The following is a 115,343-nucleotide window of genomic DNA, read 5'->3' on the forward strand; positions in this document are numbered from 1 at the left end:
GGTGTTCAAGCGCTTGCGCATGCAATCGACCCCCTGGATGGTGTGACGTGCTTAGTGACCGGGCCCGCTCCCCAAGACCGGCTGACACCGCAGATGCGGCATGCATCGACCATACCCAGCACAGTTCCACCGCAAGCGCCGCGCGGAGGGTAGGGGCGGCGTGGGTGGGTAGGTTGCTGCCGAATTCAACGATCTGAATAGGTACTATCCCCACCCACCTGCGTGGATCCGGACATACCAGGTCTTGCACGCTTGCCATGCCGCGGCGAATCGACAACGCTGCCCCGCCACATCTCGAGTCCGCCCATGCCGCCTGCAGCACCGTCCCTGTTACTGCTCGATTTCGACGGCGTGCTGGCCAGCTATTCGCGGCCGCGCCGTGTGGCGGCGCTTGCCAATGCAGCGGCGTGCACGCCGCAACGTGTGCAACAGGTGTTGTTCGAGCAGGGCCTGGAGCGCGCCTACGACGCCGGGGTGATCGACACGCCGGCCTATCTGGCTCAGCTCAGCGAGGGTCTTGGCTGCGCGATCGATCGCGCCACCTGGATCGACGCACGCGTGGCGGCATGCCGCGCCGACCCGGCGGTGCTGACGCAGGTGCTGGCGGTGGCGGCAACCACCGCGGTGGCGGTGCTCACCAACAACGGGCCGTTGATGGTGGAAGCGATTGAGCGGATCGTGCCGCCGCTGTTTCCGCTATTGCAGGGCCGCGTGCTGTGCAGCGGCGCACTCGGCGGCCGCAAGCCCGATGTGCAGGTGTATCAGCGCGCGCTTGCACAACTGGATACTAGTGCTGCGCGCACGTTGTTTGTCGACGATCTGTTCGTCAACGTGCGCGGCGCGCGTGCCGCCGGCCTGCATGCGGACACGGTGCGCGATGCGCGGGCGTTGCGGCGGGTGCTGAAGCGGTATGGGCTGGGGTGAGGAGCCGGGATTGGGGATTGGGGATTGGGGATTGGGAATCGGGAATCGGGAATCGGGAATCGGGAATCGGGAATCGTTGAGCATCGCGAAACACTGATCACCCTCAAGGGTGACGCAAGACGACGCTCGCAGCATTGAACGCGTCGAAGAAGCGCAACAACGACCCGCGCTTCTTACCCCACCACGCTCACCGGCACGGCACCCGCCACGACGGTGCAGAACGCGCAGGACTCCATTACTCCTGCGCCACGTACTCGGCAATGGCCAGGTGCAGGCGTTCCAACCCATCGGCCAGCTCGGCATCGGTCAGATTCAGTGCCGGCACGAAGCGCAGCACATCCGGCCCCGCCTGCAACAACAGCAGGCCATGCTTGGCGGCAAAATCCAGGATCGCACCGGCCTGCCCGGCATGCGCCGGCGCCAGCACCGCGCCCAGCATCAGGCCACGCCCGCGGATCTGGGCGAACAGGCCGAACTCGGTGTTGAGCGCCTCCAGGCCGGCGCGCAGCGCCGCCGACTGACGTTCTACGTTCTCGGCGATCTGCGGCGAGGCAAGCTTGCGCAGCGCCACGCGCGCCACTGCCGCGGCCAGCGGGTTGCCGCCGAAGGTGGTGCCGTGCGCGCCGAACTGCATGGTTTCGGCCACCTTGGGGCCGGCCAGCATCGCGCCGATCGGGAAGCCGCCACCCAGCGCCTTGGCCAGCGTCACGATGTCCGGCGTCACCTGCTCCTGCCAATGCGCGAACAGCGTGCCGGTACGGCCCATCCCGCACTGGATCTCGTCCAGCACCAGCAGCGCATCGTGCTGGTCGCATAGCGCACGCACGCGGCTCAGGAAACCCGGCGCCGCCGGCATCACCCCGCCCTCGCCCTGGATCGGCTCGACCATCACCGCAGCCACATCGCCCGAGGCCATGGCCGCTTCCAGCGCGGCGACATCGTTGAAGTCCACATAGCGAAACCCGCCGGGCAGCGGCTCGTAGCCTTCCTGATACTTGGGCTGCGCGGTGGCGGTGACCGCTGCCAGGGTGCGCCCATGGAAGCTGCCGCGGAAGGTCACGATCACGCGCTTGTCGGCCGGGCGGCCCTGACTGCTGGCCCACTTGCGCACCAGCTTGATCGCCGCTTCGTTGGCCTCGGCACCCGAATTGCACAGGAACACCTTGTGCGCGAAGCGCGAGGCGGTGACCAGCTCTTCGGCCAGCTTCAACGGCGGCGCACTGAAGAACACATTGCTGGTGTGCCACAGCTTGCCGGCCTGCTCGGTCAGCGCGGCCATCAGGTCCGGATCGTTGTGGCCCAGCCCGCTGACCGCGATGCCGGCGGACAGGTCCACGTACTCGCGGCCCTGGTCGTCCCACACGCGACTGCCCTGGCCACGCTCCAGCACCACCTGGCGCGGGCGATACACCGGCAGGTAGTAATGCGCGAGGGACAGGGGCGAATCGGCAGCGGTGCTCATGATGGTGGGTCACAGAAGCGGAGGGAGAACGCGCATTCTCGCGCATTCGCCGGCCTGCGGCACAATGCGCGGATGCGCCCCTTCTCCGATCCTCAGCTCACTCCCGCCACCGACCACGGCTGGCGCCGGCAATGGTTCGACATCATCTACCGGCACGACACCCGCCCATCGCGCAATTTCGACCTGATGCTGGTGGTGGCGATCCTCACCAGCGTGGTGGTGATCATGATCGACAGCGTGCCGCGCATCCATTCGCATTCGGCGCACTGGCTGGTGCCGCTGGAATGGGCGTTCACGGTCTTGTTCACCATCGAATACGCGTTGCGCCTGGCGGTGGTGCGGCGCCCGCTGCATTACGCACTGAGCGTATGGGGCGTGATCGACCTGCTCTCGATCCTGCCCAGCTATCTGTCGTTCTTCGTGCCAGGTGCGCAGACGTTGCTGGTGGTGCGCGTGCTGCGCATCCTGCGCCTGTTCCGCATCCTCAAGCTCACCCGCTACATCGAGGAAAGCGGGCAACTGGTGGACGCGCTGTGGCGCAGCAGGCGCAAGGTGCTGGTGTTCCTGTTCAGCGTGCTCACCATCACCGTGATCGCCGGCGCCACGATGTATGTGATCGAAGGTCCGCAACACGGGTTCACCAGCATCCCGACCAGCATGTACTGGGCCATCGTGACCATGGCCACGGTGGGGTTTGGCGACCTGGTGCCGCAGACCACGCTGGGCCGCTTCATTACCTCGGCGCTGATCCTGATCGGCTACAGCATCATCGCCGTGCCCACCGGCATCTATACCGCCGAACTGGCCAGCACGCTGCGCGAAGGTGGCCACACCGGCAAGCGCGATACGCGCAATTGCCCACGTTGCGGGCTGGAAGGCCACGCGCCCGATGCACGCTATTGCCGCCAGTGTGCCGAGCCGCTGCCGGAGATCTCCAACGGCTGACGCGGTGCTGCCGACGCGACGCGACTCCTGCGCCCGCCGAGAAGCGGAGGCAGCCGGCTTTGCGGTTCCCATCGGCACACCACTAGGCTGGCGGGCGTGGTGTTCTTATCGATTTCGAGACCGTCAGCGGAAAGGACGCCGCTATAGAGCATTCAGCAACGGATTCACGGCGTGTCCCGCGAGCGGTGAGGGTAACGCGCCTTCGACTCACCGAGCTTTTAATCTAAGCATCTGATCGCGCCCAAACACGGCCACGCTTCCAGGCCTAGATTTCTTTATGCGTTGTGTTTCGATGGACTTGGATAGTGCTGATGGATCAGTCGTAGAGCGGATGATCTGTTACTTGGCTGCAGGGCCCTTGCCCGCCCACCATCGCAGGACACGCCGCAAGTACGTCCTTGTAGGCTCTTACGCGGCATCCATGCCGCGTAAGGTCCCGCGACGATGGGCGGGCAAGGACCTGTCGAGATAGTCGGTGTGCACGGTAAGAGCAGTGCGCGATGCGCTTACACAATGCGACAGGAGTACCTGCACAGCATCAATGCGACATGCGGTTGCTCATGTCGATCAGATCGTTGTAGCTGGCTAGCACGGCCTGGCGGGTGCCGCCCGGCGGCATGGAGCCGCTTTCCAGCAGCATCTGCTCGCTCTTGTTCAATGGTGTCTTGGTGCGGATACGCTCGACCAGTCGCCCGGACTCGCGCGCCAGCTTGTCGGCGGAGCGTTCCATGTGGCCCCACATTGCATCGCCCTGGCCGACCTTGGCTTTCTGCGCCTCTTCCAGAATGCCTTGGTAACGCGCCAGCTGGGACTGCGCTGCGGCAAGATCCGGTGTGTCGCTGTCGAGCACCTGCACCAACTGCTTGCCTTCGCCGATGATCTTCAGGTGATACCAGGAGGCGCTGCGACCTTCTTCCTTTTCGATCGCATCGATCTGCGCCTGGCGACGCATGTCTTCGTTACGTTCGAGGGCGGTATTCATGGCTTCGCCGGCTTCGAAGAACGCATGATAGGCCTGCATCAGCGGTGCGTGTAGCGCCTTCATGCCCTTGCCGTCGTCGCGCAGATAATCCTCGCGGTCGTAGTAGCGCACCGCTTCGCCGATACGCTCGTTGAGCGTGGTGAACCGTTCCTGATAGGTCTTGGCCACCGGATCGAGCTCGGGGTTGGCGGGTGTTTGCGCCAAGGCCGCAGTCATCGGCGCGCCACATTCGTCCACGTGATGCGACAGCACCGTGCCCGGTGCATGGATGCCGCTTTCCTTGCCGGTCGGGCCAGCCTCGGGGTCCTGCATCCACTCGATGTATTGCTGGTAGCTCTCATGGATCGGCTGCTCAACGCCATTGAAGCACGTGATGTAGGCATTGATCTTGTCGGCGCCTTCCACTGCGGCGGCAGGTGCGTCTTTCTGGCAGCCGGCAAGCAGCGCGGCGAAAGCCATCGCCGCGGTGAGCGGCGCATAACGAAGTCGAAGGGTCATCTTGGGTTCCAGTGATGGGTTGAACGAGGTGGCTGCCGCAGCGTGCGGCCGAATGACATCTGACGCGGCGCACCCGCGGCACGCGCGCGGCGGCTGCAGCGCGGCAATTACTGACGATTGCTTTCGAACACCAGCGCGTTGTACGTGTTGAGCAACTTGCGTGGCGAACCCTCCGGCGCCAGCGAGGGGTTATCCAGCCAGCCCTGTTCCATCTTGCTATAGGGCGTTCGTTCGACCACGCGTTTCACCCGCGCCTTGGCTTGTCTGCGGAAGGTCTCCGCAGCGGTCTCGAAGCTATTCCAGTCCAGCTTGCCCGGTTCCTGATCGGCCACCTTGGCATGCGCCTCGTCGGAGAGGCGGTTGAAGCCGTCCAGCAGCGTATTGACCCGTGGCACGTCGAACTGCTCCTGTTCCAGCGCATCGGCGATCTCCTTGGCGTCGAGCATCATTGCCAGCCGGTAGTATTCGCGCGTGCGGCCCTCGCCCTGCTCCAGCATCTTGAGTTTTTCGCGTTGCGCCGCGTCGTTTTGCGTGTCCAGTTCGGCGCTGAAGGCGGTACTGGCATCGGCATAGGTGGCCAGCACCTCCATCAGCTCCGGGTGCAGCTGCTTGCCCTTGGCGAACTGGTCGTCTTCGTAGTCCTGACGCGTGTAGTAGTCGGCTACCGCGTGACTGATCGGCTGCAGCGCCTTCAACGCCGCGCGGTAATCGCGCGCTGCCTTGTCCAATGCAGGCAGCGACGGGTTCGCCGCAGCGGCCGCGCTGACCGGCGCATCGCACTGCTTCATGTCGTAGGCGTCGATATCGTACGGACCGGTCATGCCGGATTCGCGACCGGTGGGGCCGGCGAACGGGTCCTGCATCCAGCCGGTGTATTGCCTGGCGCCGGCGTGCACCTTCGCATCGATGCGGTTGAAGCAGTCGATGTAGGCGCCGAGCTTTGCGGTCACGCCTTGCAGGGAGTCCGGCTGTTTTTCACTCGTCTTGGCACCGGTTGCAGGCGGCGGCGACTTGCCGCCGCAAGCGGCCACCAGGACGGACACGGACGCCGCCAAAACGACTACACGGAACATCGGAGACACGCGCTGTACATCCCTGTTGGAAACGGTTTCAGCCGCGCACGATAGCAAACACGACTGTGAACTCCCTGTGCTCACGCCCGGGCGCCTACGGCCTGGCACGCGGGGGCGCGGCCGCTGGTCCGCTGCATCGATTTTTTCGAATCGCGCTGGCCGCATGCGCCGCTGACGGCGTATCCGTATCAGGCCGGCTGCGCGCGCGGGCCGTTGGCCGCGCTCAGTCGAGAAACAGGTCCGGCAACAACGCGCGCGACGGGTCGACCGCGTAGCCGCTCAGGTCGGTGACGCCGGCCTCGGCCAGCACCTGGTCGTCGATCAGGAACTGGCCATGAAATCCGGCCGCCTCGCGCGTCAGCACCGCATGTGCCGCGTCGGCCATGATCTCCGGCCGGCGACACGCGGCCGCATCCACGCCATCGATCATGTTGATCGCATCGGTGGCGATCACCGTGCGCGGCCATAGCGCATTGATCGCCACGCCCTGCGGGCCGAACTCGGCTGCCAGCCCCAGCGTCACCAGGCTCATGCCCATCTTGGCCAGCGTGTAGCCGGTATGCGCGCCCCACCACGCCGGGTTCAAGGACGGTGGCGGCGCCAGCGTGAGGATATGCGGATTGGGCGCCTGCAACAGATGCGGCAGGCACGCTTGCGCGCACAGAAAACTGCCGCGCGCGTTGACCTGCTGCATCAGGTCGAAGCGCTTCATCGGCGTCTCCAACGAACCACGCAACCAGATCGCACTGGCGTTGTTGACCAGGATATCGATGCCGCCAAACGTATCGACCGTGGCGGCTACCGCGGCACGCACCTGCGCTTCGTCGCGGATATCGCACTTGAGCGCCAGCGCCTGCCCACCGGCCGCAGTCACCGCCGCGGCCGCGCTGTGGATGGTGCCGGGCAACTTGGGATTGGCCACTGCCGATTTGGCCGCAATCGCCACATTGGCCCCATCCCGCGCCGCCCGCAACGCAATCGCCAGGCCGATCCCGCGCGAGGCACCGGTGATGAAGAGGGTTTTGCCGTTTAAGGTCATGGGATTGGGGATTGGGGATTGGGGATTGGGGATTCGCAAAAGCTTACAACCCGAGCAAGAACGGTGCGGGATTCGGGATTCGGGATTCGGGATTCGCAAAAGCGTATCGCCTCCCCCACTCGCATCGACCAACCCGCAGCCCCAAGCCATACGCTCTTACGAATCCCCAATCCCCAACAACCAATCCCCGCCCCTCAAGGCCTCGGCCCCCGCCCCTCGTTGTCTTCCCAATGCAGCACGCGGCGGGTCACGAAGCGGTAGACCGGTTTGCCGGTGGCGAACCACAGCTTGCGGACCCAGGAGGTGCGCTTGAGCACGCGGCGTTCCACCGGGGTGATCGCGGCCGGGCAGTACATGCGCTTGTGCTTGAGCAGGTGACGCAGATCCTCGCGTGCAAGCAGACGCATCCAGGGCGCGCGCGGATTGCCGCGTACCGCCAGCTGGAAGTCGATCACCGCCGGGCTGCCGTCGTCCTGCACCAGCCAGTTGGCTTCCTTGGCCAGATCGTTGTGCGCCACCCCGCGGCGGTGCAACTGCTGCAACAACCTGCGCGCACGGCGGAAGTAGGCCAGATCGCCGCGCGGCGGGCGCTGGTACATCGCGTCGCCGGCCAGATAGCTGCGGTCCAGATGGCGTCCGTCCCAGTGCAACAGACGCGGTGTCCGCGCCAGGCCATCGAGCTGGCGCAGGGCCAGGGCTTCGCGCCGCGCCAGCCACCAGGCCACCCCGCGCAGCAGCCATGGCGCCGCGCTCAGGTCACGCCGCACGAACAGGCGATCGGCATCGCGGATCAACAGGATGCGCCCGAAGGTATCGGACTTCAGCGGTAGGTTGCCGGCGGAATCGTCACTCATCCCCCATTGTAGGCGGGGCGCCTGCATCGCCACAGCGTGCGTTGCCTGCATGTCACCGTGGCGTGCGGCGTTGCCAGCCCGCAACCCGAGGTGAAGCGGACCGGGCGATGTGACGAGGGCGCAAGTCACCTCGTCGCCATGCCCACCTATAATCGTGGGATGAATTCATGGATCGACGCCACGCTGGAGTGGATCGGACACCACCCCACCCTGGCTGGCGTGGTGATCTTTGCCATCGCATTTTCCGATGCGGTGATCGTGCTCGGTGCCATCGTGCCGGCGCTGCCATTGCTGTTCGCCATCGGTGTGCTGATCGGGCTGGGGCAGATCAACGGGCCGTATGCGGTGGCCTGCGCCACCCTGGGCGCCTTCGTCGGCGATGCGCTGAGCTTCTGGGTCGGCCACCGTTGGGGCCACCAGCTGCACGCCTACTGGCCGTTTCGCCGCTACCCGCAACTGCTGGAGCGTGGCGAGCTGCTGTTCCGGCGCAATGCCTTCAAGAGCATCCTGATCGCGCGTTACGTGGGCGCGGTGCGGCCATTCGTGCCGGCCATCGCCGGCATGTCGCACATGCCGTTCAAACGCTATCTGATCGCCAGCGCCCTGGCCTGCATCTCGTGGGCGCTGCTGTTCCTGGTGCCCGGCTGGGTACTGGGTACCGCCTACGACGCGGTGGCCGCGGTGGCCGGCCGGCTGTTCGTGGTGGTCGCCTTGCTGGCCGCCGTGATCGGCCTGGCCTGGGCGATGGTGCTGTACTCGTACCGCTGGTCGGCCGGCCATCTGGACGCCTTGCTGGCGCGCCTGCTGGAGTGGTCGCATCGGCATCCGGTGCTGGGCAACTGGTCGGTGAGCGTGTTCGACCCGCGCCGTCGCGAGTCGGTACCGCTGGCGATGATGGCGTTGATGCTGTTGCTGCTGGGCTGGGGCTGGTTCGTGTTGCTGATGGTGGTGCTGGCGCACGGTGAGCCACTGCGCGTGGACCTGGCCGTGCACGATCTGATGCTGGCGCTGCGCAACCCGCTGGCCGACTACCCGATGGTGGCGCTGGCATCGCTGGGCGATTGGCAGGTGCTGCTGCCGGCGATTGCGGCGGCGATGGGCTATCTGGCCTGGCGGCGCCGCTGGATGGCGGTGGCGCATTGGGTGATCGCGCTGGCCTTCGGCCTGGCATTGACACAATTGCTGGGCGCCACCGTGCAGGTGGTGCGCCCGCCGGCGGCCAGCAGCGGTTTCGGGTTTCCGTCGGTAGCGGTCACCATGGCCACGATCGGCTTTGGCTTCTTTGCGCTGCTGATCGCGCGCGAGCTGCCGGGCCGGCGCCGGGTGTGGCCGTACCTGGTCAGTGGCGCGATCGTGTCGCTGATCGGCTTCGCGCGCCTGTATCTGGGCGCGCACTGGCTCAGCGACGTGGTCGGCGGCATGCTGTTCGGCATCTTCTGGCTGCTGGTGCTGGGCATCGCCTATCGCCGTCGCGCCACCCGCGCCTTTTGGGTCAAGCCGGTCTCGTGGATCTTCTACGGCGTGTTCCTGACCTGCGCGGTCGTGTTCGCGCCGCGCAACCTGGGCACCAAGCTGGCCAGGTTCGAACCGCCGCCACCGTTGCTGATGGAGTTGCCCGCCAGCGACTGGTGGAATGGCCAGTGGCGCCTGCTGCCGGCACGGCGTAACGAATTCGACGACGACCAGCGCTGGCCGCTGGACGTGCAACTGGCCGGCCCGCTGGCACCGCTGCAGCGTCAGCTGGAAGCACGCGGCTGGCGGGTGCAACCGCAAGCCGGTTGGGAACAGGCGCTGCATCTGCTGGATGTCAGTGGTCGCCCGGACGAGGTGCCGATCCTGCCGGCCACGCTGGACACGCAGGTCGAAGCCCTGCTGATGGTGCGTCACGCTGCGCCCGGCCATGTGCATGTGTTGCGCCTGTGGCCGGCGGCCGCACGCCTGCAGCCCGGCGCGCAACCGTTGTGGGTGGGCAGCACGCAGACGCTGCGCTACAGCCGCCACTTCAGCCTGATCGGCCTGTGGTATCCGCTGCGTGGGGTCGACCCGGCACTGAGCGCCTTGCGCCAGGCACTGGACCCGTTGCCGTATCGCCTGGAACAGCGCCGCCGCTCGCAGGTGCCGGTGATCCTGATCGACAGCACGTCGGGAAATGCGCTGCGGCAAGAGGACAAAGACAACGCTGCGCCGCAGACGGACACCACGGCATCCAATCCGGCCGCATCGGGTCCGTCACAGCAGCGCCATTGATCGATCGGGCAACAGCGATCGGTCAACGAACGCGTTGTCCTGTAGATAAGAACTGCTAATAAAACTTCTTGAACGCTGCATCGATGGCGGCAAAGTGTCCGCATCGCTTGGATGCAGCCGAATGTCTAGGCCACCAGCCTGGTTGGTCGAGCGCGCGGCGCCCTCATCGCTCGCGGGACACGCCGTGCATCCGTCCGTGGAGGCTCGGTGGCAGCATCCGCGACGATAGGCGGGCAAGGGCCCCTGTAGCTAGGCCGCAGATCAGCCGCTCTACAACCGACGCATCCGCACCGTTCGATCAGCTCTCAAGGTGACCGAGAGCTTGCGCCTCAGCGCCGTTTGGATATGCACAAACCGCATTGGTGCAGGCGCGATGCACTCACCACAGCACGCCATCCACCGGCTGCATAGGCTCGGGCGCCTGTTCGCCGATGGCCTGCAGCGCGTCGATTTCCACCGTGCGGCACATGCTGTCCAGCGGCAGGTCATGGATGGTATTGGCGAACGGGTCGACCAACTCGTCGCCGATCTTGAGCACCGCCAGGAACATCAGGCCCGCCACGGTCGACCCCACCGGCGTTGCGTACTGCAGCGTCTCTACCAGGCCGATCGGCAGCAAGACGCAGAACAGCCGCGTGAACAGGTTCGGATAGAAGCGGTATTGATACGGCAACGGCGTATTTTTCAGCCGTTCCATGCCGCCCTGCGCGTTGGCAATATCCACCAGGATGCGCTCGACACTGGCTTGTTGAATGCTGTCGATCCAGCCATCACGACGCGCCTGTTCGACGCTGCGCCCGGTGGTGTCGAGCAAGCCATTGGCGACATTGGTGCGCGTGATCACCGCGGCCACTTCGTCAGCATGCAGACGCGGCTCCAGCGCCATCGCCACCGGAAGCCGGCGCAGCTGGCAGCGCAACACATTGACGTAGGCGATCTGGCGCAGCGCGATGGTGCGGCCCAGCGCTGCCGCCTCCGGTGCGGACAGGATGCTGATGCTCAGGCGTACCAGATTGCGCGATGCATTGATCATCTGGCCCCACAGCACACGCCCTTCCCACCAGCGCTGATAGGTCGAGTTGGCGCGAAAGCCCAGGAACAACGCCAGCGCCGAACCGAAGATGGTCAACGGCAACGCAGGCGCGCGGAACGGCAGCACGTAGTAGATGATCGTGATCAACACGTCCCATACGAACAACACCGCCAGGGTCCGCCAGACCTGACTGAACACATCCGCCACACGCGGTTTGACATCGATGATCAAGGCACACTCCGTGGATCGAAAACGAGTGACGCCCATGCGCGCATCCACTGCATGGATGCCATCGTGAGCGCACTCAAGCGTGGCGAGTGTGCCGTTGCAAGGGTGCAAGCGCGGTGATGGGTCACGCGCGCGCCTGCCTCACCGCGTCACGGCATCCAGGCCAGCAACTGGTCCAGGCGCCGATGCGGATCGTCCAGTTGCAACAGCGACAGACGCTGCTGCTCGGTCAACGGCAGCAGTTCGGCCAGCCGCCAGCCGACCCATGCCGCCTGGTCCAGCAGCTCCGGCCCGGCAGAGGCGAATTCGCCGCCGACTTGTTCGAGCATGCGCTCGAGCACGGTTGCCAGCAGGCCATGCTCGGGCCGCAGTTCGTCGTCGCTGTCGGGCTCGCACCAACTCACCTCGCCGACCACCAACCCGTTGTCGCGGATGCGCGAGCGCTGCACACGGAAGCGACGCGTGCCACGCAGGCGCAGCACCAGCACGCCATCGGCACCGACATCGAAATCCTCGATACGCACTTCGGTGCCGAACGCAGCCGGTGTTGCCGGCACGCCGACTTCGCTGCCATCCAGGATCAGGCACACACCGAAGCTGCTGCCGGTGCGGCCGCTCTCGCGCACCAGATCCAGATAGCGGCGTTCGAACACGCGCAAGCCCATTGCCGCACCCGGCAACAGCACGTTGTGCAGCGGAAACAGCGGCAAGGCGCTGGTGTCGGCGGTGATCGTGAGGCCGGTCATCGGGACAATTGCGCCAGGAAGCGACGCGGCGCGCCATCGAAACCGCCATTGGACATGAACACCACATGGTCGCCCGGCTGCGCAATCTCGCCCAGTGTCTGCAGCAACGCCTCCACGTCATGCGCCACGTGCGCGTCACCGCGCACCTGCGCGATGATCGGTGCGGCGTCCCAGGCCAGTTCGGGGCGATGCAGAAACACCACCGCATCGGCATCGCGCAACGACGGCGCCAACGCCTGCGCATGTGCGCCCAGCCGCATCGAATTGCTGCGCGGCTCCATTGCCACCAGCACACGCGCCGCACCAACCTTCGCACGCAAGCCCTGCAAGGTAGTCGCAATCGCAGTGGGGTGATGGGCGAAGTCGTCGTACACGGTGATGTCGCGCGCCTGCCCCAACAGCTCCAGCCGCCGTTTGACGCTTTGAAAGCGCGCCAGCGCCGGCATCACCGTTGCCGGATCCACGCCCACCGCATGCACGGCCGCCAGCGCCGCCAATCCATTGAGCACGTTATGCCGCCCGACCAGCGGCCACTGCACCTGGCCGATCTCCACCCCACGCTGCAATACCGCGAACGCACTGCCGTCGGCGGCGACCAAGCGGGCACTCCACTCGAGAGAGGCATCGAAACCGAAGCGCTCCACCGGGGTCCAGCAGCCCATCGCCAGCACCTCGGCCAGGCGCGCATCCTCGCCGTTGACGATCAGCCGCCCGCGCGCCGGCACCGTACGTACCAGATGATGGAACTGGCGCTGGATCGCGGCCACGTCCGGAAAGATGTCGGCGTGGTCGTACTCGAGGTTGTTGAGGATCGCCACCAGCGGCCGGTAGTGCACGAACTTGCTGCGCTTGTCGAAGAACGCGGTGTCGTATTCGTCCGCTTCCACCACGAATTCACGCCCCTGGCCCAGCCGCGCCGACACGCCGAAATCTTCGGCCACGCCGCCGATCAGAAAGCCCGGCGCGCGCCCGGCGGCCTCCAGCAGATAGCTCAGGATCGTGGTGGTGGTGGTCTTGCCGTGGGTGCCGGCCACGGCCAGGGTGTCGCGGCCCGGCAGCACCTGCTCGGCCAGCCACTGCGCACCAGAGCTGTAGCGACGGCCGGCATCGAGCACCGCTTCCACCGCCGGGTTGCCGCGCGACAAGGCATTGCCGATGACGACATCGCTGGCATCGGCCGAAATATTGGACGGCGCGTAGCCTTGTGCCAGCGCGATGCCGAGGGTTTCCAACTGGGTGGACATCGGCGGATAGATGGCCTGGTCGCTGCCCTCTACCTGCCAGCCCAGCTCGCGCGCAAGGACGGCGACACCGCCCATGAAAGTCCCGGCGATGCCGAGGATGTGGAGTTTGGTCATGGAGCGCATTGTCGCCGATCGCCGGAGTTGCCGGCCATTCCGCCTCGCTGCCGAGCGCAATGTCAGGAAACACCTACCGTACTGTCGGGAATTTCCCGATATGCGAACTGCGTCACATCCATCACTATGCTGAACGCCAGTCGCAGCACCCCTTTGGTCCTACTCCCCAAGAGGCCAAATCCCCAGGGAGCTCATGCTGTGGGGCTCTGAGCAAGCTCATTACTGGCGTTATTCTGCCCCGGGCGTCTTGTACGCCCGGGGTTTTTCTTTTGTGCAATCAATGCATTGCGTGAGCCATGCGAGCTGCCAGCGCGCGGCGGGTGGACCGGGCGCACTGCCCGGTCCGAACCGTCTCAGCGACCGAGCGCGGTGCCGATACGCTGCAGCACTTCATCCAGCGAGCCCACGCCATCCACGCGTGCCAGCTTGCCGCGCTGTTCGTAGAAACCGATCACCGGCGCCGTGGAGTCGGTATAGACCTGCAGGCGCTTGCGCACCGACTCGGGATTGTCGTCCTCGCGGCCCTCGGCCTTGGCGCGGCCGGCGATGCGCTCGACCAGCAATTCGCTGGCCACATCCAGCTGCACCACCGCGTCCAGCGGTTGACCGATCTTGCCGAGCAGGTCGTCCAGCGCATTGGCCTGCGCCACGTTGCGCGGATAGCCGTCGAGGATGAAACCGTTGGCAACATCGGCCTGACCGAGCCGCGCCTCCAGCATGCCGAGCAAGATCTCGTCGGAGACCAGATCGCCGCGTGCCATCACTTCCTTGGCCTTCAGGCCCAGCGGCGAGCCGGCGGCCACTTCGGCACGCAGCAGATCGCCGGTGGAAATATGCGGGATCTCAAACTTGTCTTTGAGACGTGTCGCCTGGGTGCCCTTGCCCGAACCGGGCGGTCCCAACAGAACCAATCGCATCAGTGGACTCCACTTTCGAATAAAAACGCGTTGCGGTTGGCGGCGTTAGACTCAGGTCTTCGCCAGCGCTGACCGTATGGTCGTGCAGCTTACCGCATCCGGGGAATGTCCCGGCACTGTCCCCTGCGCCATGTCCCATCGAGGAGCCCGCCCCCTATGTCTACTGGCAACTTGCTGTATGCCCAATCCGGCGGCGTCACTGCCGTCATCAACGCCACCGCCGCCGGCGTGATCACCGAGGCGCGCGCACGCAAGATCAAGGTACTGGCCGCACGCAACGGCATCCTGGGCGCATTGCGCGAGGAGCTGATCGACACGTCGAAGGAGTCCGCCGCCGCAATCGCCGCACTGGCGCAGACCCCGGGCGGCGCGTTCGGTTCGTGCCGCTACAAGCTCAAATCGCTGGAAGAAGACAGCGCCAAGTACGAGCGCCTGCTCGATGTGCTGCGTGCGCACGACGTGCGCTGGTTCCTCTACAACGGCGGCAACGACTCGGCCGATACCGCCTGGAAGGTCTCGCAGCTGGCCAAGGCCTATGGTTATCCGCTGCACTGCATCGGCGTGCCCAAGACCATCGACAACGATCTGGCGGTGACCGATACCTGCCCCGGCTTCGGCTCGGCGGCCAAATACACCGCGGTGTCGGTGCGGGAGGCGGCACTGGATGTCGCCGCCATGGCCGACACCTCGACCAAGGTCTTCATCTACGAGGCGATGGGACGCCACGCCGGCTGGCTCGCCGCCGCCGCAGGCCTGGCCGGCCAGGGCCCGGACGAGGCGCCGCAGATCATCCTGCTGCCCGAGCGGGCCTACGACCAGGCCGCGTTTCTGGCCAAGGTGAAACAGGTCGTCGAGAAGGTCGGCTGGTGCGTGGTCGTGGCCAGCGAGGGCATCCAGGACGCGCACGGCAGCTTCGTCGCCGATGCCGGCGGTGCGGCCGATTCGTTCGGCCATGCGCAACTGGGCGGCGTGGCCTCGTTCCTGGCTGCGCAGGTCAAGCAGGAACTCGGCTACAAGGTGCACTGGACCCTGCCCGATTACCTGCAGCGTTCCGCACGCCATCTGGCCTCCAAGTCCGACTGGGAGCAGGCCCAGGCGGTCGGCAAGGCCGCGGTGCAATACGCGCTCAAGGGCATGAACGCGGTGATCCCGGTGATCGAACGCGTCAGCGACGCGCCGTACCGCTGGAAGATCGTGCCGGCCCCGCTGCACAAGGTGGCCAACCACGAAAAGAAGATGCCACCCAGCTTCCTGCGCAAGGACGGCTTCGGCATTACCGAACGCGCTCGCCGTTATTTCGCCCCGTTGATCAAGGGCGAAGCGCCGCTGGCCTACGGCAGCGACGGGTTGCCGAAGTATGTGACGCTGAAGAACGTGGCAGTGGCGAAAAAATTGCCGAAGTGGGCGGGATAAACGTCGGCATGGGTGATCGGAAGGGGTAATGGGCACTGCACGCCCATACACCCGCTTGCACATCTGCCTCAGTGCTCATGCAGCGCAACACGGGATGCGGGACATCGATACGGCGCTTAACGTCATCGTCCAGGCTTTTTGCGGCACTGATTGATGGATCCGCCGCTGCGACGATACATCGCGGTCTTGCGAAGCGTCATATAAACAACCCCGGCCTGGCCGGGGTTTGTCGTTGATCGCGTGACTGAAGCAAACGCCTGAGTTACTGACAGGCCTTGCCTTCCATCGTCTGCTGCGCAGCAAACATCGGCACCTGCGGGATCTTTCCGGCGGCAGCCTGTTGCTTGGCATCTTCCAGATAGATGCGCGACTGGCCTTGCCCGTCGAGCTGCGGCTTGGCATCCACCGGCTTGCGCCAGACGCGCACCACCGCCTGCTGCGCGGGGCAGGCCGCGCTGGGGACACGGATCACGTCGTTGAAGATCCAGCCCGATGCGACGCTGGGCGTGGCCTTGGCGAAATCCACGAAGCGGGCGCGCGGCTGGCAGGTGGGGCTGCTGCGCACCACCGACAAGGTATACGGCTGTGCAGCATTGCCGGTGAACACGCCTTCCAGGCGCGCACAGGCTTCGGGAATCTGGCGCAGGGTGTGCACGGCGCCAACCGCTTGCGCGGTGCCGGCCGGGCGCTGTTTCAATTCCGGCGTCGGTTCGGCAGCCAGAGCATGGGCGCTGAGCAGTACTGCAGCGATCGTCACGGCATATTTTGACGCGTGGTTCGACATATTCACTCCTGGATCGGCTCGATCACGTTGGCCGCAGGCTGTCATGCCCCGACTGAACGACGCGCCAAAGCCGCGGTGGTGGCAGCGGCGCAGGCCGCGGCGCATACTCGCCCGCAATCCGGCCACCCGAACATCGCGACGCGCATTACGGCCTCCATGGCCGTCGAGTCCGTATTCGCCACCCCACTCGCTGCGTGCATCGCCCTTGGTTCGTCCCGACCGGACGACATCCATTCTCTGGGAGGGGTCATGCTGGAACACTACGGGTTACCACTTGCGCTGGGATGTGCGGTCCTGGCAATCGTCTATGGGGGTGTATCGGCACGCTGGGTGATCGCGCAGCCGAGCGGCAACGCACGCATGCAGGAGATCGCCGCCGCGATCCAGGAAGGTGCACGCGCGTATCTCAACCGGCAATACCTCACCATTTCGATTGCCGGCGGCGTGCTGTTCGTCCTGGTCGGGCTGTTTCTGAGTTGGTACACCGCCATCGGGTTTGCGATCGGTGCGGCGCTGTCGGGGCTGGCCGGCTATATCGGCATGAACGTGTCGGTACGCGCCAACGTGCGCACGGCCGAGGCCGCACGCCATGGCATCGGCCGTGCGATGGATGTGGCGTTCCGCGGCGGCGCCATCACCGGCATGCTGGTGGTGGGACTGGGATTGCTCGGGGTGGCCGGTTATTACGCACTGCTGCAAGCGATGGGGCTGCCGCTGGAGCGCAACCTGCACGCGCTGGTGGGGCTGGCATTCGGTTCGTCGCTGATTTCGATCTTCGCGCGCCTGGGTGGCGGCATTTTCACCAAGGGTGCGGATGTGGGCGCCGATCTGGTCGGCAAGGTGGAAGCCGGCATCCCCGAGGACGACCCGCGCAACCCGGCGGTGATCGCAGATAACGTGGGCGACAACGTCGGCGACTGCGCAGGCATGGCGGCGGATCTGTTCGAAACCTATGCGGTCACCGTGATCGCCACGATGCTGCTCGGCAGCCTGACGCTGAGCGAAACCGGGCCGCACGCGGTGCTGTACCCGCTGGTGCTGGGTGGTGTCTCCATCATCGCTTCGATCCTGGGCGCCTCGTTCGTCAAGGTCAAAGCGGGCGGCTCGATCATGGGCGCGCTCTACAAAGGCGTGATCGTTTCCGGCGTCTTGGCCGCACTCGCCTACTGGCCGATCACCCAGTCGCTGATGCGCGACAACACGCATGGCGCCACGGCCTTGTATGCCTGCGCATTGATCGGCCTGGTGCTTACCGGCCTGATCGTCTGGATCACCGAGTACTACACCGGCACCCAGTACAAGCCGGTGCAGCAGGTGGCCGCCGCAAGCACCACCGGCCACGGCACCAACATCATTGCCGGCCTGGGCGTCTCGATGAAATCCACCGCGCTGCCGGTGATCGCGGTGTGCGCGGCAATCTGGGGCGCGTTTCATTTTGGCGGTTTGTACGGCATTGCAACCGCAGCGACCGCAATGCTGTCGATGGCCGGCATGATCGTGGCGCTGGATGCGTACGGGCCCATCACCGACAACGCCGGCGGCATTGCCGAGATGGCCGAGCTGCCGCCGGAGGTGCGCAACATCACCGACCCGCTGGATGCGGTGGGCAACACCACCAAGGCGGTCACCAAGGGCTATGCGATCGGCTCGGCCGCATTGGCCGCGCTGGTGCTGTTTGCCGACTACACGCACAACCTGCAGGCGGCCAATCCCGGCGAGGTCTTCGCCTTCGACCTGTCCGACCACAGCGTGATCATCGGCTTGTTGATCGGCGGCTTGATCCCGTATCTGTTCGGCGCAATGGCGATGGAAGCGGTGGGGCGCGCGGCAGGCGCGGTGGTTGAAGAAGTGCGTCGCCAGTTCCGCGAGATTCCCGGGATCATGGCCGGCACCGCCAAACCGCAATACGACCGCGCAGTCGACATGCTGACCCGCTCGGCGATCCGCGAAATGATCCTGCCCTCGCTGCTGCCTGTGGTGGTGCCGGTGGTGGTCGGGCTGCTGCTCGGCCCGCGTGCCCTGGGCGGCTTGTTGATCGGCACGATCGTGACCGGCCTGTTCCTGGCGATCTCGATGACCACCGGCGGCGGGGCCTGGGACAACGCCAAGAAGTACATCGAAGACGGCCACTTTGGCGGCAAGGGCAGCGAGGCGCACAAGGCCGCCATCACCGGTGACACGGTAGGCGACCCGTACAAGGACACCGCCGGGCCGGCGATCAATCCGCTGATCAAGATCATCAACATCGTGGCCCTGCTGCTGGTGCCGCTGCTTTGAGGCCGACTTTTCGCAAGCCGCGGGCCGATCAAAGCTGATGGAAACCGGGACCCGGAACGTGCCGACTCACGTTCCGGGTGCCAGGCACCGCACCCAGGCCTTGCGCCGGTTTGCGCCGCTCGTCTGCCCGCTACGGGCAGGCGATAGGTCTGTGGCTTTGAGGTCCGCGTGCCGCATCGGCTCGCACCGGCCGACGCCGGCCAGGCCCCGCGACCGCACGCAATCGCTGCACCGGGCAGCACACCGCGCCACAGCTTGCGCCGTGACACGCCCCTCAGAGGCAACCAATCAAGCCATCATAGATCGGTGGCGCCCCACCGGGCAGCGGCTCGAACAGCGGGTTGTTCACCGCCAGGGTGCGGTACATCTCGTCCAGACGCGTCCCTGCCTTCAGGGGTGCCGTGCAGCGCCAGACCCGACTGTCCGAACGCAGGTACCCGCTGCCGGGATCGACGCTGACCTCGCTGGCACCGAAGGTCCAGATGCAGCTGCGTACCACCCCGCTGACCCGATGCACCGAGCAACGCAAGCGCAGCGGCTGGTAGTCGCTGAACTCGCCGCCGCAAAAGGTGTCGCCGCAGATGTTGTCGAAATCCTGTTCCAGCCGCTGCTCCAGATCGACAAAGGCTTCCCAGCCTTCGCCATTGGCGGGCCAGTCCACCGCATCGACGAAGGTCGGCGCCGGCGTCGCCGCAGAGGCGAAATTGGCGGCACCGGAGAGCAGCAGCACAACGAGCAAACGCATAGGCTTGAACATGGCAGTTCCCGAGCAGTGGATGAGTCTGCAGCGTGCGCCGCGCCGCGGGCCGCGACGATCGGGGAGCTTCCCGGGATGAATGCGGGCTATGCCGCATGCGGCGGTCAGAACATTGCCCATTCAGTGTCGCTGCACCGCAACAGCCGAACGCGTAGAATCGCGCTCCACACACTAGATGACGTCTCGGGAGTTACGCGCATGGGTCTTGAACTGGTCACCTCCGGCAAGAATCTGCCGGAAGAAATCAACGTCGTCATCGAAATTCCGAAGGATTCGGAGCCGGTCAAGTACGAAGTGGACAAGGCCAGCGGCGCGATCTTCGTCGACCGCATCCTGTCCACCCCGATGCGTTACCCCTGCAACTACGGCTATGTGCCCAACACCCTGTGCGGCGACGGCGACCCGGCCGACGTGCTGGTGGTGCTGCCGCTGCCGTTGGTGCCTGGCTCGGTGGTGCGTTGCCGTCCGGTGGGCGTGCTGCGCATGAGCGATGAGGCAGGCAGCGATGAAAAGATCCTGGCAGTGCCGATCGAGAAGATCTTCTCCGGTTACGCGCATATCGAGGATATCGACCAGGTGTCCAGCCACTGGATGGAGCGCATCGGCCATTTCTTCGAGCATTACAAGGACTTGGAGAAGGGCAAGTGGGTCAAGCTGGATGGCTGGGGCGGCGCGGCCGAGGCCAAGCGCATCCTGGTGGAGTCGGTGGAACGCTATAATTCCGACGCACCCTGATCCAACGACCGTGATGCAGCCCCGCAACCGCGGGGCGATCGGGATCACGCTTCCGGCGTGATCCCGGTGACCGCCGGCGGCAGATTGGGTACATTGCCGACAGCGTTTGGCCGGTGTCTGCCACCGGTGACTCTTGGGGAAGTGTCTTGCGTATTCTGTTTGTTGGGGACGAAGCCAGTCTTCCGTCCGAACTGAGCGACTATGTCGCCGATCTGGGTGATCAGTGGCAGGTACAGCAGGTGGCCGACGGCAATTCGGCGATCGAAGCGGCCGCGTTGTCGCCGTTCGATGCGGTCATCGTCGCCCCCGTCCTGCCTGACCTCACTTCCGCCACGTTGCTGGGGCAGATCCGTACGCTGCGCCCGGATACCATCCGCATCGCCCTGATCGATGCCCAGGATGGTCAGCGCACGCCGCCGGCGCGCATCATTGGCGTGGCGCACCGCTTCCTGCCGATGCCGCTGGCCCCGGAAGTCCTGCTCGAAGCCATCACCAGCCTGGAAGAACTGCGCGATCTGCTCGGCAACCCGCGCCTGCGCGCGGCGATCGGCCGGATCGAAAAACTGCCGTCGCCGCCGCATCTGTATCTGAGCCTGATGCATGCGCTGGAAGAAGACGAAGGCGCCGACGCGGCCGATATCGCCAAGCTGATCGCCGGCGATCCGGCGATTGCGGCCAAGGTGCTGCAGCTGTGCAATTCCGCATTCTTCTCCGGCGGCCGCAGCATCACCGATCTGCGCACGGCAGTGACCCGCCTGGGCGTGGCCACGCTGCGCGACCTGGTCCTGGCCAGTGAAGTGTTCTCGGTGCAGACGCTGACCCCGGCCGAGCGCAATGCGATGCAGCGCCGCGCCCTGCTCTCCTCGCGGCTGGCCGCCAAGGTGTTGCCGCCGACCAGCGCAGAACTCGGCTCCACCGCCGCGCTGCTGGCCGATATCGGCCTGTTGCTGCCCGGCGTGCGCGACGAGCGCGAACCGCCACTGGAAGGCGGCGACGATCGTCTGGGCCATACCGAAGCCGGCGCGTACCTGCTCGGCCTGTGGGGCCTGCCGATGCCGATCATCGAAGCGGTGGCCTTCCATCGCCACCCGCAACGCTCCAGCCTGCGCAGTTTCTGGGTGACCGGCGCGGTGCATGTGGCGACTGCGTTGGCCAGCGGCGAGACCGTGGACGAAGAGTACCTGTCCAAGGTCGGTGTACTCACACGCCTGCCGACATGGCGCGAACAGGCCGATACCTTGTTGGGGCTTGCTGAGGCTTGAGAGCGGCACCAGATCGATGTAACAGAATGGGCGCGACTTGGTCGCGCCTTTTTCTTTGGCTGCTTGCAACTGCGCGAATGCAGACAGGGCGCGATGCGACTTGTCTGCGCACGCATCACTGCGCTCGCGATTTGTATAGATATCGCGACATGGCTCGTGCGTGACGCGCAACGAACGATCGAGCGCGCCCGTCATCTCTGCACGGCGCAACGCGTGGTCAGACAAGCAAAGACGCAACCTACATGGCAGCGATAACGTCCACCAGAACTTGTCTGACTTAATCCAGATCCGAAAACAAAAAAAACGGGCCTTTCGGCCCGTTTTCTTTTCAATCTTTACGTCACTTCGATGATCAGAAGCGCTGGTTGTACTGCACGAACAGGAAGCGGTCGTAGTCGAGCATCGGATCGATCGCAGCGGTGCTGCTGTTGGTGATCGAGTAGGTGATCGGCGGCTGCTTGTTCCAGATGTTGCGGGCACCAATGGTCACGCTGCCATCCCACGGAGCCTGCCAGGTAACAGAGACATCCTGGTAGGAGATCGAGCCCTTCTTGTTGGAGCCGGTACCGCCGCCCCAGCCCGGGTTCGGCGTCTGGTAGTTCGGGTTGTTGCACTCGATGCCTGCGGCTGCATCCCAGCAGTAATCACGGAAACCGCCGTAGTAGCGCAGGTTCCAGTTGGCCGACAGCGAACCCAGCGACCAGTCCAGACCCAAGGTGGCACGCACGCGCGGGAAGTTCCAGTAGCCAGCAGCATTTGCCCACTCGGCACCGGCTTCTGCCTGCGACTTGTAGGTCGCCAGATAGTTGGTGTCCAAGTTGACAGCGAACTTGCCGTACGCAGTTTCCGGCATGCGATAACGCACGCCGAAGTTGTAGCCTTCGGTTTCCAGACGACCCAGGTTGACGTTGCCGCGGCTCAGCGTGGTGACCTGACCGGTGACCGCATCGCGGCCATAGTCGGCACAGTAGCTGGCCAGGCTGTTGAGGTAGCAGTTGTTCAACACATCATTGGCCGTCAGCGACGTAATGATGTTGGAGATCGAAATGCGGTACCAATCCAGCGAGAAGTCCAGGCCCTGCACCCAATGCGGGCTGTACACCATGCCCACGGTCCGGGTGATGCTGTATTCCGGCTCCAGCTCGGCATTACCCACGCCCGAATTGAACGGGGCGTTGCCCTGCACGTCACGACGCGTCACCGGGTTGCCCGCGGTATCGGTCTGACGGAAACCCGCCGGCAGGCCTTCGCCTGCGCAGCGCGCTGCAACGCCTGCATTGCCGAGCGAGCCGAAGGTCGCATCGCAAGGATCAGTGAAGGTATCGAACGTCTGCGAACCGCCACCGAAGGTGTCGGACAGCGTCGGCGCACGGAAACCGGTGCCGTAGGTACCACGCACCAGCAGGTCGTCGATCGGCTTCCAGGTGAAGCTGAACTTGCTGTTGGTGGTGTCGCCGAAGCGGCTGTAGTTGCTGTAACGCGCAGCCACGTCGAACGACAGTTCCTTGGCACCCGGCAGATCCTTCAACACCGGGATCAACAGCTCCAGGTAGGCTTCGTTGGTCTGGTAGCGACCTTCGGTTGCCTGTGCGGCCAGATCGGTGGTGTAACCGGCGCTGGACAGCTGATCCGGATAGTCATAACCGCTGATTTCGCGGTGTTCGACGCCTGCGGCAAAGCCCAGCTCACCGGCCGGCAGGTCAAACAGGCCACCGGTAACGTTGGCGGTCCACTGCTTGCTCAGGCTTTGCTGCGTGGCCTGGCCCAATGCATTGATGTACTGCAGCGCGTTCGGCGTGGAGGCCGACGGGCCACCCAGGATGTTGAACGGGGTGCACTGGCCCAGCGCGTTGCTGGTGCCCAGCGGCAGCGGGCTGGCAGCGGTACCGCACTGCACCTGGCCCTGGGCGTTGAGGAACGACGGACCCAGCGCCTTCTGCAACGCCAACAGGTTGATGTTGCCGCGCGAAACCTGCGTCACATCGTACTTGTTGTAGTTGAAGCCCACGTCCCAGTTCCAGCCATGGCTGCCGACGTCGAACACGCCTTCCAGCGCCGCATCGAAGTGGGTGGACTTGACATTGCTTTCGGTGGTGCGCGGCAACTCGACGGTGCGGCGGAACCAGCTATTGATGTCCTGGCCCATCGGGTTGTAATAGCTGCTGCCACTGATCGCCACCGGGAACTGCGGCTGCGACGAGGCCTGCAGCGGATAACCGGCAATCTGGCGGTTGGAGGTACGCTCGGAGTACATCGCCGTCGATTTGAAGGTGATGCTGTCGGTGATGTTGTAGCTACCACTCGTAAAGACCGACTTATTCTTGCTGGACTGCTGCAACATCATCTGGTCGACGGAGTTGTAGTAGTCGTCCACGCCCGCTCCAACGTGATAGTTGGAGAGGTCGCGCGAATCGGCACCAACGCCCTTGCCGTCGAAGGAGCCAGTGTGATTGAGCACCCACTGATTCGGTGTCCACGTACCTTCGCCAGCACCGACAACGTTGCCCCTCGCATCGAGGTAATCGCCCGCGCCAGGCGTTCCCACCGCACGCGGATCGTTGAAACGACCCCAAGGGCCGGTCGCGCTCAGGCTGTCTTCGATATGGTTAGGGCCGGCCGAGTAACGGGTCAGTGCACGGTCCTTGGCCCACACCGGATCTTCGCTGGTGTAGTTGACACCGAACACCAGCGAGGAGCGATCGGTAGTGGTGCCGGCGGTGAAGGAGTACTGCTCCTTGGAACCGTCGCCACGGCCGTTCTGGCCGAAGTAAGCGGAGGCTTCGGCACCATCGTAGTTCTGGCGCAGGATGATGTTGACCACACCGGCAACGGCATCGGAGCCGTAAATCGCCGAGGCGCCGTCCTTAAGGACTTCGATGCGCTCGATCAGCGAGCTGGGGATGGTGGACATGTCGCTCAGACCAGACAGGCTGCTGGTCCAACGCTTGCCGTTCACCAACACCAGGGTACGGTTCTCGCCCAGGTTGTAGAGGTTGACGTACTGGCCGCCCTGCTCCGGATCCGAGGTCAGCACGGCAGCCTTGCTGTAGGTCTGCGTACCGGCAATCGACAGGTTCTGGAGGATGTCGCCAACGCTCACAAGGCCGGACTTCTGGATGTCCTGCTGGGTAACGGTGAACACCGGCTGTGCGGTTTCGACGTCGACCGAGCGGATGCGCGAGCCGGTAATTTCGATGCGGTCCAGCGTCGTGGTCGACGGGGCGGCGGACTGCTCTTGTGCATTGGCGGCAAATGCCGGCGTCAACGCGATCGCAATACCGGCGGGCAACAGGCCCAGCCGCACTGCGGAGGTGCGAAGGTTCATCAATCTCTCCAGGGTTCGTTAGTGGCGCGTTAAGCGCCCCTGTGCAAATTACGATTGCGTGAACATCGTCGCTTTGCGCGTCACGTTCCGTGGCTTTGCCGAATCTGGCGGATTTGTCGTTTGGTCGCGGTAATGCGATGCGGAGACACCGAAACGCGCACGAAATGCACGCGCAAAGCTGCAGCAATTGTCGAACCCGCTTGCGGCCGCAACCTCGCCGATCATCATCGAGGTATCGCGCAGCAGATCGGAGGCGCGCTCCAGCCGCAACCTTGCCGACAGGGCCTGCGGGCTTTCCTCGTACAGGCTCTGGAACGTCTTGGAGACATACCAGCTAGAGAAGTTGGTCAGCTGCGCCAGCTCGGCGATGCGCACCACGCGGTCGCTATTGCCTTCCAGATACAGGCGCGCGCGTTGCATGCGACCGAAGACCTGACGACGACGGCTGCGTGAGCGCCCCGGGCAGCGCTGCTCCTGCGCAATGAAGTCGCGCTGCATCGCAGCCAGATGCAGCAACAACGGGCGTGCCGATGCACTGCCGCTCTGTGCGGCCGCGTTGCGCCACAGACGCAGTGCAATGCGCAGATCGCCACGCGACAGCTGGCTGCGTCCCGGATACAGCGTAGCGTCGGTCAATTCGGCCAACGATTGCAGGCTGTCGCCATCGAGGCTGACGCCGACACAGAGCGCGCTACGGTCGGCCTGCACGGTGGGGTGCGATTCCTTGTCGAAGGCGATCCAGTCGCCAGCGCGTAGACGGAAGCGCCCTTCCTTGGACTCCACCCAGGCGCGGCCGCGCAGCTGCACCCACAGCGTGAAGGTGGTGGCCGCGGTCCGGATGCTGCCCAGGCGCGAGACCGCCAGACAGGTCGTCGACGTCGGCTCGCTGGCACCGTCCAATGAGAGTGCGAGTCCGCGATCTGCGGTGATGACCTGTTGCATGGTGGCAGCCCCCTGTACAAAAGAGGGCGTAGTGTTTTGCCGAATCTGGCGTGAGTCAGGAAGTTCCGACGAAGGTCTGCCGAAATTGCCACGAAGTCTTTCCGAAGAACTTACGAGGCGACTTTCCTCAGCACGATCAACAGGTTGGATATCACACCAAGCGGTGTGGCCAGGCGTTCCGGCAACGGCATGAAGGCGATCGAGCTGCCATCTTCCTCCGCCAGTGCCACATACAGCGCACCACTGCGCTGATCCACGCTGAAACCGTTGATGGTGGTGTACTTGGCCACGTCCAGGCAGCGCCCGTCACCCCCGCGCAGCTCACTGTCATGGGTGGCGCAGGTGTCGGTGGACGACAGGTAATGCACCTGACCACGCGCACCGGGCGCCCAGCTGCGATAGCGCCAGCGCGAGGGTTGCTGCGGATCGACCGGCTGCAAGGTGTCGGCCGCCAGCGACGGGGCGACCTGCCATAGCCCGCCACCGGTCAGACGCGTCAGCAATACCTGGCCGCTGACGCGGTCCAGCCGCAGCTGCGAGACGTCCTGCAGCGACGCCAGCGCGCGCCATGGAGCGCTGCGTCTGTCGTAGAGCGTGGCGAAGGTGTGCCCATCATCGGCGGCAGCCACCACCAACAACCGATCGGGATCGGGAACATGGATCGCCTGCAACGGTCGCGGCAGCGGCACCGGTAGCCGCAACGCCTTGCCCGTGCCCGGGGTCACTTCGAACAGTGCCGCATGCCCTTGCGCGTCGCTGCCGCTGACCAGCACGCGTTGCGAGTCGGCCGACCAGTCGGCGGCCTGGCGCGCATCCGGCCGCAAGCCTTCGATCAGCCGCACCGAGCCAGGCTTGCCGACATCGCCCCACCACAGGCCGTACGCACCGGAGCGATTGGAGGCAAAGATCAACTGGCGCCCGTCCGGCGCGATCATCGGCTGGTCGTCCCGCCCGCTGGAAGGAAATAGCCGGCGACGGATGTAGCCGCCATTCATGGGGTCGTGAATGACCTGATACACGCCAAATTGCGGTTTGCGCTGCACGAAGACCAGATGGCCGTGCGCCACATCCGGCGCCTGCGCATCGTCCACACCGAGGTCATGCAGGCTGCGGTCGACCAGATCGAGCCGGTAGAGCCGCGCTTCGCTGTCCACACGACGCCCGAAGATCAGGCCGCTGCCATCGGGCAACCAGCTCCAGCCGCGGATATCAGCGTTGTCGTGGGTCAGCCGTTCGGCGGTTCCACCGTTTGCCGGGATGCGCCACAGATCGCCAAGCTGCGGATTGCGCAGAAACACGATCCAGTGCCCGTCCGGCGAATAGCGCGGCGTGTAATCGAAGTCGCTGGGTTGCGCGCTGTAGCTCAGCGGCTGCCATTGGCCGGTTTCCAGATCCAGCCGCCGCATGCGCGGCGCCCCGTGCGTGCCCGTCATGCTGCCGAACAGCAGGGCACGGCCGTCAGGCGACCAACTGAAACTCAGCATGTCCGCGCCATCGCAGCGCGCCACCTCGCGTGCGGCAGCCGGGCCGGTGGCAGCAGCGATCATGATGCGGCAGTTGCCATCGGGCGCCTGCCGCGAGAAGGCGATCTCACGCCCATCCGGCGACCAGGCCGGCAGCCGATCGGAGATGCCGGCTGCCGGCGTATCGAGCACGCGCGGATAGGCGTTGTTGGTGGTCTTGACCAGGATCGAGGTGCCTGCGCGATCGCTGGTCAGCGAGGCATAGGCCACCATTGCTCCGTCCGGCGACAGGCTGGGCGTGAGATCGAAACCACCGCCTGCGGTGATGATCTGATACGGGCGCTTGGGGCTGCCGAGCACTGCCGAGGCAGCTGCCGCATCGCGATCTGGCGCGCGCATCCACAGCGTCCGCGCCGCCAGCGCCAGCACCACCAGCAGGGCCACGCTGGCCACCGCCAGGGCCATCCATCGGCGCTGCCGCACTGCAGCCGACGCAGGCGGAACCGATGGTGGAGTCTGTCGGGTAGCCGGGCTGCGCTCCAACTCGGTAGTGACCGTGACGCCGGCGGTGCGGTTGCGCTCGTCGGGCTCGTTGTCCGAAGCGGTCACCGCCGTTGCAGGCGCGGCAACATCGGCCGGACCGTCCGACGGCTGCTCCCACGCAACCGGGGCCAGCAGCCGATAGCCGGTTTTGGCAATGGTCTCGATATGCTCGAAGCGCTGGCTGCCGTTGCTGGCCAATGCCTTGCGCAGTTGCGTGACCGCCTGGGTCACCACGTCGTTGGTCGGCAAGGTGTCGGGCCAGACCTCGGCCAACAGCTGCTCGCGCGTCACCACCTGGCCCGGCTGCCGCGCCAGCGTCAGCAATACCGCCAGGGATTTTGGTGCCAGACGCGCGGCGCGCTTGGCGCCGGGCGCATGCACTTCGCGCGAGGCGACGTCGACCACGCACTGGCCGACACGTAACCGGCCCGATGGCATCGCATTAGCGGGAGGAACACTCATCGGCAAGAAACACGCATCGGCATGCAAGGACTACAAAGAACGCAACACGCACTTCGCGCGAAACGCCAAATTCAGCAAAGGACCACAACCAACTGTGTCATGCATCCATTTGGTGCAAATTTTACTCTATGCCTCGTTGCTTCCCTACGACAGGTGGCGACGTCAGGCTCTCTCTCTCGCCGACGAATTCAAATAATTACGATGTCCCCTTCGCGCCTCTGGCGCGATTTTTTTATCTGCGATTCAGGAAAATGCGGCGAAATGCTTGCGGGCTGTAACCGCTTGCAATGCAGTCGCAGCGCGGCACTTGCGCACCGCGCTGCGATCTGACTAGGCCGAAGCTGAATTTTTCTTAAGCAGCCAGTCGCTTTGTTGCAACGCAACGATGGCGCTGCATGTCACGTGGCGCGATACACCTGCGCGCCTTGCGCCAGAAACTGCGCCGACTTTTCTTCCATTCCCGCCGACAAGGCATGCGCCTCGCCCATACCGTGCTCGGCCGCGTAATCGCGCACGTCCTGGGTGATCTTCATCGAGCAGAAATGCGGCCCGCACATCGAGCAGAAGTGCGCCAGCTTGTGTGCGTCCTTGGGTAGGGTCTCGTCATGGAATTCCTTGGCCTTTTCCGGATCCAGCCCGAGATGGAACTGGTCGTCCCAACGGAATTCGAAACGCGCCTTGCTCAAGGCGTTGTCGCGCACCTGTGCGCCAGGATGCCCCTTGGCCAGGTCCGCGGCATGCGCGGCGATCTTGTAGGCCATGATGCCGTCGCGTACGTCCTGCCGGTTGGGCAGGCCCAGATGTTCCTTGGGCGTGACATAGCAAAGCATCGCGGTGCCGAACCAGCCGATCATCGCCGCACCGATGGCGCTGGTGATGTGATCGTAGCCGGGCGCGATATCGGTGGTCAGCGGCCCCAAGGTATAGAACGGTGCCTCGCCGCATTCGCGCAGCTGCTTGTCCATGTTTTCCTTGATCAGCTGCATCGGCACGTGCCCCGGACCTTCGATCATGGTCTGCACATCGTGCTTCCAGGCGATCCTGGTCAGCTCGCCCAGCGTTTCCAGCTCGCCGAACTGGGCTGCGTCGTTGGCATCGGCAATGCAGCCCGGGCGCAGGCCATCGCCCAGCGAGAACGCCACGTCATAGGCCTTCATGATCTGGCAGATGTCTTCGAAGTGCGTGTAGAGAAAGTTTTCCTTGTGATGGGCCAGGCACCACTTGGCCAGGATCGACCCGCCGCGCGAGACGATGCCGGTCACCCGCTTTGCCGTCAGCGGCACATAGCGCAGCAGCACACCGGCGTGGATGGTGAAGTAATCCACGCCCTGCTCGGCCTGCTCGATCAAGGTGTCGCGGAAGATCTCCCAGGTGAGCTCTTCCGCACGCCCGTCGACCTTTTCCAGCGCTTGATAAATCGGCACCGTGCCGATCGGCACCGGCGAGTTGCGGATGATCCATTCGCGCGTTTCGTGGATGTGCTTGCCGGTGGACAGGTCCATCACCGTGTCGCCGCCCCAGCGGATCGACCACACCAGCTTTTCGACTTCTTCCGCAATGCCGGACGACACCGCGCTGTTGCCGATGTTGGCGTTGATCTTGGTCAGGAAATTGCGACCGATGATCATCGGTTCGCTTTCCGGGTGATTGATGTTGTTGGGCAGGATCGCGCGGCCGCGTGCGATTTCGTCACGCACGAATTCCGGCGTGATGCGTTGCTGGATCGCGGCACCGAAAGCTTCGCCCGGATGCTGCTTGCGCAGCATCGCGTCGGCCACCGCCTCCAGGCGCTGGTTTTCGCGGATCGCCACGAACTCCATTTCCGGGGTGATGATGCCGCGCCGCGCGTAATGCATCTGGGTGACATTGGCACCCTCGCGCGCCACGCGTGGCAGGCGCCGCGCAGGAAAACGCACCGCATCCAGGCGCGCATCGTGCTCGCGGCCGCGGCCGAAGCTGGAACTCAGGCCTTCCAGCGCCACGGTATCGCCACGCTCGGCGATCCAGCGCGCGCGCAGCGGCGCCAGACCGGCGACAAGATCGATCGCGGCATGCGGGTCGGTATACGGCCCGGAGCTGTCGTAGACGCTGAGCGGCGCATTGTCTTCGCCACCGAACAGGGTCGGTGTGCGGGTCAATGCAATCTCGCGCATCGGCACCTGCAGGTCGGCGCGCGAGCCCTGCACGAAGATCTTGCGGGAGCCTGGAATCGGCTGGGTCACAGCCTCGGACAGCGACTGGGCTTGTTGCTGCAAAACGGTCGGCGCGGCATTCATGGCGTTCGTCCTGTGTGCTGGAAAACCAGCACCCACGGCGCTGGCTCTGCGAAGGATTCGCAGGCGGACGAAGCGGCGGCGCTCAATGGCGATGCACCCGTGCAGGCACGGACCATCGCATCTAACGAAGCTTCCCTACGCCGGTATCAGCCGGATCAGGTTCGAAGGGACTATCTCAACCGCAGCATACTGCGGTACCCCCACTTCGGCGGCGATTAAACCACATCGCACCGTGCGCGGCTAAAAAATGTCGCGGCTGCCAGCAACACGCTTCGCACCGAGGTGCACGGTGACGCCTGTCGCTTCGGGCGCGTCCACATCTGCCCGCGGTGAGCACAGCAGTGTTGTCGCGCTCGACAGCGACATGTGTCCGCGCCTGGCATCACAGGTCGGCACCGCACACGCGCAGCGGCGCCACGGCATTGCATGACGCGTCCACGCACTGCGCGCGCCGCGCCGCAACAACGCGCCGATTGGCGAAAAACGGTGGCGACACCCGCTCGTTAAATTCCCGCTAAGCCTGCGTGTCGTGTCGATGAACACACGCGTGCAGGTGCCATCTAACGGGGATCGCACCGTCGCTCCTCCTCTACCGGGAATCGCCGTACACATGACTATGTCCACGCTCCACCCGACCCTGCGTCGGGGCTCGCTCGCGATCGCCATCGGCCTGTGCATCACCACCAGTGCCGTTGCCCAGGAACAGACCGACAAGAGTCCGACCAATCTGGACAAGATCGAAGTCACCGGCTCGCGCATCCGCTCGGTCGATGTGGAAAATTCGCAACCGGTGCTGGTGCTCACGCGCCAGGACATCGAAAAGCAGGGCCTGACCTCGGTGGCCGACGTGCTCAAGCGCATCCCCTCCAACGGCGCAACGATGAACTCCACCGTCAACAACGGCGGCGACGGCTCGGCCACCGTGAGCCTGCGCAACCTGGGTGCCTCGCGCACCTTGGTACTGGTCAATGGACGGCGCTGGGTGTCGGGCCTGTCCGGCTCGGTGGATCTCAACACCATTCCGTCCGCCATCGTGGAGCGCGTGGAAGTGCTCAAGGACGGTGCCTCGTCAATCTATGGTTCCGATGCCATCGCCGGTGTGGTCAACATCATCACCCGCAGCGACTTCGATGGTGCCGAAGTCAATGCCTACGTCGGCCAGTACGGCCAGGGTGACGGTCAGCGCACCTCGTTCGATGCCACCGTGGGCGCCACCAGCGAGCGCGGCAACCTGGTGATCGGGCTGTCCAGCGTCAAGGAAGATGCGGTGATGGCAGGCGACCGCGCGATCTCGGCCGAGCCGGTGTATGGCGCAGGGTCGTCGGCCTACAGCAGCTACTCGGCAAGTGGCCGTCTGCGTGCAGGTGGCAACAGCGGTGCCTGGACCGTGTTGCCCGGCAGCGCAACGGCCAGCGGCGACAGCAATTATCCGCGCTACGGCTTGGACCAGTACACCGCCTTCAACACCTCCGACTACGGCTACAACTACGCCAAAGACAATTACCTGGTCACGCCGCAGAAGCGCGACGCGCTGTACGTGCAAGGCAACTACGCACTCACCGACAACGTGCGCTTCAAGTTCGATGGGCTCTACAACCGCCGCCAATCGTCGCAGCAGCTGGCCGGCTTTCCGCTGGCCTCGGTCAACACCGGCATCCTGATGAGCGGCGACAGCTACTACAACCCGTACAACAGCACCTATGGCGGCGACGGGCGCGATGTGGGCTGGTCGCATCGGTTGACCGAATTCGCGCGCACCTACCAGCAGGACGTCAAGACCTCGCACGTGTATACCGGGCTGGAAGGCGACTTCCAGTTTGCGGACAGGCAGTTCAGTTGGGATGTGGGCTTTGCGCACAATCAGACCGACCAGACCGAAACCCAGTACGGCGATGTCAACCTGCTCAACCTGGGCAACGCGCTCGGTGCATCCGCCATCGTCAATGGCACCCTGTCGTGCCTGGACAGCGGCGGCGCCGTCATTGCCGGCTGCGTGCCATTCAACCCACTGTCGCCGGCCGGTGGCGTGACTCAGGAGATGCTGGACTACATCCTGTTTACCGCGCACAACACCTATCAGTACAAGAACAGCAGTTTCACTGCCAACCTCACCGGCGATCTGTTCGAGCTTCCCGCCGGCTGGATGAGCTTTGCCGCCGGTGTCGAGCATCGCGAGGAAAGCGGCTTCTCCTCGCCGGATGCGTTGATTTCGGCCGGTTACACCTCGGGCAATTCGTTTACGCCCACCTCCGGCTCGTACACGCTCAACGACTACTACACCGAAGTGGCGATTCCGCTGCTGAAGGATGTGCCCGGCGCGCAGTTGCTGGAATTGAGCGCAGCCGTGCGTTACTCGGACTACAACACCTTCGGCAGCACCACCAACAGCAAATTCGGCTTCAAGTGGAAGCCGGTCGCCGACCTGTTGATCCGTGGCAACTACGCTACCGGCTTCCGCGCGCCATCGATCGAAAACCTGTACCTGGGCGCATCGGACAGCTTCGATAGCTATTCCGATCCCTGCTCGACCAACAGCACCTCCTACACCGGCGCGATTGCTGCCGCGTGCGCGGCCGGCGGCGTGCCGGCCAATTACGTGGCCGAATACAACAGCGCCAGTGGCAACTCGGGCCAGACCATCTATCCGTTCACCTATACCAGCAACGCCAACCTGCAGCCGGAAAAATCCAAGAACGCCACGCTCGGTTTCGTCTACAGCCCCGCCTCGGTGCAAGGCCTGGATGTGTCGCTGGACTGGTGGAAGATCAAGATCACCGACGCCATCACCGAATTCAGCGCCAACCAGATCCTGTCGCAGTGTTACCAGTTCAATGTCTCGGCGTTCTGCGACCTGGTCACCCGCGATGCCACCGGCGCCATCACCGGCCTGGTGATCCAGCCGGTGAACGTCGGCGAGCAACGCATGGAAGGCTACGATTTCACCGCGCGCTACAAGCTGCCGCAGACCGCGATCGGCCAGTTCATGCTGACGCTGGATTCGACCTACGTGGCCGTCAACGAGCAGAAGCAGGACGACAATTCGGCATGGGAAAGCTACAACGGCATCTACCACACCGATAACCCGAACTGGCGCACGCGCGGCACGCTCACCCTGGACTGGAGCTACGGCAACCTGGCCGCCAACTGGGCCGTACGTTACTACTCGGGCATGAAGGACTACGACTCGGAGCTGGACGACGCCGGCAACTATCGCCACGTCGCGGCGACTGCGTTCAACGACATGCAGGTGTCTTACCAGCTGCCGTGGAATGCAACCGTGCGCGTGGGTTTGAACAACGTCTTCGACCGCGACCCACCGGTGGCGCTCAGCGCCTCTGCCAACTCGTTCGATTCGGCCTATGCCATCCCGGGACGCTACAGCTACCTGCAGTACACCCAGCGCTTCTGATCGCGCCGCCTGCGTCGCCGGTCCGCTGTCTGGACACACCGGTTGTCACAACGACCTCCTTCGGGGGGTCGTTGTGCATGTGCCAGGGCTGACACGCAGGCGGCCGCCTGGCACGCAGCACGCCAGCGGCGCCATGCAGGGACATTTCCACGGCACATGACCCCGCTAGCCTGCAGTCACTACAACAAGAAACCTGCTCTCTCTCTCCCTGCCGCCGATCTTCGGCGGCTTTTTTTTGGAGCGTGCACGCATGCGGTCGCGTCATTCCAGCGTGTAGCCCACCCGCAAACCGCCCCAGTGCTTGCGGCCCACAAAGATCGGGGCCGACAGGTCGAACATGATCTGGCCGGTGTCGCGGCGGTAGACCTGCAGGCGATACGGGTCGGTGTGCGCGCCCACGCTGCGGCCGACGCGGTCGGTGAACTTGCGCTTGGTGCGGTTGCCGAGCAGATCGCGCTTGGGATCGCCGGTCAGCGGCTGGGTGAAGCGCAGGTTGTGCGTGGGCACGTAGCCGTCGGGATTGGCGCAGATGGCGAACACGATCCACGGATGTGCATCCAGCAGTGGCTCCTGCAGGGCGGGTAACACCTCGTCGCAAAGTACATCGAAGTCGGTGCTGAACTTGGCCGGCTCCACGCCGGCAATCGGTGTGTAGGTGCGGGCGAACAGCGCCGCTTCGTCGATCTGGCCGCGTGCGATGGCCTGCGCCAGGGCAGTGCCGATGCGAGCGGCGGTCGCCACGGCGAGTTCCTTGACGCGCGCGTGCCGGGGCACTGTCAGCGGGTCGGCCGGCAGACGGAACAGGCCCACGCAGTCGCGCAGCGTTTCGGTGCCGCGCTCCAGCGCCTCGCTGCGTTCGGCCACATGCGCGGCGTGCTGCAGGTTGCTGCGCCCCAGCGCCACCACGCCATCGACGGCGCTTTCGATGCCGCGAATCTCGCCGTCCTGCGCCTGGATCCGCCCGGCCACCGTGGTCATCGCGCTGCTGGCCTGGCCGAGCACACGGGTGATGCCGTCGAGTACCGCTTCGGTGCCGCGCGCGGAGGCTGCGCCCTCGCCCACCGCGGCGCTGGTTTCGGCCAGGATCGCGCGCACGTCGCGCGCTGCCGCTGCCGCGCGTTCGGCCAGACGGCGGATCTCGGTGGCGACCACCGCGAACCCGCGCCCGGCATCGCCGGCATGCGCAGCTTCGATGCTGGCGTTGATCGACAGGATATTGGTCTGGAACGCCACCGAGTCGATGACTTCGATGACCTCGCCGGCACGCGCGGCGCGCCGTTCCACTTCGTGCATGGCCTGGCCCAGCGCATGGGCGGCGGCGACGCCCTGACGTGCGCTGTCATCGGCACTGGCGGCCAGCGCGATCACCTGTGCCAGATCGGCATTGACGTCGTGCAGGCTCGAAGCAAGCCGCTCCACCGCCGTGCGGGCGCCATCCAGTGCTTCGGTCTGCGCCTGCGACTGGCGCACCATCTCGTCGTTCTCGGCCACCAGCGGCGGTACTTCGGCGGCGATCTGCACCGACAGCGCCACTGCCTGGCGGATCGCCTCGGCCAGGTTGCCGAAGCCGGCCTGCAGCCGGCGCCCCATGTCGGTCTCCGCCAGACCGGGCGGCAGCAGCAGTTCCAGCTCGCAGCCGGCCAGCGCCTGGGCGGTGCGCTCCAGCACGGTGCGGTCTTCGTGCTCGGCCTGCAGGCGCGCCACCAACGGCTGCAGCAGCGGCGAGATCGGCACCGGCCGGCTGTCTTCGGCCAGGCGGGTGGCTTCGCGCAGCAGGATCGCGGTTTCCACATGCGGCAGCGACAGCATCCAGCCGCCGTGCTCGCGGTCGCGCACATAGCGCACGCGCCGGGCCGGGTCGTCGCCGGGGGCCGCCCAGACGCCGTCTTCGCCGACCAGATCGGCTGCGCTCAATCCCCACAACACCGACGCCGGCGCGCCCTGCAGCTCACCGGCGGTCTTGCCCAGGACGTCCAGGCCGGCGCGATTGCAGGCAACCACACACGCCTCGGCCGATAGCCGCAACAACGCGACCGGTGCATCGGGGAGCAGGGCCGCATGCGTTTGCGACGGCGGATCGGGCTGTTGCATCGAGCTCATGGGCATTCCTAATCCATCATGATCATTAGCGGCGCGCTGCGGCTGCAATTGAGCGGCGCCACGCACCGCAGGCGCTTGCTCAGTAGCCGGCGGCCTGCCCGTCCTTGCGGCTTTCCGAAGCGCCGTAGTACACGCCGCTGGCCGGGTCGCGCGCGATCGCCTGGTACCCGCCATACGGGCCATCGGCAAAGATCACCCGGTGGCCTTTGCGCATCAGTGCGCGGATGGTGTCGTAGGAGAAGCCGGTTTCCAGGTTGACCTCGCCGCCATCGCTCATCGCGGTGGCCTGGCCGGTCGGCTCGGTGGAGCCTTCATGCTGGATGCGCGGCGCGTCGCCGGCTTCCTGCAGATTCATATGGAAGTCCACCAGGTTCATCACGATCTGCACGTGCCCCTGCGGCTGCATCGCCCCGCCCATCACCCCGAAGCTCAGCCACGGCTTGCCGCCCTTGGTGACGAAGGCGGGAATGATGGTCTGGAACGGCCGCTTGCCCGGCGCGTAGCCGTTGGGGTGATCCTTTTTCAGCACGAACATCTCGCCGCGGTCCTGCAGGATGAAGCCCAGCCCGGGCGGGGCCATGCCGCTGCCCATGCCGCGGTAATTGGACTGGATCAACGACACCATCATGCCGTCGGCATCGGCGACGGTCATGTAGATGGTGTCGCCTTCTTCCAGCTGCTTTGGCGTGCCCGGCTGTACTTCCTTGAGCGCCTTGTCCATGGAGATCAGCGCGCGACGCTGCGCGGCGTAGTCCTTGGAAATCAGCCTGGCCAGCGGCGCCGGCTGGAAGGCGGGGTCGGCATAGAAGCGCGCGCGGTCGGCGAAGGCCAGCTTCTTGGCTTCGGTGAACAGGTGCACATGCTCGGCCGAGCCGTACGGAATCTTGGCGAAATCGTAGCCCTCCAGGATATTGAGCATCTGCAGCGCGGCGATGCCCTGGCTGTTGGGCGGCAACTCCCAGACGTCATAACCACGGTAGTTGGTGGACACCGGCTCCACCCACTCGCCGGTGTGGCTGGCCAGATCCTCGTAACTCAGGTAGCCGCCATTGGCCTTGAAATAGGCGCCGATGGTGCGGGCGATGTCGCCCTTGTAGAACGCATCGCGGCCGCCGTCGGCAATCTGCTGCAAGGTGTTGGCCAGGTTCGGGTTCTTCCACAGCTCGCCCTTGCGCGGGGCATGGCCGTCGATGGTGAACTGCTCCTTGAAGCCGGGGTACTGCGACAGCCGCGGCACCGAGCGGTCCCAGTAATAGGCGATGGTCTCTGCCACCGGATGGCCCTCACGGGCGTAGCGGATCGCCGGGGCCAGGTTCTGCGCCATCGGCTTGCGCCCGAAGCGCTCGTGCAGCGCGAACCAGCCATCCACCGCGCCCGGCACCGAGACCGGCAACGGGCCGGTCGGCGGTATGTCCTTCAGCCCACGGCGCTGGAACTCGGCCAGGGTCAGCGATCTGGGCGAGCGGCCCGAGCCGTTGTAGCCGTAGAGCTTGCTGGTCTTGGGGTCCCAGACGATCGCAAACAGATCCCCGCCGACGCCGTTGCCGGTGGGCTCCATCAGGCCCAGCGCGGCATTGGCAGCAATCGCCGCGTCCACCGCCGAGCCGCCCTCCTTCATCACATCCAGCGCGATCTGGGTGGCCAACGGCTGCGAGGTCGCCGCCATCGCATGCGGGGCGATGACTTCCGAGCGAGTGGCGAACGGCTGCCCGGTGATCCGGTCGGCAGCACTGAGGGGTGGCGCGAGCAGCGCCAGGGCAGACATCAACAACACAGGTACGCGACGCATGACAGAAGATCCCCGGACACCACATGTGAGTGGCCAACCATACCAGCGGGTCGGGCCGCCTCGCTCGGTGAGCACTGTCTGCCAGCACAAATGCCGCGCATTTAGTGACTCGCATCGCCCGTTACCGGCCTGCAGCGATGCGGTTTCAATAGCAACCATGCTGCTGCCACGCGGTTTCGCGCGACACAGCGCCGATTGATGCGGCCGTTTCATGCGCAAGGGTTGACACCCCACCTGCAGCGATGGTTATCTCAGTCACATGTCGCACCGCCGTACCACCTCGAACGCCCCAGTGTCCGCGCCCATCGGCGCGTCGGCAGCGTCGCTTCTCGTGCTCGTACTTATTACCTCGCCAACCGGTGCGGGACGGGACTTCGTGTAGGCAACAGACACACAAGGCTTCGATCAGACCCCGCACCGGCAACGGCGCGGGGTTTCGCGTTTCAGGGACCACCAAAAGTTTCGAATGACATGAACGACATCACCGACATGGCCACCAGCTGCCCTACCCGCGCCGGCCACCGCGCTGGTGCAGTGCCTGCATGGCCGGTGCCGTCGTCCATCCCCGCTTTGCTCGGCCGGCCAGCCCCTGACGCTGCCTGCTGATCCTTTTCCCACTGCCAACCCCGCAAGGACTACTCCATGAGCAACGACACCCAACCGAAAATCGCGATCATCGGCTACGGCAGCCAGGGCCGCGCGCATGCGCTGAATCTGCGTGATTCCGGCTTCGACGTCACCGTCGGCCTGCGTGCCGGTGGCCCGACCGAATCGAAGGCCCAGGCCGATGGCTTCACCGTGGTAGCGCCGGCCGAGGCGGTCAAGAGTGCCGACCTGGTCGCGATCCTGACCCCGGACATGGTGCAGAAGAAGCTCTACGAAGAAGTCATCGCCCCGAACATGAAGCAAGGCGCCTGCCTGCTGTTCGCGCATGGCCTGAACGTGCATTTCGACATGATCACCCCGCGCGCCGATCTGGACGTGGTGCTGGTCGCACCGAAGGGTCCGGGCGCGCTGGTGCGTCGCGAATATGAGATCGGCCGCGGCGTGCCGTGCATCTATGCGGTCTACCAGGACACCAGCGGCAAGGCCGAGCAGTTCGCGCTGACCTATGCCGGCGGCCTGGGCGGCGCGCGCGCCAACATCATCAAGACCACCTTCAAGGAAGAAACCGAAACCGATCTGTTCGGCGAGCAGGCCGTGCTGTGCGGCGGCGCCTCGTCGCTGGTGCAGGCCGGGTTCGAAGTGCTGGTGGAAGCCGGCTACCAGCCGGAGATCGCGTACTACGAAGTGCTGCACGAACTGAAGTTGATCGTGGACCTGTTTTACGAAGGCGGCATCACCCGCATGCTGGAATTCGTGTCCGAAACCGCGCAATACGGCGATTATGTCAGCGGCCCGCGCGTGATCGACGCCAGCACCAAGGCGCGCATGAAGGACGTGCTGACCGATATCCAGAACGGCACCTTCACCAAGAACTGGGTGGCCGAGTACGAAGCCGGCCTGCCGAACTACAACAAGTTCAAGCAGGCCGATCTGGAGCACCCGATCGAGGAAGTGGGCAAGAAGCTGCGCGCCAAGATGGTGTGGCTCAACGGACAGCAGCAAGCCGCCGCCGCACCTGCGAATCAACAAGCGGCGTAATGCCGCCGCACCCCCACCGCTAACACCGAAGGTCCGCAACGCATGAACACCTCCGCACACAGCACGCCCCGCAACGGCGCGCGCTGGCTGACGCAGGCCCTGGAAGCCGAAGGCGTGGAAACGCTGTTCGGTTATCCGGGCGGCACCATCATGCCGTTCTACGACGCCCTGGTGGATTCCAGGCTCAAGCACATTCTGGTCCGTCACGAACAGGGCGCCGCCCTCGCCGCCAACGGCTACGCCCGTGCCAGCGGCCGGGTCGGCGTGTGCGTGGCCACCTCCGGCCCGGGCGCGTCCAATCTGGTCACCGGCATCGCCGATGCGATGCTCGATTCGGTCCCGATGGTGTGCCTGACCGGCCAGGTCGCCACGCCCCTGCTGGGCACCGATGCGTTCCAGGAACTGGACGTGTTCGGCATGACCATGCCGATCGTCAAGCACAGCTTTCTGGTGCGGCGTGTGGAGGATCTTCCGGAGATGGTGCGTGAAGCGTTCCGCATCGCACGCGAGGGACGCCCCGGACCGGTGCTGATCGACCTGCCCAAGGATGTGCAGATCGCCGACGCCTCGCATCTGCCCGATCATGTGCCGGCGGCGGTGTTGCCGCCTCCGGCCCCGGAAGATGCGAAATTGGCCGAAGCGCTGGCGGCCATCGCCAGCGCCGAACGCCCGGTGGTGTACGGCGGTGGCGGCATTGCCCTGGCCGGTGCGGTGGAGGCGTTTCGGCGCTTTGTCGAAGCCACCGGCATTCCCACCGCGCTGACCTTGCGCGGGCTGGGCGCGCTGCCGCATGCGCATCCGGATTATCTGGGCATGCTGGGCATGCACGGCACCCGTGCGGCCAATATGGCGATCCAGGAATGCGATCTGTTGGTGGTGGTCGGTGCGCGCTTTGACGACCGTGCCACCGGCAAGTTGAGCGAATTCGCACCATTCGCGCGCGTCATCCATCTGGATGCCGATGCGTATGAAATCTCCAAGCTGCGTACGGCCGACATCGCCGTGCCCGGCGATGTGGCGGTCAGTCTGAAGGCATTGAGCGCAGCACGTGGCAATTGCCAGGCATGGCGTACACGCTGCTTTGCCAACCGCGAAAAATTCGGCGCGCGTTACGACGCGCCCGGCACCGATATCTACGCGCCGGCGCTGCTCAAGCGCCTGAGCGAAGTGGCCCCGGCCGACACCATCATCGCTTGCGACGTGGGTCAGCATCAGATGTGGGTGGCCCAGCATTGCCGCTTCAACGATCCGCGCAATCACCTCACCAGCGGGGCGCTCGGCACGATGGGCTTCGGCCTGCCGGCGGCGATGGGCGCGCAGTTCGCCTGCCCCGACCGCACCGTGGTGCTGGTCTCCGGCGACGGCAGTTTCATGATGAACGTGCAGGAGCTGGTGACGATCGCGCGCTGCAAGCTGCCGGTCAAAATCGTGCTACTGGACAACAGCTCGCTGGGCATGGTGCGGCAGTGGCAGGAACTGTTCTTTGCCGAGCGTTACAGCGAAATCGATCTGTCCGACAACCCGGATTTTGCCGCCCTGGCGCAGGTCTTCGGCATCCCGGCCAAGCGCATCATCGCGCGCGGCGATGTCGATGCCGCGCTGGCCGAACTGCTGGCGCAACCCGGCCCCGGCCTGCTGCATGTGGCTATCGACGCGCGTGCCAACGTGTGGCCGCTGGTGCCGCCCAACAACGCCAACAGCACCATGCTGGACAGCAATCCCGCACACGCGGCCAAGGAGACATCGCATGCGTTACCGGCTTGATCTGGTGCTGAAGCCGGCCGAAGGCGCATTGGTGCGCGTGCTCGGCATGACCGAGCGACGCGGCTTCCGCCCCTGCGCCATCCAGGGCGCCAGCGCCCCGGACGATGCCGGCCGCTGGCATCTGCAACTGGACGTGGATAGCGCCCGCCCGCCGGAGACGCTGCGCCTGCAGTTGGAGAAGGTGTACGACTGCGAGTCGGTGGTGATCACCGCGCTGGACTCGGTCGAGGTCGCGGCGTGAACGCCCGGACCTCGCGCGAGCATGAAACCGCTGTCCGGAGGTGTCTTCTCCCGGATCGGCCGTGCGCGTGCCGCAATGCCTGATTCCGGCCGCCCCTCCCCGCAGGAGCCAGACGTAGGCGACGTGGCGGTCAGCGTGGCCGACGTCCTGGCCGCGCAGGCCCGCCTGCGCAAGTATCTGTCGCCCACGCCACTGCATTACGCCGAGCGCTTCGGTGTGTGGTTGAAGCTGGAAAATCTGCAGCGCACCGGCTCGTACAAGGTGCGCGGTGCATTGAACGCCTTGCTGGCGGGGCTGGAACGCGGCGACGAGCGCCCGGTGATCTGCGCCTCGGCCGGCAATCATGCGCAAGGTGTGGCGTGGTCGGCGTACCGGCTGGGCGTGCAGGCCATCACGGTGATGCCCTACGGCGCGCCGCAGACCAAGATCGCCGGCGTCGCGCACTGGGGCGCCACCGTCCGCCAGCATGGCAACAGCTACGACGAGGCGTTTGCGTTCGCGCGCGAGCTGGCCGACCAGAACGGCTACCGTTTTCTGTCCGCCTTTGACGACCCGGATGTGATCGCCGGGCAAGGCACGGTCGGCATCGAACTGGCCGCGCATGCGCCAGACGTGGTGATCGTGCCGATCGGCGGCGGCGGGCTGGCCTCCGGGGTGGCGCTGGCGCTGAAATCGCAAGGCGTGCGCATCGTCGGCGCGCAGGTGGAAGGCGTCGATTCAATGGCGCGCGCCGTGCGCGGCGATCTGCGCGAAATCACTCCCGTCGCTACGCTGGCAGACGGCGTGAAGGTCAAGATTCCCGGCTTTCTGACCCGCCGCCTGTGCTCGAGCCTGCTCGACGATGTGGTGATCGTGCGCGAGGCCGAATTACGCGAAACGCTGGTGCGCCTGGCCCTGGAAGAACACGTCATCGCCGAGGGCGCTGGCGCGCTGGCCTTGGCCGCCGGCCGCCGCGTTTCGGGGAAACGCAAGTGTGCGGTGGTCTCTGGCGGTAATATCGACGCAACTGTTCTGGCCACACTCTTGTCCGAGGTACGGCCGCGGCCGCCACGCAAGCCGCGTCGTCGCAACACCGAGCGACTTCGCAACGAACGCAGCGCCAAGTCACTTCCCGAAACACCCGTTATTTCCCGCCCATCCGCAGTCGCTCCAACGCCTGTCACCGCCATCGCCGTAGAGGAGTCTTCCTGGTGAACACGATCGTATCCAACCAGACCCCGCGTATCCGAATTTTCGACACCACCCTGCGCGACGGCGAGCAATCCCCCGGCTGCAGCATGACGCCCCAGCAAAAGCTGGTGATGGCGCGCGCGCTGGACGAACTCGGCGTGGACATCATCGAAACCGGTTTCCCGGCCAGTTCGCATTCGGACCGCGAGGCCGTCGCGATGATCGGCCGCGAGCTGCGTCGCCCCACGCTGGCGGTGCTGTCGCGCTGCCTGCAGGCTGATATCGAAACCTCTGCACGTGCACTGGAGGCGGCCGCCAATCCGCGCCTGCATGTCTTCCTGTCCACCAGCCCGCTGCACCGCGAGCACAAGCTGCGCATGAGCCGCGAGCAGGTGCTGGAGTCGGTGCACAAGCATGTGACGCTGGCGCGCGGCTATATCGACGACATCGAGTTCTCCGCCGAAGACGCCACCCGCACCGAAGAGGATTTCCTGGCCGAGGTGGCGCGCGTGGCGATCGCTGCCGGTGCCACCACGATCAATCTGCCGGACACGGTAGGCTTTACCACGCCGGAGGAGATCCGCGGCATGTTCTCGCGCCTGATCGCCAGCGTGGAAGGTGCCGATACCGTGATCTTCAGCGCGCACTGCCACAACGATCTGGGCCTGGCGGTGGCCAACTCGCTGGCGGCGATCGAAGGCGGCGCACGGCAGGTCGAGTGCACCATCAACGGCATCGGCGAGCGTGCCGGCAACTGCGCGTTGGAGGAAATCACCATGGCACTGAAGGTGCGCGGTGCGTTCTACAACATCGATACCGACATCAACACCCCACGCATCGTCTCCACCTCGCAGTTGCTGCAGCGCCTGGTCGGCATGCCGGTGCAGCGCAACAAGGCGGTAGTCGGCGGCAATGCGTTCGCACATGAGTCGGGCATCCACCAGCACGGCATGCTGCGCCATCGCGGCACCTACGAAATCATGCGTCCGGAAGACGTGGGCTGGGAGTCCTCGCAGATGGTGCTGGGCCGCCACAGCGGCCGCGCGGCGGTGGAACAGCGCTTGCGTGCCTTGGGGTACCTGCTGGAGGAAGAGGAGGTCAAGCTGGTCTTCGAGCAGTTCAAGGCGTTGTGCGAAAAGCAGCGTGTGGTCACCGACGCTGACCTGCAGGCCTTGATGCAGGACGCCACCGTGCAGGAAGGCTATCGCCTGGCGTCGATGACCATCAGCGATGTCGGCAGCCGTGCCAATGCACTGGTGGAATTGTCCGACCCGGAAGGCAATCGCGTGGCCGAAACCGCACAGGGCAATGGCCCGGTAGACGCGCTCTTCGGCGCGCTGGCCTCGGCCACCGGTGTGAAGCTGGAGCTGGACAGCTACCAGGTACATAGCGTGGGCATCGGCGCAGATGCGCGCGGCGAAGCCAGCCTGAGCGTGCGCCACGACGGTGTGGAATACGAGGGCACCGGTACCAGCAAGGACATCATCGAAGCCAGCGCGCTGGCATGGCTGGATGTGGCCAACCGCCTGCTGCGTCAGCGCGAGCGCGGCGTGGTCGCCGGCAAGACGGCTGCGGTGGCGTAACACCGCTCATTCGCTGGACGATGCAAACCTGACGGCCGGCAGTGTTATCTGCTGGCCGTTTTGGTTTTGGTGTCCCAACCTTCTTGCAAGGCGGTCGATTTTCTGCGGGCGCCTGTGCGCCTACCGGCACTGGATGCGGCGCGGCGCCACCGATCTTGCGGGCGGCATCTGCGGGTTCTGTACGAATGCGGCGGGTTGCTGCAGGCGCTTGCACGCGTACCGACACAGAACAGCCTCGCACACGAGGTCTGCCGGCTTTGTGCGAATGCCCCGGTTTGCTGCGGGCGCTTGCACGCGTACCGGTGTGGGACACGCCGCAAGTACGTCCGTGTAGGCTCTGGCACGGCATCCATGCCGCTCAAGGTCCCACGCCGGCACCCGCGCAAGCACCACCAATTGCCATCGGTTGCGGAAAGAAATACAGAGGGCGTGCTGGGCTGGAGGTCCTTTGGAGCGTCCATCCTGGCGACGTGAGCAGATAGATGGCTTGCCGATTACATCGGCTAGGAAGTCTGCAGGCATCAACACGTGCTGAAGCATTGCTTGCCGATCAGCAATAGCAATGGTGGAAGCGTGGTGTCGCTTCCGGGGGCGGGACCGTGTGGCGGCATGGATGCCGCCACCGAGCCTCCAGGGACGGATTCACGGCGTGTCCCGACACCGGATGCGGCGCCGCGCCGCCGACCAGCTCCGCACACCGATCAATCTTGCGCACGACATCTGGCGTTCCACGCGAATGCTTCGGTCTGCTGCGGGCGCTTGCACGCGTGCCGGCGTGGGACACGCCGCAAGTACGTCCATGTAGGCTCTGGCGCGGCATCCATGCCGCTCAAGGTCCCACACCGGCACCCGCGCAAGCACCACCGATTGCTATCGGTTGCGGAAAGAAATGCAGAGGGCATGCTGGGCTGGAGGTCTTTCGTAGCGTCCATCCTGGCGACGTGAGCAAATAGATGGCTTGCCGATTACATCGGCTAGGAAGTCCGCAGGCATCAATACGTGCTTGAAGCATTACTTGCCGATCAGCGATAGCAATGTTGGAAGCGTGTGTCGCGTCCGGGGGCGGGACCGTGTGGCGGCATGGATGCCGCCACCGAGCCTCCAGGGACGGATGTACGGCCTGTCCCGACACCGGATGCGGCGCCGCGTCACCGACCGACCTGCATGCCGACCAGTCCTGCGCACGCCATCCGCAGGTTCATTCAGATGCTTCGGTTGAATGATGTGGTCACTGATGAGGCAGCCGCCAAACGAAAGTGGCTATCGTCAGAAGAACGATAGCCACCAGTACAGCCACGACGCCTCGGGGAAGCGAGCACTGTTACAGCGCGGCCACCACTGCATCACCCATTGCCACCGTGCCAACCTTGGTCGTGCCTTCCGACCAGATGTCGGCGGTGCGCAAGCCCTGGTCGAGCACCTTGCCGACCGCTTGCTCGATTGCATCTGCTGCAGCAGATTGCGCAAACGTATAGCGCAACATCATTGCCACCGACAGGATGGTGGCCAGCGGATTGGCGATGCCCTTGCCTGCGATGTCCGGCGCCGAGCCATGACACGGCTCGTACATGCCCTTGCTGTTGGCATCCAGCGAGGCCGAAGGCAGCATGCCGATCGAGCCGGTGAGCATCGACGCCTGGTCCGACAGGATGTCGCCGAACATGTTGTCGGTCACGATCACGTCGAACTGCTTGGGCGCACGCACCAACTGCATCGCCGCGTTGTCCACGTACATGTGCGACAGCGCGATGTCCGGATAGTCCTTGGCCACTTCTTCGACGACGGCACGCCAGAGCTGGCTCGATGCCAACACATTGGCCTTGTCCACCGAACACAGCTTCTTGCCGCGCAAGCGTGCCATCTCGAAACCGGCCTTGGCGATGCGGCGGATCTCGCTTTCGCTGTATGGCAGCGTGTCGTAAGCCTGACGCTCGCCGTTTTCCAGCGTGCGCGTGCCCCGCGGCTGACCGAAATAAATACCGCCGGTGAGCTCGCGCAGGATCAGCAGATCCAGCCCGGACACCACCTCCGGCTTGAGCGTGGAGGCATGCGCCAGTTGTGGATACAGCAGTGCCGGACGCAGATTGGCGAACAACCCCAGCTGCGAGCGGATCTTGAGCAGGCCCCGTTCCGGGCGCAGCGATGGGTCGATGGTGTCCCATTGCGGCCCACCGACGGCGCCCAGCAGCACCGCGTCGGCAGCGCGTGCGCGCTCCAGCGTTTCATCGGCCAGCGGGCTGCCGTACTTGTCGTAGGCCGCGCCACCGAGTTCGTCGTACACCAGGGTGAAACCCAGGCCATGCTGCGCATCGATGCGCGTCAGCACCTTGACCGCTTCGGCCATGATCTCCGGGCCAATGCCGTCGCCAGGAAGAATCAGAATCTGCTTGCTCATGCAACCCTCATAAGTTGGCGCCGTAGCGCCCTGAAAATCAACGTGCCGCCCATACCACCAGCACATCCGTGCTGAAGGAACCATCGGCCGCAATCTGAAAGTATTCGCGCACTTCGTCTACCGCCGCGCCCTGCAATGCGCGAATGGCAGCGCGCAGCACTTCCGGCGTGCGCATGCGGTCCACCCAGCTCAGATAGTCCAGCTGCAGCCGTTGGCAATGATGCCGCTGCACCTGCAAGCCGGCATCGCCCAGCGTCTGCAACCACTGCGCAACACTGTAGTCACGCACATGGCTGGTATCGCGCAGCAACTCGATCGCCTGCAGGTGCGTATCCAGCAGCGGCAGGCCTGGCGCCACCACGTCGACAAAGGCCGCAATTCCGCCCGGCCGCAGCACGCGCCGCACTTCGCGCAGTGCCTGTCCCAGGTCGCTCCAATGGTGCGCCGAGTAGCGGCTGACCACTGCATCCATGCTGCCGGTCTCGAACGGCAGGCGCTCGGCGGCACCTTGCATGGTGCGCACTTGGGTCAGCCCACGGTCTGCGGCGGTGGCCGCCACGACCTCGAGCATGTCGGCAGACAGATCGTAGGCCACCACCTCGGCCATCAGCGGCGTCAGCTGGAAACTCACATGCCCGGCACCGCAGCCCAGGTCGAGCAATCGCCCGTTGCAATGACCCTGCAGACCAGCACGGAGCTCGGCGAACTCGGCGCCTTGCGCATGCACGTCGCTGTGCAAATAAGCCTGCGCCTGCGGGCCGAACTGCGCAGCGACATGCTCGCTCAGCGCACCGGCGTCAGCGTTGGCAACCACGCTCACTGCAGCGCGCCGAACAGCCACGGTTGGCGCGCGCGATGGCCCTGCTCGAAGCGACCGATCGCATCGGCGTCCTGCAGGGTCAGGCCGATGTCGTCCAGGCCATTGAGCAGGCAGTGCTTGCGGAATGCATCGATGTCGAAGCCGTATTCCACGCCATCGGGGCGCCGCACGCGCTGTGCGGCCAGATCCACGGTGAGTTGGTAGCCCTCGGTGGCCAGGCACTGCTCGAACAAGGCGTCCACTTCCGCTTCTGCCAGCACGATCGGCAGCAGGCCGTTCTTGAAGCTGTTGTTGAAGAAAATGTCGGCAAAGCTGGGCGCGATCACGGTGCGGAAGCCGTATTCGTCCAGCGCCCACGGCGCGTGCTCGCGCGAGGAACCGCAGCCGAAGTTCTCGCGTGCCAGCAACACGCTGGCACCCTGATAGCGCGGAAAGTTGAGCACGAACTCCGGATTGAGCGGGCGCCGGCTGTTGTCGCGGCCGGGCTCGCCGATGTCCAGATACCGCCATTCGTCGAACAGGTTCGGCCCGAAGCCGGTGCGCTTGATCGACTTGAGGAATTGCTTGGGAATGATCTGATCGGTATCGACATTGGCGCGATCCAGCGGCGCCACCAGTCCGGTGTGTTGGGTGAAAGGGGTCATTGAGAGAGGCCGGGAATTGGGAATGGAGAATGGAGAATTGGCAGAGCGGAGACGGGACGGACGTTGCGATTCTCTATTCCCGATTCTCGATTCCCTGCAACGCACGCACATCAACAAAATGCCCGCTGACCGCCGCCGCTGCGGCCATTGCCGGGCTGACCAGATGGGTGCGGCCACCGGCGCCCTGGCGGCCTTCGAAATTGCGGTTGGAGGTGGAGGCGCAGTGTTCGCCGCTGCCCAGCTTGTCCGGGTTCATCGCCAGACACATCGAGCAACCCGGCTCGCGCCATTCGAAACCGGCGTCCAGAAATACCTTGTCCAGGCCTTCGGCCTCGGCCTGCGCCTTGACCAGACCCGAGCCCGGCACTACCAGCGCCTGCTTGATGGTGGAGGCGACCTTGCGGCCCTTCGCAACCGCAGCGGCCGCACGCAGGTCCTCGATGCGCGAGTTGGTGCACGAGCCGATGAACACGCGGTCCAGGCGGATCTCGGTGATCGGCTGGTTTGCGCGCAAGCCCATGTACTTCAGCGCGCGCTCGATCGAGTCGCGCCGGGTCGGATCCTGTTCGGTTGCCGGGTCGGGCACCTGCTGATCCACCGCCAGCACCATCTCCGGCGAAGTGCCCCAGCTGACCTGCGGCTTGATGTCTTCGGCGCGCAGCTCCACCACCGTGTCGAAGTGCGCGTCGGCATCGGAGACCAGCGTGTGCCACAGCGCGACCGCCGCCTCCCAGTCGGCGCCCTTGGGCGCAAACGGGCGACCTTGCACGTAGGCAATCGTCTTTTCGTCCACCGCCACCATGCCCACGCGCGCACCGGCTTCGATGGACATGTTGCAAATGGTCATGCGGCCTTCCATCGACAGGTCGCGGATCGCGCTGCCGGCAAATTCCAGTGCATGGCCGTTGCCGCCGGCAGTGCCGATCCTGCCGATCACCGCCAGCACGATGTCCTTGGCGGTCACGCCGAACGGCAGCGTGCCTTCCACGCGCACCTGCATGTTCTTCATCTTCTTGGCGATCAGGCATTGCGTGGCCAGCACATGCTCGACCTCGGAGGTACCGATGCCGTGCGCCAGCGCGCCGAACGCGCCATGCGTGGAGGTGTGCGAATCGCCGCAGACCACGGTCATGCCCGGCAGGGTGGCGCCCTGCTCCGGGCCGACCACATGCACGATGCCCTGGCGCGCATCGTTCATCTTGAACTCAAGGATGCCGAAGTCGTCGCAGTTCTCATCCAGCGTCTGCACCTGCAGCCGCGAGACTTCGTCGGAGATCGACTCCAGCCCGCCCTGGCGCTCGGCACGCGTGGTCGGCACGTTGTGGTCGGGCGTGGCGATGTTGGCATCGATGCGCCACGGCTTGCGCCCGGCCAGGCGCAGGCCTTCGAACGCTTGCGGCGAGGTCACTTCGTGCAGGATGTGGCGGTCGATGTAGATCAGCGATGAACCATCGTCGCGGCGCGTGACCTCGTGCAGGTCCCACAGCTTGTCGTACAGCGTCTTGGCAGTCATTGCGGCGATCCGGTTGGCGGATGGTGGGAGCACCCACCTGGCTGCGTTCGATGCTAGGAGCTTGCCTTGGATAACGCAAATTCATATTGTTTATTCAACAAATGAAATTTGGGAATGGCAATGGACCTGGCAAGCCTCAGCGCCTTCGTGGCGATCGCCGAGAGCGGCAGCTTTTCGGCAGCCGGCGAGGCCTTGCACCTCACGCAGCCGGCGGTGAGCAAGCGGATCGCCTTGCTGGAAGCGCAACTGTCGGCACGGCTGTTCGACCGTCTTGGCCGCCAGGTAGTGCTGACCGAGGCCGGCCAGGCCTTGCTGCCGCGCGCGCAACGCATCCTGGCCGAGCTGCAGGACACCCGCCGCGTGCTGGAGCATCTTGGCGCGGCGGTCGGCGGGCGCCTGAGCCTGGCAACCAGCCATCATGTCGGCCTGCACCGCCTGCCCGCCCTGCTGCGCGGCTTCGCTGCGCAACACCCGCAGGCCGCGCTGGACATCCAGTTTCTGGATTCGGAGCTGGCCTATGCCGCGGTGCTGCGCGGCGAGGTGGAGCTGGCGGTCACCACGCTGGCACCGGATACGCGTGCGCCGCTGCGCGCGCAACCGATCTGGCATGACCGCCTGCAGTTCGTGGTGGCGCCGGATCACCCGCTGGCCGCATTGCGCGCGGTGTCGCTGGAAGATGTGGTGGCGCATCCGGCGGTGCTGCCGGACCCGGGCACGTTCACCCATCGCATCGTCGCCGCCCTGTTCGCCGAACGCGCCCTGGTGCCGAGCCTGCGCATGACCACCAACTATCTGGAGACGATCAAGATGCTGGTGTCGGTGGGCCTTGCGTGGAGCGTGTTGCCGGAGCGCATGATCGATCATCAGATCGTGGCGCTGCCGCTGCCCGACGTGGCGCTGTCGCGCGAGCTGGGCTGCGTGACCCATGGCGGGCGCACCCTGTCGCGCGCCGCGCAGGCGTTTGTTGCGTTGTTGCATGCACAGGCGGATCAGCTGCAGACGTGAGCGCGGCAGCAGCGCGGCGCCCCTGATCGGCAAGCAATGCTTTCAAGCACGTGTGGTTGCCTGCCTATTTCATGGCCAACGTAATCGGTAAGCCATCTATCTGCTTTTACGGCGCCAGGATGGACGCTACGAAGGACCTGCAGCCCAGCATGCCCTCTGCATTTCTTTCAGCAACCTATAGCAACTGGTGGTGCTTGCGCGCGTGCCGGTGTGGGACCTTGAGCGGCATGGATGCCGCGCCAGAGCCTACACGGACGTACTTGCGGCGTGTCCCACACCGGCACGCGTGCAGGCGCCCGCAGCAGGCCGGAGCATTCGCGAGGAACTTCAGATGTCGTGCAAAAGATAGATCTGTGTGCGGAGTCGGTAGGCTCCACGCAGCCGGCAACGCAGCAGCCTTATTGATCCACCAACCGATCGCGCCCCAGCCGCTTGGCCTGGTACAGACGGCGGTCTGCCAGTGCCAGCAATTCGCGCCGACTCGGTGCCTCATCGCTCATCGCCATGCCCATGCTGGCGGTGCAGCGCACCGTCGTGCCCTGCGTCTGGACAGCGATCGCGGCGAGCCGCTGGCGCATGCGCTCGAACAACGCGCGCGCCTGTGCCGCGTCCACACCCACTGCCGCGAGCAGAAACTCTTCGCCACCGTGGCGCGCGGCAAAGCACTGCGCCCGATCCTGTTCGCTGAGTGCTTCGCCGATCGCGGACAGCACCGCATCGCCGACCTCGTGACCGTATTCGTCGTTGATGTGCTTGAAGTGGTCGATATCCATCAGCACCAACGCCAACGGGGCGCCACCGGCGTGCGCATCGTCGAACCATTGCTGCAGGACCCGCTCGGCCTCGCGCCGATTCGGCAAGGCAGTCAGCACGTCGTGGCTGGCGCGGTATTCGAGCTGGCGCATCAGCGCTTCGCGCTCCTGGCTGGCCTGCTGCAGCGCGAGGTTCTTGTCGCTCAGCTCGCGGGTGCGTGCGTCGATCACCGTATTGAGCTGGCGCTGCCGGCGGCGATAACTGGCGGTACGCCACAGATAAAACCCGTAGATCAGGCTGCCCAGCCCGAGGATGCCCAGGGCGATCACTTCGCCACGCCACCACCACGGCGGCGCCAGCGCGATCACCAGGCTGGATTCGCCCAACAGCGCGGTCTGCCGCCAGTCCACCGGCAGCGACATCGCCTGGACACGGAAGCGGAAACGGCCCGGCGGCAGATTGGTGTAGACCGCCTCGCTGGTGCTGTCGGCGTCCACCCAGTCCGGGTCGAAGCCTTCCAGCCGGTAGCGGTAGCGCACCTTGTCCGGGCCACGGAAATTCAACCCGGCATAGCCGATGGCGATGCGCCGGGTCTCCGCACCGAAGCGATGCAGGCCAGTGAGCGGCTGCACCATGCCGTCGACCAGCAGGCGCTCGAACACGATCGGCATGCGATGGCCTTGCAAGGTGCCCACGCGCGCCGGATCGATCACGCCCAGGCCTGCAGCGGTGGGGAATAGCAGCTGCCCGGACTGCGTCATCCAACCGGCCGGCGCGCTGCTGCCGTTGCCCTGATTACCGGGCATGCCGTCGCTGCGATCCACCACCTCCACGCTCAACTGCTCGCGCGTGCCGGCATCGAGCTGGTCGAAGTCGCTGCGCGCGATGCGGAACACGCCATGGTTGCTCGACAACCAGAAATAACCGCGGCCGTCATCGATCACCCGGAACACCTTGTCGCGCGGCAGCCCGACCCGGTGGTCGTAGACGCGAAAGGTCTCACCACTCAGGCGCAGCAGGCCGCGATCGCTGGCGATCCACAGGTCGCCCTTGGCATCGCGCAGGAAGTCGAAGGCGTTCTGCCCTGGAAAATCCTGCTCGCCCAGCCATGCCCGCGTGCTGCCGTTTGCCGACAGCGCGGTCATGCCGCGATCGGTGCCGATCCACACGGTGCCCAGCGTGTCGCGATACAGCACCTGCACCGAGCCATCGGGCACGCCGTCGGCGGCGGTGTAGCGGCGTGCCTTGCCATCGCGCCAGCGCACCAGCCCGGCCGTGGTGCCGATCCATAGCGTCTGGCCATCCGGCAACACCGCGCGCACCGACAGCGACGGCAGGCCGTCGGCCGCACCGATGCGCGCCAGCACGCGACCTTGCGCATCCAGCCGCACCACGCCCTGGCTGTAGGTGCCGGCCCAGACGCCGCCATCGCCGGCGTCGGCCAGGGCCAGCACCGACTGCTCCAGCACGCGTCCGCCCTGGTTCGGCACCACCGACACGCGGCTGATCCGATTGTTGCTCCAGCGGTCCAGGCCCACCGCGCTGCCCACCCACACGGTGCCGTCGCCGGTCTGCAGCACCGTGCGCACATAGTCCGAGGCCAGCCCGTCTTCGTGGGTGATGCCGTGCGCGGCGCCTTCGGCAATGCGGAACAGGCCGTGCGTGCTGCCGACCCAGATCAGGCCCTCGGCGTCTTCCAGCAGCGCCGGGCTGGCCACTCCGGAAATGGCGATCTGTTCGTCCGGCGCATCCGCGCCGCTGTGGACCACCAGCGTGCCCGACGGCAAGCTCATCCACAGATGCCCGCGCCGATCCAGCAGCAATGCATCCACCCGCTGGCCCTGGCGGAACCGCTGCAGGCCGCCGCCGCGGCTCCACCACCACACGCCGTCGTCGCCAGCAACCAGCAAGCCGCCCTGACGATCGCCGGCCAGCCGCCGCACCGGTGCGGCGCGCATCCCATGCGTCTTGCCCCAGGCCTCGGCTGCGCTGCCATCGTGGGGCAGACGATAGAGTCCGACTTCAGTACCCACCCACAAAGCGCCGTCGCCCTCAGACGCCAGCGCGGTGATGCGCGCGCGCGGCAGGCCGGCCTGGCGACCGACGTCCACCACCCGCCCGTCCGGCTCGATGCGGTACAGCGTCTGCGGCGTGCCGACCCACAGCGCGCCATCGGCGCGTCGCAGCAGTGCACTGACCGCCAGGTGCCGCGCCGAAGCGTCGCCCAGTTGCTGCCAGTGGCCGTCCTGGTAGTGATAGACCCCGTCGAATGCAGTGCCGAACAACATCCCGCCGGTGCTGTCGCGTACCACCACGAACACGCCTCCCAGCTCGACGCCCGGTGTGTTCTGGCGGTCATACACGGTGAAGTCGCGGCCGTTGAAGCGCGCCACGCCTTCCCAGGTGCCCAGCCAGATCAGGCCATCGGCGCCCTGCGCCACCGCATGCACCAGGTTGTGTGGCAGGCCGTCGTCCATGCTCCAGCGCGTGACGGTGTGATACGCGGTATGGGTCGGCGGCTGGGCGCCGGCCGGCCACACGCCGAGCAGGATGCAAGCCAGCAATGCCCATTGCCACAGCGGCCCGGCCCGCCGCACGCATGTGCTGCGGACGCAGCCTGTATGCGCATGCGCCCCGACCCTGTCCACGCTCTCCCATCCCCTCGTCGTGCCGGCAAAAGAGGCTGCCGACATGCGCCGACAGACCGTTAGTCAATCTATCACCAGGGGTTTTTCAGCGCGCTAGGTGGATTCCCCACAAGGATGGGATGCACCATGACACCGGGAGGCATTCAGTTGAAACAATTACCGGCCATAACCAAGCTGGTGCGCGGCTAACGCGGTGGCGCGACCCTTCCTGAGCGCTTCAAAGGGTTCTGTGGGCGGCGAGTATAAATATAGAACCCGATGGTCTAGTATTGACACCATGTCCAGCTCGCCCCCCCTCAAGTCCAAGGCCAAGAGCAACGGCCCCGGACGGCCCAAGGATCTTGGGAAACGCGCCGCCATCCTTGGCGCTGCCCGCACCATGTTCATGGAGCAGGGGTATGCCGGTGTCAGCATGGATGGCATCGCCGCGCAGGCGGGCGTGTCCAAGCTCACCGTCTACAGCCATTTTGGCGACAAGGAAAGCCTGTTTTCCGAGGCGATCCGTGCGCAATGCCAGCACATGATGCCGGACGACCTGTTCGACCACGCCCCCGAGGGCGCGCTGCGCGATCAGCTGATCGAAATCGCCGACGCCTTCTTCGCCATGGTCAGCACCGACTCGGCCATTGCCACCCACCGCATGATGATGGCGCCCGGCACCGGCGACGTACATGTGCGCGAGATGTTCTGGGACGCCGGCCCCAAGCGAACCCAGCAGGCGCTGGCGGATTTCCTGTCCGCACGCGTGGCCGATGGCCAGCTGAAGATCGACGATGTGGCGCGTGCGGCCTCGCAGTTCTTCTGCCTGCTCAAGGGTGAGCTGTATGCGCTGATGATGTGCGGCCTGCATGGCCAGCCCACCCGCGCGCAGGTGGACGAGCACCTGCAGGCCAGCGTGGATTTCTTTTTGAGGGCGTATGCGCCGCGCTGACCGTCCCCGGCCTTTGGTGGCGATGACTTCCGGCACTGCGCCGTTTGGCGGCGCGCAGCGATGCTAGATGCGCCAGTTGCCCCGTGCACCGGTAAAATGCCTGCCCCACCGCGTTGGATAACCGCACCATGACGATCGATTTCTCCCAGGCCCGCGAAAAGATGGTCGAACAGCAGATCCGGCCGTGGGACGTGCTGGACCTGCGCGTGCTCGAGGTGCTGGCGCGCCTGCCGCGCGAAGCCTTCGTGCCCGAGGCCTACAAGACCCTGGCCTATGTCGACGTGGAAATCCCGCTGTCGGCCGGCCACAAGATGATGAAGCCGGTGGTGGAAGGCCGCATGTTGCAGGCGCTGGATCTGCAGCCGGGCGAAGACGTGCTGGAAATCGGCACCGGCAGCGGGTTTTCCACCGCCTGCCTGGCCGCGCTGGCCCGCGAAGTGCTGAGCCTGGAGATCGACCCGGCACTGGCCGCCGCTGCACGCGCCAATCTGGACAGCAGCGGTCTGGGCAGCAACGTGCGGATCGAGACCGCCGACGTGTTCGGCTGGCAGAGCGAGCGCCGCTTCGACGCCATCTGTGTGACCGGCGCGGTTGAGTCGCTGCCGACGCAATGGCTGCAGTGGCTGCGCCCGAACGGCCGGCTGTTCGTGGTGCGCGGTCACGATCCGGTGATGGAAGCGGTCCTGGTCCGTGGCGACGTCAACGCGCCGCGCATCGAATCGTTGTTCGAAACCGACCTCGCCTATCTCCAGGGCGCCGCACCGACGCCCCGATTCCAATTCTGATTCCCAAGGAAGCTTCCCCGATGATCCGCCGATCCCTCGTCCTGGCGCTGGCCGCCGCCCTGTCTCCGATGGCTGCGAACGCCACCGATCTGCTGCAGGTCTACGAAATGGCCCGCAACGGCGATCCGCAGCTGGCAGTGGCCGAGTCCACCCGCCTGGTCAACCGGGAAGGTCAGGTGCAGGCGCGTGCGGCGTTGTTGCCGCAGCTGGATGGCACCGCCGGGTACACCCAGTCGCACCGCGAGCTGGAAGGCGTGGATGGCCGTTCGACCACCAAGCAGCGTCAGTACGCGATCCAGGGCAACCAGACCATCTTCAACTGGGCGCAGTTCGCCAATCTGCGTGCACAGCGCGAAGTGGCCAAGGCGGCGGACTTCACGCTGGAATCGGCCAACAACGATCTGATCACCCGCACCTCGGCGGCGTATTTCCAGGTACTGGTAGGCATCGAATCGCTGGCGGCGGCAGAGACCAACGAAGCGGCGGCCAAGAAGCAGTTCGACTACGCCGACAAGCGTCTGGAAGTGGGCCTGGCACCGATCACCGACGTGCACGAAGCCCGTGCTCAGTATGACCAGGCGCGCGCCGACACCATCAATGCCCGCAATACGCTCAAGGATTACTACCAGGCACTGACCGAGCTTACCGGCCAACCCGTCGTCGGCTTGCGCGCGTTGCCGGAAGAATTCCGCCCGGAAGTACCTGCCGCCTACAGCAATGTTGACCAGTTGGTCTCCACTGCCATCGCCGATAACCCGGCGTTGAAGGCGCAGCAGTTGCAGGTCAGCGCTGCCGAGGCGCAGGTCAATGCCGCGCGTGCGGGCCACTACCCCACATTGAACCTTGGCGCCAACATCGGCCGCACCAACAGCTGGGGAGGCGCAGGCACCGTCGACCAGGCGGCCGGCAACTTCACCACCAGCGGCCGCGACATCGATACCGATTCGATCGGCATCACGCTGTCGATTCCGATCTTCGCCGGCGGCGCAACGCAGTCCGCAGTACGTCAGGCACTCTCGCAGCGCGATATCCAGCAGGACACCTACGAGCAGCAGAAGCGCGCGCTGGATCGCAACACGCGCAATGCCTACCAGACCGTGGTCGCCGGCATCAGCGAAGTGGAAGCACGCCGTTTGGCCGTGGTCTCCGCACAGGCCGCATACGATGCCTCGCAGGTGGGTCTGGAAGTCGGTACGCGCACCGTGCTGGACGTGGTGCAGAACCAGCGCACCTTGTTCCAGGCGCAGTTGAACTACGCGCAGTCGCGCTACAACTTCCTGCAGAACCGTCTGCTGCTGGGCCAGGCGATCGGCAAGCTCGACATCACCGACCTGCAGGACGTGAACCGTCTGCTGTCGCAGGATGCCGAGTCCAAGCTGCAGGGCAGTGGCTCGCTGCAGTAATGCGGGCGGATAGGTAACTAAAAAAGGCGGGCGCAGGCCCGCCTTTTTTATGTCCGATGCACGCGCGTACCTGGCTGCGTGCGATGACTGCGATGACTGCGGCATTAGCAGCTGATCTGCGACTTGGCTGCAGGGCCCTTGCCCGCCCACCATCGCGGAACACGCTGCAAGTACGTCCCTGTAAGCTATTACGCGGCCTCCATGCCGCGTCAGGTCCCGCGACGGTGAGCGGGCAAGGACCAGTCGAGATGGTCGGTGTGCAGGTTTGCAAGCAATTTCAACAAAGCAACCGGCTAACTCTCTGGTGCGGTGTCCTCGCCGGTTGCGGGACCGTGCGGCGGCATGGATGCTGCCACCGAGCCTCCACGGACGGATTCACGGCGTGTCCCGCGAGCAGCGAGGACACCGCACGCTGGAACAATGCGGCTTGAGACTCTCCAGATGACGCCCAAAGCGGCTGATAACACGACTGCGCGATCGCCACGTCCTGTTGACACTTCAAGGCCGTTGGATGACGCGCATTAGCGTGACTGCGGCAGGATCACTGCAACGCTGCAGCGCAGGCGCAGTGACATCCTCAGGACGCCGCGCCCTCGCTTACCACCGGTGGCAGGTCCGGCGCGATCTGCACCAGCGTCCGCGCCACCGCGCCCTTGCCATTGGCGACCAAGGCGAGCCCTGCTGCGGCCATCGCCTCGCGCTGGGCAGGGTCGCCGAGCAGGCGTGCAAGATCGTGGTAGACGCTGTCGGCATCGTCGCAGATGGCCACCGCATCGGCCTCGCGCATGCGCCGCGAAATCTCCGAGAAATTGTGCAGATGCGGGCCGGTGACTGCCGGCGTGCCGACTGCTGCCGGTTCGAGCAGATTGTGCCCGCCGATCGGTTGCAGGCTGCCGCCGACGAAGGCGACCTGCGCGCAGGCGTAGAAGCTCATCAGCTCGCCCAGGGTATCGATGACGAATACCTTGTCGCGCGCCTGCGGCCATTGCTGGCTCTTGCGCGTGGACACGGCCCAGCCACGCTCGCGCGCCACGGCCTCGACCTTGGGAAAGCGCTCCGGGTGGCGCGGCGCCCATAACATCAGCAGATCAGGAAACTGCAGCAGCAGGCGCGCATGGATGTCGGCCACGGCCGCTTCCTCGCCTTCGTGCGTGCTGGCGGCAATCCACACCGGCCGCGTTGCCGGCACATGCGTATGGAACTGCGCGACCAGCGCCTGCAACTGCGCAGGCGCGGCGATATCGAATTTGAGATTGCCCAGTGCGATCACCTGGTCGGGCCGCGCACCCAGCGTGATGAAGCGTTCGGCATCGTCGTGCGACTGCGCCGCCACGCAGGTGACGCTGCGCAGCGCGCGGCTGATCAACGGCGCCAGCAGGCGATAGCCACGCAGCGAGCGCGCCGACAGCCGCGCATTGAGGATATACGCCGGAATTCTGCGGTCGCGGCAGCCGAACAACATGTTCGGCCACAGTTCGGTTTCCAGGATCAACGCCAGGCGCGGGCGGAAATGCTCCAGGAACCGGCCGACGCTGCCAGGTACGTCATAGGGCAGATACACGTGGTCCACCGCATCGCCCCAGACCGCGCGCACGCGCTCGGAGCCGGTGGGGGTGATGGTGGTGATGACCCAGCGAATATCCGGACGCTGCGCGCGCAAGGCGTTGACCAGCGGCGCAGCGGCATTGACCTCGCCCACCGACACCGCATGCACCCATACGCGCGGGCGACCGCAGGCATGCGTGTAGGAGGCATAGCGCTCGTTCCAGCGGTTGAAGTATTCGCGCACGCGAAAACCGCGCCACACCAGGTGGTACACCGTCACCGGCAGCAACAGGTACAACAGCGCCGAGTACAGTCCGCGCAACAGCCATTCGATCGGGTCTTTCCTCATCGCTGCAGGATACGGGAGCGTTGCGGCGTGCGCATGTGCACGCCGACGCGCGTGCGTGATCCCTTAGAATTGACGCATGTCCGAACCCGCCAACGTCGCTGTCCGCCCTTCCCTGCGCAACCCCAGGCACTGGCCGATGTATCTGGCCCTTGCCGTCATGGTGATCGCCGGGCGCCTGCCGTGGACACTGCAGCGCGCGCTCGGCCGTGGCGTGGGCTGGATCGCGATGCGCCTGGCCGGCACGCGTCGGCGCGCTGCCGAGGTCAACCTCACGCTATGTTTTCCCGAACAGGACGATGCCTGGCGGGCGCGGCTGTTGCGCGACAGTTTCGATGCGCTGGGCGTGGGCCTGTTTGAATTCGCACGTGCCTGGTGGGGCAGCATCGATGTCATCCGGCCGGGTGTGCAGGTCGAAGGGCTGGAACATCTGCACCGTCTGCAGGAACAAAAGCGCGGCGTGTTGCTGGTGTCCGGCCACTTCATGACGCTGGAGATGTGCGGGCGGCTGCTATGCGATTACGTGCCGCTGGCCGGCATGTACCGCAGGCATCGCAATCCGGTGTTCGAGTGGGCGGTCAAGCGCGGGCGGCTGCGCTATGCCACGCACATGTTCGCCAACGAGGATCTGCGCGCCACCATCAAGCACCTCAAGCGCGGCGGTTTCCTGTGGTACGCGCCGGATCAGGACATGCGCGGCAAGGACACGGTGTTCGTGCCGTTCTTCGGGCATCCGGCCTCCACCATCACCGCCACCCACCAGTTGGCGCGGCTGACCGGCTGCGCGGTGGTGCCGTACTTCCATCGGCGCGAAGGTGGCCGCTACATCCTCAAGATCGCACCGCCGCTGGCAGACATCCCTTCCGACGATGTGATCGCCGATACCGCGCAGGTCAATGCGGCGATCGAGGACATGGTGCGCGAGGCGCCGGACCAGTACCTGTGGATCCATCGGCGCTTCAAGCGCCAGCCGGGCGGGCGCAGCGAATTCTATCGCTGATGTCGGCGGGCCTCATGCCTGCGCTGCATGCAGCCGCAGCAGCGCAAGGACGTGCGGCAAGTCAGCGCGGCAGGGGCTGATCTGCGTCGTCGTTGAGCAAGGCACCGGCATACAGGCCGGCCAGCATCAGGCTCAGCCCGCCCCAGAAGCTGGAATAGAACGCCAGATGCGTATTGAGCGGGAACACGGTTGCCACCAGCGCGATCATTGCCGGGCGTGCCTGCGCGCGCGCGGCCAGGCTGGAGTAGCGCCACGCGCGCCAGGCCTGGGCCGCACCGGCCAGCCACAGCAGCAAGCCGATCACCCCGGTTTCGGCCAGGATTTCCAGCACGATCTGGTGCGCATGGAAGGCCGGCCCGTCGCCCCATGCCGGCGCCTGCGCAGGGGCCGGATTGCAGGCCGGGTACGCCTGCCGAAATCCGCGTGCGCCCACGCCATTGAGCGGATGCGCGCGGATCATGCACAGCGCCGCGCCCCAGATCTGCGCACGCCCGGACAGGGCCTGGTCGACGCCCTGCTCGCCGTCGCCGAAGGCCAGGGCGGTGCGCTGGATCCGCTCGCGCGCCTGCGGCGCCACCGCCACCACGCCGGCCGCCAGCAGCGCGCCGATCAGCGCCACTCCCAGCAGACGACGGCCACCCAGCAACTGCCAGCCGGACAGCAGCACGATCACGCCGTAGGTGATCCACGACGCCCGCGAACCGGCCAGCACCAACACCACCCCGACCGCCGCCGCAGCGCCTGCCCAGGCCCAGGCATGGCGCCGCCCCAGCGCCAGTAACAGGAAAGGCGACAGGCTGGCCAGGGTCTGGCCGAACTTGAGGTTGCACGGCCCCAGCACGCCGCTGAGGCGGTCGACCAGGGCCAGCTCCTGCGGCGTGCACAGGCCGTGCCCGCTGATCAGCTGCTTGATCTGATCCAGGCCGAAGAACAACGGGCTGTTGCCGAACGCAGCCTGCAGCAGCGCATCCAGCGTCCACACCGCGCCGATCACCGCCAGGCCGGTGAAGGTGCGCTGACGCCGCTGCGCATTGGCCACCGCGATCGCGCACAACCACATGAAAGGCAGATAGCGCAGATCGGTGGCCGACTTGCGCAGCGCGCGCCCCACGTCCACCGCATCGAACGCCGACAGCATCTGCGGCAACCAGTACGCGAAGAACAACACACTGGTCAGCGCCCAGGCCGCACCGCTGAGCAGCCGGGTGCCGCCGCGGAACCGCGCATGCAGCAGGCGATACGCCGCAAACAGCGCGCCCAGCGACAACACCGTCTCGGCCAGCCCGGGCGTGGGCCACAGCGCCACGAACAGGATCACCCACAGCGGCGCCCAGCGACCGGCATCGGGCGTCAGCACGGACGCGGGAGGGATGGCCTCAGCGGCGGAGTTCGTCATAGACCTTCAGGGTGGCCGCTTGCATGGCCTGCAACGTATAGGGAAGCACGGCGGGCGCTGTCGGCGCCTGCTGCAGCAAATGAAGCGCCTGGGTGCGCAAGGCAGCGGCATCGAAGGCCGGTACCGCGCCGCCGGGTTGCAATTCGGCCAGCAGCTCGCCGACGCCGCCATGCGCCCACCCCAGCACTGGCCGGCCTACCGATAAGGCCTCCACCACGGTGCGGCCGAAGGCCTCGGGTTTGCGCGACAGCTGCAGCACCAGATCGCTGGCGGCATAGGCCTCGGCGATGCGTGCGGTGGGTTCGGTGAAGGCGACCGCCTCGGCCACGCCCAGTCTGGTGGCCTCGGCTTCCAGCTCGCGCAGATAGGCCTCGCGGCCGAGCTCGCGCGCGCCCGGCAGCCACAACCAGGCCGGCACGCCGGCAGCGCGTACGTCGGCAAGCAGTTGCAGACCGTCGGCATGCCCCTTCAGGCGGGTGCCGCGCCCGGGCAGCAGCAGCAGTGGTGCATCGGCCGGCAGGCCGGACAGCATGCCCTGTGCCCAGGTGCGCGCGCGGCGATCCGGATGCGGGCGACGCGGAAACTGCGCGATATCGACACCGCGCGGTATCGTGCGCAAGCGCGCGCTGTCGGTCTGCGGATAGTGCGTGCAGACGTACTCGCGCACCGTCTGCGAAACGCAGATCACCCGCTCGCCGTAGGTCATCACCGCGCTGTAGCGGCTGGGCGAGTTGAGCCCGTGCACGGTGGTGACAAAGCGCGGCCGCGTGGCTGGCGGCATGCCGCGCAACGCGTACCAGCCCAGCCAGGCCGGCAGGCGCGAACGCGCATGCACGATGTCGGCGCCCAGTTCGGCGAACAGCCGGCGCAGGCCGATCACATGGCGCAAGGTCAGCAGCGACTTGCGCCCGATGTCCAGGGTCAGATGTTCGCCGCCCGCCTCCAGCAGCGGCTGGACCAGGCGACCGCCGGCCGACACCACCACCGCGCGGTGGCCGGCGCGCACCAGCGCAGCAGCGATTTCCAGGGTGGAGCGCTCGACGCCGCCGGACTGCAGCGCCGGCAGCAGTTGCACCACGGTCAGGCGGTGCATCCGGCCAGGATCAGTCGGCGAGCACGAACAGCGCGCCGCAGTACGGGCACTTGGCTTCGCAGTTGGGCTCGTCTTCGATCGGCAGGTATACGCGCGGATGCGAGTTCCACAACGCCATCTGCGGCGTCGGGCAGCTCAGCGGCAGATCGCTGCGATGCACGGTGTAGCGCGATTCGGCATTGGCGGGCGCGGTGGCGGTCTGGCTCATGGCGGCACGATCGTAGAGGCAAAGGCAGAGCGCGGATTCTAGCAGCCTGCGTGGTGATCGGCCCATTGAGCGGGCGACGCCGGTTTGGGTGGCGATGGTCTCGGCGCCAGCGCGGGCGCCGGCAACCTCGAGAGATGCGGCAGGTCCGGCAGGGCTGCGACCTTGCCGGTCCGGCAGCGCCAGACCACCCCACACGGACATCGCGCTTATCATCGCCTGACCATGGCGCACCGCCCCGCGCCTGCGCCCCGTGTCCGGATCGCACGCAGCACTCGACCGGACCTGCCCTGCGGTATCGCACCCAAGGAGACATCGCCACGTGACCTCGTCTGTTGTGCTGTTGCACCCGCGTGAGCTGTGGCTCCGGCTGGTTGTCGCCTTGGGCTGCGCTGCGCCGCTGTCGGTGAGCGCGGCAATTGAGTTTTCGAGTTCGTTCGAGCCCGGGCAACCGTTGCCGGTGAGCGCGGCGGCAGGCGATGTGCAGATTGCCATCGGCACCGGCCCGGCCGCGCCGTATGCGGCCAAGCCCAACGCCGGCTACAGCGGTGCGCATGCATTGCGGTATCAAAGTCATGCTGCAGGTGGGCGGCGCACCTTGTTTACCGCCGATGTGCCGATCGGTGCCGATACGACGCTGTCGTGGCTGGTATTGCCGGAGAGTGTGGGCGGCGAGCATGTGGCGTCGACCTACGTGTCCCTGGATCTGCTGCTGGACGACGGCACGCGCGTGTCTGCCAGCGCTGCGCGGGATCAGCATGGCGTCGCGCTAGCTGCGCAGGCGCAAGGCGAGTCGAAGACGCTGTATCCGCAGCAATGGGCGCGCAAGGCGGTGCGGCTGGGCGACGTGCCCGGCCTGCGTGGCCGCCGTGTGCGTGCGATCGAGCTGGACGTTGCGCCACCCGCAGGCGCGAGCAGTGCCGGTTGGATCGACGATATCGCGCTTGCCGAGGTACCGTTGACGCCGGCAACGCGTCCGTCGGATTGGGTGCTGACCACGCGCGGCACGCAGTCCAATGGCACGTTCTCGCGCGGCAATAATTTCCCTGCAACGGCCGTGCCGCATGGCTTCAACTTCTGGACGCCGGTGACCGATGCGGGCACGCTGACCTGGCTGTATCGCTGGAACGAACACAACGATGCGGACAATCGCCCGCGCCTGCAGGCGTTGTCGCTCAGCCATCAGCCCAGCCCGTGGATGGGCGACCGCCAGACCTTTCAGGTGATGCCGTCGTTGGCCGCGGGCGTGCCGCCAGCCGATCGCAAACAGCGTGCACTGGCGTTTTCGCATGCCAATGAAACTGCGCGCCCCTATCGCTACGCGCTGCAGTTGGACAACGGGATCCAGGCCGAGATCGCACCGACCGACCATGCCGCGCTGTTCCGCTTTCGCTTCCCGGCGCAGGGCGATGCCAATCTGGTGTTCGACAATGTGGACGCGCGCGGCGGATTGCGCCTGGATGCAGCAACACAGACGCTCTCCGGCTACACCGATGTGCGTAGCGGGCTATCGACCGGGGCCACGCGCATGTATGTCTATGCCAGCTTCGACACGCCGTGGAAAACCAGCGGCCTGAGCGACACCGGCCGGCCCACCGGCTGGATCAAGTTTGATGCCGGCAGCACCCGGCAGGTGCAGATGCGTATTGCCACCTCGCTGATCTCGCTGGATCAGGCCAGGCACAACCTGGCCCTGGAAATCGCGCCGCAGGCAACATTCGAGCAGGTTGCCGCGCGTGCGCAGGACGCCTGGGATGCGTTGCTGGGACGCCTGGAGGTGCCCGATGCCACCGTCGACCAGAAGACCACGCTGTACTCCAACCTGTACCGCCTGCACCTGTATCCCAACTCCGGCCATGAGAACGTCGGCAGCGCCAGCGCACCGGACTGGCGTTACGCCAGCCAGAGCAGCTGGTCGGACGACAACATCGATGGCAGCGCGGTGCGCAGCTTTGCGCCGATCCGCGATGGCCGGGTCTATGTCAACAACGGCTTGTGGGACACCTTTCGCACCGCGTGGCCGGCGTACGCCTTGTTCGCGCCCGACGATGCCGGTGCGCTGGTGCAAGGCTTTCTGGAGCAGTCGCGCGCGGGCGGCTGGGTGGCGCGCTGGTCGTCGCCCGGGTATGCCGATCTGATGGTCGGCACCAGTTCCGACGTGGCCTTTGCCGATGCCTGGCTCAAGGGCGTGCAGGGCTTCGATCCGCTCGAGGCGTATGTTGCCGCACGCAAGAACGCCACCGTGGTGGCGCCCGACAGGCACGTCGGCCGCAAGGGCATGGCGCGTTCGACCTTTCGCGGTTATGCCGATACCGACACCCACGAAGGCATGTCGTGGTCGATGGAAGGCGCGCTCAACGACTTCGGTATTGCCAACATGGCCGATGCGCTGGCCACGCAGGCGAAAACAGCCACGGCGCGCGAGCGTTACGCGACCGAGGCGTTGTATTTCCGTCACCGCGCGGCGGGCTATTCGGCATTGTTCGATCCGGCGATCGGGTTCTTCCAGGGCCGCACCCCGGACGGCAACTGGCGCGTGGACGCGGCACGGTACGATCCGCGTGTCTGGGGCCACGATTACACCGAGTCCAGCGGCTGGACGTTTGCGTTCACCGCACCGCACGATGGGCAAGGCCTGGCCGCGTTGTATGGAGGACGCGCCGGTCTGGCAGCGAAGCTGGATACGTTCTTCGCCACCCCCGAGACCGCCGAGGCCAGGTTCGCCGGCTCTTACGGCTCCACCATTCACGAGATGACCGAAGCGCGCGACGTGCGCATGGGCATGTACGCGCACAGCAACCAGACCGCGCACCATATCCCGTGGATGTACCTGTACGCCGGGCAGCCGTGGAAGACGCAACGCCTGACCCGCGAGATCCTGGCGCGCCTGTACCTGGGCAGCGAAATCGGCCAGGGCTATCCCGGCGATGAGGACAACGGCGAAATGTCAGCGTGGTATCTGTTCGCAGCACTGGGGCTGTATCCGTTGCGCATGGGCACGCCGGACTATGTGATCGGCTCGCCGCTGTTCAAGCAGGCCAGCCTGCGCTTGCCCAACGGCCGGACGCTGACGGTCAATGCACCGCAGAATTCGCCGCAAAACGTGTACGTGCAATCGCTCAAGGTCAACGGCAAGCCCTGGCGCAAGACCTGGTTGCCGCATGCAGACATCGCCAGGGGTGCGACGCTGGACTTCGTCATGGGACCGACGCCCTCGCGCTGGGGCACCGGGCCGGACGATGCGCCGCCATCGCTGACACCTGCGGGTGAACGCCCTGCCCCGTTGCGCGATGTGCTCGGAGATACGGCGCGCATCACGTTGGCCGATGGTGGCGATGTCGCGGCACTGCATGACGACGATGCGGGGACGGTCGCTGCAGTTGCATCGGCATCGACACTGACGTTCAGCGGCATGGCGCGCGGCACGCCGACGCTCTACACCCTGACCAGCGGCAACGCGGTGATTACGGCGAGCGGATGGACGCTCGAAGCGCGTATGGCTTCTGGTGCGTGGAAGGTGGTCGATCAGCGCCGCGAGGAAACGTTTGACTGGCCATTGCAGACGCGGCCGTTTCGCATTGCCTCCCCGGGTGCGTATGCCGAGTATCGGCTGCGATTCAGCGCGCCTGCGAAACTGCAGCTGGCGGAGATCGAGTTGTTGGGGGTGGAGCCTGCGGTGCGTTGAGGCGCGGGTCTCGCATCGCTGATTGCGCTGCTTTCTGCAGGCAGGTGACTGCAGGATGCAGGCACCCGCTCACGCAATCGACGGATTCGCACGGGTGCTGCAGGAGCGGGGTTTCACTGCAACGTCAGCAGCGCTGGTGAACCGCCCTCTCCCCCCCCCCGCTCCGCGCCCCGGCCCGCGCTTGCGGCGCGGGCACTTCAAGGCGCGCGTGCCGGTGGCGCGCAAGCAGTACCTTGTCGCCCCGATGGGAGAGGGGCGTTGGCGCGGCACGTGGGGTGCCACTAGCGATCGGTCTTTGATGTTTTCCCGGTGGGGAAATCTCAACCGCTATTTTTTTCGCTGGCGTTCTTCTCGGCATCGCGCTGCCGGCGGATCTGCGCATCCACCGCCGCGATCGCGGTCATGTTCATCACCCGGCGCGAGGTGGCGCTGGTGGTGAGGATGTGCACCGGCTTGGAGATGCCCATCAGGATCGGGCCGATCGCCACGCCGTCGGTGAACACGCGCACCAGGTTGTAGGCGATGTTGGCCGCCTCCAGGTTCGGCAGCACGAACAGGTTGGCGCGGCCCTTGAGCGTGCTGTTGGGCATGATCTGCTTGCGCAGCGCCTCGTCCCAGGCGGTGTCGCCCTGCATTTCGCCGTCGATGTTGAGCTCGGGCTTGCGCTTGAGCAGGGCTTCGCGCACTTGGCGCATCTTCAGCGCATCGCGCGAGTCGTGGCTGCCGAAGTTGGAGTGCGACAGCAGCGCGACGTTGGGCTCGATGCCGAACAGCTTCAGGCGGTACGCAGCCTGCAGCGTCGCTTCGACCACCTGCTCCACGGTCGGGTCTTCCTGCACGTGCGTGTCCAGGAAGAAGAACACGCCCAGCTGGTTGATCACGCCGGTCATCGCCGAGGTGGAGCTCACCCGCGGCTCCAGCGGAATCACGCTGCGTGCGTAGCCCAGCTTCTTGTGGAAGCGGCCGACCACGCCGGACAGCATCGCATCGGCTTCGCCACGCGCCACCATCACCGCGGCGATCAGGGTCGGACGCGAGCGCATCAGTTCCTTGGCGGCGGTGACGGTCACGCCGCGACGCTCGGTGAGCGCGTGGTAGTACTGCCAGTATTCGTTGAAGCGGGGATCGTCGAGGATGTTGGTGATCTCGAAGTCCACCCCGGCGGTCAGGCGCAGGCCCATGCGCTCGATGCGCGCCTCGATGACGTCCGGGCGGCCGATCAGGATCGGGAACGCCAGGCCTTCGTCGACCACGTTCTGCACTGCGCGCAGCACCACTTCCTCTTCGCCCTCGGCATACACCACGCGCTGCTTGTCGGCGCGCGCGCGGTCGTACACCGGCTTCATCATCAGGCTGGTGCGGTAGACGAACTGGCCGAGCTTGTCGCGGTAGGCCTCCATGTCGGTGATCGGGCGCGTGGCCACGCCCGAATCCATCGCCGCCTGCGCAACCGCCGAAGACAGCTCCACCAGCAGGCGCGGGTCCAGCGGACGCGGAATCAGGTATTCCGGGCCGAAGCTCGGGGTCTCGCCGCCGTAGGCCGCGCCCAGGTCGGAGGCCTCGCGCCGCGCCATCGCCGCAATCGCCTTGACGCAGGCGATCTTCATTTCCTCGTTGATGCCGGTGGCACCCACGTCCAGCGCGCCGCGGAACAGATACGGGAAGCACAGCACGTTGTTGATCTGGTTCGGGTAGTCCGAACGGCCGGTGCCGATGATGCAGTCCGGACGCACCGCCTTGGCCGCTTCCGGGGTGATTTCCGGGTTGGGATTGGCCAGCGCGAAGATCACCGGTTGGCGCGCCATGCTGGCGACCATCTCCGGCTTGAGGATGCCGGCCGCCGACAGGCCCAGGAAGATGTCCGCGCCCTCGACGATCTCGGCCAGGGTGCGCTTGTCGGTGTCGCGCGCGTAGCGCTGCTTGTCCGGGTCCAGGTCGGTACGGCCGGTGTGGATCACGCCGTCGCGGTCCAGTGCCAGGATGTTTTCCGGCTTCAGGCCCAGCGAGACCAGCATGTTGACGCAGGAGATGCCGGCCGCGCCCATGCCGGTGGTGGCCAGCTTGACCTCTTCGATCTTCTTGCCGGTGACCACCAGCGCGTTGAGCACCGCGGCGCCGACGATGATCGCGGTGCCATGCTGGTCGTCATGGAACACCGGGATGTTCATGCGCTCGCGCAGCTTGCGCTCGACGATGAAGCACTCCGGCGCCTTGATGTCTTCCAGATTGATGCCGCCGAAGGTCGGCTCCAGGCTGGCGATGATGTCCACCAGCTTGTCCGGGTCGTTCTCGTTGATCTCGATGTCGAACACGTCGATGCCGGCGAACTTCTGGAACAGCACGCCCTTGCCTTCCATCACCGGCTTGGAGGCCAGCGGACCGATGTTGCCCAGGCCCAGCACGGCGGTGCCGTTGGTGATCACCGCCACCAGATTACCGCGCGCGGTGAGCTCGCTGGCCTGGGTGGGTTCCTCGACGATCGCCTCGCAGGCGAAGGCCACGCCCGGCGAATACGCCAGCGACAGATCGCGCTGGGTCAGCATCGGCTTGGTCGCGGTGACCTTGATCTTGCCGGCCGGCTGCTGGCGGTGGTAGTCGAGGGCGGCCTGTTTGAAGTCGTCGTTGGACATCGGCTGTGTGGGTCTCGAAGGCGCAGGAGGGCTGAATTCTACCCTTCTGCCTGAACAAGGGCCTGTCGCGCAGCTGTCGGCGTGGCAGGAAGATCGCAGGCTGCAGCGCGTCGTGCGTTGCGGCCAGTGTGGGCTGGAAGCGGAAACGGCCCTGCACCCCGCCGGCAGCGCCGACGGACTACAGGGCCGTAGGAAGCATCAGCGTGCGCTGATCGGGGCGACGACGTCGGTCGAGGCCACCGGTGCCTGCAGCGGCGGCGAGCCGCCATCCAGCATCAGCTTGAGCTGGTCACGGTCCAGCGCATTTTCCCAACGCGACACCACCACGGTGGCGACCGCGTTGCCGATGAAGTTGGTCAGCGAGCGGCACTCGCTCATGAAGCGGTCCACGCCCAGGATCAGCGCCATGCCGGCCACCGGCACGTCCGGCACCACCGACAGCGTGGCGGCCAGGGTGATGAAGCCGGCGCCGGTCACGCCGGCCGCGCCCTTGGAGCTGAGCATTGCCACCGCCAGCAGGGTGATCTGCTGGCCCAGGCTCAGGTCCACATTGGTGGCCTGGGCGATGAACAACGCGGCCAGGGTCATGTAGATGTTGGTGCCATCCAGATTGAACGAGTAGCCGGTCGGCACCACCAGGCCCACCACCGACTTCTCGCAGCCGGCCTTTTCCATCTTCTCCATCAGCGAAGGCAGTGCCGACTCCGACGAGGAGGTCCCCAGCACCAGCAGCAGTTCGGCCTTGAGGTAGCGGATCAGCTTGAGCACCGAAAAGCCGCACAACCGGCACACGATGCCCAGGATCACCAGCACGAAGAACAGCGAGGTCAGGTAAAACGACCCCACCAGCCAGGCCAGATTGACCAGCGATTCCACCCCGTACTTGCCGATGGTGAAGGCGATTGCACCGAACGCGCCGATCGGCGCGGCCTTCATCAGCATGTGCACCAGGCGGAACACCGGCGCGGTCAGCGCTTCCAGGAAGCTCAGCACCGGGCGGCCACGCTCGCCGACCAGGGCCAGCGCGATCCCGAACAGCACAGCCACGAACAGCACCTGCAGGATGTTGCCATCGACGAACGCGCTGACCAGCGTGGCCGGGATGATGTCCATCAGGAAGCCGACCAGGCTCAGCTCGTGCGACTTCTGCACGTAGGTGTTGACCGCGCTCTGATCCAGCTCGGCCGGGTTGATGTTCATGCCGGCGCCGGGCTGCACCACGTGCGCCACGATCATGCCCACGATCAACGCCAGCGTGGAGAAGAACAGGAAGTAGGTCATCGACTTGGCGAAGACCCGGCCCACCGTCTTGAGGTGGGTCATGCCGGCGATGCCGGTGACGATGGTCAGGAAGATCACCGGGGCGATGATCATCTTCACCAGCTTGATGAAGGCATCGCCCAGCGGCTTCAGGCTTTCGGCGAAGGCCGGCTCGAAGTGGCCCAGCAGGGCACCCAGGACGATCGCCACCACCACCTGGAAATACAGCTGACGGTAAAACGGGACGGGCGCCGGCAAGGGGCCGGCAGGCTTGCTGATGTGCATGACGCCACTCCGAGGGAACATAGAGGGTGCCTGAGCAGGTACCCGGTGCGGGCATTCTGGCCGTACGTCACAGCCCGAGCCGATAGCCCATTGGTACTACGCACTGTCCCCGGGCTGAACGTCGCCTTACACTTCAGCCGCGCCACCACCGGCCGTTAATTCCGTTTAACGCAGACACCGATTCCTGTGTTGTTGGCCGTCCGGAACCTGCGCGCTTGCTGAAGCTGTTCAGTGCGACCGCCATGGCAGGACGCCCGGCCCCTTCTCCTTGCCGAAGACCACACCTATGCGCCTCAATCCGCTCGTTCTCGCGTTGGCCATCGCCGCCGCGCCCGCTGCCGCCAATGCGGCCACCTCGCTGGAAAACTGGCCCACCAAATACACCTTCGGGGATGGCACCGAGCTCGGCCTGACCGGCAACTATGCCTACGACGACAACAACTTCTCCGGCGACGACCGCCTGGAAGACCGCACCGACTTCCGCCGCAAGGAATTCGGCGCCACCCTCAAGAAGAAGGGCGTCTACGACGCCATGGTGTATTTCGACTTCGAGTCCAAGCTGTGGCTGGACGTGTTCTTCCGCGTCGAGACCAAGACGCTGTTCGGCCAGGATTACGGTCGCGTGCGGATGGGCTACATGAAGGTGCCGGTGGGTCTGGAAGCGGTGCAGAGCTCGCGTGCGGGCAGCTTCATGGAACTGGGCCTGCCGATCCAGGCGGTGTTCCAGGGCCGTCGCACCGGCGTGGAATGGACGCTGGAGCGCCAGCAGTACCTGCTGCAGGCCGGCGCCTACGGCGGCAAGGACCTGCAGGGCGACAACCCGGGCACCACCCAGGCCGTGCATGCCGCCTGGACCCCGTTCAAGGCCGAAGGCAACGTGCTGCACCTGGGCCTGGCCGGTTCGGTGGAAAACCCGCGCGGCTTCAGCGACGGCCGCGGCGTGTCGTTCAGCCCGCGCGTGCGCCTGCGTGCTCGCCCGGAAGCCGGCCTGACCGACGTGCGCCTGATCGACACCGGCACCATTCTCGATGTGGACCACGTGATCCGCGCTGGCGTGGAAGCGGTGTGGATCCACGGCCCGTTCTCGCTGCAGAGCGAAGCGCTGCGCGCCGAAGTGGCGCGTAACGACAACCTGCCGCATTACATCGCGCAGGGCCAATACCTCTATGGCACCTGGACACTGACCGGCGAGTCGCGCAGTTATGCCGGCGGCGTACCGGGCAACATCAAGCCGGCGCACGATTACGGCGCGGTCGAGCTGACCGCTCGCTACAGCCGCCTGGATCTGGAAGACAACCGCGTCAGCGGCGGCCGCCAGCACGACACCACCATCGGCGCCAACTGGTACCTCACCAGCCACTTCAAGATGCAGGCCAACTACAGCTGGGTGGATGCCACGCGCAACGGCGTGCATGAAACCCCGCATGTGATGGAGCTGCGCGCGCAGGTGCAGTTCTAAGCCTTATCGCGCAAAGCTGACGCGGGCTTTGCCGGCCGCGGGTTGGCTTCGGGCGACCGCTTCAACGCAGTAACCTGGCCATTCAAGCCAGCATGCAGGCCCCTGCGGCCGCCTCCTTCCGGGATGCGGCCGCAGTTGTTTTTTGGGGCGCGGTGGCGGCGATGGACGCAGGCCACTGTGCCGATTGGCTGCACGATGCATCGGTGCACCGCCATACTTGTCGGCATGTACGCCTTGCAACGCCGCCGCCTGCTGCTCACCCTGACCATCGTGTTGGGCGGCATGCTGGTGGCCATGCTGGCAGCCGGGCACTTTGTCGAACAGAACGCCCTGCACGAGGAAAGCGCCACCGTGCGGCGCCAGCTACGCCTATATGCGCAGGCCCTGCAGCAACGCATCGATCGCTATCGCACGCTGCCGCAGATCCTGGCGCTGGACCCGGAACTGCGCGCGGCCGTTTCCGGCCCGTTGTCGCCCGCGCAGGTGGAGCGGCTCAATCGCAAACTGGAACGCGCCAACAACGTCACCCAATCCTCCACGCTGACGCTCATCAACCGCGACGGCATTGCGCTGGCTGCCAGCAACTGGCGTGCAGCGCGCAGCAACGTGGGCGTGGACTACGCCTTCCGCCCGTATTACCAGCAGGCACTGAGCAACGGCAGCGGCAGTTTCTACGGCATCGGCATGACCACCAGCGAGCCGGGCTATTTCCTGTCGCAGGCCATTGTCGATACCGATGGCCAGGTGCAGGGCGTGGTGGTGATCAAGATCGCGCTGGCCGCGCTGGAACGCGAGTGGCTGCAGACCCCGGACATCGTGCTGGCCTCCGACGCGCATGCGGTGGTGTTCCTGGCCAGCCGCCCGCAGTGGCGCTACCGCATGCTGGCCCCGCTGAGCCTGCGCGACCGCAGCGAATTGCGCAGCACCCGCCAGTACGCCAACCAGGGCTTGCTGCCGCTGCGACGCCGGCTGATCGAGCAGACCGGCAACGGCGGCGTGCTGGCCGAGGTCAGCGACCCACCGCTCGCCGGCCCGGTACTGTGGCAGACCCTGGAGGTGCCCGAAAGCGGCTGGCGCCTGCATCTGCTGCACGACACCCGCGCCAGCGCAGCGGCCGGCCGCGCCGCGGCGATTGCCGCGGCCGGTGCGTGGTTGGCGCTGGCGCTGCTGTGGTTGTTCGTGCAGCAGCGGCGGCGCCTGTCCGCATTGCGCCAGCGCAGCCGGCACGAGCTGGAAACGCTGCTGCAACAGCATGCCGAAGAACTGCGTACCGCGCAGGATGGCGTGGTCACCGCCGCGCAACAGGCCAATGCCGGTCTTAGCCGCAGCCTGGAACACCTGCCGCAGGGCGTGGTGGTGATCGACGAGGCGCTCAATCTGGTGGCGTGGAATTCGCGCTATGTGGAGCTGTTCCGCTTCCCGCCAGAACTGCTGAAGATCGGCCGGCCGATCGAAGACCTGTTCCGCTTCAACGCACGCCGCGGCCTGCTCGGACCGGGGCCGATCGAAGCGGCGATCGAACGCCGCCTCAATCATCTGCGCAGCGGCAAACCGCATATGCGCGAGAGCGAGAAGGAAGACGGCACCGTGCTGGAAATCCGCGGCAATCCGCTGCCCGATGGCGGATTCGTCACCAGCTATGCCGACATCACCAGTTACAAGAACGCCGCGCGCGAACTGCGCTCGCTGGCCGATGCACTGGAACACCGCGTGGCCGAACGGACCCGCGACCTGGCTGCGGCCAAGCGCGAGGCCGAGAGCGCCAATCGCTACAAGACCCGCTTTGTCGCCTCGGCCGTGCACGACCTGCTGCAACCGCTCAACGCCGCGCGCATGTTCGTCTCGGTCCTGCGCGGACAGGTGCGTGAGGCCGGCAGCGCGCGCGTGGTCGACAACATCGAAGGCGCACTCGCCGCACAGGATGCCATCCTCAACAGCCTGCTGGACATCTCGCGGCTGGAGGCCGGCAGCCTGAAGACCCAGGTGCGCGATTTCGCCATCGCCCCGCTGCTGGAAACACTGGCCCGCGAGTTCGGCATCCTGGCCGAAGACCGCGGCCTGGTGCTGGATTGGGTGCCCACGTCCGCGGTGGTGTTAAGCGATAAAAACCTGCTGCGGCGCATCCTGCAGAACTTCCTGTCCAACGCCATCCGTTACACCCCGCGTGGGCGCGTGCTGATCGGTTGCCGTCGTCGCGGCGGCTGGCTGCGCATCGAGGTGCACGACCAGGGGCCCGGCATTCCCGAGGCCCTGCAGGAAGAGATTTTCGAAGAATTCCGGCGCCTGGATGACGGCGTGGCCAACGACCGTGGCGCCGGTCTGGGCCTGGCCATCGTCGAGCGCATCGGCCGGCTGCTCGGCCACCGCATCGGCCTGCGCTCCACGCTGGGCAGCGGCAGCGTGTTTTCGGTGACCGTGCCACTGGGCGAACGCGCTGCGATCGTCAGGCAATTGCCGCCGCCAATCACCACCACCGCAGAAAACGCCAACGACCCGATCCTGCACGGTTGCCGCGTGTGGTGCGTGGACGACGACCCGCGTGTGTGCGAGGCCAGCCGCGCCCTGCTGGAACGCTGGGAATGTCGCGTCGACTTTGCCGGCGGCCCCGACGAGGCATTGGCCGCCGCCAACGCCGACGAGGTGCCGGAGCTGCTGTTGCTGGATGTGCGCATGGGCGAGCACTACGGCCCCATGCTGCTGCCGCAGTTGGTGCAACGCTGGCAACGCGAACCGCGCGTGATCCTGGTCACCGCCGAACCCGACCCGGCGCTGCGCGAACACGCGCTCGACCTGGGCTGGGGATTCCTGACCAAGCCGGTGCGCCCGCCCGCGCTGCGCGCACTGGTGACCCAGATGTTGTTGCGGCGCGGGTAGTTTGCCCGGCTGCCGGCACGGCATGCGGCCTCGTACTTGATGCAGAGCGGTAGCACGCGCGTCGCTCAAGACTGATCTGCGCATCGGCAGATCGAGACAGCGTTCGCTTCTACATCCTGGTTCGATAAGCACCCACGCCTTGCGGAATCCCTGCATGCACCTGCTGCGTGCCGCGTTCGTCGCATTGCGGCCATGAGAGTCGAGCATTGCTCCGGTGCGGCTGATGTTCAACGCGCATCAGTCGATGAGAAAGCAGCAATTATCAATGCCGGCCCGCTCCACCAGAATCGATCGCCTCACCTATCAGACGCACGTGCATACCTATCGTGGAGGGCGATCTATGCAGACTTCGAACCTTGAGGCAACGCGGCAGTCGAAACTGGGGATGGTGCTGAGGGTGACCTCGGGCAACTTCCTCGAGCAGTTCGACTTCTTCCTGTTTGGTTTCTACGCAACCCAGATCGCCGCGGTGTTCTTCCCGGCGAGCAATGAATTCGCCTCGCTGATGATGACGTTTGCAGTGTTTGGCGCAGGCTTTCTGATGCGCCCGCTGGGCGCGGTGATCCTGGGCGCCTACATCGACGATGTCGGGCGTCGCCAGGGCTTGATCGTCACCCTGGCGATCATGGCCAGCGGCACGGTGCTGATCGTACTGGTGCCGGGCTATGCCAGCATCGGTTTGTGGGCACCGGCACTGGTGCTGCTCGGACGGCTGCTGCAGGGCTTCTCGGCGGGTGCCGAAATGGGCGGTGTGTCGGTGTATCTGGCCGAGATGGCCACACCGGGGCGGCGCGGCTTCTATGCCAGTTGGCAATCGGCCAGCCAGCAGGTGGCCATCGTCGCTGCGGCCGCCATCGGCTATGCGCTCAACCAACTGATGCCGCCGCAGGATCTGGCGCAGTGGGGCTGGCGGATTCCCTTCGCCATCGGTTGCGTCATCATCCCCTTCATCTTTTTGCTGCGGCGTCGCCTGGAAGAGACTGCGGAGTTCGCGCAGCGCACCCAGCGGGTGACGATGAAGCAGGTGATGCGCGGGCTGGCGAACAATGCCGGCACCGTGATTGCCGGCGGCTTGATGGTGGCGCTGACGACGACCGCGTTCTATCTGATCACCGTGTACGCACCGACCTTCGGCAAGAGCGTGCTCAAGCTCAGCACCGGCGACGCTCTGATCGTGACGCTGCTGGTGGGCATCTCCAACTTCCTCTGGCTGCCGATCGGCGGCGCGCTCAGCGACCGCTTCGGCCGCAAGCCGCTGCTGGTGACCATGGCGGTGGTGTGCGCACTGAGCGCCTATCCGGTGCTCGCGTTCCTTGCATCCGCACCGAGCTTTGCGCATATGTTGCAGGCGCTGCTGTGGCTGTCCTTCCTCTACGGCATCTACAACGGCGCCATGATTCCCGCGCTCACCGAACTGATGCCGGCGCATGTGCGGGTGGCGGGCTTCTCGCTCGCCTACAGCCTGGCCACGGCAGTCTTTGGCGGGTTTACGCCGGTGATGTCGACCTGGCTGATCCATGTCAGCGGCGACAAGGCGGCCCCTGGGTACTGGTTGGTGTTCGCGTCGGTGTGCGCGCTGTTGGCGACGCTGTTCCTGTATCGCCGGCATGGCAACGCAGCGGCAGCGACCAGCCTCGATACGGCTGCGGGAGCGGCAAAATGATGCGGGCCCTATGGAAAAAATTGCTGGCTGCGGTTGTCGCCACGGCCCTGCTGTCGCCGGCCGCAGCCGCGCAGGATCTGACCGTGATGACCTCCGGCGGTTTCACTGCCGCCTTCGAACGTCTGGCGCCGCAATACAGCAGGCAGACCGGGGTGACGGTTGCGACACTGCACGGCCCTTCGATGGGGCAGACGCCGCAAGCTATTCCCAACCGGCTTGCGCGTGGCGAGCATGCCGATGTGGTGATCATGGTGGGCAGCGCACTGCAGAAACTGATCGATGCAGGACTGGTGGATCCGGCATCGCGGGTGGAGCTGGCCGATTCCCGGATCGGCATGGTGGTGCGCAGTGGCGCACCCAAACCGCAGATCGGTACCGTCGAACAGTTCAAACACGCGCTGCTGCAGGCCGATTCCGTTGCCTATTCCGACAGCGCCAGTGGCGTCTACATCGAGACCACGCTGTTCAAGCAGCTGCAGATTCAGGGCCCGATGATGGCCAAGAGCCGCAAGATCGAACGCATCCCGGTGGGCTCGGTGGTGGCCGACGGCAGTTATCAGCTGGGCTTTCAACAGGTGGCCGAACTGCTCCCGGTGGCAGGCGTGGATGTTGTCGGCAAGATCCCCGAACCGCTGCAGTCGATCACGCGCTATGCGGCAGGCGTGCCGGTCAGCGCGGATCATCCCGCAGCGGCCAGGCGCCTGCTTGCCTACCTGCAGTCGGGTGACGCGCAGGCGGTTGCGCGCGCGACCGGCCTGGATCCGGTCTCACCGTGAGCGCGCGGGCATCCGTCGCACCAGTTCCGCCAGTTCGAGCGCGGTCGGTGTCAGCGTCCGCCCACGGCGTTTGAGGATCCCCACGTTGCGCAACACCTCCGGTTCGACCAGCGGCACCGCCGCCAGCACCGGATGCGGGCCGGAGGGCATGGCGATCGAAGGAACGGCGGCAATGCCGACGCCGGCCTCCACCAAGCCCAGCAATGTAGTGACGTGGCGGGTTTCGCAGATGCTCGGCTGCTCCGGCGTGAATGCAGACAGCGCCCGGTCCAGCACCAGCCGGTTGCCCGAGGTCTTGTCGAGCGTGATGTAGTCATGGCCATAGGCTTCCTGCCAGCTGACCTGCTCGCGTCCGGACAGGGGATGGTCCCGGCGGCAGGCAATCACATAGCGCTCCTGCAGCAACGGCTCGAACTCGACCTCCGGTGCCAGGTTGCCGCTGAAGCTGACGCCGAAATCCGCCTCGCCGGAGGCCACTGCCGCACTGACGTGACTGGCGCTGCCATCGAACAGCCTGATGCGGATCTTCGGAAACAGCTGATGCAGCCCGTGAATCGCCTGGGGCATGAAGTAGTACGCCGCAGACGGCACGCACGCCACGGTCACCGTGCCCATCCGGCTGGATCCGGCATCGCCGATGCTCATCAGCGCCATGTCCAGGTCGTCGAGCATGCGCTCGACCTGCGGCATGAACGCCTGCCCGACTGTGGTGAGCGCGACCTTGCGCGTGGTGCGCTCGAACAGCTTGACGTTCAACGCCGACTCCAGCTTGTCGATCCTGCGGCTGAGCGCCGGCTGGGTGATGCGGATGCGTTCGGCAGCGCGGCGGAAGCTGCCGTTTTCGGCAACGGCACGGAATGCCTGTAGATCGTTGAGGTCGAATTTGATGGTCACGATGCCGCGGCTGCGATGTTCGATGGCGGTCGCCATAGCATAGACAGTTGCCTGCTGCGCTGCGTGCGCAGACGCGTGCAAATGCGGCGCGCGCGGCTTGCAACATTCGTGCAGGCGGTCATCGCCGCAGGAATGCACACACCTGTTTCCGACGCAGGTGATCCCTGCACGCGCGGCGCATGGCTCGGGCATCGCCGCGATGCTGCCAACGCGCGCATTCGCAACGCACCGCGCTACGGCATGCCCAGCGTGGCGGTGCTCGCGCCTGCTAGAATGGTGATAATGATTCCCATTTAATCTTCACATTTCGCGTTGCCGTGCAGGTGCTGTTCCTGTGCCGGCCGCGCCTTGGAGTTCCTTGCCCGATGAAATCTCCCGTCTCCGGATCGGCCGGCATGCCGTTCGTTGCCACTCTCTGCCTGCTCGCCTCTGCCACCGCGTCCGCGCAATCGGACGTCACCGATACGCTGGACACCGTGGTGGTTGCCGCCTCGCGCTCCAACATGACCGTGGCCGAATCGCCGCAGACGGTGTTGATCATCGACAAGGCGCAGATCCAGCAGCAGCTGACGATCTCCAGCAATTCCTCCGACGTGCTCGCCAACCTGATTCCCTCGTACACGCCCAGCCGCGGCAAGATGAATGGCAGCGGCGAAACCCTGCGCGGGCGCACGCCGCTGATCCTGATCGACGGCGTGCCGCAGTCCAATCCGATCCGCCCCACCGGGCGCGAGGCGCACACCATCGACTATGCGATGGTCGAGCGCATCGAAGTCATCCAGGGCGCCAATGCCATCAACGGGCTGGGCGCCACCGGCGGCACCATCAACATCATCACCCGGCGCCCGCAGGACGGCTCGTTGAACCAGCACATCGACGTGCAGGCCACCGCACCTACCTCCGAAACGCGTGCGGAAACCACCAGCGTCGAGACCCGCTACCGCGTGGACGGCCGCTCGGACAAGCTCGATTACCTGTTCTCGGCCAGCTACAGCGACCAGGGCCTGTATGTGGATGGACAAGGCCGGCCGATCGGCGCCGACAACACGCAGGGCGACCTGATGACGTCCAAGAGCTACGACGTGCTGGCCAAGCTCGGCTACGCGCTCACCGACACCCAGCGCCTGAGCGTCAGCGTCAACCGCTACCGCATCAAGAACGACAACGACTACATCGGCGTCGCCGGCAACCGCGCGCAAGGCCTGCCCACCAGCTCGGTGCGCGGCACGCCGCAGGGCACCGCGCCCTGGAACGATGTGCTGACCTCCAGCCTGTCGTACACCCATGACGATCTGGCCGGCATGCAGCTGAGCGCGATGGTGTTCAACCAGGAATTCGAAGGGCTGTTCGGTGCCGACAACTCGTCCACGTTTCAGGACCCGCGCATCGCCCCGGTCGGCACCTTGTACGACCAATCGCGTTCGGTCGCCTCCAAGTGGGGTAGCAAGATCAGCCTGACCAGGGACGACCTGCTCGACCGCCGGCTCAAGCTCACCGGCGGCGTCGACATGCTGGCCGACACCGGCAAGCAGGATCTGTACGGCACCGGACGTACCTATGTGCCCGAATCGGACTACCGCAATCTGTCGCTGTTCGTGCAGGGCGAATACAAGCTGCTGCCCGAGCTGACCCTGCACGCCGGCGTGCGCCGCGAAGAAGCCGAGCTGAAGATCGACAGCTACCAGACACTGTGGCGCTACAACCGGGTCGCTGTCGAAGGTGGCACGCTCGACTTCAACCAGACCCTCTACAACACCGGCCTGGTCTATACGCCGCTCGAGGGTGTGAGCTTTTTCACCAGCTATTCCGAAGGCTTCGGCATGCCGGACGTGGGCCGCGTGCTGCGCGCGATCAACACGCCGGGCACGCGCGTGGCCAGCCTGAGCACGCTGGAGCCGATCCTGACCAAGAGCGTGGAAGCCGGCACCCGCCTCACGCGCGGCGCCTTCGACGCGGACCTGAGCTACTTCCAGTCCAACTCGGACCTGGGCACGCGCGTGGTGCCGATCAACGGCGCCTTCATGATGAGCCGCGAAAAGACCCGCGTGCAGGGCGTGGACGCCAGCCTGGGCTATCGCCTGGATGCGGCACATCGCCTGCGCCTGTCCTACGCCTACACCCGTGGCCGCTACGACAGCGATAACGATGGGCAGTTGGACGCACGCCTGGATGGGCTCAACGTGGCACCCAATCGGGTGATTGCCTCGTGGTCGGCGCAGTGGACGCCGAAGTTCTCCTCGTTCGTGCAGGCCCAGCATGCCTTCAGCCAATCCTTCGACGAGGCCGACAGGCGCTTCAGTGGCTACACGCTGGTGGATGCGACCTTCAACTACGCGTTGCCGCGTGGTGCAGTGCGCATGGGCGTATCCAACCTGTTCGACAAGCAGTACATCACCTACTACTCGCAATCGGCCCTGGTCGAACCGCTACGCTACTTCGCAGGACGCGGCCGCACCATCACGCTAGGCTACTCGCTGGATTTCTGATGGCGTGGCCTGATTGTCAGCAGCGCGCGCGATACGCCTGCGCACGCGTGCTGCTGCGCATGGATGCCGATTCGTCGCATCGTTTAGATGCAGTCAACAGCCTAGTCTGTCGAGGGCGCGGTGCCCTCGCCGCTTGCAGGACACGCCGTGAATCCGTCCGTGGAGGCTCGGTGGCGGCATCCATGCCGCCACACGGTCCCGCAAGCGGCAAGGACACCGCACAAGACAGTTTGCTGGCTGTTTTATTGAAAGCCATGCGCACCAATCAACTCGACTGGTCCTTGCCCGCCCACCGTCGCGGGACCTTATGCGACATGGATGCCGCGTAAGAGCCTACACGGACGTACTTGCGGCGTGTCCCGCGAGGGTGGGCGGGCAAGGGCCCTGCAGCCACCCCGCAGATCATCCGAACAACATGCATAGTGCATTGATTGCACCATGCACACCCACCATCTCGACTGGTCCTTGCTCGCCCACCCTCGCGGGACCTTACGCGGCATGGATGCCGCGTAAGAGCCTACAGGGACGTACTTGCGGCGTGTCCCGCGAGCGTGGGCGGGCAAGGGCCCTGCAGCCAGCCCGCAGATCATCCGAACAACATGCATCGTGCATTGCTTGCACCATGCACACCGACTATCCCGACAGGTCCTTGCCCGGCCACCCTCGCGGGACCTTACGCGGCATGGATGCCGAGTAAGAGCCTACAGGGACGTACTTGCGGCGTGTCCTGCGAGGGTGGCCGGGCAAGGGCCCTGCAGCGAAGTCGCAGATATCAGCGTCTTGGTCGCTCAATCGCGCCCCAGGAGCACGGATCCCTACGTGACGATGCCGAGGTGACGATCCGGACGATCGGGCAAGGATGCCGGATCACCAGGCTCACGCCGACCCGGCGGCCCGCGGCACAGTGCATCGCAACACGCACAACGCCACTACCGGGAGACACACCGCATGAGTCAGATACTGTCGCTGGACCACTATCGCCTGCTCGGCCGCTCCGGCCTGCGCGTCTCGCCGCTGTCGCTGGGCACCATGACCTTCGGCGAAGCCTGGGGCTGGGGCGCGGACGCCGACGAAGCCAGGCGCATCTTCGATGCGTATGCCGACCGCGGCGGCAATTTCATCGACACCGCGGTCAACTACACCAACGGCGGCTCCGAGCGCATCCTCGGCGCGCTGCTCAAGCACCGCCGCGAGCGCTTCGTGCTGGCCACCAAGTTCACCATGGCGCGCGATCCGGACAACATCAACGCCGGTGGCAACCATCGCCTCAACCTGATCCGCTCGGTCGAGACCAGCCTGCGCCAGCTCGACACCGACCGCATCGACCTGCTGTATCTGCACGCCTGGGATTTCACCACCTTGCCGGAGGAAGTGATGCGCGGGCTGGAGCATCTGGTGCAGTCGGGCAAGGTGCTCTACCTCGGCATCTGCAACACCCCGGCCTGGCGGGTGGCGCAATTGCAGACACTGGCCGAGCTGCGCGGCTGGTCGCCGCTGGTGGCGCTGCAGATCGAATACAGCCTGGTCGAGCGCAGCGTCGAACACGAGTTGCTGCCGATGGCACGCGAGCTGGGCCTGGGCGTGTTGCCATGGTCGCCGCTGGGCGGTGGCATCCTGACCGGCAAGTACAGCCGCGCCGATCTCTCCGACGACAACGCGGCCGAGGTCTCGACCAGCCGCAAGGGCGTGATCGCCTCGACCGGGCATCTCAATGCACGCTCGCTGGAGATCGCCGATGCGGTCGGTGCGGTCGCCGAGGAACTGGGCGCCTCGCGCTCGCAGGTGGCACTGGCCTGGACCTTGCGCAATCCGGCCGTGGTCTCGCCGGTGATGGGCGCGCGCACGCTGCAGCAGGCCGAGGACAACTTCGGTGCGCTGGAAATCGTCTTGAGCGATGAACACCTGGCTCGGCTGGATCGGATCAGCGCGCTGGCGCCGATCTTTCCGGAGCGCTTTATCGGCCGGCCGATGGCGCAGCAACTCATCTACGGCACCTACAAGGTGCAGTTACGCAGTTGATGGATGCATCGCCGACGGACGATCCGTCGGCAGCGATGCACTGCCTCACGTGCAATGATCTTCCACCGACACCGGCACGACCGATCAATCCGTCGCGTCATCGCGCGTTTGCATCGCCGTTCTGCACGGCGCTGCGTCCCAGCACGTCATCGTCATCGCAAAACACGATGCAGCACACGATCACCAGGAGCGATCAGCCCTCGCCTTCCGGCTCCAGCGCCTTGACCAGCACTGCCGCCTGCGTGCGGCTGTAGCAGTCCAGCTTCTTCAGGATGGCGGTGACGTGCACCTTGACGGTGTTCTCGGCCAGCCCGAGTTCGTGCGCGATCTGCTTGTTGAGCAGGCCGTCGGCCAGGCTCAACAGCACGCGGAACTGTTGCGGGGTGAGCTGGGCGAGCTTGGAGGCCAGTTGCGCGTCGGCCTCCGAGCGCTCGGCAGTCATCGGCGGGAACCAGGTGCCGCCCTCCAGCACGCTGGCCACCGCGGTGCCGATCGATTCGGCCGGGGTGGATTTGGGAATGAAGCCGGCCGCGCCGAACTGCTGCGCGCGCCGGATCACGCGTGGGTGATCGTTGGAGGAGATCACCACCACCGGGATGTCCGGATGCTCGCCACGCACGTGCAATAGCGCCGAGAAGCCACGTGCGCCCGGCATCGCCAGGTCCAGCAGCACCAGCTCGGCCTGTGGGTGCGAGCGCAGCATGGCGCTCAGCGTGGCGGCGCTGGAGGCCTCCACCACATCGGCTTGCGGCAGGGTCTGCTGCAGCACATGGATCACGGCGGCACGGAACAACGGGTGGTCGTCGGCGACGAGGATGGTGAGATCGGCCATGCGCCAAGTCTGGCACATGGCTGTGTCGGTTTGCCGCGCCCGGGCATCCACCCCCGCCCCGCTGCGCAGGCATCTGGTCTGCCGGGCAGCCAGCATGGGCGTGGAAATCGCCGCCCCCACGCCCCGCACGCCAAGGCCGGCAGCGCACATCGCGCCGGCATGCGGCCGTTCGCGCAGCTCGTCAGCGCTCGCCTAGCGCGGCGGCTGCGTGCTGGCCCGCCAGGCATCCAGGAACTGCCGGCGTTTGAGCTTGTCCAGATACACCAGCAGGCCGGGGCCAAGCGGGATCGGCCGGAACGGCGGCTGCGCCGAGCCGCCACGGCCGCCGGCGGCCGGCAGGATCGGCATCAGCCGCGCCTCGCGCGAGAGCACCTGCTGGCCGCGTGGCGAGAGCAGGTAATCCAGGAACCTGCGCGCCTCCGGCGCATGCGGTGCAGTCCTGGGGATCACCGCAGTGCGTAGCGCCACCAGCGTGTAGTCCTGCGGCTGCACGATGCCCAGCGGGGCGCCGGCGTCGATGCGCGTCTGCGCATAGGAGCCGAGCACGTTGTAGGCCAGCAGCAGCTCGCCACGGCTGACGCGGTCGAGCAAGGTGCCGGTGCGTTCTTCCAGCCTGACCTGGTTGGCCCCCAACGCGGCCAGCAACGCGCCGGCAATGCTGCCGACCTGCCCGTCCTGGGTGGCGAACAGATAGCCCACGCCGCTGCGCTCGACATCGTAGGTGCCAACCCGGCCGCGCAGCGGCGCGTCGGGCGCGCGCAGCAAGGCCAGCAACTGCCGGCGTGTGCGCGGCACCCGCGCGGCCGCCAACTTGCGTGTGTTGTAGACGATCGCCACCGGCTCGTAGCTGATGCCGAACACTTCGTGCCGCCACTGCGCCCAGGCCGGCAACGCTTCGGTCTGCGCGGAGCGATGCGCCAGCGCGTGGCCGTCGTTCACCAGCTTGGTCTGCAGGTCCATGCTGGCGCTGATCAGCATGTCGGCGGCAGCCGTGGCCTTGCCCGGATGCAGATAGCGCTCGTAGATATCCCAGGCAATCACGTCCTCGTAGATCACCTCGGTGCCCGGATGCAGGCGCTGGTAGTCCTGGATGACCGCGCCGAACACTTCCAGATCGGTGGAGCCTTGCACGCGTAATTGCGCCTGTTTCGGGCCATGCGCAGGAAACACCCGCACATCGCCGGGCGCGGCACGCGCAACAACCGGCGCCAGCAACGCCACCATCAGCAACAGCACGCGCATCACCGCGTCCCTCCAGGAAAATGCAACGAGGCGATCAGCCCGCCGCCGACGCGGTTGCTCAGATCGATGCGCCCGCCGTGCGCTTCGACCACGCGCTTGACGATGGCCAGCCCCAGCCCCGCGCCGCCGGCCGGCGCATCCGGCCCGCGGACGAAACGCTCGAACACGCGCTCGGCTTCGGCGGCGGGAATGCCGGGGCCGTGATCGGCGATGGTCAGCACGTGATGGCTGCCGTCGCTGGTGAGCGCGACCTGCAATGGCGCCCCGGCACCGTATTTGCAGGCGTTGTCGATCAGGTTCTTCAGCGCCTCGCGCAGCAGCAATGCATCGCCGCGCAACAGTGCAGGCTGCGGGTCGATCGCCAGGTGCACGCGCGGTGCGCCGTCGCTGCGCGGCAAGGCCTCGTGCAAGGCCTGGTGCAGCACCTCGGCCAGGTCCACGGTGGCAAAGCGCTGCAGGTTGGCGCGGTGGATCACACTGGCGTCGCTGAGCAGCTGATTGAGCAGCCGGCTCATATGGCTGGCATTGCGCTCGATCGCCACCAGGCTGCGTTGCATCTCGCGCGGGTCGTCGTCGTCCATCGCCAGCTGCGCCTGCGCGCGCAAGGCGGCCAGCGGCGTGCGCATCTGGTGCGCGGCTTCAGCCATGAAGGCGCGCAGGGTTTCGTTGCTGGACGACAGCCGCGCCATGAAGCGATTGAGCGCGGTCACCATCAACTGCATTTCCTGCGGCGCCGGCACGCTGAGCGGTTTCAGGTCGGAGGGCTCGCGCCGCGACAGGTCGCGCTCGATACGCTGCAACGGGCGCAGGGCGCGATACACGCCCAGCCACACCAGGCCCAGGGCGAGCAGCGACAGCACGCCGATCGCCACCAGCGCGTTGAGCACTACATCGCGTGCCACCGCATCGCGCGCGCGCCGGGTCTGACCGACCTGCACACGCACCTCGCCCTGCCCGGAGGCCGATGCCACCCGATGCATCACCACCGCAAAGCGCACCGGCTCGCCGCTGTAGTCGGCATCGAACAGCACCGGGCGCTCGTCGCCGGGCGCGCGCGCCGGCAACGGCAAACTCTCTTCGCCGGTGATGGTGCGGCCTTGCGCATCGAACACGCGGTAGAACACGCGGTCTTCCGGTGCCATGCCGAGCAGGTCCAGCGAGGCATACGGCAGGTCCACCTGCCAGTCGCCGCCGACCAGCGCCACGCTGTCGACGATGGACAGGGCCGAGGACACCAGCAGGTGATCGTAGGAGCGGTTGGCGGCCCGCTCGCCGTAGTCGCGTGCGGCAAAGAACAGCACCACCGCGCCCAGCACCGACAGGCTGCCCAGATACACCAGCAAGGTGCGCCGGATCGACGGTGCCACCATGCGCGGCTCAGCCATCGACGCCTGGCTCCACCGGCGCATGCGGATCGGCTTCTTCGAGCTTGTAGCCGGCGCCGCGCACGGTGACGATGCGCAACGGCGCGCCCGCCAGCTTGCGACGCAGGCGGCCGACATACAGCTCGATCGCATTCGGCCCGGCATCGTCGTCGAAACCGAACAAGCCGTTGCCGATCTCGTCCTTGCCCACCACATGACCCAGGCGCCCGATCAGGATCTCGAACAGGCGGTATTCGCGATTGGGCAACTCGATCGGCACCCCGTCCAGCACCAGCGTGTGCGCGGCGTTGTCGAACACGAACCCGCCGATCTGCACCACCTCGCTGGCCTGCCCGCGGTTGCGCCGCAGCAGCACCCGGCAACGCGCCTCGAACTCGCGGAAATCGAACGGCTTGCCCAGGTAGTCGTCGGCCCCGACATCCAGTGCCTGCACGCGGTCTTCGATGCCATCGCGCGCGGTCAGCATCAGCACCGGCGTGGTATCGCCACGCTCGCGCATCCCGGCCAGCACGCGCAAGCCATCCAGCTTGGGCAGGCCGATATCCAGCACCACCAGATCGAAGCTCTGATAGCGCAGCACACTCGCCGCCGCCAGGCCATCGGACTGCCAATCCACCGCATGCCCGCTACGGCGCATGCGCCGCACGATGGCATCGGCGAGGTCGGCGTTGTCTTCGACTAGCAGCAGGCGCATGAGGCGGGGATTGGGGAGTCGGGATTAGGGATTCGCAAAGGCGGTTGGCCGCGGCCGGAAGGTAACAGGCCACGCAAACAAAAGCTTCTTTGGCTCTTGCCAATCCCCAATTCCGACTCCCCAATCCCCGCCCCAAACGACAGGTCCATGACAGCTTCACCGGACTAGGCTGCTGCCAACGCGCCGCAGCGTGCTTGTGCGGTGCATCGCTGAACGTGATTCACACATGTACCTGGGAGGGTCTGTGAGCAACGACACCTTGCGTCTGCGCGTCTTCACTACCTGCGCCGCGCTGTGCCTGGCACCGGCCGCGCATGCGGCCGACGGCGACGGCCCGGTCACCGCCGAGGTGGGTGGGCGCGTGCACTGGGACTTCACCGTGTTCGACAACGACGAACGCGGCACGCCCGAGCGCAACGACACCCAGTTCCGCCGCGTGTGGCTGGATGTGGCCGGCAAGTTCTACGGTTTCACCTACAAGGCCGAGGCGGAATTTGCCGGCCTGCAATACGAGTCCGGCAGCCGCGGCATCCTGGCGCGCGATGTGTACATCGCCAAGAAGTTTTCCGCCGGTACGCTGACCGTGGGCCAGTTCAAGCAGTACTTCTCGCTGGACGATCGCACCGGCTCCAACTACGGCCCGTTCCTGGAACGCGGCTATGCCTCCACCACGCTGGCGCCGATCTATCGCAAGGCGATCTCCTGGCAGGCCAATCGCCCCGATGCGACCTGGTCCACCGCGGCCTACAGCCTGGAAAGCATCGACAATTCCTCGACCAAGGGCGGCGCGCTCGGCACGCGGCTGACCTTCGCACCGGAGATGGGCGAGGCGCGGCTGCGCCACCTGGGCGTGTCGCTGGCGCACGAGCGCTATTCGCATCCGGGCAGCGGTGGCGCGGCGTCCCTGTTGATCCGTCCACGTCCGGAAAACGATCTGGCCAACAACAGCCGCATCACCCTGGCGCGCTTTGCCGATGGCCGCGATACCGATTTCGACAAATGGTCGCTGGAATACGCCGAAGTGCTGGGCCCGTGGTCGTGGCAGAGCGAATTCAGCGGTGGCCTGCTCGACGACGGCTCCCAGCATGCCAAGGTGTTGGCCAGCTACGGCCTGGTCAGTTGGTTCGTCACCGGCGAGTCGCGCGGCTACGACCGCAAGACCGGGCGTTTCAGCCGGATCAAGACGCCCAATCGTCCCTCCGGCGCGTTCGAGCTGGCCTTGCGCTACGACTACATGCGCGGCGATCAGCATCTGGATGGCCAACCCGACTTCATCAACGCCAGCACGCAGTCGTGGACGCTGGGCGGCAACTGGTATTTCAAGCCGAACCTGCGCGTGATGCTCAATGTGATCGACAGCCGCAACCGCGACCGCATGGCCGATGCGGTGGTCGATCACACGCTGGCGGTGACCGGCCGCTTCCAGTACGACTTCTGACCGTATGCCTGACCTTCGCACGATGCGTTACCGCTGCCGCAATGCATCCGCCGCCGCGCGCTCCATTCTCCCCCTGCTGTACGCCTCAAAGGATTTGCCCGCATGCTGACCGCGCTCGGTTTCGGAATGGTGATCACCTTCATGTACCTGATCATGAGCAAGCGGCTGTCGCCGCTGGTGGCTCTGATCACGGTACCGATCGTGTTCGCGCTGCTGGGCGGCTTCGGCACCGGCATCAACGAGATGATGCTCGACGGCATCAAGAAGATCGCGCCCACCGGCGTGATGCTGATGTTCGCCATCCTCTACTTCGGCGTGATGATCGATGCCGGCCTGTTCGATCCGCTGGTCGGCCGCATCCTGCGCCTGGTCAAGGGCGATCCGCTGAAGATCGTCATGGGCACGGCGATCCTGGCGATGCTGATCTCGCTCGACGGCGATGGCTCCACCACCTACATGATCACCGTGTCGGCGATGCTGCCGCTGTACCAGCGCCTGGGCATGAACGCGCTCAACCTCACCTGCGTGACCATCCTGGCCAGCGGCGTGATGAACCTGACCCCGTGGGGCGGCCCCACCGCGCGCGCCGCCACCGCCCTGCATGTGGATCCGGCCGATGTGTTCGTGCCGCTGGTGCCGGCGATGGCGATGGCGATCGCCGGAATCCTCACGCTGGCCTGGTATCTGGGCATGCGCGAACGGCGCCGCCTGGGCGTGGTGCGCCTGCCGGCCGACGGCAACTGGCTGGACACCAGCATCCCCGAAGAAAGCGATGCGCTGCCACGCGTGGAAGACACAGAGGACATGAAGCGGCCCAAGCTGCTTTGGGTGAACCTGCTCCTGACCCTGGCGCTGATGGCCGCGCTGGTGGTCGGCGTGCTGCCGATGCCGGTGCTGTTCATGATCGGCTTTGCGCTGGCGCTGATGATCAACTACCCCAACCTGGCCGAGCAGCGCCGTCGCCTGGTCAATCACGCCGGCAATGTGCTGTCGGTGGTGTCGCTGATCTTCGCCGCCGGCATCTTCACCGGCATCCTGTCCAACACCGGCATGGTCGAAGCGATGTCGCGCAGCTTCCTGGCGGTGATCCCGGACAGCTGGGGCCCGTATCTTGCGGTGATCACTGCGATCGTCAGCATGCCGTTTACGTTCTTCATGTCCAACGACGCGTTCTACTTCGGCGTGCTGCCGATCCTGTCCGAGGCCGCCGGCCACTACGGCATCACCCCGGTGGAAATGGCGCGCGCCTCGCTGGCCGGGCAACCGGTGCATCTGCTCAGCCCGCTGGTGCCATCGACCTATCTGCTGGTCGGCCTGGCCAAGGTCGACTTCGCCGACCATCAGCGCTTCACGTTGAAATGGGCGGTGCTGATCTCCCTGCTGATGTTGGCGGGCGGGTTGTTGTTTGGCCTGTTTCCGTTGGCGCGCTGATCGCACGCCGGGAATGGGGAATCGGGAGTGGGGAATCGTAAGGGCGGCGCTGTGCTGTCATGTCGATTCCTGAGTTCCACATGGCGAACAGAAGCCGCGAAAGCGGCTCCTGCTCTACCGATTCCCCACTCCCGATTCCCCATTCCCCAACTCCGAAGGAGTTCAAGCAATGACACTTCGCATCGCATACGTCACCAGTGGCATGGGCAGTGTGGGTACCGCGATCTGCCAGAAGCTGGCGCGCAGCGGGCATACCGTGGTCGCCGGCTGCGGACCCAATTCGCCGCGCAAGACCTCGTGGCTGCGCGAACAGCGCGAGCAGGGCTTCGAGTTCGTCGCCTCCGAAGGCAATGCCGCCGATTGGGATTCCACCGTGGCCGCCTTTGCCAAGGTCAAGGCCGAGGTCGGCGAGATCGATGTGCTGGTCAACAATGCCGGCGGCAGCCGCGACACCTTGTTCCGGCAGATGAGCCGCGACGACTGGAACGTGGTGATCGCCAGCAACCTGCATTCCCTGTTCAACATCACCAAGCAGGTGGTCGACGGCATGACCGCGCGCGGTTGGGGACGCATCGTCAATATCGGCTCGGTCAGTGCGCACAAGGGCCAGATCGGGCAGATCAATTTCGCTACCGCCAAGGCGGCGATGCATGGCTTCAGCCGCGCCCTGGCGCAGGAAGTGGCCTCGCGCGGGGTCACCGTCAACACCATCTCGCCGGGCTATATCGCCAGCGCCTCGATCAGCAGTTTCCCACCCGACGTGCTCGACCGCCTGGCTACCTCGGTGCCGATCCGCCGGCTCGGCAAACCGGCCGAAGTCGCCGGGCTGTGCGCCTGGCTCGCCTCCGATGAGGCCGCCTACGTGACCGGCGCCGACTATGCGGTCAATGGTGGTCTGTACATGGGTTGAGAGCCGCTGACAGACCGTAGCGATCGGTCGTCAGCTCGATACAGACGGCGCGCCCGAGCAGGACTGTGCGGAGGAGACTTGCGGTTCCAACGCCGAGCGCGCCAGCCGGGCGCTGAGCGCAGTCCTTGCTGATGGCGGTGAAGCATCACCGCTCTGACGCCTCACTGCTCTGAAGCCTCACTCCCCTGAAGCCTCACCGCTCCAAAGCCCCGCGCTAGTCGTGGCCGCTGTCATGCACGCCACGCGCGCCTGCCGCTTGCATGCAGGTGCGTGATTGCGTTTGACCAGCGCGCACAAGCGGCCGCCACTGCGTCGATCAACCCGCCTCCAGCGCGAACTGATTACACTCGGGTTTTTCCGCACTGCGCTGACATGGCCAAACCTTCAGAACGCGCCACGCCGGGTGCCCGCCCGCAGATGGCCGACATCGCCCGCATGGCAGGCGTGTCCGAATCCACCGTGTCGCGTGCCCTGGCCGGCAGCCCGGTGGTGGCCGAGCGGACGCGTGCGTACATCAAGCAGATTGCCGCCGATGCCGGCTACCAGGTCGATCCGATCGCGCGCAGCCTGCGCGCCAAACGCTCCAACACGGTGAGCGTGGCAGTGCCGATGATGCATGCGCTGGACCAGCCGCTGTCGGACCCCTTCATGATGACGATGCTGGCGCTGCTGGCCGAGGAACTGACCGGGCGCGGCTACAGCATGCTGCTGTCCAAGCTCGACCGGCATCAGGACGGATGGGTGGAACAACTCGCACGCGGCAGCCGCTCCGATGGCGTGATCGTGCTGGGGCAAAGTTCCGAACATGCCGCGCTGGACGAAGCCGCGCGCGATGGCCTGCCGATGGCGGTCTGGGGCAGCCGCATCGACGGGCAGTCGTACATCAGCGTGGGCAGCGACAATTTCCAGGGCGGCGCGCTGGCCACCGAACATCTGATCGCCAGCGGCCGTCGCCGTATCGCCTTTCTCGGCGACGACCAGTTGCCCGAGGTTGCACCGCGCTTTGCCGGCTATCGCCATGCACTGCAGCGGCATGGGCTGGAGTTCGATACGCGCCTGCATGCGCGCAGCCACTTCCTCAGCGAAGACGCCTACCGCCTCACCCGCGCCATGCTCAAGAAGACCGATCCGCCGGACGGGCTGTTCGCCGCATCCGATGTGATTGCGGTCGGTGCGATCCGCGCCCTGGTCGAAGCCGGGCATCGCGTGCCGCAGGACATCTCGCTGGTGGGCTTCGACGATATTCCGCTGGCCGCCTACAGCCAACCGCCGTTGACCACGGTGCGGCAGGATCTGGGGCTAGCGGCGCGCATGCTGGTGGACCGGCTGCTGGCGTTGATCGGCGGCGAGGCGGTGGAGTCGGTGGAGATGCCGGTGAAGTTGGTGGTGCGTGAGTCGGCGTGAGGCCGGGATTGGGGATTGGGGAATCGGGAATCGTAAGAGCGGGCGTGCTGGTGTGCGGCGCGCAACTGCGCGTTGCCGCCGGCGTGATCGCGGTCGGTTGCTTCAGTACGCAGCGACACAGGCGTGACGCGTCTCGGCTACACCACTGCTGCCTTGGGCTTGCGGAGGCGTACGCATAGCATCGCCGCAGCGGCGGCCAGCATCAGTGCGCCGGCCAGGCGGATCACGTTGCGTGGGTCGCCGTGCAACAACCACTCGTAGTACAGCGGCAAGGTGACGATCTGGATCAGCATCGGCAGCACGATGAACAGGTTGAACAGGCCCATGTACACACCGGTGCGCTCGGGCGGAATGCTGTCGGCCAGCATCAGGTACGGGTTGCCCATCATGCTGGCCCAGGCGAGCCCGATGCCGATCATCGGCAGCAGCATCAGCCAGCGGTCCTGGATACCCGGCAACACCCACATGCCCACACCGGCCGCGACCAGGCAGGCCGCATGCGTGTACTTGGGGCCGATGCGGCGCACCACCGGCACCATCGCAAACGCGGCCAGAAACGCGACGAAATTGTAGAACCCGCCGATCTGCCCATTGACCAGGCCGGCCTGGCGGAAGCCATGCGAATTGGCTTCGGTGGTGCCGAACAAGCTGGTCGATAGCGACAATACGATGTACTGCCAGTAGCAGAAGATCGCGTACCACTGGAACAGCATCACCGGCGCGAGCTGGCGCATGGTCGGCGGCATCGCGCGCAGGGCGCCGTAGATTTCGCGCACTGTGGCGCCCAGGCCGGCACCGGTCTGGCGCATCCGCGCGATCTCTGCCGGCGCAAGCACCGGCTCGCGCACGCTGCGCGCGGTGAGCAGGATCGAGGCTGCGGAAAACCCCGCACCGATCACGAAGGCGGCGATGGTGACATAGGGAATGTGGTGCGCATTGGCGGCGTCCTGGTTCATGCCCATCCACACCAGCAACGGCGGGGTGAGATAGGCCAGCGTCTGCGCAAGCCCGGTGAACGCGCTTTGGGTGAGATAGCCCAACGGCCGCTGCGGTGGCGCCAGCACATCGCTGACCAGCGCACGATATGGCTCCATCGCCACGTTGTTGGCCGCATCCAGGATCCACAGCAGGCACACCGCCATCCACAGCGCAGTGCTGAACGGCATCGCCAGCAGGCACAGGCTGCACACCAGCGCGCCCAGCACCATGTACGGCATGCGCCGGCCCCAGCGGGTCACCGAGCGGTCGCTCCACGCGCCGACGAACGGCTGCAGTACCAGCCCGGTGATCGGCCCGGCCAGCCACAGGTACGGCAGGCTCGCGTGATCGGCGCCCAGATAGTTGTAGATCGGGCTCATGTTGCTCTGCTGCAGGCCGAAGCTGTATTGCACGCCGAAGAAGCCGGCGTTGAGCGCCAGGATGCGCGCGAAGGAGAACGGAGTGGCGGTCGACGACATGCAGAACCCTGGGCATCGGTGCGGCTCCCAGTGGCCGCAGCGCACTGTACCCTGCCGTCTCTGCAATCGATTGTAACGCTGCGCCGCAACACGTTTTCGCTTGCCGAAACATAAGCTCGCAAGCCAAGGAATGATGCTGCAGCGCAAGATTGCAATCGATTGTATTGGGGCGTATTACTGCGCTCGCACTGCAGGCCACACGGCCACTCCCTGGGAGGGGACGATGCAGGCGTCGGCATACCACCATCCGTGAGAGAGAGAACCGCAATGTCCACCTTGCACACCCTGCGCCTGCATGCCCTGGCCTGCGCGGTCGCCTCCTGCCTGTGCGCGCCTGCCGCGCTGGCGCAGGACGCGACCACGGCCGCACCCGTCACCCCGCCGGCCGCCGACAGCGCCGCGGTCAATCTGGATTCGGTGTTCGTCACCGGCACCTCCACCGCCACCACCAAGCTGAAGTCCAGCGTGTCGGTCAGCACCGTGGGCGCCGAGGCGATCGAACAATCGGCGCCGCGCAGCACCGCCGAGATCTTCCGCAACATCCCCGGCATCCGCTCCGAATCCAGCGGTGGCGAAGGCAATGCCAACATCGCCGTGCGCGGCCTGCCGGTCGCCTCCGGCGGCGCCAAGTTCCTGCAGCTGCAGGAGGACGGCCTGCCGGTGATGGAATTCGGCGATATCGCCTTCGGCAACTCGGACATCTTCCTGCGCTCGGATCTCACCCTGGACCGCATCGAAGCCATCCGCGGCGGCTCGGCATCGACGTTCACCAGCAACGCGCCCGGCGGCATCATCAACTTCATCAGCAAGACCGGCGACACCGCAGGCGGCAGCGTCGGCGTGAGCCGCGGCCTGGATTACGACAACACCCGCGTGGACTTCGACTACGGTGCGCCGTTCGCGGAAAACTGGCAATTCAACATCGGCGGCTTCTTCCGCCAGGGCGATGGCGTGCGCGATGCCGGTTACACCACCGACAAGGGCGGCCAGCTCAAGGCCAACCTGACCCGGCTGTTCGAGAACGGCTACGTGCGTGTCTACGGCAAATACCTCAACGATCGCGCCGCCGGTTATCTGCCGGTGCCGACCTCCGTGCGTGGCCGCGACGGCTCGCCGGACCTGGGCGGCTTTGCCGGCTTCGATCCGGGCAACGACACCTTGTACAGCCGCAATTTCCGCAGCGATGTCGGCCTGGACGGCAACAACCAGCCGCGCCGCACCGACCTGGGCGACGGCATGCACCCGATCTCGCGCACCATCGGCGCCGAGGCCTGGTTCGACCTGGGCAGCGGCTGGAACCTGAGCGAAAAGTTCCGTATCGCCGACAACAGCGGCCGCTTCGTCAGCCCGTTCCCGGCCGAGGTCACCGATGCCGCCACGCTGGCCGCGTCCATCGGAGGCGCCGGCGCGCAACTGGTGCAGGCCAGCGGCCCGGACGCCGGCCAGGCCTACACCGGCAACGCGATCCGCACGCATCTGTTCAATGTGGCGATCAACGACCTGGGCAACGTCACCAACGACCTCAGCGTCTCGCGCGAGTTCGGCGGCGACGGCCGCACGCTCAACCTGCGCATGGGCTATTACAGCTCGCGCCAGACTATCGACATGGACTGGACCTGGAACTCCTACGTGCAGAGCCTGGGCCGCGATTCGCGCCTGCTCAACGTGGTCGATGCCGGCGGCGTGTCGCGCTCGCAAAATGGCTTGTATGCGTACGGCACCCCGTTCTGGGGCGATTGCTGCATCACCCGCAGCTACGACGTGCGCTACGACGTCAACGCGCCGTATGTCGCACTGACCTTCGACAGCGGCAAGTTCAGCATCGACGGCAGCCTGCGTTACGACATGGGCGATGCACGCGGCAGCTATGCCGGCACCACGATCGCGCAAAACCTGGACGTCAACGGCGATGGCGTGATCCAGCCGGTGGAACAGCGCGTGGCCACGGTCGATACCGCCAACGCACGGCCGGTGGATTACGACTGGAATTACCTGTCGTATTCGCTGGGCAGCAACTACCTGATCAACGACGACCTGGGCGCGTTCGCACGCATCAGCCGCGGCGCACGCGCCAATGCCGACCGCCTGCTATTCGGCGTGGTCCGCGACGATGGCTCGGTCTCCTCCGATGAAGGCGTCAACGTGGTCCGCCAGGCCGAAGCCGGCCTGAAGTGGCGCCGCGACGGCCTGAGCCTGTTCGCCACCGCGTTCTCGGCACGCACCGAGGAACAGAACTTCGAGGTCACCAGCCAGCGTTTCTTCAACCGCAGCTACGAGGCGCACGGCGTGGAGCTGGAAGCCAGCTACCGCTACGAAGGCTTCACCGTCAACGGCGGCCTGACCTGGACCGATGCGGAGATTTCCAAGGACCAGATCACTCCGGAAAACACCGGCAACGTGCCGCGTCGCCAGGCCGATGTGGTGTGGCAGTTGACGCCCAGCTATCGCGGCGACGGCTACCAGTTCGGCGTCAACCTGATCGGCACCACCGATGCCTACACCCAGGATTCCAACCAGCTGAAGATGCCCGGCTATACGCAGGTGAACCTGTTCGGCGACTACCGCGTGACCGACGCACTCACCGTCGCGCTCAACGTCAACAACCTGTTCAACACCTTCGGCCTGACCGAGGCCGAGGAAGCCAGCATCCCGGCCAACGGCATCATCCGCGCGCGCTCGATTGCCGGCCGCACCACCAGCATCAGCCTGCGTTACGACTTCTAAGGACCCCTCGCCGGGTTCGTCCCGGCGCTTGCCAATGAGCACCTCCCCCACCGATTTCACTGCATTGCGCGCGGCCTTTGCCGCGCCCCTGGATGCGCAGCGTGCGAGCGTGCTGTTGCCGCGCTTCGACCGCCATGCGCCGCGTCTGCTGGATGCCCTACACGCCTTGTACGGCGCACGCCCCGACACTGCATCCTGGTTGACGCAGTGGCTGAGTGCGTTGGGCAACCACGCGCAGCAGCGCCCGCAAGCACTGCAACAGCTGGACGTCACGCGTCAGCCCGGCTGGTTCGGCGAGCAGCACATGCTGGGCTACAGCGCCTACGTGGACCGCTTTGCCGGCACGCTGCAAGGCGTGGCCGAACGCGTGCCGTATCTGCAGGAGCTGGGCGTGCGCTATCTGCACCTGCTGCCGTTCCTGCGTGCACGCGCCGGCGATAACGATGGTGGCTTTGCGGTCAGCGATTATGGCCAGGTGGAGCCAAGCCTGGGCAGCAACGACGATCTCGTCGCACTGACCACACGCCTGCGCGAGGCCGGCATCAGCCTGTGCGCGGATTTCGTGCTCAACCATACCGCCGACGATCACGCCTGGGCGCAGGCGGCGCGGGCCGGCGATGCACGCTACCTCGATTACTACCATCACTTCGCCGATCGCACGCAGCCCGACCAGTACGAAGCCACGCTGGGGCAGGTCTTCCCGCATACCGCACCCGGCAACTTCACCTGGGTGGACGCCACCGGCCAGTGGATGTGGACCACGTTCTATCCCTATCAGTGGGATCTGAACTGGAACAACCCGGCGGTGTTCGGCGAGATGGCGCTGGCGATGCTGCAGCTGGCCAATCTGGGTGTGGAAGCCTTCCGTCTGGATTCCACCGCGTATCTGTGGAAGCGCACCGGCACCGACTGCATGAATCAACCCGAGGCGCATACCTTGCTGGTGGCGCTGCGCGCGGTCACCGACATCGTTGCGCCGTCGGTGGTGATGAAGGCCGAAGCCATCGTGCCGATGACGCAATTGCCGCCTTACTTCGGCAGCGGTACAGACCAGGGCCACGAATGCCACCTGGCCTATCACAGCACGCTGATGGCGGCCGGCTGGTCGGCGCTGGCGCTGCAACGCGGCGACATCCTGCACAACGTCATCGCGCATAGCCCCCCCTTGCCGGCCAACTGCGCCTGGCTGAGCTATGTGCGCTGCCACGACGACATCGGCTGGAACGTGCTGCAACACGAAGCCGCCGGCAACGCCGCGCAGCCGCCATTCGCGCTGCGCGACGTCGCGCGCTTCTATGCCAATGAGGTGCCGGGCAGTTACGCGCGCGGCGAGAGCTTCCAGAGCAGCGGCGACGGCGTGCACGGCACCAATGGCATGGCCGCGGCACTGGCCGGTATCCAGGCCGCACAGGCATCGGGCGATACGGCGGCGTTGCACATGGCGGTGGATCGGCTGATGTTGCTCTATGCCATCGCGCTGGCGATGCCGGGCGTACCGTTGATCTACATGGGCGACGAACTCGCCCTGCCCAACGACGGCAGCTACCGCAATGATCCGCAGCGTCGGCACGAAGGTCGCTGGTTGCATCGTCCGGCGATGGATTGGCCGCTTGCAGCACAGCGCGAAGATGCAGGCAGCCTGAGCGGCACGGTGTATCGCCGGCTACGTGGATTGATCCGGCAACGTGCCGCGCTGCCCGCACTGGCAGCCGATCAGGCGCTGGGCAGCGTTGCGCTGGGCGATGCACGCCTGTTTGCATTGACGCGTGGCGATGGCTTTCTGGCCGTACACAACTTCGGCGAACAACCGTTGACGGTGGAGCTTGCCGCGCTCGGAGATGGCCGATGGAAGGTGGTGGCGGATGGCAGCGAGACGGCTGTCGAATCGCTGAGCAATGACATGCGGCTGGTGCTGCCGGCGTATGCAGTGCATTGGCTGGAGCGTGTTGTTTGAACGGGATGGTGCAAGTTCCTAGCGTTCCTAGAGCGCTTGCAGGGCGGACGATCTATGGCTTGGCAGCAGGGCCCTTGTCCGCCCACCATCGCGGGACACGCCGCAAGTACGTCCGTGTAGGCTCTTACGCGGCATCCATGCCGCGTAAGGTCCCGCGACGGTGGACGGACAATTGCCAGTCGGGATGGTCGGTGCGCCTGGTTGCGAGCGCGGGACTGCGTCGGGCTGTCGGATGCTGCGACATTACGAAGGCGCACGACGAAGGACGCTAGAAAGCTACTGTGCTCACCGTCAGACAGGTGCGGCCGCCGCTCGGTACCGGTATGCACCACGCGTACACTCCGGTTCCTCCGCGACGTCCGCACCTTAGCTGACGACTACTCGCTCCGTTTTGCTGGCCGCTCTGAATCAAACCCGCGATGTCTTCCGGTGGCCGTCCATGCATCACCACGCCACAACCGCAGAATCAGCGCTTCGACAACTCAAGCAACGCCTCGGCAGCCTTCTCCGACGAAGCCGGGTTCTGGCCGGTGACCAGCAAGCCATCGGTGACCACATGCACGCCCCAGTCGGCGCCCTTCTCGTAGCGGCCGCCAAGTTCGGTCAGCACGTCTTCGACCAGGAACGGCACGATCTTGGTCAGGCCCACGCCCTCTTCTTCGCTATTGGTGAAGCCGGTGACGCGGCGGCCGTTGACCAACGGCTTGCCATCGCTGCCCTTGACCCGGCGCAGCGCGCCCGGTGCGTGGCACACCAGGCCGTGCGGCTTGTTGGCCGCGGCGAATGCTTCGATCAGCGCAATCGAATCCGCGTCTTCGGCCAGATCCCACAACGGGCCATGGCCACCCGGGTAGAACACCGCATCGAAGTCATCGGCCTTGACGTCCGCCAGGCGCTGCGTGCTCGCCAATGCCTGCTGCGCGTCGGTGTCCTGCTTGAAGCGCTTGGTGGCCTCGGTCTGTGCATCGGGTTCGTCGCTCTTGGGGTCCAGCGGCGGCTGGCCACCCTTGGGCGAGACCAGGGTGATCTCTGCGCCGGCATCCTTGAACACGTAATACGGCGCAGCAAATTCCTCCAGCCAGAAGCCGGTCTTCTTGCCGGTATCGCCGAGTTGGTCGTGGGAAGTAAGCACCATCAGGATTTTCATCGTATCGCCTCGTGTCATGGCCCATCTCGGGCAAGGCGAACAGTGTCCGGTGCAGTCCGTTGCAGCATCGTGTAGAACGCGTCGGCACGATGCCTACGGTTCAGCGCCTTGCACTGGTAGCAGTGCACTACACGGCGCGCGTCAGGCGCTGCGCGGTGTTGCCCGACCCGCGCCCGCGGCAGCTTCGCCGCGCCACCGCGTTGACGCGGCAACTGCGCGCAAGTTGCTCGGCAGGCGTCAGACGTTCATCGCCGGTGGCTGCAGCTGGTCCATGCGGATGCGATTGGCGAACAACGAAAACGCCAGCATGCCGGCCAAGCCGCTGACCCGGCTCACCCACGGTGGCAACCAGCGCGGGGCGACCAGCACGCCGCTGTCGAACAAGGGCGCAAGGCGCGCCACATCGCCCAGGGCCATCTTGCCGGCGAACAGGTAACGGCATAGCTGCAGCTGATCGCGCTGCAGCGCATGCCGGAAGAACGTATGCACCGCCACCAGCCCGCGCAGGTACACCGTGTCCTTGGTGAAGGCACCGCCGCCGGAGGTCGGCACGCCGCGGAATACGCGCTGCGCCGATGAAAAGCTTTCCGCCGCGCTCTGCCCGCCTGCGGTGAAATAGCGGAACACCTCGATGAAGTCCGCACCCGAGCGCGCCATCGCAATCGCCTCGATACGCAGGCTGATGCGCTTCATGCGTTCGATATCGATGCTGCCGGTGATCTGCTCGGCAAACGTCGCCAGGCCTTCCTGGGTCGCGGTGGTCCGCGGCGAAGAAATGCCCAGGCTGGGCAGGTGCACCTGCGCGCGCCCGTTGAGCGCGGTCAGCGAATGCACCAGCGCCTCGTGATGGAACAGCTGCGCGCGGTCGTAATCGCTGAAGGTGGCGCCGCTGCGCAGGCGGATGCGATGCGCGCCGGCCGCCGCCTTGGCCAGCAGATCCGGATCCAGCGTGACGGTGATGACGCGCCCTTCGAAGAAGGCGTCCAGATCGTTCTGCAGCTGCATGCGCAGGGCGGTCGCCGACACCGGTACCTGTTCTTCCGGCGCCAGCAGTTCGCGGTCCAGCTCCCGCGCGATCTGGATGAAGTGCCGCGCTGCCTCGCGCGTGCTCGGACCGTTGCCCGGCATCGGGTCGTCGGGCACGCCGAACAGCTGCGCCGAGTAATCGCTGACTGCGGGAGTGCCCAACGATTCCAGTAGGCCGGCGGCCAGGCCCCAGCTATGCGTCGAGTCGATCAGGTAGGCGCCCAGCGGGTGATGCGGATCGGCCTGCTTGGCAATGGCCGCCAGCTCGCGCCGGGTATCGCCGAAATCCAGTCGCGGATACTCCACCTGCGGCAGCTCCGGCTGCCCACGTGCCACGCTCTGCAGGAACGGCTCCTGCAGCGAGCGCGGCCAGCTGGCCAGCGCGAGCAGGCGCACGCCGCGCACGGCCTTGACCAGGCGCGCATCCAGCGCCGCATGGTGGACGATGTCCGGCGGCCCCTTGCGCGATGGCATCAGCGGCGTCCGTTGCGGTCGACGCTGGCAGGCCGCCGGCCCGATCCCTTGCCCCGGTTGTTCTGCGCCAGGCGTGTGGCGAGCTTTTCGGCCGCTGCGGCCACTTCCACGCGCAGCTTCATGTAATTGGCTACCCGCTCCGGATCCAGCATATCGGCCTCGATCGCCGCACGCACCGCACAACCGGGCTCGGCGATATGCGCGCAATCGTTGAAGCGGCACTGCGCCGCCAACGCTTCCACATCGGAGAAGCCGCCCTCGGCCAGATCCTCTTCGCCGGTGGGCTTGAGTTCGCGCATGCCGGGCGTATCGATCAGGCAGGCACCGGACGGCAACGGAATCAAGGCGCGGTGGGTGGTGGTATGCCGGCCGCGCGAATCGTTCTCGCGCACTGCATTGGTCTTCATCTTCTGCGACCCGAGCAGGGTATTGGTCAGCGTCGACTTGCCGGCACCGGACGAGCCCACCAGCACCGCGGTACGGCCATCGCCCAGCCACGGCCGCAGCGCCGCCACGCTGTCCGGATCCTTGGCATTGACTGCGCGCAACGGGATGTTCTGCGCTTCCAGTTCCTCCAGCACCGCCAATGCATCCTCGGCGTATTCGGTCTGGTCGGCCTTGGTCAGCACCACTACCGGCTGGGCACCGCCGCCGCCGACCAGCAGCAGATAGCGTTCGATGCGGCGCGGATTGAAGTCCGCATCCAGCCCGCACACGATGAACACCGTATCGATGTTGGCCGCGATCACCTGCTGGTGGTAATGCTCGCCGGCCGCACCGCGCTTGATCGAGGTGCGCCGCGGCAGCAAGGCCACGATGCGCTTGCCCTCCATCAGCACCCAATCGCCCACCGACGCCCGCTCATGGCTGGGAAACCGCGGCCGCTGCCACTCCGGCAACGATTCGGCCTTGAGACCGGCCTCCGGCGTATCGGCCACCACATAGCCGGTGCGGTGCTGCTCCACCACCCGCGCCGGCAACGCCTGCGGATGCGCAGCGAAGAGCGCCTGCCAGGCAGCCTCTTCAGGCGGCCCAGGCCAGGGCCAGCCGATGGATTGGAGGGTGGGGTAATCGGGGGGTGCGTTGCTCATGGGGCGATTCTAGCCGGCTGGCCGCAGCGGCTTGTGCAATCGGGCCTTGCGCCCGGGCTGAAGCGCCCCTTGACATCGTTGCCGATGCAAGCATGCCCGCCTGTCATATTTCCGCTACCATGCCAAGCCTCACGCCTACAACCGGCCCGTCGCATGTCCACTGCCCCGCAAAAGCCGCTCGCCATCCGCGAGCGTCTGTCCGAAGTCCGCTACGAAATCCGGGGCGAGCTGGCGCGACGAGCGCGGGAACTGGAGGCGCAGGGCCGCAAGCTGATCAAGCTCAATATCGGTAATCCAGGCGCGTTCGGGTTCCGTGCGCCGGAGCACCTGCAGCGCGCAATCGCCGACGACATGGGCCGCACCGATCCCTACACCCATCAGCAAGGCCTGCCGGAAGCGCGCGAGGCGATCGCCACCGCGTATGCGCGGCGCCAGCACCCGGATGCGCATCCGGACCGCATCTTCGTCGGCAACGGCGTCAGCGAGCTGATCGACCTGTCGCTGCGTGCGCTGCTCAATCCCGGTGACGAAGTGCTGGTGCCCTCGCCCGACTATCCGCTGTGGTCGGCCGCCACCATCCTCAACGATGGCCGGCCGGTGTATTACCGCTGCGCACCGGAAAACGGCTTCCAGCCGGACCCGGTGGAAATCGAAACGCTGGTGTCTTCGCGCACCCGCGCCATCGTGCTGATCAATCCGAACAATCCCAGCGGTGCCAGCTATTCGCGCGAACTGCTGGAACGCATCGTGGCCATCGCCAGCAAGCACAACCTGCTGCTGATGGTCGATGAGATCTACGACCAGGTGCTCTACGACGACGCCGCCTTCGTGCCGGTGGCGCCGCTGGCCGGTGCGCATCCTTGCATCACCTTCGGCGGCCTGAGCAAGGTGCACCGCGCCTGCGGCTGGCGCGTAGGCTGGGCGCTGCTGTCGGGCGAGCAGTCGCGCATCAACGACCTGCGCAACGCGATGGACCTGCTCGGCGCCTTGCGCCTGTGCGCCAACGTGCCGGGCCAGTACGCCATCGACGCGGCAGTCAACGGGCCGGACACCATCTCGGCGCTGTGCGCGCCGGGTGGCCGTCTGTACGAAACCCGCCGCGCGGTGATTGAGGCCTGCGCGGCCAGCGAGCACCTGTCGCTGGTAGCGCCGGCCGGTGCGCTGTACGCGTTCCCGGCGGTGGTCGGCCCGGCCGCGCGCAACTTCGACGATCACGAATTCGCGCTCGATCTGATGAACGAGGAAGGCGTGCTGGTGGTACCGGGTTCCAGCTTCAACGTGCCCTACCGCCACCACTTCCGCGTGACCCTGATGCCGGAAGCGCCGGTGATGCGCGATGTGTTCGCACGCATCGACCGTGCGCTGGCGCGCCGCGCCGAGGCGGTCACCAAGGTCGTGCCGCTCAAGTCGCGCAGCGTGGCGTGATGGCGGCGGCCGGCACGCCGCTGCGCTATCTGGCGCTCGGCGATTCCTACACCATCGGCGAAGGCGTTGCCCCAGAGCAGCGCTGGCCGGCGCAACTGGTTGACGGTTTGCGTGCCTACGGCTGGAACGTGGCGCCGCCGCAGATCATCGCCACCACCGGCTGGACCACCGACGAGCTGCAGGCCGGTCTCGATGCCGCTGCGCCGCAGGGGCCTTTCGAGCTGGTGAGCCTGCTGATCGGCGTCAACAATCAATACCGTGGGCGCTCGCTGGACGCGTACCGCAGCCAGTTCGATGCGTTATTGCAGCGCGCAATCGGGTTCGCCGGCGGGCTTGCGGCACGCGTGTTCGTGCTATCGATTCCGGATTGGGGGTTGACCCCGTTTGCGCATGCGCAGGGCGGCGATGCGGCACTGATCGGCGCACAGATCGATGCCTTCAACAACGTGGCCGCCGAACGCTGCGCCGCGCGCTCGGTGCGCTTTGTCGACATCACCGCCACCAGCCGCGATGGCGGCGACGCTGCCGACATGCTGGTCGACGATGGCCTGCATCCCTCCGGCGCCATGTATGCGCGCTGGACCGCACTGGCACTGCCAGCGGCGCGCGATGCGATAGCGGCTGCCAACGCGATCGGGATAGACCACGCAACGCGTGGGCAGCCCCAATCGCGTTAGCAGGCCCCAAGCCAGCCGCGCACCAAGCCTCATTGCCAAGGAACGACATTGCACAGCACCGCCACCCAACCCATGAGCCGCGCGCAGGCGCTGGCGATCGCGCGCGCGTTTTTGCCGCCGCATCCGCTGGGCAATCGCTACGACTATTACTACACCCAGGCCAAGCTGCGCACCGACCCGCTGTATCCGGGCGTGCTGGCCGAGTTGCGCAGCACCACCGCGCCCGTGCTGGATCTGGGCTGCGGGCTGGGCCTGCTCGCGCACGCATTGCGTGCGGATGGCCAGGCATTGGCGTATCACGGGGTGGATGTGGACGCGTCCAAGATCCGCCGCGCGCAACACATCGCGCAGCGCTCGGCATTGGGCAATACTCAGTTTGCGGTAGTCGATCTGAGCGTGGCCTGGCCGCAACACCGCGGCAGCGTGACCATTCTGGACGTGCTGCAGTATCTGCAGGCCGACATGCAGGCCAGCCTACTGCGCAGCGTGGCGCAGATGCTCACGCCGGGCGCGAAACTGGTGATCCGCAGCGCATTGGGCGATGCCAGCAGCCGTGGCCGCACCAGCCGCGCGACCGACGTGCTGGCGCATCTGAGCGGCTGGATGCAGCGCATGCCGCGCAGCTATCCCACCCGCGACAGTCTGCAGGCGCAGCTGGATGCCGCCGGTCTGCGTGCGACGTTTGCGCCGTTGTATGGCAACACGCCCTTCAACAACTGGTTGATCGTGGCCGAGCCGCGCTGAGGCCGTGCACAACGTGCCTGGCTCGATTCAGAACGAGTGACAAAACGTAACGCGCGGTCGCCGGACGGATGTGGATGACACGCAGAAACCGGGGTGGACGCGTAGCACATGCCGCAACGGGCACCGGCCGCGCAGCCGTTTTGACAGCTTCTGTTGACGTCATGCAGATGATCCCGGGCCACGTTTTCAAGGGGTGGTGCGCCACGCCCCAGAGAATCCGCTGGTTGCCTTGTTGAAAACCATGCACACCGACCATCTGGACGGGTCCTTGCCCGCCCACCGTCGCGGGACCTTACGCGGCCTGGATGCCGCGTAAGCGCCTACATGGACGTACTTGCGGCGTGTCCCGCGACGGTAGGCGGGCAAGGGCCCTGCAGCGAAGTCGCAGAGCAGCCGCTCTACACCTGATCCATCCGCGCTGACCAATCACTTCGAGACAACCAAGTGATCGAGTCGCCGCGCCGTTTGGATGCAGGCAAAGGCCTGGTTTGCCAAGTGCGCGGCGCCCTTGCCGCTAGCGGGACACGCCGCGAATCCGTGCCTGAAGGCTCAGTGGCGGCATCCTTGCCGCCAAAGCCTGTCGTCTGGAGCAAGCTCAGAACTTCCAGGACAGCGTCAGCTCCACATCGCGTGGGTCGCCGTAGATCAACTGGCTTTGATAGACGATGTTGGCGTAGTACTTGCGGTCGAACAGGTTGCGCACGTTGAGCTGCGCAGACCATGCCTTGTTGATGTCGTAGCGTGCCATCGCGTTGGCCAACACCACGCTGCCCTGGGTCAGCCGCTGCGTTGTGCCCTGTGGCCCGGACATCAATTCGTGGATGGCCGACTGCCAGCTCAGGCCACCACCCACGCGCCATGGGCCGGTCTGCCAGCTGGTGAACAGGGTGGCCTCGCGACGCGGGCTGGTCGGGTTGACGTCGACACCGCTGGCATCGTTGGCATCGAACTGGGCAAAGCCGAACGCGATCCGCCACTGCTCGGAGAGCTGCCCGTCGAGCTGAAATTCCACCCCCTGGCTGACCGTGCCCTTCGCCGCCAGGAAGGCCTGATTGGTGGTGCCGGGCACGAACTGTCCGGGGTCGTTGACCGCCAGGTTGTCCTGCTCGATACGGAACAACGCCAGCGCCGCGTTGAGCTGGCCGCCGAGGTATTCGCCCTTGGCGCCGACCTCGTAGCTGTTGCCTTCCAGCGGGGCGAGATAGCGCCCGCTGCGGTCGCGATTGTTTTGCGGCTTGAAGATGCCGGTGTAGCTGGCGTAGAGCGAATGGTGGTCGTCCACGTCCAGGATCAGGCCGGCGTACGGCGTGGTGCGGCCGCGACGCTCGTAGGTATTGGCCGGCACCAATTGATCGGTGTTCTTCCAGTCGGTGACGCGTGCGCCGACGATGGCCGTGAGCGCGTCGGTAAGGCTGAAACGGCCGGCAGCGTAGGCGGCCACCTGGCGTACGTCGCGCTCTTCGCCCTTCACCAGCGGCGTCCATTGCGGCTGCGCCATGGTGCCGGTCCAGGCATAGACGCTTTCGGCCGTCAGCACCTGCGACGGCTGCGGCCCGTTGGACCAGCTGCGCACGTTGCGGTTCATCCAGGTGGCACCGGCGACCAGTTCGTGGTTGCGGCCCCACCAGGTCAGCGGCACGCTGAGGTAGGCATCCAGGCTGTTTTGCGCCGTGAGTGCGGGATAGCGCCCGCCAAAATTGGTGGCAAGGCCCAGGCCGGTCTGGCGGTCCGGGTAATCGAAGTAGCCGAACAGCACCGACTTCCAATCGGCTTCGAACCGCTGATGCGAATATTCCACGTGCAGCTGCGCACCGTTGTCGAAGCGATGGGTCAGGCCGGCAAACGCATTGGTGGTGTCGGCCACGCCGCGCGCCCAGCGCGGCGTGAACGAATCCGAGCGTGCAAAATCGGTGCGGCTGCCGTCGCTGAAGTACGCCGGCACCCCGCCCCAGGTGGTGCCGCGGCCGTCGTTGCGCTGCTTGTTGATGCCGATGTAGCCGCGGGTGGCATCGCTGAAATCCGCATCGACGATGCCGTAGAACAGCGACGATTGCTTGCTGTAGTAATCGCGGAAGGACTGCTTGTCCTCGTAGCTGGCAACCACCCGCCCACGCACGTTGCCGGCGGCGTTCAAGGGCGATTGCAGGTCGACGGTGCCGCGATAGCGGTCCCAACGCCCTGCCGACAGATCGACCCGACCGGTGAACACATCGCTGTCGGCATGCTTGCGCACCAGGTCGATCGATGCGGCCGGGCTGCCCGCGCCGGTGGTCAGGCCATTGGCGCCGCGGATGATTTCCACCCGGTCGTAGATCGCCATGTTCTGCTGCACATCGCCGGTGTAGTCGGTGGGAATGCCGTCGATGCGGTAGTAGTCCACTTCGAAGCCGCGCGCGTTGATGTAGGTGCGCTCGGTGTCCCAGGTCGGCGAGTTGAAGCCGGCCACGGTGTCGGTGACGTCCTGCAGCGATTGCAGGTTACGGTCGACGATCTGCTGGCGTGTCACCACCACCACCGACTGCGGCGTCTCGCGCAGCGACAGCTCCAGCTTGGTCGAACTGCGCGCGACATCGGCGGTGTAGGAGTCGCGGCCTTCGGTCGCGGCGCCGCGGTGTGCCTCGATCTGAAGGCGGTCCAGATCGACCGGGTCACGCGTGCTCGACTGCGCCGCAGCCGCCAACGGCCATGCGCAGGCCAGCGCCAGCAGGGAGTACGCCAGCGGGAGCTGCGGCGAACGGAGATCCGCACACGGGAGCGCGCGCGCAGGGACGATGCGATGGGACATGGGGTCAGCCTCAGGAGCGAATATGGCCGTCGATGACGGCTATTGAGGCTGGCGTCGGCAGCGCCACCGGAAGGCGCGCACCGTTTGCTGGCTGGGGGCGCATGTTCGATCCGCGTTAAATCGCTGTCAATACATGCGCGGGTCGATGCCGGGGCTCAGGGGCGCCAGCTCCGGGCAATCCGGCGAACAAGAAAGATCGCGTCGCACCGAAGCATGCCTGCCGACAGTGACGATGGATCCGGCAACACACGCTCTGCTTCCACGCCATCGGCCACGCCTTGCGCAGGACCTCAGAGCGGACGCCGTCCCGCCAGGCCGCGTGCGTGCATCGCCTCCAGCACGCCGCGCAGGATGGTGAGGTTGTGGCCGTGTGCGGCGCCTTCGTGCAGCAGCACGATGGCGCCGGGGCGCAGGTCGCGCACGATGCGGGCCACGGTGGCCTCCGGCTCGCAACGCACCCCGTCGAAACCGCGCGCGCTCCAGGCCACGCGGGTCAGCCCGTGCGCACGCAGCGGCGAGGCGACGAAGGGATTGGTCATGCCCACCACCGAGCGGTATAGCCGCGGCGCCTGCCCGGTGATGGTGGCCAGCACGCGCTGTGCCTGGCCGATTTCCTGCGCCATGCGGTACGGGCCAAGCGCCCAGAACCAGGCCTGCGGATGGGTATGGCTGTGGTTGCCGATGCCATGCCCGCGGCGCACGATCTCGCGCACCAGTTCAGGCCGTTGCTCGGCGCGTGCGCCGACCACGAAGAACGTGGCCTTGGCATCGAAGGCGTCCAGCAGATCCAATATCGCCGGGGTGTCGTCGGAGGGACCATCGTCGATGGTCAGCCACACCTGCGGGGCGCCGCCCGGCAGGCGCGCCAGCACCGGCGCGTACAGGCGCGCGCGCGGCAGGAACACCGGCACCACGAACAAGGCGTGCGACACCAGCAACGCCGGCACGCCCCAGGCCCAGCCCAGATGCCACCACAGCAGCGCCACCGCCGCCTGCGACAGGGCCAGCAGGCCCACCCAGCGGTACGGGTGCGAGGGGATGCGATACAGCGTTTGAAGCGTGGTCATGCCGCATGATGCCATGCGGCGTAGAATGCCCGGACTCCACGATCTGACCGAAGTGCTGCCATGTCCCTCGATCCCGCCCTGCGTTCCCGCATCGATACGCTGCTGCAATCCAGCCGTGTGGTGCTCTTCATGAAAGGCCAGCCCGGCATGCCGCAGTGCGGTTTTTCGGCCAAGGCGGTCGGCGTGCTGGACGGTCTGGGCATCGACTATGCCCACGTCAACGTGCTGGCCGACCAGGAGATCCGCGAAGGCATCAAGGCCTACGGCGACTGGCCGACCATTCCGCAGCTGTATGTGGACGGCGAGCTGATCGGCGGCAGCGACATCATCCTGCAAATGGCCGACAGCGGCGAGTTGAGCAGCATGCTGGGCCTGCAGGCGCCAGACCGGACCCCGCCCAAGATCACCATCACCCCGGCCGCGGTCGAGATGCTCAAGGGCGCGCTGGCCGATGCGCCCGATGCCTCGCTGACGCTGGCCATCGATGCCAACTTCCAGCCGAACTTCCAGCTGGCGCCGACCAACCCGAACGCCATCGCGGCCGAATCCAACGGCCTGCGCGTGCAGTTCGACCTGGCCAGCGCCCGCCGCGCCGACGGCATCACCATCGACTGGGTGGACGACATCCGCGGCCGTGGCCTGGCCATCGACAACCCCAACGCGCCCAAGCCGGTGCAGGAGCTGTCGGTGCGCGATGCCGACGACCGCATCAAGGCCGGTACGCTGACCCTGGTGGACGTGCGCCCGGCCGACGAGCGTGCCCTGGCCAGCGTTGCCGCGCCGTTCCGTACGCTGGACGCGCACGAGCGCGCCGCCATCGAGCAGTTGCCCAAGGACACCCCGCTGGCGTTCCTGTGCCATCGCGGCGGGCGCAGCCTGCAGGCGGCCGAGCATTTCCGCGGCCTGGGTTTCAGCAACGTCTACAACGTCACCGGCGGCATCGACGCCTGGTCGGACGAGGTGGACAACGGCGTGGCCAAGTACTGAGCAAGCCAGACGGCACAGCCGGCGGCGGGAATCCGCATCCGGCGATGGCCCGCCGCAACCGCCGGCCAGGTTTTTAGCCGCGTTTGCTACAGTGCACACCCCGAACGGGCGCTCCACCGAGCGTCCGTTTTTTCATGGATCGACACGCACAAGGACGTCGCTGCAATGCACACCCGCCTGCTCTCTCTCGCACTGGCCGCGCTGTTGCCGCTGGCCGCACAGGCCGCCGAACCGGCACGCGCAGTCATGCTGGTACAGACCTACGACAACCAGCCAAGCGAAGACCCGCTGGAATACATTCCGGTGTGGCTGGGCAGCGGCGTAGCGAAGGAGTCCAGCATGCCCAGGTCGCTGCTGAGCCAGCCGCTGCAGGTCTTCAATGCGGGCGTGTCCAGCGGCACCGTGCGGCTTGCGTCGCTGAGCGTCGACGACAACAGCATGTGCGGCGGCACGGCAAAACTGCGCTTGAAGGGCACTGGCACGCTGTCCAATTCGCCGCTGTTATCGACGGTGGACGTCAATCCCGGCAAGCGCTTTGCCAGCCGTAACGCCACCGCTGCCGAACAGGCCGAGCTGTTGCGCCAGGCCGGCGCGACCGCGCAGCTGCGCAACAGCGTCAAGCCGGCAGCGCTAGCCCAGGCGTTGACAGCATTCCCTGCCGATCGTGCACAGGGTCTGGCGGCGCTGCAGATCGTGACCGACACCCGGCAGCCGCAGCGACGCGTGGCCGTGCTGACCTCCCATCACCCGACCAGGACCGGCAACCCGGACAACCCGACCGGCGTCCTGGCCGTGCTTGCGATCTTCGAACATGACGGCAGCCGCTGGCAGTTCCGCAAGGGCAGCGCGGCCAGCGGCTGCGACGATTGCGAAGACCTGCCACTGCGCACGCATCTGCTGCAGTTCGGCGATATCGACGGCAACGGCACGCTCGACTTCGTGCTGTCGGAAAGCGGCTACGAGAGCTACGGCTTCTACCTGCTGCTCGGCGAAGGCACCAACTGGCGGTCGGAAGGCTTGATGGGCGGCTGTTGATCGATCGCAGCGCGATGGCCGATGCCCGCAGCTGCCGGCGTCGCATTGCGGCCCGCACAGGGTACGCAAGCGCGCGGCTCGCCGCCGCGCAAGTCATTCGCATCGACGGTGCGAGGCTATTGGTGTGATTGCACCGCTGCACGATGTCGATCAACGCGCGACAGCGCGCGTATGTGCGCCATCAACCGATCGCGTCGATCGCCCACTCGCTCCGCGTGGCCATATGCAATGTGCAGCGCGGAAAAGCCACAGCTACGTGCAACCGCGGCAGGCCAATCGTCGCCTCCCTCAGCCGGCAAATCCGCCGTCATCGAGAAACTGCTGCTCTTCGGCGGTGGTCTCGCGCCCCAGTACCGCATTGCGATGCGGGAAGCGTCCGAAGCGCTGGATGATCCGCTGGTGCTCCACTGCCCAGCGCGTGGTTTCTGCATCGTCCAGCGCGGTGATCAGCTGCACCGAGCGCGCCTGCTCCTGCAGATCTTCGGCATGCTCGAACGGCAGATAGAAAAACAGCCGCAACTGCGCGGAGACCTGCTGATCGAAGCCGCTGGCGATTGCCTGCCTGGCGCAGGACAGCGCCAGGCCGTCGGTGGCATAGGCATGCGCACTGCCGCGGAACGCGTTGCGCGGAAACTGGTCGAGCAGGATCAGCAAGGCCAGCGCATCTTCGGCTCGCTCCATCCAGTGCGCATACTCGCCACGCGCTGCTGCAAAGTGCTGCTCGCTGAAATGCTGGCGGAAGTTGGCATCAAACGCATCGTTGTGCGTGAACCAGCGGGCCGAGCCGGCCAGCTCCCAGAAAGCCAGCACCACATCGGCCTGTTTGTTGCGCTCTGACTTGACGATCATCGACGTATTCCCTGACGAATACCGCACAGCATGCACTGGCGCATGTGATGAGCCCGCCGCCACCGACGGTGCAGCACTTGGCAAGCACGCCGCCGGCCGCTAGGTTTGCGGCTGACGTTTTCGTTGCACCGGGGAAATCCATGCGTTCCATCCTGTTCGCCGCGCTCGGCGCGGCCGTGCTGTGCGGTCCTGTGTCTGCGGCATCGCGTTTCGTGCAAGACCCCTATCCCAGCACCTACCGTGCGCTCGCGTCCGCTCCGGTATTGATCCAGCACGCCACCGTGCTCACCGGCACCGGCCAGCGGCTGGACGATGCCGACGTGCTGCTGCGCGACGGCAAGGTGGCCGCGGTCGGGCGCGGGCTGGAGGCGCCGGCCGATGTGCGCCGCATCGACGGCACCGGCAAGTGGGTGACCCCCGGCATCATCGACGTGCACTCGCATCTGGGCGTGTATCCCAGCCCCGGCGTCAGCGCGCACAGCGATGGCAACGAGATGACCGCCCCGGTGACGCCGAACGTGTGGGCCGAGCATTCGATCTGGCCGCAGGATCCCGGCTTCGGCACCGCCCTGGCCGGCGGCGTCACCTCGCTGCAGGTACTGCCCGGCTCGGCCAATCTGATTGGCGGGCGCGGCGTCACCCTCAAGAATGTCGCCTCCACCACCTACCAGGGCATGAAGTTTCCCGGTGCCCCCTGGGGCCTGAAGATGGCCTGCGGCGAGAACCCCAAGCGCGTGTATGGCCAGAAGGGTGGCCCCGGCACGCGCATGGGCAACGTGGCCGGCTACCGTGCCGCCTTCATCGATGCGGCCGAGTACCTGCAGAAGAATGCGCCGAAGAAAAAGACCGCGAAAAAGCGCCATTGGTGGAGCAGCGGCGGCGACAACGACAGCAGCGGCGATGCCGGCGGCAAGCGCGATCTCAAGCTCGACACGCTGGCCGGCGCGATCAACGGCGACATCCGCGTGCATATCCACTGCTACCGCGCCGACGAGATGGCGACCATGCTCGACCTGTCCAAGGAGTTCGGCTTCCACATCGCCGCCTTCCATCACGGCGTGGAGGCCTACAAGCTGGCTGACCGGCTGGCGCAGGAGAACGTCTGCGGCGCGCTGTGGGCCGACTGGTGGGGCTTCAAGATGGAAGCCTTCGATGGCATCCAGGAAAACATCGCGCTGGTCGACAGGCCGGCCAACAGCTGCGCCATCGTGCATTCGGATTCGGAAGAAGGCATCCAGCGCCTGAATCAGGAAGCGGCCAAGGTGCTCGCCAACGCGCGCCGCAGCGGAATGGAGATTCCGCCCGAGCGTGCGATCCGCTGGCTCACCAGCAATGCCGCCAAGGCGCTTGGCATCGAGCAGCAGACCGGCGCACTGGAGCCGGGCAAGATGGGCGACATGGTGGTGTGGAACGGCAATCCCTTCAGCTCCTACGCGCTGGCCGAACAGGTCTATATCGACGGCGCGCAGGTCTACGACCGCCACGATCGCCGCCTGCAGCCGGTGTCGGACTTCATGCTCGGCCAGGAGGTGGCGCGATGAGCCGCACAACTGGAATGCGCCCGCGTCTGCGTGCGATCTCCGCGGTGGTCCTGGCGGTGCTTGCATTGCCCGCATTCGGCCAGCAGGTGCTGATCCGTGGCGCAACCGTGCATACCGCCACCGCGCAAGGCACGCTGCGCAATACCGATGTGCTGGTGCAGGGCGGCGTGATCCGCGCGATCGGCAGCAATCTGGCCGTGCCGGCCGATGGCCGCGTGGTCGAGGCCAGGGGCCGCCCGCTGACGCCGGCCCTGTTCGGCGGCATCACCGAGATCGGCATCGAAGAAGTCTCCGGCGAAGACAGCACCGTGGACAGCGGCGTCAAGCTCAGCGACCAGCCGATGCGTCCGGAATTCGACGTCACCCTGGCCTACAACCCCGATTCGGTGCTGGTGCCGGTGGCGCGCGTGGAAGGCATCGGCTTCACCGCGCTGGGCGCGACCACCAGCGGTGCCTTCATCGCCGGGCAAGGCGGCGTGGTGCGGCTGGATGGCAGCCCGGACCCGCTCGGCCCGCATGCCCTGTTCATCCGCATCGGTGCGGCGGCCTCCGATCTCACCGGCAGCTCACGCGCCGCGCAATGGATGCTGCTCGACCAGCTGGTGGCCGAAGCGCGCGGACGCGTGCCGGCCGACTCACCGCATGCGCTGCTGACCCCGGTCGGCCGCAGCGTGCTGGCCACGTACCTGGCCGGGCAAGGCCGCATCGTGGTGCAGGTGGAGCGAGCCGCAGACATCCGCCAGTTGCTGCGTTGGGCGCAGCGCGAAAAGGTGCGCATCGCCATTGCCGGCGGCGCCGAGGCTTGGAAGCTCGCGCCGCAACTGTCGCAGGCCAGGGTGCCGGTGCTGGTGGACGCGCTGGCGGACCTGCCGTCCACCTTCGACCAGATCGGTGCCACGCTGGAAAATGCCGCACGGCTACGCGCGGCCGGCGTGGAGGTGAGCTTTGCCCAGAGCGGCGATGCCTCGCATAACGCGCGCAAACAGCGCCAGCTGGCCGGCAATGCGGTGGCCAACGGCTTGCCGTGGGAAGCCGGCCTGGCCGGCCTGACCCGGGTGCCGGCAGAGATCTTCGGCGTGGCCGATCGCATCGGCAGCATTGCGGTCGGCAAGCAGGCCGACCTGGTGCTGTGGGAAGGCGACCCGCTGGATGTCGCCCACTACGCCGAGCAGGTGTGGCTGGGCGGTCGCGACATGCCGATGCGCTCACGCCAGACCGAGCTGCGCGAGCGTTACATGCAACCGGCCGGCGCGCTGCCGCGGGCCTATCTGAAGTGATCGGGAGCGGCGTGCGGTTGCGCGCGCCGCCGTTGCGATACCGCCACATTGCGACAGCTGCCGGCGCCGCGTGCGCTGGCACACTGCATGCCTTGCTCGCCGGCACCGTGCCGGTGGCGTCGTCTGCAAAGGACTGCCCATGCGCTTGTTATGCATTCTGATCGCATCGCTGGTGCTGCTTCCACTCGCTGCCTTCGCCCAGTCGGGCTGGGTCGATCGGCAAGGCCGGTCGGTTCCCGCCTTGCCCAGCCGCAACACCGTGCAGGACTTTGGCGCCAGCCTCCTGGTGACCTCCGATGCGGACTGGGAGCAAAAATGGACTACGCCCAGCGATACCGTGCCGCACTTCAAGGCGGTCGATCATGTCGGCACCGGCGAGGCGTTGTTCGTGCTCACGTTTCTGTCCAACCCCGGCCTGGACGAGCACCGCCATGCCGATGTGGTGTGCAGCATCCGGGTGACCGACCCTACCGGGCATGTGGCGCAGGACACGGTCGATACGCCGTGCCTGCAGGGCGAGATCAAGGGCGATCCACGCAATGTCTATCTGGCGCAGGCGACCTTGCAGGTGATTGCCGAAGCCAGCGATCCGCCCGGCCGCTGGCAGGTGCAGGTCACGGTCAAGGACCGCCGGCGCGGCGTCAGCATTCCGCTGACCGGCGCGTTCACGCTCGGGCGCCAACGCACCCGCGTGCCAGCGCAATGACCCGCATGGCGTTGGGCGTGCGCTGCGTCTACCTGCTGATCGCGCTCGCCGTGTTTGTCATCGAAGTGGCGATCGGCGCTGGCAGACTTGGCGGGCCGTGGGTCCGCGGCAGCCTGGGCGATGTGCTGGCGGTGATCCTGGTGTATTGCGGACTGCGCGGTGTGCTTGCGCTGCCGCCACGCTGGGCGTGCGTGCTGGCGGTGGCAATCGGGTGCCTGATCGAAGGGCTGCAGGCGCTGCATCTGGCCGACCGGCTCGGACTGCGCCCGGGCAGCGCGGCCTA

The 115,343-nt window shown here is 66.0% G+C and carries 81 protein-coding genes, 1 other RNA gene and 1 riboswitch (2 of these 83 running past the window's edge); of the genes, 41 read left to right on the top strand and 41 right to left on the bottom strand.

Annotation, left to right across the window (positions count from 1 at the left end):
• A protein-coding gene (locus ABQY64_RS16490) for a TonB-dependent receptor (protein ID WP_026064441.1) crosses the window boundary here: on the bottom strand, positions 1–9 show its 5' end (the start). Its footprint begins 2,274 nt before the window's first position; 9 of the gene's 2,283 nt are visible here — the first part of the coding sequence; its start codon is at positions 7–9; the stop codon falls past the left edge of the window.
• 297 nt (positions 10–306) lie between these two features.
• Between ABQY64_RS16490 and ABQY64_RS16495 the strand changes: the two genes are divergently transcribed.
• Positions 307–924 (top strand): HAD-IA family hydrolase, encoded by a 618-nt coding sequence (locus tag ABQY64_RS16495; RefSeq protein ID WP_349779472.1) that lies wholly within the window; start codon positions 307–309, stop codon positions 922–924.
• Positions 925–1,159: 235 nt separating this feature from the next.
• On the opposite strand, the gene ABQY64_RS16500 is transcribed toward ABQY64_RS16495, so the two are convergent.
• On the bottom strand, positions 1,160–2,386 hold the full coding sequence (locus ABQY64_RS16500) for an acetylornithine transaminase (protein ID WP_349779471.1): 1,227 nt from the start codon (positions 2,384–2,386) through the stop codon (positions 1,160–1,162).
• 72 nt (positions 2,387–2,458) lie between these two features.
• On the opposite strand from ABQY64_RS16500, the gene ABQY64_RS16505 reads away from it, so the two are divergent.
• Positions 2,459–3,331: an ion transporter gene (locus tag ABQY64_RS16505; RefSeq protein ID WP_102585218.1), complete on the top strand. Its 873-nt coding sequence runs from the start codon at positions 2,459–2,461 to the stop codon at positions 3,329–3,331.
• 538 nt (positions 3,332–3,869) lie between these two features.
• On the opposite strand, the gene ABQY64_RS16510 is transcribed toward ABQY64_RS16505, so the two are convergent.
• The 4 genes from ABQY64_RS16510 to ABQY64_RS16525 all read right to left on the bottom strand — a co-directional run bounded on the left by ABQY64_RS16510 (position 3,870) and on the right by ABQY64_RS16525 (position 7,777).
• The gene (locus ABQY64_RS16510; protein WP_184352119.1) at positions 3,870–4,811 is read right to left on the bottom strand and encodes a YiiG family protein; all 942 of its coding nucleotides are present in this window, start codon (positions 4,809–4,811) and stop codon (positions 3,870–3,872) included.
• A gap of 107 nt (positions 4,812–4,918) precedes the next feature.
• Entirely contained in the window at positions 4,919–5,893 is a 975-nt protein-coding gene (locus ABQY64_RS16515) for a YiiG family protein (RefSeq protein WP_374151308.1), read from the bottom strand.
• Positions 5,894–6,107: 214 nt separating this feature from the next.
• Complete coding sequence (locus tag ABQY64_RS16520; RefSeq protein WP_166764557.1) at positions 6,108–6,923, bottom strand: NAD(P)-dependent oxidoreductase; 816 nt, start codon at positions 6,921–6,923, stop codon at positions 6,108–6,110.
• A 194-nt stretch (positions 6,924–7,117) separates the two neighbouring features.
• On the bottom strand, positions 7,118–7,777 hold the full coding sequence (locus ABQY64_RS16525) for a serine/threonine-protein kinase (protein WP_349779470.1): 660 nt from the start codon (positions 7,775–7,777) through the stop codon (positions 7,118–7,120).
• 159 nt (positions 7,778–7,936) lie between these two features.
• Here ABQY64_RS16525 and ABQY64_RS16530 point away from each other — a divergent pair, with 159 nt between their 5' ends.
• Positions 7,937–10,024, top strand: a complete 2,088-nt coding sequence (locus ABQY64_RS16530; protein ID WP_104575494.1) for a bifunctional DedA family/phosphatase PAP2 family protein — start codon at positions 7,937–7,939, stop codon at positions 10,022–10,024.
• A 379-nt stretch (positions 10,025–10,403) separates the two neighbouring features.
• On the opposite strand, the gene ABQY64_RS16535 is transcribed toward ABQY64_RS16530, so the two are convergent.
• The 4 genes from ABQY64_RS16535 to ABQY64_RS16550 all read right to left on the bottom strand — a co-directional run bounded on the left by ABQY64_RS16535 (position 10,404) and on the right by ABQY64_RS16550 (position 14,306).
• Complete coding sequence (locus ABQY64_RS16535; protein WP_026064438.1) at positions 10,404–11,288, bottom strand: bestrophin family protein; 885 nt, start codon at positions 11,286–11,288, stop codon at positions 10,404–10,406.
• 146 nt (positions 11,289–11,434) lie between these two features.
• Complete coding sequence (locus tag ABQY64_RS16540; protein ID WP_349779469.1) at positions 11,435–12,031, bottom strand: LON peptidase substrate-binding domain-containing protein; 597 nt, start codon at positions 12,029–12,031, stop codon at positions 11,435–11,437.
• Positions 12,028–13,398, bottom strand: a complete 1,371-nt coding sequence (mpl, locus tag ABQY64_RS16545; protein WP_349779468.1) for a UDP-N-acetylmuramate:L-alanyl-gamma-D-glutamyl-meso-diaminopimelate ligase — start codon at positions 13,396–13,398, stop codon at positions 12,028–12,030. The genes ABQY64_RS16540 and mpl overlap by 4 nt, the downstream gene beginning before the upstream one ends.
• Positions 13,399–13,742: 344 nt before the next feature.
• Positions 13,743–14,306, bottom strand: a complete 564-nt coding sequence (locus tag ABQY64_RS16550; RefSeq protein WP_115511541.1) for an adenylate kinase — start codon at positions 14,304–14,306, stop codon at positions 13,743–13,745.
• A gap of 156 nt (positions 14,307–14,462) precedes the next feature.
• Here ABQY64_RS16550 and ABQY64_RS16555 point away from each other — a divergent pair, with 156 nt between their 5' ends.
• Entirely contained in the window at positions 14,463–15,719 is a 1,257-nt protein-coding gene (locus ABQY64_RS16555) for a 6-phosphofructokinase (RefSeq protein ID WP_349779467.1), read from the top strand.
• Between the two features lie 262 nt (positions 15,720–15,981).
• On the opposite strand, the gene ABQY64_RS16560 is transcribed toward ABQY64_RS16555, so the two are convergent.
• A complete protein-coding gene (locus ABQY64_RS16560) occupies positions 15,982–16,503 on the bottom strand; it encodes a hypothetical protein (protein ID WP_184352115.1) in 522 nt (173 codons plus the stop codon).
• A 249-nt stretch (positions 16,504–16,752) separates the two neighbouring features.
• Here ABQY64_RS16560 and ABQY64_RS16565 point away from each other — a divergent pair, with 249 nt between their 5' ends.
• Complete coding sequence (locus ABQY64_RS16565) at positions 16,753–18,780, top strand: sodium-translocating pyrophosphatase (protein WP_349779466.1); 2,028 nt, start codon at positions 16,753–16,755, stop codon at positions 18,778–18,780.
• Between the two features lie 274 nt (positions 18,781–19,054).
• Here the strand turns inward: ABQY64_RS16565 and ABQY64_RS16570 are convergent, their stop codons facing one another.
• The gene (locus ABQY64_RS16570) at positions 19,055–19,537 is read right to left on the bottom strand and encodes a hypothetical protein (protein ID WP_167706118.1); all 483 of its coding nucleotides are present in this window, start codon (positions 19,535–19,537) and stop codon (positions 19,055–19,057) included.
• A 198-nt stretch (positions 19,538–19,735) separates the two neighbouring features.
• Here ABQY64_RS16570 and ppa point away from each other — a divergent pair, with 198 nt between their 5' ends.
• Both ppa and ABQY64_RS16580 read left to right on the top strand, forming a co-directional pair.
• Positions 19,736–20,272, top strand: coding sequence for an inorganic diphosphatase (ppa, locus tag ABQY64_RS16575; protein ID WP_002804918.1), 537 nt, complete (start codon positions 19,736–19,738; stop codon positions 20,270–20,272).
• A gap of 113 nt (positions 20,273–20,385) precedes the next feature.
• The gene (locus tag ABQY64_RS16580; protein ID WP_026064365.1) at positions 20,386–21,534 is read left to right on the top strand and encodes an HDOD domain-containing protein; all 1,149 of its coding nucleotides are present in this window, start codon (positions 20,386–20,388) and stop codon (positions 21,532–21,534) included.
• Positions 21,535–21,886: 352 nt separating this feature from the next.
• Here the strand turns inward: ABQY64_RS16580 and ABQY64_RS16585 are convergent, their stop codons facing one another.
• From ABQY64_RS16585 to thiC, 4 genes are all read right to left on the bottom strand, one after another.
• Positions 21,887–24,859, bottom strand: a complete 2,973-nt coding sequence (locus ABQY64_RS16585) for a TonB-dependent siderophore receptor (protein WP_161961509.1) — start codon at positions 24,857–24,859, stop codon at positions 21,887–21,889.
• 48 nt (positions 24,860–24,907) lie between these two features.
• Positions 24,908–25,801, bottom strand: coding sequence for an AraC family transcriptional regulator (locus ABQY64_RS16590; RefSeq protein ID WP_047127192.1), 894 nt, complete (start codon positions 25,799–25,801; stop codon positions 24,908–24,910).
• 110 nt (positions 25,802–25,911) lie between these two features.
• Entirely contained in the window at positions 25,912–28,245 is a 2,334-nt protein-coding gene (locus tag ABQY64_RS16595; protein WP_349779544.1) for a winged helix-turn-helix domain-containing protein, read from the bottom strand.
• A gap of 422 nt (positions 28,246–28,667) precedes the next feature.
• Positions 28,668–30,545, bottom strand: coding sequence for a phosphomethylpyrimidine synthase ThiC (gene thiC / locus ABQY64_RS16600; RefSeq protein ID WP_349779465.1), 1,878 nt, complete (start codon positions 30,543–30,545; stop codon positions 28,668–28,670).
• A gap of 114 nt (positions 30,546–30,659) precedes the next feature.
• A riboswitch (TPP riboswitch) is annotated at positions 30,660–30,757 on the bottom strand.
• Positions 30,758–31,182: 425 nt separating this feature from the next.
• Here thiC and ABQY64_RS16605 point away from each other — a divergent pair.
• Complete coding sequence (locus tag ABQY64_RS16605) at positions 31,183–33,954, top strand: TonB-dependent receptor (protein ID WP_349779543.1); 2,772 nt, start codon at positions 31,183–31,185, stop codon at positions 33,952–33,954.
• A 261-nt stretch (positions 33,955–34,215) separates the two neighbouring features.
• Here the strand turns inward: ABQY64_RS16605 and ABQY64_RS16610 are convergent, their stop codons facing one another.
• Positions 34,216–36,054, bottom strand: a complete 1,839-nt coding sequence (locus ABQY64_RS16610; RefSeq protein WP_349779464.1) for a methyl-accepting chemotaxis protein — start codon at positions 36,052–36,054, stop codon at positions 34,216–34,218.
• A gap of 79 nt (positions 36,055–36,133) precedes the next feature.
• Positions 36,134–37,843, bottom strand: coding sequence for a gamma-glutamyltransferase (gene ggt / locus ABQY64_RS16615; RefSeq protein ID WP_349779463.1), 1,710 nt, complete (start codon positions 37,841–37,843; stop codon positions 36,134–36,136).
• 642 nt (positions 37,844–38,485) lie between these two features.
• Here ggt and ilvC point away from each other — a divergent pair.
• From ilvC to ABQY64_RS16640, 5 genes are all read left to right on the top strand, one after another.
• Complete coding sequence (gene ilvC / locus ABQY64_RS16620) at positions 38,486–39,487, top strand: ketol-acid reductoisomerase (RefSeq protein ID WP_039519112.1); 1,002 nt, start codon at positions 38,486–38,488, stop codon at positions 39,485–39,487.
• Between the two features lie 42 nt (positions 39,488–39,529).
• A complete protein-coding gene (gene ilvG, locus ABQY64_RS16625) occupies positions 39,530–41,251 on the top strand; it encodes an acetolactate synthase 2 catalytic subunit (RefSeq protein ID WP_016902671.1) in 1,722 nt (573 codons plus the stop codon).
• Positions 41,235–41,492 carry an ACT domain-containing protein gene (locus ABQY64_RS16630; RefSeq protein ID WP_039515571.1) on the top strand — a complete coding sequence of 86 codons (258 nt, stop codon included), beginning with the start codon at positions 41,235–41,237 and terminating at the stop codon, positions 41,490–41,492. Before ilvG ends, ABQY64_RS16630 begins: the two co-directional genes overlap by 17 nt.
• A gap of 123 nt (positions 41,493–41,615) precedes the next feature.
• The gene (locus ABQY64_RS16635; RefSeq protein WP_253657821.1) at positions 41,616–42,686 is read left to right on the top strand and encodes a threonine dehydratase; all 1,071 of its coding nucleotides are present in this window, start codon (positions 41,616–41,618) and stop codon (positions 42,684–42,686) included.
• Positions 42,683–44,245 carry a 2-isopropylmalate synthase gene (locus ABQY64_RS16640; protein WP_065048240.1) on the top strand — a complete coding sequence of 521 codons (1,563 nt, stop codon included), beginning with the start codon at positions 42,683–42,685 and terminating at the stop codon, positions 44,243–44,245. Before ABQY64_RS16635 ends, ABQY64_RS16640 begins: the two co-directional genes overlap by 4 nt.
• A 1,321-nt stretch (positions 44,246–45,566) precedes the next feature.
• On the opposite strand, the gene leuB is transcribed toward ABQY64_RS16640, so the two are convergent.
• The 4 genes from leuB to leuC form a co-directional block, all read right to left on the bottom strand.
• Entirely contained in the window at positions 45,567–46,640 is a 1,074-nt protein-coding gene (gene leuB / locus ABQY64_RS16645) for a 3-isopropylmalate dehydrogenase (protein WP_349779462.1), read from the bottom strand.
• 37 nt (positions 46,641–46,677) lie between these two features.
• The gene (locus ABQY64_RS16650; protein WP_349779542.1) at positions 46,678–47,427 is read right to left on the bottom strand and encodes a class I SAM-dependent methyltransferase; all 750 of its coding nucleotides are present in this window, start codon (positions 47,425–47,427) and stop codon (positions 46,678–46,680) included.
• A 29-nt stretch (positions 47,428–47,456) separates the two neighbouring features.
• Positions 47,457–48,104: a 3-isopropylmalate dehydratase small subunit gene (gene leuD, locus ABQY64_RS16655; RefSeq protein WP_054591288.1), complete on the bottom strand. Its 648-nt coding sequence runs from the start codon at positions 48,102–48,104 to the stop codon at positions 47,457–47,459.
• Between the two features lie 73 nt (positions 48,105–48,177).
• Positions 48,178–49,617: a 3-isopropylmalate dehydratase large subunit gene (gene leuC, locus ABQY64_RS16660; RefSeq protein ID WP_349779461.1), complete on the bottom strand. Its 1,440-nt coding sequence runs from the start codon at positions 49,615–49,617 to the stop codon at positions 48,178–48,180.
• A gap of 120 nt (positions 49,618–49,737) precedes the next feature.
• On the opposite strand from leuC, the gene ABQY64_RS16665 reads away from it, so the two are divergent.
• Positions 49,738–50,622, top strand: coding sequence for a LysR family transcriptional regulator (locus tag ABQY64_RS16665; protein WP_349779460.1), 885 nt, complete (start codon positions 49,738–49,740; stop codon positions 50,620–50,622).
• 398 nt (positions 50,623–51,020) lie between these two features.
• Here the strand turns inward: ABQY64_RS16665 and ABQY64_RS16670 are convergent, their stop codons facing one another.
• Entirely contained in the window at positions 51,021–54,068 is a 3,048-nt protein-coding gene (locus tag ABQY64_RS16670; protein ID WP_374151309.1) for a diguanylate cyclase, read from the bottom strand.
• A gap of 232 nt (positions 54,069–54,300) precedes the next feature.
• Here ABQY64_RS16670 and ABQY64_RS16675 point away from each other — a divergent pair, with 232 nt between their 5' ends.
• From ABQY64_RS16675 to ABQY64_RS16685, 3 genes are all read left to right on the top strand, one after another.
• Positions 54,301–54,954 (top strand): TetR/AcrR family transcriptional regulator, encoded by a 654-nt coding sequence (locus ABQY64_RS16675; RefSeq protein ID WP_065032828.1) that lies wholly within the window; start codon positions 54,301–54,303, stop codon positions 54,952–54,954.
• Positions 54,955–55,082: 128 nt separating this feature from the next.
• Positions 55,083–55,739, top strand: coding sequence for a protein-L-isoaspartate O-methyltransferase (locus tag ABQY64_RS16680; RefSeq protein ID WP_024938983.1), 657 nt, complete (start codon positions 55,083–55,085; stop codon positions 55,737–55,739).
• A 20-nt stretch (positions 55,740–55,759) separates the two neighbouring features.
• Positions 55,760–57,142: a TolC family outer membrane protein gene (locus ABQY64_RS16685; RefSeq protein WP_104560007.1), complete on the top strand. Its 1,383-nt coding sequence runs from the start codon at positions 55,760–55,762 to the stop codon at positions 57,140–57,142.
• Between the two features lie 577 nt (positions 57,143–57,719).
• Here the strand turns inward: ABQY64_RS16685 and waaA are convergent.
• Positions 57,720–59,036 carry a lipid IV(A) 3-deoxy-D-manno-octulosonic acid transferase gene (waaA, locus tag ABQY64_RS16690; RefSeq protein WP_349779458.1) on the bottom strand — a complete coding sequence of 439 codons (1,317 nt, stop codon included), beginning with the start codon at positions 59,034–59,036 and terminating at the stop codon, positions 57,720–57,722.
• A gap of 76 nt (positions 59,037–59,112) precedes the next feature.
• On the opposite strand from waaA, the gene ABQY64_RS16695 reads away from it, so the two are divergent.
• Entirely contained in the window at positions 59,113–60,033 is a 921-nt protein-coding gene (locus tag ABQY64_RS16695) for an LpxL/LpxP family Kdo(2)-lipid IV(A) lauroyl/palmitoleoyl acyltransferase (RefSeq protein ID WP_349779457.1), read from the top strand.
• A gap of 61 nt (positions 60,034–60,094) precedes the next feature.
• Here ABQY64_RS16695 and ABQY64_RS16700 read toward each other — a convergent pair whose 3' ends face one another.
• The 3 genes from ABQY64_RS16700 to ABQY64_RS16710 are packed head-to-tail and all read right to left on the bottom strand — an operon-like array spanning position 60,095 to position 62,730.
• The gene (locus ABQY64_RS16700) at positions 60,095–61,429 is read right to left on the bottom strand and encodes an O-antigen ligase (RefSeq protein ID WP_349779456.1); all 1,335 of its coding nucleotides are present in this window, start codon (positions 61,427–61,429) and stop codon (positions 60,095–60,097) included.
• Positions 61,410–62,522, bottom strand: coding sequence for a glycosyltransferase (locus ABQY64_RS16705; protein WP_065048254.1), 1,113 nt, complete (start codon positions 62,520–62,522; stop codon positions 61,410–61,412). The genes ABQY64_RS16700 and ABQY64_RS16705 overlap by 20 nt, the downstream gene beginning before the upstream one ends.
• A 10-nt stretch (positions 62,523–62,532) precedes the next feature.
• Positions 62,533–62,730 (bottom strand): zinc-finger domain-containing protein, encoded by a 198-nt coding sequence (locus tag ABQY64_RS16710; RefSeq protein ID WP_016902555.1) that lies wholly within the window; start codon positions 62,728–62,730, stop codon positions 62,533–62,535.
• Between the two features lie 319 nt (positions 62,731–63,049).
• Between ABQY64_RS16710 and ABQY64_RS16715 the strand changes: the two genes are divergently transcribed.
• Positions 63,050–66,412, top strand: coding sequence for a GH92 family glycosyl hydrolase (locus ABQY64_RS16715; protein WP_349779455.1), 3,363 nt, complete (start codon positions 63,050–63,052; stop codon positions 66,410–66,412).
• A 320-nt stretch (positions 66,413–66,732) separates the two neighbouring features.
• On the opposite strand, the gene ABQY64_RS16720 is transcribed toward ABQY64_RS16715, so the two are convergent.
• Together ABQY64_RS16720 and ABQY64_RS16725 are read right to left on the bottom strand one after the other, a co-directional pair.
• Positions 66,733–69,042, bottom strand: coding sequence for an NADP-dependent malic enzyme (locus tag ABQY64_RS16720; protein ID WP_349779454.1), 2,310 nt, complete (start codon positions 69,040–69,042; stop codon positions 66,733–66,735).
• 198 nt (positions 69,043–69,240) lie between these two features.
• A complete protein-coding gene (locus tag ABQY64_RS16725; protein WP_349779453.1) occupies positions 69,241–70,587 on the bottom strand; it encodes a dicarboxylate/amino acid:cation symporter in 1,347 nt (448 codons plus the stop codon).
• A 286-nt stretch (positions 70,588–70,873) separates the two neighbouring features.
• Here ABQY64_RS16725 and ABQY64_RS16730 point away from each other — a divergent pair, with 286 nt between their 5' ends.
• From ABQY64_RS16730 to ABQY64_RS16745, 4 genes are all read left to right on the top strand, one after another.
• Positions 70,874–72,046: a porin gene (locus ABQY64_RS16730; protein ID WP_349779452.1), complete on the top strand. Its 1,173-nt coding sequence runs from the start codon at positions 70,874–70,876 to the stop codon at positions 72,044–72,046.
• Between the two features lie 225 nt (positions 72,047–72,271).
• Complete coding sequence (locus ABQY64_RS16735) at positions 72,272–74,920, top strand: PAS-domain containing protein (RefSeq protein WP_349779541.1); 2,649 nt, start codon at positions 72,272–72,274, stop codon at positions 74,918–74,920.
• 313 nt (positions 74,921–75,233) lie between these two features.
• Entirely contained in the window at positions 75,234–76,583 is a 1,350-nt protein-coding gene (locus ABQY64_RS16740; protein ID WP_349779540.1) for an MFS transporter, read from the top strand.
• Positions 76,580–77,359 (top strand): substrate-binding domain-containing protein, encoded by a 780-nt coding sequence (locus ABQY64_RS16745; RefSeq protein ID WP_349779451.1) that lies wholly within the window; start codon positions 76,580–76,582, stop codon positions 77,357–77,359. Before ABQY64_RS16740 ends, ABQY64_RS16745 begins: the two co-directional genes overlap by 4 nt.
• Here the strand turns inward: ABQY64_RS16745 and ABQY64_RS16750 are convergent.
• Positions 77,351–78,253 carry a LysR family transcriptional regulator gene (locus ABQY64_RS16750; protein ID WP_026064333.1) on the bottom strand — a complete coding sequence of 301 codons (903 nt, stop codon included), beginning with the start codon at positions 78,251–78,253 and terminating at the stop codon, positions 77,351–77,353. The genes ABQY64_RS16745 and ABQY64_RS16750 overlap by 9 nt on opposite strands.
• Positions 78,254–78,618: 365 nt before the next feature.
• On the opposite strand from ABQY64_RS16750, the gene ABQY64_RS16755 reads away from it, so the two are divergent.
• Both ABQY64_RS16755 and ABQY64_RS16760 read left to right on the top strand, forming a co-directional pair.
• Positions 78,619–80,739: a TonB-dependent receptor gene (locus ABQY64_RS16755; RefSeq protein ID WP_349779450.1), complete on the top strand. Its 2,121-nt coding sequence runs from the start codon at positions 78,619–78,621 to the stop codon at positions 80,737–80,739.
• A 948-nt stretch (positions 80,740–81,687) separates the two neighbouring features.
• Positions 81,688–82,758, top strand: a complete 1,071-nt coding sequence (locus tag ABQY64_RS16760; protein WP_349779449.1) for an aldo/keto reductase — start codon at positions 81,688–81,690, stop codon at positions 82,756–82,758.
• A 193-nt stretch (positions 82,759–82,951) separates the two neighbouring features.
• On the opposite strand, the gene ABQY64_RS16765 is transcribed toward ABQY64_RS16760, so the two are convergent.
• The 4 genes from ABQY64_RS16765 to ABQY64_RS16780 form a co-directional block, all read right to left on the bottom strand.
• Positions 82,952–83,590 (bottom strand): response regulator transcription factor, encoded by a 639-nt coding sequence (locus ABQY64_RS16765; protein ID WP_024938967.1) that lies wholly within the window; start codon positions 83,588–83,590, stop codon positions 82,952–82,954.
• A 192-nt stretch (positions 83,591–83,782) separates the two neighbouring features.
• The gene (locus tag ABQY64_RS16770; RefSeq protein ID WP_053051679.1) at positions 83,783–84,832 is read right to left on the bottom strand and encodes an ABC transporter substrate-binding protein; all 1,050 of its coding nucleotides are present in this window, start codon (positions 84,830–84,832) and stop codon (positions 83,783–83,785) included.
• Positions 84,832–86,217: a sensor histidine kinase N-terminal domain-containing protein gene (locus ABQY64_RS16775; RefSeq protein ID WP_349779448.1), complete on the bottom strand. Its 1,386-nt coding sequence runs from the start codon at positions 86,215–86,217 to the stop codon at positions 84,832–84,834. The genes ABQY64_RS16770 and ABQY64_RS16775 overlap by 1 nt, the downstream gene beginning before the upstream one ends.
• Positions 86,210–86,911, bottom strand: a complete 702-nt coding sequence (locus ABQY64_RS16780) for a response regulator (RefSeq protein ID WP_016904741.1) — start codon at positions 86,909–86,911, stop codon at positions 86,210–86,212. Before ABQY64_RS16780 ends, ABQY64_RS16775 begins: the two co-directional genes overlap by 8 nt.
• Positions 86,912–87,155: 244 nt before the next feature.
• On the opposite strand from ABQY64_RS16780, the gene ABQY64_RS16785 reads away from it, so the two are divergent.
• The 4 genes from ABQY64_RS16785 (at position 87,156) to ABQY64_RS16800 (ending at position 92,094) form a co-directional block, all read left to right on the top strand.
• Positions 87,156–88,349 (top strand): OprO/OprP family phosphate-selective porin, encoded by a 1,194-nt coding sequence (locus tag ABQY64_RS16785; RefSeq protein WP_054591301.1) that lies wholly within the window; start codon positions 87,156–87,158, stop codon positions 88,347–88,349.
• A 102-nt stretch (positions 88,350–88,451) separates the two neighbouring features.
• Positions 88,452–89,780: a CitMHS family transporter gene (locus ABQY64_RS16790; protein WP_039519049.1), complete on the top strand. Its 1,329-nt coding sequence runs from the start codon at positions 88,452–88,454 to the stop codon at positions 89,778–89,780.
• Between the two features lie 169 nt (positions 89,781–89,949).
• Positions 89,950–90,690, top strand: coding sequence for an acetoacetyl-CoA reductase (gene phbB / locus ABQY64_RS16795; protein WP_016904744.1), 741 nt, complete (start codon positions 89,950–89,952; stop codon positions 90,688–90,690).
• 372 nt (positions 90,691–91,062) lie between these two features.
• On the top strand, positions 91,063–92,094 hold the full coding sequence (locus ABQY64_RS16800) for a LacI family DNA-binding transcriptional regulator (protein ID WP_047129292.1): 1,032 nt from the start codon (positions 91,063–91,065) through the stop codon (positions 92,092–92,094).
• Positions 92,095–92,231: 137 nt separating this feature from the next.
• Here the strand turns inward: ABQY64_RS16800 and ABQY64_RS16805 are convergent, their stop codons facing one another.
• Entirely contained in the window at positions 92,232–93,551 is a 1,320-nt protein-coding gene (locus tag ABQY64_RS16805; RefSeq protein ID WP_349779447.1) for an MFS transporter, read from the bottom strand.
• A 267-nt stretch (positions 93,552–93,818) separates the two neighbouring features.
• Here ABQY64_RS16805 and ABQY64_RS16810 point away from each other — a divergent pair, with 267 nt between their 5' ends.
• The 3 genes from ABQY64_RS16810 to ABQY64_RS16820 all read left to right on the top strand — a co-directional run bounded on the left by ABQY64_RS16810 (position 93,819) and on the right by ABQY64_RS16820 (position 98,629).
• Complete coding sequence (locus tag ABQY64_RS16810; RefSeq protein WP_167706068.1) at positions 93,819–96,275, top strand: TonB-dependent siderophore receptor; 2,457 nt, start codon at positions 93,819–93,821, stop codon at positions 96,273–96,275.
• A 34-nt stretch (positions 96,276–96,309) separates the two neighbouring features.
• Positions 96,310–98,229 (top strand): alpha-amylase family protein, encoded by a 1,920-nt coding sequence (locus ABQY64_RS16815; RefSeq protein WP_167706067.1) that lies wholly within the window; start codon positions 96,310–96,312, stop codon positions 98,227–98,229.
• Positions 98,230–98,552: 323 nt separating this feature from the next.
• A non-coding RNA gene (locus ABQY64_RS16820) (sX9 sRNA) lies at positions 98,553–98,629 on the top strand.
• A 66-nt stretch (positions 98,630–98,695) separates the two neighbouring features.
• Here ABQY64_RS16820 and ABQY64_RS16825 read toward each other — a convergent pair.
• The 3 genes from ABQY64_RS16825 to rsgA form a co-directional block, all read right to left on the bottom strand.
• A complete protein-coding gene (locus tag ABQY64_RS16825) occupies positions 98,696–99,376 on the bottom strand; it encodes a type 1 glutamine amidotransferase domain-containing protein (RefSeq protein WP_104553075.1) in 681 nt (226 codons plus the stop codon).
• Positions 99,377–99,613: 237 nt separating this feature from the next.
• Positions 99,614–100,876, bottom strand: coding sequence for a flavohemoglobin expression-modulating QEGLA motif protein (locus tag ABQY64_RS16830; RefSeq protein ID WP_065049781.1), 1,263 nt, complete (start codon positions 100,874–100,876; stop codon positions 99,614–99,616).
• Entirely contained in the window at positions 100,876–101,967 is a 1,092-nt protein-coding gene (rsgA, locus tag ABQY64_RS16835; RefSeq protein WP_184231387.1) for a ribosome small subunit-dependent GTPase A, read from the bottom strand. The genes ABQY64_RS16830 and rsgA overlap by 1 nt, the downstream gene beginning before the upstream one ends.
• Before the next feature lie 153 nt (positions 101,968–102,120).
• Between rsgA and ABQY64_RS16840 the strand changes: the two genes are divergently transcribed.
• From ABQY64_RS16840 to ABQY64_RS16850, 3 genes are all read left to right on the top strand, one after another.
• Entirely contained in the window at positions 102,121–103,392 is a 1,272-nt protein-coding gene (locus tag ABQY64_RS16840; protein WP_024938954.1) for a pyridoxal phosphate-dependent aminotransferase, read from the top strand.
• On the top strand, positions 103,392–104,069 hold the full coding sequence (locus ABQY64_RS16845; RefSeq protein ID WP_184231386.1) for an SGNH/GDSL hydrolase family protein: 678 nt from the start codon (positions 103,392–103,394) through the stop codon (positions 104,067–104,069). The genes ABQY64_RS16840 and ABQY64_RS16845 overlap by 1 nt, the downstream gene beginning before the upstream one ends.
• Before the next feature lie 72 nt (positions 104,070–104,141).
• Complete coding sequence (locus ABQY64_RS16850; protein WP_104600022.1) at positions 104,142–104,813, top strand: methyltransferase; 672 nt, start codon at positions 104,142–104,144, stop codon at positions 104,811–104,813.
• A gap of 595 nt (positions 104,814–105,408) precedes the next feature.
• On the opposite strand, the gene ABQY64_RS16855 is transcribed toward ABQY64_RS16850, so the two are convergent.
• Complete coding sequence (locus ABQY64_RS16855; RefSeq protein WP_349779446.1) at positions 105,409–107,598, bottom strand: TonB-dependent siderophore receptor; 2,190 nt, start codon at positions 107,596–107,598, stop codon at positions 105,409–105,411.
• 290 nt (positions 107,599–107,888) lie between these two features.
• Positions 107,889–108,680, bottom strand: a complete 792-nt coding sequence (locus tag ABQY64_RS16860; protein ID WP_349779445.1) for a polysaccharide deacetylase family protein — start codon at positions 108,678–108,680, stop codon at positions 107,889–107,891.
• Positions 108,681–108,725: 45 nt separating this feature from the next.
• Here ABQY64_RS16860 and grxD point away from each other — a divergent pair, with 45 nt between their 5' ends.
• On the top strand, positions 108,726–109,652 hold the full coding sequence (gene grxD / locus ABQY64_RS16865; protein WP_024938949.1) for a Grx4 family monothiol glutaredoxin: 927 nt from the start codon (positions 108,726–108,728) through the stop codon (positions 109,650–109,652).
• 165 nt (positions 109,653–109,817) lie between these two features.
• The gene (locus tag ABQY64_RS16870) at positions 109,818–110,687 is read left to right on the top strand and encodes a hypothetical protein (protein WP_349779444.1); all 870 of its coding nucleotides are present in this window, start codon (positions 109,818–109,820) and stop codon (positions 110,685–110,687) included.
• A 288-nt stretch (positions 110,688–110,975) separates the two neighbouring features.
• Here the strand turns inward: ABQY64_RS16870 and ABQY64_RS16875 are convergent, their stop codons facing one another.
• Positions 110,976–111,536, bottom strand: coding sequence for a DUF924 family protein (locus tag ABQY64_RS16875; protein ID WP_349779443.1), 561 nt, complete (start codon positions 111,534–111,536; stop codon positions 110,976–110,978).
• 140 nt (positions 111,537–111,676) lie between these two features.
• On the opposite strand from ABQY64_RS16875, the gene ABQY64_RS16880 reads away from it, so the two are divergent.
• From ABQY64_RS16880 to ABQY64_RS16895, 4 genes are all read left to right on the top strand, one after another.
• On the top strand, positions 111,677–113,077 hold the full coding sequence (locus ABQY64_RS16880; RefSeq protein ID WP_039519021.1) for an amidohydrolase: 1,401 nt from the start codon (positions 111,677–111,679) through the stop codon (positions 113,075–113,077).
• The gene (locus tag ABQY64_RS16885) at positions 113,074–114,354 is read left to right on the top strand and encodes an amidohydrolase family protein (RefSeq protein ID WP_349779442.1); all 1,281 of its coding nucleotides are present in this window, start codon (positions 113,074–113,076) and stop codon (positions 114,352–114,354) included. The genes ABQY64_RS16880 and ABQY64_RS16885 overlap by 4 nt, the downstream gene beginning before the upstream one ends.
• A 139-nt stretch (positions 114,355–114,493) precedes the next feature.
• Complete coding sequence (locus tag ABQY64_RS16890) at positions 114,494–115,060, top strand: hypothetical protein (RefSeq protein ID WP_349779441.1); 567 nt, start codon at positions 114,494–114,496, stop codon at positions 115,058–115,060.
• A protein-coding gene (locus tag ABQY64_RS16895; RefSeq protein ID WP_349779440.1) for a DUF2809 domain-containing protein crosses the window boundary here: on the top strand, positions 115,057–115,343 show its 5' portion. It continues 130 nt past the right edge of the window; 287 of the gene's 417 nt are visible here — the first part of the coding sequence; its start codon is at positions 115,057–115,059; its stop codon lies off the right edge, out of view. The genes ABQY64_RS16890 and ABQY64_RS16895 overlap by 4 nt, the downstream gene beginning before the upstream one ends.

It is taken from the genome of Xanthomonas sp. WHRI 7065, from assembly GCF_040203115.2.
Taxonomy (GTDB): domain Bacteria; phylum Pseudomonadota; class Gammaproteobacteria; order Xanthomonadales; family Xanthomonadaceae; genus Xanthomonas; species Xanthomonas arboricola.

Excerpts from the sequence above, each read along its gene's own strand:
- ABQY64_RS16765 (WP_024938967.1), bottom strand. The coding sequence starts at position 83,590 with ATGGCCGATCTCACCATCCTCGTCGCCGACGACCACCCGTTGTTCCGT.
- ABQY64_RS16815 (WP_167706067.1), top strand. The coding sequence starts at position 96,310 with ATGAGCACCTCCCCCACCGATTTCACTGCATTGCGCGCGGCCTTTGCC.
- ABQY64_RS16670 (WP_374151309.1), bottom strand. The coding sequence starts at position 54,068 with ATGTCGGCAGCCTCTTTTGCCGGCACGACGAGGGGATGGGAGAGCGTG.
- ABQY64_RS16540 (WP_349779469.1), bottom strand. The coding sequence starts at position 12,031 with ATGACCGGCCTCACGATCACCGCCGACACCAGCGCCTTGCCGCTGTTT.
- ABQY64_RS16550 (WP_115511541.1), bottom strand. The coding sequence starts at position 14,306 with ATGCGATTGGTTCTGTTGGGACCGCCCGGTTCGGGCAAGGGCACCCAG.
- mpl (WP_349779468.1), bottom strand. The coding sequence starts at position 13,398 with ATGCGCTCCATGACCAAACTCCACATCCTCGGCATCGCCGGGACTTTC.
- ABQY64_RS16695 (WP_349779457.1), top strand. The coding sequence starts at position 59,113 with ATGTCCGAACCCGCCAACGTCGCTGTCCGCCCTTCCCTGCGCAACCCC.
- ABQY64_RS16735 (WP_349779541.1), top strand. The coding sequence starts at position 72,272 with ATGTACGCCTTGCAACGCCGCCGCCTGCTGCTCACCCTGACCATCGTG.
- ABQY64_RS16680 (WP_024938983.1), top strand. The coding sequence starts at position 55,083 with ATGACGATCGATTTCTCCCAGGCCCGCGAAAAGATGGTCGAACAGCAG.
- ABQY64_RS16805 (WP_349779447.1), bottom strand. The coding sequence starts at position 93,551 with ATGTCGTCGACCGCCACTCCGTTCTCCTTCGCGCGCATCCTGGCGCTC.
- ABQY64_RS16555 (WP_349779467.1), top strand. The coding sequence starts at position 14,463 with ATGTCTACTGGCAACTTGCTGTATGCCCAATCCGGCGGCGTCACTGCC.
- ABQY64_RS16685 (WP_104560007.1), top strand. The coding sequence starts at position 55,760 with ATGATCCGCCGATCCCTCGTCCTGGCGCTGGCCGCCGCCCTGTCTCCG.
- ABQY64_RS16710 (WP_016902555.1), bottom strand. The coding sequence starts at position 62,730 with ATGAGCCAGACCGCCACCGCGCCCGCCAATGCCGAATCGCGCTACACC.
- ABQY64_RS16525 (WP_349779470.1), bottom strand. The coding sequence starts at position 7,777 with ATGAGTGACGATTCCGCCGGCAACCTACCGCTGAAGTCCGATACCTTC.
- ABQY64_RS16870 (WP_349779444.1), top strand. The coding sequence starts at position 109,818 with ATGCACACCCGCCTGCTCTCTCTCGCACTGGCCGCGCTGTTGCCGCTG.
- ABQY64_RS16860 (WP_349779445.1), bottom strand. The coding sequence starts at position 108,680 with ATGGCATCATGCGGCATGACCACGCTTCAAACGCTGTATCGCATCCCC.
- ABQY64_RS16675 (WP_065032828.1), top strand. The coding sequence starts at position 54,301 with ATGTCCAGCTCGCCCCCCCTCAAGTCCAAGGCCAAGAGCAACGGCCCC.
- ABQY64_RS16760 (WP_349779449.1), top strand. The coding sequence starts at position 81,688 with ATGAGTCAGATACTGTCGCTGGACCACTATCGCCTGCTCGGCCGCTCC.
- leuD (WP_054591288.1), bottom strand. The coding sequence starts at position 48,104 with ATGACCCCTTTCACCCAACACACCGGACTGGTGGCGCCGCTGGATCGC.
- grxD (WP_024938949.1), top strand. The coding sequence starts at position 108,726 with ATGTCCCTCGATCCCGCCCTGCGTTCCCGCATCGATACGCTGCTGCAA.
- ABQY64_RS16790 (WP_039519049.1), top strand. The coding sequence starts at position 88,452 with ATGCTGACCGCGCTCGGTTTCGGAATGGTGATCACCTTCATGTACCTG.
- ABQY64_RS16810 (WP_167706068.1), top strand. The coding sequence starts at position 93,819 with ATGTCCACCTTGCACACCCTGCGCCTGCATGCCCTGGCCTGCGCGGTC.
- ABQY64_RS16520 (WP_166764557.1), bottom strand. The coding sequence starts at position 6,923 with ATGACCTTAAACGGCAAAACCCTCTTCATCACCGGTGCCTCGCGCGGG.
- ABQY64_RS16705 (WP_065048254.1), bottom strand. The coding sequence starts at position 62,522 with ATGCACCGCCTGACCGTGGTGCAACTGCTGCCGGCGCTGCAGTCCGGC.
- ABQY64_RS16630 (WP_039515571.1), top strand. The coding sequence starts at position 41,235 with ATGCGTTACCGGCTTGATCTGGTGCTGAAGCCGGCCGAAGGCGCATTG.
- ABQY64_RS16495 (WP_349779472.1), top strand. The coding sequence starts at position 307 with ATGCCGCCTGCAGCACCGTCCCTGTTACTGCTCGATTTCGACGGCGTG.
- ABQY64_RS16510 (WP_184352119.1), bottom strand. The coding sequence starts at position 4,811 with ATGACCCTTCGACTTCGTTATGCGCCGCTCACCGCGGCGATGGCTTTC.
- ggt (WP_349779463.1), bottom strand. The coding sequence starts at position 37,843 with ATGCGTCGCGTACCTGTGTTGTTGATGTCTGCCCTGGCGCTGCTCGCG.
- ABQY64_RS16840 (WP_024938954.1), top strand. The coding sequence starts at position 102,121 with ATGTCCACTGCCCCGCAAAAGCCGCTCGCCATCCGCGAGCGTCTGTCC.
- ABQY64_RS16775 (WP_349779448.1), bottom strand. The coding sequence starts at position 86,217 with ATGGCTGAGCCGCGCATGGTGGCACCGTCGATCCGGCGCACCTTGCTG.
- ABQY64_RS16565 (WP_349779466.1), top strand. The coding sequence starts at position 16,753 with ATGCTGGAACACTACGGGTTACCACTTGCGCTGGGATGTGCGGTCCTG.
- ABQY64_RS16875 (WP_349779443.1), bottom strand. The coding sequence starts at position 111,536 with ATGATCGTCAAGTCAGAGCGCAACAAACAGGCCGATGTGGTGCTGGCT.
- phbB (WP_016904744.1), top strand. The coding sequence starts at position 89,950 with ATGACACTTCGCATCGCATACGTCACCAGTGGCATGGGCAGTGTGGGT.
- leuC (WP_349779461.1), bottom strand. The coding sequence starts at position 49,617 with ATGACTGCCAAGACGCTGTACGACAAGCTGTGGGACCTGCACGAGGTC.
- ilvC (WP_039519112.1), top strand. The coding sequence starts at position 38,486 with ATGAGCAACGACACCCAACCGAAAATCGCGATCATCGGCTACGGCAGC.
- ABQY64_RS16800 (WP_047129292.1), top strand. The coding sequence starts at position 91,063 with ATGGCCAAACCTTCAGAACGCGCCACGCCGGGTGCCCGCCCGCAGATG.
- ABQY64_RS16825 (WP_104553075.1), bottom strand. The coding sequence starts at position 99,376 with ATGAAAATCCTGATGGTGCTTACTTCCCACGACCAACTCGGCGATACC.
- ABQY64_RS16590 (WP_047127192.1), bottom strand. The coding sequence starts at position 25,801 with ATGCAACAGGTCATCACCGCAGATCGCGGACTCGCACTCTCATTGGAC.
- ABQY64_RS16770 (WP_053051679.1), bottom strand. The coding sequence starts at position 84,832 with ATGCGCGTGCTGTTGCTGATGGTGGCGTTGCTGGCGCCGGTTGTTGCG.
- thiC (WP_349779465.1), bottom strand. The coding sequence starts at position 30,545 with ATGAATGCCGCGCCGACCGTTTTGCAGCAACAAGCCCAGTCGCTGTCC.
- ABQY64_RS16745 (WP_349779451.1), top strand. The coding sequence starts at position 76,580 with ATGATGCGGGCCCTATGGAAAAAATTGCTGGCTGCGGTTGTCGCCACG.
- ABQY64_RS16700 (WP_349779456.1), bottom strand. The coding sequence starts at position 61,429 with ATGACGAACTCCGCCGCTGAGGCCATCCCTCCCGCGTCCGTGCTGACG.
- ABQY64_RS16725 (WP_349779453.1), bottom strand. The coding sequence starts at position 70,587 with ATGCACATCAGCAAGCCTGCCGGCCCCTTGCCGGCGCCCGTCCCGTTT.
- ABQY64_RS16530 (WP_104575494.1), top strand. The coding sequence starts at position 7,937 with ATGAATTCATGGATCGACGCCACGCTGGAGTGGATCGGACACCACCCC.
- ABQY64_RS16855 (WP_349779446.1), bottom strand. The coding sequence starts at position 107,598 with ATGTCCCATCGCATCGTCCCTGCGCGCGCGCTCCCGTGTGCGGATCTC.
- ABQY64_RS16845 (WP_184231386.1), top strand. The coding sequence starts at position 103,392 with ATGGCGGCGGCCGGCACGCCGCTGCGCTATCTGGCGCTCGGCGATTCC.
- ABQY64_RS16610 (WP_349779464.1), bottom strand. The coding sequence starts at position 36,054 with ATGAGCTCGATGCAACAGCCCGATCCGCCGTCGCAAACGCATGCGGCC.
- ABQY64_RS16585 (WP_161961509.1), bottom strand. The coding sequence starts at position 24,859 with ATGAACCTTCGCACCTCCGCAGTGCGGCTGGGCCTGTTGCCCGCCGGT.
- ABQY64_RS16720 (WP_349779454.1), bottom strand. The coding sequence starts at position 69,042 with ATGTCCAACGACGACTTCAAACAGGCCGCCCTCGACTACCACCGCCAG.
- ABQY64_RS16780 (WP_016904741.1), bottom strand. The coding sequence starts at position 86,911 with ATGCGCCTGCTGCTAGTCGAAGACAACGCCGACCTCGCCGATGCCATC.
- ABQY64_RS16505 (WP_102585218.1), top strand. The coding sequence starts at position 2,459 with ATGCGCCCCTTCTCCGATCCTCAGCTCACTCCCGCCACCGACCACGGC.
- ABQY64_RS16500 (WP_349779471.1), bottom strand. The coding sequence starts at position 2,386 with ATGAGCACCGCTGCCGATTCGCCCCTGTCCCTCGCGCATTACTACCTG.
- ABQY64_RS16755 (WP_349779450.1), top strand. The coding sequence starts at position 78,619 with ATGAAATCTCCCGTCTCCGGATCGGCCGGCATGCCGTTCGTTGCCACT.
- ABQY64_RS16560 (WP_184352115.1), bottom strand. The coding sequence starts at position 16,503 with ATGTCGAACCACGCGTCAAAATATGCCGTGACGATCGCTGCAGTACTG.
- ABQY64_RS16595 (WP_349779544.1), bottom strand. The coding sequence starts at position 28,245 with ATGCCATCGGGCCGGTTACGTGTCGGCCAGTGCGTGGTCGACGTCGCC.
- ABQY64_RS16830 (WP_065049781.1), bottom strand. The coding sequence starts at position 100,876 with ATGCCATCGCGCAAGGGGCCGCCGGACATCGTCCACCATGCGGCGCTG.
- ppa (WP_002804918.1), top strand. The coding sequence starts at position 19,736 with ATGGGTCTTGAACTGGTCACCTCCGGCAAGAATCTGCCGGAAGAAATC.
- ABQY64_RS16730 (WP_349779452.1), top strand. The coding sequence starts at position 70,874 with ATGCGCCTCAATCCGCTCGTTCTCGCGTTGGCCATCGCCGCCGCGCCC.
- ilvG (WP_016902671.1), top strand. The coding sequence starts at position 39,530 with ATGAACACCTCCGCACACAGCACGCCCCGCAACGGCGCGCGCTGGCTG.
- rsgA (WP_184231387.1), bottom strand. The coding sequence starts at position 101,967 with ATGAGCAACGCACCCCCCGATTACCCCACCCTCCAATCCATCGGCTGG.
- ABQY64_RS16880 (WP_039519021.1), top strand. The coding sequence starts at position 111,677 with ATGCGTTCCATCCTGTTCGCCGCGCTCGGCGCGGCCGTGCTGTGCGGT.
- ABQY64_RS16890 (WP_349779441.1), top strand. The coding sequence starts at position 114,494 with ATGCGCTTGTTATGCATTCTGATCGCATCGCTGGTGCTGCTTCCACTC.
- leuB (WP_349779462.1), bottom strand. The coding sequence starts at position 46,640 with ATGAGCAAGCAGATTCTGATTCTTCCTGGCGACGGCATTGGCCCGGAG.
- ABQY64_RS16570 (WP_167706118.1), bottom strand. The coding sequence starts at position 19,537 with ATGTTCAAGCCTATGCGTTTGCTCGTTGTGCTGCTGCTCTCCGGTGCC.
- ABQY64_RS16665 (WP_349779460.1), top strand. The coding sequence starts at position 49,738 with ATGGACCTGGCAAGCCTCAGCGCCTTCGTGGCGATCGCCGAGAGCGGC.
- ABQY64_RS16885 (WP_349779442.1), top strand. The coding sequence starts at position 113,074 with ATGAGCCGCACAACTGGAATGCGCCCGCGTCTGCGTGCGATCTCCGCG.
- ABQY64_RS16850 (WP_104600022.1), top strand. The coding sequence starts at position 104,142 with ATGAGCCGCGCGCAGGCGCTGGCGATCGCGCGCGCGTTTTTGCCGCCG.
- waaA (WP_349779458.1), bottom strand. The coding sequence starts at position 59,036 with ATGAGGAAAGACCCGATCGAATGGCTGTTGCGCGGACTGTACTCGGCG.